This is a genomic window from Stappia sp. WLB 29 (assembly GCF_023507705.1).
In the GTDB taxonomy this organism is placed as follows: domain Bacteria; phylum Pseudomonadota; class Alphaproteobacteria; order Rhizobiales; family Stappiaceae; genus Stappia.
The window spans coordinates 57,444-172,212 of sequence record NZ_JALBGD010000002.1 but is presented as its reverse complement, the minus strand read 5'-3'; the positions used below and the strand labels follow the sequence as shown (position 1 = coordinate 172,212).

Below are 114,769 nucleotides of genomic sequence, written 5' to 3'. Positions count from 1 at the left end.
CAACCGCCGGAAAACCGATATCGCCGGCGGCCCGGACACGATCCGCGCCCGCCCGTCCCGACCGGGCGCAGCACCTCCCCGCAGCGCCCTCCAAGGACAGGCCGGACGCCGAACCCGGGGCCCGTGCGGTGCCCGCATTACGGACGAGTAGCCCGCGTGGGCCGCCGACAGGGACGAACGGAATCAGATGACCGATCTCGAAAAGCACAATCGCATGGCCAATGCGATCCGGTTCCTCGCAGCAGATGCCGTGGAAGCGGCCAAGTCCGGCCATCCCGGCCTGCCCATGGGAGCGGCCGACATCGCGACCGTGCTGTTCACCCAGGTGATGCACTACGACCCGACCCGTCCGGACTGGCCGGACCGCGACCGGTTCGTCCTGTCGGCCGGCCACGGCTCGATGCTGCTCTATGCGGTGCACTACCTGCTCGGCTCCGAGGACTTCACCCTCGACCAGCTCAAGAAGTTCCGCCAGATCGGCGCGCTGACCGCCGGCCATCCGGAATACGGCCACGGCGCCGGCATCGAGACGACCACCGGCCCGCTCGGCCAGGGTCTCGCCAATGCCGTCGGCATGGCGATCTCCGAGCGCCACCTGCGCGAGACCTTCGGCGACGCCCTCACCGACCACTACACCTATGTGCTGGCCGGCGACGGCTGCCTGATGGAGGGCATCAGCCAGGAGGCGATCTCGCTCGCCGGCCATCTGAAGCTGGACCGCCTGATCGTCATCTGGGACGACAACGGCATCTCCATCGACGGCAAGGTGTCGCTCACCGACAGCACCAACCAGTTGGAGCGCTTCGAGGCCAGCGGCTGGGCGACCGTCGCCATCGACGGCCACGACCCGGCAGCCATCGCCGCGGCTCTGGCCAAGGCACGGGAAAACGACCGCCCGACGCTGATCGCCGCGAAGACCACCATCGGCTTCGGCGCGCCGAACAAGGCCGGCTCGGAGAAGGTGCACGGTTCGCCGCTCGGCGCCGAGGAACTGGCCGCGACCCGCAAGGCGCTCGGCTGGACCCATGAGGCCTTCGAGGTCCCGAGCGACATTCTCGACGCCTGGCGCATTGCCGGCCTGCGCTCAGGCCAGGCCCGCAAGGAGTGGGAAAAGCGCCTTGCCGCCGCCGATTCCGAGCTGCGCTCCGAGTTCGAGCGCCGCCTGCGCGGCGACCTGCCCTCCGGTTTCGCCGAGGCGATGGCAAAGCTGAAGAAGCAGATCGCCCACGACAAGCCGACCATGGCGACCCGCAAGGCGTCGGAATACGTGCTCGGCACGATCACCAAGGTGGTGCCGGAGACCATCGGCGGCTCCGCCGACCTGACCGGTTCGAACAACACCAGGACGGCCGACACCGCTCCGATCACGCCGGACGACTTCACCGGCCGTTACCTGCACTGGGGCATTCGCGAGCACGGCATGGCCGCCGCGATGAACGGCATGGCGCTGCATGGCGGTACCATCCCCTATTCCGGCACCTTCCTCGTGTTCTCCGACTATGCCCGCCCGGCCATTCGCCTTGCGGCCTTGATGCGCCAGCGCGTCATCCACGTGATGACCCACGACAGCATCGGCCTCGGCGAAGATGGTCCGACCCATCAGCCGGTCGAGCACTACGCCGCGCTCCGTGCGATCCCGAACCTCGACTTCTATCGTCCGGCCGACGTCACCGAGACGCTGGAGTGCTGGCAGCTGGCCCTGGAGAGCGGCGAGACGCCGAGCGTTCTCGCTTTGACCCGCCAGAACCTGCCGCCGGTGCGCACCAGCTATGAAGCGGAAAACCTGTCCGCCCGCGGCGCCTATGTGGTCGCCGACAGCGACGAGGCACCCGAGGTCACCATCTTCGCCTCCGGCTCGGAGGTCGAGATCGCCCTCAAGGCCCGCGAGACGCTGGAAGCCGCCGGCACCGCGACCCGTGTCGTCTCCGTGCCCTGCATGGAGCGCTTCGAGCGCCAGTCGGCCGACTACCGCGCCGACATTGCCGGCTCGGCCAAGGTCAAGGTCGCCATCGAGGCCGGCATCCGCATGGGCTGGGACGCGATCATCGGATCCGACGGCATCTTCGTCGGCATGACCGGCTTCGGCGCCAGCGGCCCCTACCAGGAGCTCTACCGCCACTTCGGCATCACCGCCGAGGCGGTGGTCGCCGCGGTCAACGCCCGCCTGTAAGCGGCGGTTTCCGGTAAAATCCGGACAGGGCGGCGCAGCCGCGCCGCCCTGTCCTGTCCGTTGCGCTTGCGCAGCGATCGGCTGTAAGAGGTGTCGATCATCGGGAGATCGTCGTCGTGTCGCCCAGCTCCGGGAAGCGCCGTTCCACTCACGCCCTCTGGCGCTCCATCGCCGAGCGTCCGTGGATTCTCGCTCTCGCGGTGCTCCTGGCACTCGTGCTGCTGCCGATCGCCGTCTGGCTCGATCTCAGGAACCTCTCCGACGCCGGCCTGACGACGCAGGCGCGCACCCTCAATGCGATGGTGTCGGAGATCCGCGCCTATTACGGCTCCAACGTCGTTGGCCGCGTCCAGGGTTACACCGGCGATTCCGTCGCCGTTCACAATTACGAGGACGTGCCCGGCGCGATCCCGATCCCGGCGACCCTGTCGCTGGAACTGGGCGACGTGATCGCCGGCCGCGGCGGCGGCGATGTCGATTATCGCTTCGTCTCCGACCTCGCCTTCGCCAACCGGGCCCCGCACAGGCTCGACGCCTTCGAGACCGCCGCGCTGGCAAGCTTCCGCCAGAGCCGGACGCCGGATGCGGTCGCGACGGACCTGTCGGGGTCGCTGTTCGAACGGCAGATCCGCATGGCCGTCCCGGTGGTGATGGGCCAGGCCTGCGTCTCCTGCCACAACACCCATCCCGAGAGCCCCAAGCGCGACTGGCAGGTCGGCGATGTGCGCGGCATCCAGGCGATTACCGTCCATCAGCCGATCGCCAGGAACCTCTTCTCCTTCAAGTACCTGTTCATGTACTTCGCTGGGGCCGGCGCCTTCGGCGCCGCCTTTGCCGGTCTGCAATGGCGCCAGGCCAACGACTTCCGCCGCATGAACGCGGAGCTGGAGGAGGCGAACGGCTTCCTTGCCTCCATCTCCATGAAGATCTCGAAATACCTCTCGCCGCAGATCTACAAGTCGATCTTCTCGGGCGAGAAGGACGTGGTGATCTCGACCGAGCGCAAGAAGCTGACGATCTTCTTCTCCGACATCAAGGACTTCACCGAGACGGCCGAGCACCTGCAGCCCGAGGAGCTGACCAGCCTGCTCAACGAGTATTTCACGGAAATGTCGGCCATCGCCCAGGCCCATGGCGCGACCGTCGACAAGTTCATCGGCGACGCGATCCTCGCCTTCTTCGGCGATCCCGAGACACGCGGCGCCCGCGAGGACGCCAATGCCTGCCTCGACATGGCCATCGCGATGCAAAAGCGCATGGTGGAGCTGAAGGGCCGGTGGCGCCGGCGCGGGATCGAGAAGCCCTTCGAGGTCCGCATGGGCATCAACACCGGCTACTGCAATGTCGGCAATTTCGGCTCCGCCGACCGCATGGACTACACGATCATCGGCGCGGAGGCGAACCTCGCCGCCCGCCTGCAGGGCATCGCCCAGCCCGGCGGCATCGTCATCTCCTACGAGACCTGGGCACATGTGCAGGACCGGGTGCGGGTACGCCGGCTGGAACCAATCACGCTGAAGGGCATTCCGGGTGAGATCGTGCCTTACGCCGTCGAGGGCCTGCACGAGGTGGAAGCCGCCGCGCCGCAGACCATCAGCGAGGAGGACGAGGGCCTCGTCCTCCATCTCGACATCGCCAAACTCGACGCCGACGCCCGGCGCAAGGCCGAAGCCGTGCTCGAAAAGGCCCTCGGCGCGGTCCGGATGCAGGGAGCGGCAGGGAGTGACAAGGCCTGAGCCATGCGGACGTATCGGCCAGATATCTTGCTCGAACCCGTTGCATCCGTGACGCGGCTTGGGTAACCAGCCATCGGGTGCCGCACAACGGCGCTCCAAAGACGACAGGAGCCGGACACACGCCCTTGGATAGGCCGGCTCGACCAGATCAATCGCCCAAGGAATGCGGTTCGCCGCCACAGGAGAGACAAGCATGACCGTGAAGGTTGCCATCAACGGGTTTGGTCGCATCGGACGCAACGTGCTGCGCGCCATCGTGGAGTCGGGTCGGACCGACATCCAGGTCGTAGCGATCAACGATCTCGGCCCGGTCGAGACCAATGCCCACCTGCTGCGCTACGATTCCGTCCATGGCCGCTTCCCGGCGAAGGTGACCGTCGACGGCGACACGATCGACGTCGGCACCGGCCCGATCAAGGTCACGGCCCTGCGCGATCCGAAGGAGCTGCCCTGGGGCGCCCTGGGCGTCGACATCGCCATGGAGTGCACCGGCATCTTCACCGACCGCGACAAGGCCGCCCTGCATCTGGAGAACGGCTCCAAGCGCGTGCTGGTCTCCGCTCCGGCCAACGGCGCCGACCTGACGGTCGTCTACGGCGTGAACCACGACAAGCTCTCCAGCGAGCACAAGGTCGTCTCCAACGCCTCGTGCACCACCAACTGCCTGGCTCCCGTCGCCAAGGTCCTCAACGAGGCTTTCGGCATCGAGAAGGGCTTCATGACGACGGTGCACGCCTATACCGGCGACCAGCCGACGCTCGACACCATGCACAAGGACCTGTACCGCGCCCGCGCCGCGGCCATGTCGATGATCCCGACCTCGACCGGCGCCGCCAAGGCCGTCGGCCTGGTCCTGCCGGAACTGAACGGCAAGCTGGATGGGGTCTCGATCCGCGTCCCGACGCCGAACGTCTCGGTCGTCGACTTCAAGTTCGTGCCCAAGCGCAAGGTCACCGTCGCCGAGGTCAATGCCGCGCTGGTGGCTGCCGCCGACGGCGGTCTCAAGGGCATCCTCGCCTACACCGACGAGCCGCTGGTCTCCATCGACCTGAACCACAACGCGGCCTCGTCGACCTTCGCGCTCGACCAGACCAAGGTCATCGACGGCGACCTCGTCCGCGTCATGTCCTGGTACGACAACGAGTGGGGCTTCTCCAACCGCATGTCGGACACCGCGGTGGCCTTCGCGAAGACCATCTGAGTTGGCAGCAGCGGCCGGCGCCCTTCGCGCCGGCCGTTTCACATGAGACATCCAGGCGAGCGATCCATGACCTTCAAGACCCTTGACGATCTCGGCAACCTGTCCGGCCGTCGCGCGCTGGTGCGCGTCGACCTGAACGTGCCGATGGACGGCAACCGGGTGACCGACACGACCCGCATCGACCGGGTGCTGCCGACCATCCGCGAGCTCTCGGACAAGGGCGCGCGGGTGGTGCTGCTCGCCCATTTCGGCCGCCCCAAGGGTGCCGTGATGCCGGAGATGAGCCTGGCGCCGGTCGCCGCCGCCCTGACCGAGCGTCTCGGCCAGCCCGTCGCCTTCGCCGCCGACTGCATCGGCGAGCTTGCCGCCTCGCTCGTCGACGGGTTGAAGGACGGCGACGTGGCGCTGCTTGAGAACACCCGTTTCCACGCGGGCGAGGAGAAGAACGACGGCGCCTTTGCCGACGCGCTGGCCGCGCTCGGCGACATCTATGTCAACGACGCCTTCTCCGCCGCCCACCGCGCCCATGCCTCTACCGAAGGGCTGGCCCGCCGCCTGCCCGCCTATGCCGGCCGCACCATGCAGGCGGAACTGGAAGCCCTCGCCTCTGCCCTCACCACGCCCGTTCGCCCGGTGCTTGCCGTGGTCGGCGGCGCCAAGGTCTCCTCCAAGATCGACTTGCTCGAGAACCTCGTGAAGAAGGTCGACATGCTGGTGATCGGCGGCGGCATGGCCAACACCTTCCTCGCCGCACAAGGCAAGGCGGTCGGCAAGTCGCTGTGCGAGCACGATCTGGCCGACACCGCACGGCGCATCATGGATGCGGCCGCCGCTGCCGGCTGCGAGATCGTCCTGCCGGTCGACGCCGTCGTCGCGCGCGAGTTCAAGGCGGGAGCAGCCAGCGAGACCGTTGCGGTCGATGCCGTGCCGGCGGATGCGATGATCCTGGATGTCGGCGCGGCCTCGATCGCCAACGTCGCGGCAAAGATCGACGCGGCCGCCACCCTGGTTTGGAACGGCCCGCTCGGTGCCTTCGAGATCGAGCCTTTCGACACGGCCACGGTGGCTGCGGCGCGCCACGCCGCCGAGCGCACCCGCGCCGGCGCTCTGACGACGGTGGCCGGCGGCGGCGACACGGTCGCCGCGCTCAACCATGCCGGCGTAGCCGACGACTTCTCCTATGTCTCGACCGCCGGCGGTGCGTTTCTGGAATGGCTCGAGGGCAAGGCCCTGCCGGGCGTCGACGCGCTCGAGAATTAAGCCTTTCGGCGAAACAGCTTGCGCCGCGCCTTCAAAAGCGCGGCGCTTTTGGTAGAAAGCCGCCAACGCAATGCGGCGATGCTTGCAAGCAAGAAGAGGGTCTCATCGGATGAGTGAACGTCTCGAGGATATCGCACAGGCCATGGTGGCCGCCGGTCAGGGCATCCTTGCCGCCGACGAAAGCACCGGTACGATCAAGAAGCGCTTCGACCAGATCGGCACGGAGAACACCGAAGACAACCGTCGCGCCTATCGCGAGATGCTGTTCTCCAGCACCGAGGCGATGAACGACTACATCTCCGGCGTCATCCTGTTCGACGAGACGCTGCGCCAGAAGGCGGCCGACGGCACCCCGTTCGTCGAGATGATCCGCAAGTCCGGCGCCGTGCCGGGCATCAAGGTCGACAAGGGCGCCAAGCCGCTGGCCGGCTTCCCGGGCGAGACCGTCACCGAAGGCCTCGACGGCCTGCGCGAGCGCCTTGCCGAATATTACGAACTGGGCGCCCGCTTCGCCAAGTGGCGTGCGGTCATCGACATCAACGAGGAAGACGGTCTGCCGTCCAGCACCTGCATCCAGGCGAACGCCCATGCGCTGGCCCGCTATGCGGCCCTGTGCCAGGAAGCCGGCATCGTGCCGATCGTCGAGCCGGAAGTGCTGATGGACGGCCCTTCCGCTGCCCACGACATCGAGACCTGCTACGAGGTCACGGAGTGGACGCTGAACACGGTGTTCTCCGAGCTGTTCCAGATGGACATCCTGCTCGAGGGCATCATCCTCAAGCCGAACATGATCGTCCCGGGCAAGAACGCCCCGATCCAGGCTTCGCCCGAGGAAGTGGCCGAGCTGACCCTGCGCTGCCTGAAGGCCACCGTGCCGGCGGCCGTGCCGGGCATCGCCTTCCTGTCCGGCGGCCAGTCGGACGAGCTGGCGACCGAGCACCTGCACCTGATGAACGCGGCCGGCCCGCTTCCGTGGAAGCTGACCTTCTCCTACGGCCGCGCACTGCAGCAGGCTGCGCTCAAGGCCTGGGGCGGCAAGTCCGGGAACGTTCCGGCCGGCCAGGCCGCGTTCCTGCACCGCGCCCGCATGAACGGCCTCGCCGCCAAGGGCGAGTGGGCAAAGTCGCTCGAGACCGCCTGACCGGACACCGATCCGACCGGCAAGCTTGACGAGAGGGGCGGTTTCGCCCCTCTTTTGCCGTGATCGCCCCTCATTCCGGGACGGGTTCCGATTGCCCGGCCCACGAAGCGGAAGGATGCGCCGTGCACCCGCGCCTCTACCTGATTACGCCCGCCAGTTTCGAGCTCGACGGGTTCTGCAAGGACCTCGCCTCCGCCCTTGCCGGCGGCGATGTGGCGTGCTTGCTGATCACCGACGGCGGCTGGGGCGAGACCGGTTTCCAGAAGATCGCCGAGACAATCGTGCCGATCGCCCAGGCGGCGGGCACCGCGGTGCTTGTGCAGAACGATTCGCGTGCCGCCGGCCGCAGCCGCGCTGACGGCATCCATGTCGACACGTCCAGCGATGACCTGAAGCGCGCGCTGGAGAATTTTCAGCCCAGGGGCATCGTCGGTGCGGGCGGCATCCGCACCCGTCACGACGCCATGACGGTGGCCGAAGCCGGCGTCGACTACGTCTTGTTCGGCCTGCTGGAGCGCGAGGAAGACGTGGAGCCGCATGCCAAGACGCTGCAACTCGCATCCTGGTGGGCGGAGATGTTCGAAACGCCCTGCGTCGCCCTGTGCGGCAGCGATTTCGCCGGCGTCGAGGTCTGCGCCGCGACCGGTGCCGACTTCGTCGCCCTGCGCGGCGCGGTGTGGAATCACCCCGAGGGTCCGGAAGCAGCCGTTCGTGCCGCCAACGAGGTTCTGTCGCGCTTTGAGCTGACGGAGGCCGAGAGCGGATGACCGCAGGCGGCGGACGGTTCCGGTTCCAGACAGGCGCGCTGGCGCTGCTGCTGCTCCTTGGAGCTGCGGCACATCCTGCCCTTGCGCAAGACGGCACCGGCACCGCACCTGCCGAACCGAAGGCGGACGAACAGCCGGCGGCAACACCTGAGCCGGCTCCCGCTCCCGCCCCTGCTGCCGAGGCACCGCCCGAGGCTGCCTCTTCTCCGCAAGCGCCGGCCGCCACCGGTGCAGCTCCTGCATCCGATCTTCCCGGCGCAGGCCTCATGCCCTCGGCCGCGGAGATTTCCGAGCGCCTGTCCATCGTGCCGCAGCAGCCGGCGGGCGGCGATCAGGACATTCCCCTTCTCGTTCCGCCGACCAGCGTCGCCCCGCCTCTGCCGCTGGAGGTCGAGGGCGAGGTCCGCGACTACGCCTATGGCGCCTTCCAGCGCGGCTGGTACCTGACCGCCCTCTCGCTTGCCACCCCGCGTGCGGAAGCCGGCGATGCGGCTGCCCAGACGCTCCTCGGCGTGCTCTATGAGACCGGCCGCGGTCTGCCGCAGAATGCCGAGCGTGCGGCGAGCTGGTATCAGCTCGCCTCCTCTAGCGGGAACACGCGCGCGGCCCTGCGCTACGGTCTCATGCTGCTCAACGGCCTCGGCGTTCCGGAAGACAAGGTGAAGGCCGGCGACATGTTCGAGCTCGCGGCCAATGACGAGATCCCGGAGGCCATCTACAATCTCGCCGGCCTCTACCGCACCGGCGAGGGGCGCCCGCTCGATCCCGACCGGGCGCTGGAGCTTCTGGAAAAGGCCGCCGATCTCGGCGATGTCGATGCCCGCTTCCAGCTCGCCCAGTTCTATCTCGACGGCCCTGCCGACATCCGCAGCGAGACGCGTGCCGCCTTCTGGATGGGCCGCGCCGCCCGCCAGGGCCATGTCGGCGCCCAGGTCCGTTACGCCATCCTGCGCTTCAACGGCCGGGGCGTTGCCCCCGACGAGGCGGAGGCGGCCGACTGGTTCGAGCGGGCCGCCAGCGCCGGCAATCCGGTCGCGATGAACCGGCTTGCCCGGACCTATGCCTTCGGCCGCGGCCGGGAGGTCGATCTGGAAAAGGCGGCCGGCTGGCACATGGCCGCCCGCGCCCTCGGCATTTCGGATCTGGAAATGGACGGGCTGCTCGGCTCGATCGACGCGGAAACCCTGGCCAAGGCGATGGCCTTTGCCGAGCGCTACGCCGCCGCCGCCGACCCGACGGTGGTGGAAAACCCCGACAACACGCCCTGAGCCGGCGAAACCGCCTTTTTGCTTGATTGGCAACCGGAAGTGTGGTGGACAGGCCGCGCACCAGACAATGTGCCCGGCCGACGCGACGGCGCCTATTCCAGGAACCAGGTCCGGATCGGGCCCGGCGGCCTCGGCGGCGCCGGACACGCCTGCGGCTGGGGCCGACGGATGGCCCCCGCGGAGCGTATCGCCGCAGGACCTTTGGAGACGGAACGAGACACATGAAGATCAACGGAAACGAGATCAAGCCGGGCAACGTGCTGCAGCACCAGGAGACGCTCTGGGCTGTGGTCAAGGTCGAGCACGTGAAGCCCGGCAAGGGCGGCGCCTTCGCGCAGGTCGAGATGAAGAACCTCATCGACGGCCGCAAGCTCAACGAGCGCTTCCGCTCCGCCGACAAGGTCGAGCGCGTGCGCCTCGAGCAGAAGGACTTCCAGTATCTCTATCCGCAGGAAGACATGCTGGTGTTCATGAACACCGAGACCTACGAGCAGATCGAGCTGCAGGCCGACTTCGTCGGCGAGCGCGCCGCCTTCCTGCAGGACGGCATGATGGTCACGCTCGAGATGCACGAGGAGCGTCCGATCGGCATCACCCTGCCGCAGTACGTGACGCTCGAGATCACCGAGGCCGACGCCGTGGTGAAGGGCCAGACCCAGTCCTCGTCCTACAAGCCGGCCATGCTGGAAAACGGCGTGCGCGTCATGGTGCCGCCGTTCATCACCGCCGGCGAGAAGATCATCGTCGACACCGAGCTGGTCGAGTACGTCCGCCGCGCCGACTGATCTTGCCTTTTGGCCGGCGGCCCGACTGCGCCGTCGGCCTTTCGTCTCCCGTGAAGGCGCGCCGTCCGGCAGCCACCCGCCAGGAATTTTCCAGGAACCGCCATGTCCCGCTCCGCCATCCTGAATGTCATGGTCCAGGCCGCGCTGAAGGCCGGTCGCAGCCTCGCTCGCGATTTCGGCGAGGTCGAGAACCTGCAGGTCTCGCGCAAGGGCCCGAGCGACTTCGTGTCGGCCGCCGACATCGCCGCCGAGAAGATCGTGCGCGCGGAGTTGCAGAAGGCACGTCCGAGCTACGGCTTCCTGATGGAAGAGTCCGGCACCATCGAGGGCGAGGACCCGCAGCACCGCTGGATCGTCGACCCGCTCGACGGCACCACGAACTTCCTGCACGGCATCCCGATGTTCAACGTCTCGATCGCGCTTGAGCGCGAAGGCGTGATCGTCGCCGGCGTCATCTACAACCCGGCGATGGACGAGCTGTTCACCGCCGAGCGCGGCCGCGGCGCCTTTCTCAACGACCGCCGCCTGCGCGTTGCCGCTCGCAAGTCGATGCCGGATTGCGTCATCGCCACCGGCATTCCCTTCCTCGGCGTCGGCGACCACGCCCGCACGCTGAAGGAACTGCGCCACGTCATGGGCGAGGTTGCCGGCATCCGTCGCTGCGGCGCCGCCGCCCTCGACCTTGCTTGGACCGCCGCCGGCCGCTTCGACGGCTTCTGGGAGCACGGCCTGTCGCCCTGGGACATGGCGGCCGGCCTGCTGCTGGTCCGCGAGGCCGGCGGCTACGTCACCGACATCGACGGCGGCGAGAAGATGTTCGAGACCCGCTCGATCGTCGCCGGCAACGAGCAGGTCCAGGCCCAGCTGCGCGCGCTTTTGAAGAACGCCCGCAGCTGACGGCTGCCCCTGCGGCAGGACGCCCCGCCGACATTACGGCTTTTCAGGCCGGTGAAAATCACGCTATCAAGGGCTTGTCCTCAACAGGGAGAAGACAAGCCGTCATGGCGCGTGCCTATGATCCGTACAGCCTGTCCAGTCCCTGGGTCTATCTGATCCGGATGATCATCTTCCTGGCGGTGGTCGCGTTCATCGCGCTGATCCTCTACCGCCAGATCTCCTCCGCCTTCATGAGCAATCCCGGTCTCAACGGGCTGATCATCGGCACCGGCCTGGTCGGCATCCTGCTCGCCATCCGCCAGGTGATCCGCCTGATGCCGGAGGTGAACTGGGTGAACGGCTTCCGGCTCGGCGACCCGGGCATCGAGGTTCGCCGCCCGCCTGTGCTGCTGGCGCCGATGGCGACGCTGCTCGGCAACCGCGCCGGCGACACGATCCTGTCGCCCGCGACGACCCGCTCGATCCTCGATTCCATCGGCATGCGCCTTGATGAGGCGCGCGAGATGGCGCGCTACCTGACCGGCCTGCTCGTCTTTCTCGGCCTGCTCGGCACCTTCTGGGGCCTGCTGCAGACCGTCGGCTCGGTCAACGTGACGATCCAGAGCCTCGACGTCGGCTCGGGCGATGCCAACGTCATCTTCGAGGACCTCAAGGCGGGCCTCGAGGCCCCGCTTGCGGGCATGGGCACCGCCTTCTCGTCCTCGCTGTTCGGCCTTACCGGATCGCTCATCCTCGGCTTTCTCGACCTGCAGGCCGGCCAGGCGCAGAACCGCTTCTACAACGAGCTGGAAGACTGGCTGACCACCCTCACCGACATCGAGCCGGAGGACAGCGCCGGCGGCGGCTCCGGCCTCGTCGAGCTGCGCTTTGCCATCGACAACCTGCGCAAGGCCGTTGCCGAGGGGGGCGGTGGAGGCGGCGCGGGACGCAACGCCGCCGTTGCCATGGCCAATCTCGCGGAAGGCATCCAGGGCCTCGTCCAGCATGTGCGCAGCGAACAGCAGATGATGCGCGACTGGGCGGACGAGCAGTCCGAGCAGCAAAAGCGCATCGAGCACCTGCTGAAGACCATGTCCACCGCCTTCGAACGGATCAAGGACGAGGCCAAATGAGCCGCCTCGCCGGGAGCTAGAGCCCTTTCGGCCAGTTCGAACCCATTCTGACGGAGCGATTTTGTGGCAAGGTCAAGCGAAGGCACGCAGACCGTATCTGGATACGGACAAGGGGCTTTGCGCTGGAATTGGCGCAAGATCGCCCGTCCCGCAGGGCTTCCGATTGGCGGGCGCCCGACGCCGAACCTGTCTTGCCTGATGCAAAAGCATCGCGCGGCGACCGTTTCGACGCCGGATCGCCATCCCAATCGGGAAGCAGACTTGACTTCCAACTGGCCGAAAGGGCTGTAGACCATGGCCGGCACGCGAATGAGGCGGCGGGACGGACGGACGGACTACTGGCCCGGCTTCGTCGATGCCATGGCATCGCTGCTGCTGGTCATCATCTTCCTGCTGTCCATCTTCGTGCTCGCCCAGTTCTTCCTCGGACAGCAACTGTCGGGCCGCGACACCGTCCTCAACCGCCTCAACGCCCAGATCTCGGAGCTGACCGAGTTGCTGGCGCTGGAGCGGGCCGGAAGCCGCGACCTACAGGACACCATCGCCACCCTCACCGCCAACCTGACCGACGCCGAGGCCGAGCAGCAGCGCCTGCAGGGTCTGCTCGACGCCTCTTCCGATCGCGCCAGCCAGACCGGCGGCGCCCTTGCCGGGATGGAAAGCGCGCTGGAGGAAGAGCGCCGGCTCTCCCAGCGCGCCCTGTCCCAGGTCGAGCTGCTGAACCAGCAGATTTCCGCCCTGCGCCGCCAGATCGCCGCGCTGGACGATGCGCTCGATGCCTCGGAAGGACGCGATCGCGAAAGCCAGGCGAAGATCGCCGATCTCGGCCGCCGGCTGAACGTGGCGCTGGCGCAGCGCGTGCAGGAACTGTCGCGCTACCGCTCCGACTTCTTCGGCCGCCTGCGCGAGATCCTGTCCCAGCGCTCGGACATCCGCGTCGTCGGCGACCGCTTCGTGTTCCAGTCGGAAGTGCTGTTCTCCTCCGGCGCGGAGACGATCAATCCGGCGGGCGAGGAGGAGCTGCAGAAACTCGCCGACGCGATCAAGGAGCTCGCCATCCAGATCCCGGCGGAGATCAACTGGGTCCTGCGCGTCGACGGCCACACCGATGCTCGTCCCCTGTCGGGAACCGGGCGCTTCCGCAACAACTGGGAGCTCTCGGCGGCGCGCGCGATCTCGGTGGTGCGCTACCTGATCGACCAGGGCGTCGACCCCAAGCGCCTGGTCGCCGCCGGCTTCGGCGAATTCCAGCCGCTGGAGGAAGGCGACAGCGACGAAGCGCTTGCCCGCAACCGCCGCATCGAGCTGAAGCTGACCGAGCGCTGATCGCCTGGGCGCCGACTGGCGCCGTTTTCCGGGCCTGAAAAATGCAAAAGGCCGTTTCCGATCCGGAAACGGCCTTTTTTTATCGAAAATCGCTCAAATCGGCGCGCAACCAGGTCGAAAAACCTATCAGTGGAGCGCCGCAAACGACTTAATAGTCGTCCTCGTTCTCGTCGCGGGGCTTGCCCTTAAGAGAGTTGAGCTTGGCGAACACCGCGTCGGCGTCGATCTCCTCGTCCTTCGGCTGCGAGGGAGCGGGACGGGCGAAGGCAGCTGCCATCGCGTCCTCCGAGGTGGTCTCGTCGACCGGCAGCAGCGTCTCCTCGTAGTGCTCCTCCTCGGGACGCGGCGGCAGGTTCTTCGAGGCCTTCTCGACTTCCATGTCGAGCTCGATCTGGCTGCACAGGCCGAGCGTCACCGGATCCATCGGGGTCAGGTTGTTGGAGTTCCAATGGGTGCGCTCGCGGATCGCCAGGATCGTCGGCTTGGTCGTGCCGACCATGCGCATGATCTGCGAATCCTTCAGCTCCGGGTGGTTGCGCACCAGCCACAGGATCGCGTTCGGACGATCCTGGCGGCGCGACACCGGCGTGTAGCGCGGTCCCTTGCGCTTGCTCTCCGGCACGCGAGTCTTCGGCTCCTGCAGCTTCAGCCGGTAGCCCGTGTCGCCCTGTGCCTTCTCGATCTCCTCACGGGTGAGCTGGCCGGTCATCACCGGATCGAGGCCCTTGATGCCCTGGGCGGCCTCGCCGTCGGCAATCGCCTTCACCTCGAGGGGGTGGAGTTTGCAGAAATCGGCAATCTGGTCGAAGCTGAGAGACGTGTTGTCCACGAGCCACACGGCCGTCGCCTTGGGCATCAAGGGAGTTGTCGCCATGTGTAATGCCTCCTGTTCGCTCCGCCGGGAACCGCACTCGTGAGCGCAGGAGCCGGCAAAGCCAAAATCATCTGTCGCATGGAAGGGGAACTGCAAGGCTTATACGCGCTCCCCGCCATGAAATCAAACATGGATCACGTCGCGGCTCCCGTCAAAAGCACGATCTTTCCGATGTGTCCGGAGCTCTCCATTCGCGCATGTGCCGCAGCGGCTTCCGCGAGAGGAAAGGTCGAATCCATCACCGGCCGCACCGTACCCGCCTCGATCAGCGGCCATACCTTTTCGCGCAGGCGGGCAGCGATCGCCGCCTTGAAAGCGGCCTCGCGCGGGCGCAGCGTCGAGCCCGTATGGACCAGCCGCTTGACCATCAATCGCGAGAAATTGACGTTCTCGGCAACCCCGTTCAGCGTCGCGATCTGGCAGATCCGTCCCTCGACGGCCGCCACCTTCCAGTTCCGCTCCACATAGTCGCCGCCGACCATGTCGAGGATCACCTCGACGCCGTGGCCGCCGGTCGCTTCCAGCACCGCCTCGACGAAATCGGTCTTGTTGTAGTTGATCGCATGGTCCGCGCCGAGCTTGCGCACGGCCTCGGCCTTTTCGTCCGAGCCGACCGTGGTGAAGACTTCCGCGCCGAAGGCCTTCGCCAGCTGGATCGCCGTCGTGCCGATACCGGACGTGCCGCCATGCACCAGGAACCGCTCGCCGGCCTTCAGCCCCACCCGGTCGAACACATTGGTCCACACGGTGAAGAAGGTCTCGGGCAGCGCCGCCGCCTCGGCCATGGACAGGCCCGAAGGAACCGGCAGCACGCTTCCGGCCGGGGCCGCCACATACTCGGCATAGCCTCCGCCCGGAACCAGGGCGCAAACCTTGTCGCCCGCCGCGATGCCCGAGACATCGGGGCCGAGCGCAACGACCGTGCCCGCGACCTCGAGACCGGGAATGTCCGTGACGCCCGGCGGCGGGGGATAGTGGCCCATGCGCTGGATGACGTCGGGACGGTTGACGCCGGCGGCCTCGACACGGATCAGCACCTCGCCGGCGGCGGCGGCCGGCACCGGGCGCTGCATCGGCGCCAGCACATCGGGCCCGCCGGGTGTCTCGAAACCGATTGCCGTCATCATGCGTGGCGTGTCGCTCATCGTGCCAATCCTTCTTCGGGCCATTGTCGTGTCCCGGTTTAAGACGTCCCGCAAGGCCTGACAATTGACGCGCACGCACTTGGGTGCACATCCTGTCCCGGGTCGAGGCGCTGCGGGGACGCAAGAGGGAACGCGCAAAATGCGGGACGAGTTCGATTCGAAGCCGATCACAGTGGCTGCCGTGGTCGTGGTGGGCGAAGACCTGTCGCGACTGTCTGTGGATGAATTGACGCTGCGCATTGAACGCTTGACAGAAGAGATTTCCCGCACCGAACGGGAGCGGGATGCGCGCGGCGGCGTGCTTGCGGCTGCCGACGCCCTGTTCCGCAAGTGACCGCGCAACCGGCGACACCATAGTTAACCCACGCTATTTACTTCAAATTTGACTTTGAGCGTCCTCGCGTCAGGCAAGCAGATTCATTAAAACTTTAGTCATTTACTATTTATTAAGCTTTCTAATTCATAACTGTGGGTATCCAGTCATCTGGATTTCGAGTGGCTCCTGTCCACTCTGTTTGACGCCTCCCTGTTAATGACTTCGAGCCGCGGACACCGCGGCTCTTTTTTTGCCGGCTCCTTCGGTGTATCCCCTGTTGCGTGCTGTCCGCCTGCGCCAGACGGTCTGGCACGCCGATTGCAAGATACACTTTGACCCGACCGCAGTGCCCAGATTTGGGACAATTGCCGTGCCAAGGCCTCGCAGAAGCGCCGGCAGGTTCCGCGGTCGCCAGGTATTGAGACAAAGCTGGACAGGAGGCACTGGCGCATGACGGACTGGTTCTCATCCACGCGGCGAAGCACCATCGACTTCGCCGACCGGCTCGCCAATTCGGAGATGTTCTCCGCTCTCTTCCGGGACGGAATGGCCCTGGTCGAGGAGACCGCCGCCTATCTCGACGGCGAAGGGCGGGTGCAGTCGAAGTCGCTGCCGCGTGCAGGGTCCCTCGCCTATGCGACGGAATCGATGCGCCTGACGACGCGGCTGATGCAGATGGCCTCCTGGCTGCTGCTCCAGCGCGCCGTCAACGAGGGCGAGATGTCGGCCGAGCAGGCCGGCAGCGAGAAGAACAAGGTGCGCCTCGACACGCTCTCCTCCACGCGCGGCGGTCCCGGCTGGCAGGAACTGCCCGAGGAACTGCGCGATCTGATCGAGCGCTCGGTGCGCCTGCAGGAGCGGATCCAGCATCTCGACAGGATGATCTACGAGAGCCGCCACGCCGAGCCGGTCCCGGTCGACAATCCCGTCGCGGTCCAGCTCGATGTGCTCAGCGCCGCCTTCGGCGGACGTCGCAACACGCTCGGCTGATCGGGCGCACCCTCGCAAGGGGGGGCCTTTTCGGAACATCCCGTCCGCCCGATCCGCACCGGACAACTCGCAACGAAAAAACCCCGGAGCCTGAGGCATCCGGGGTTTTTCGTGTCTGCAACCACCCGACGGGGCGGAGCGGATTTCCGGGCAATCAGTTGCCCAGGAAACCGGCGTACTTGTTCTTGAAGCGCGAGACGCGGCCGCCGCGGTCCATCAGCTGGCGGTCGCCGCCGGTCCATGCCGGATGGGTGCGCGGATCGATGTCGAGCTGCAGCGAGTCGCCGTCCTCGCCATAGGTCGAGCGCGTGTGGAACTCGGTGCCGTCCGTCATGACCACCTTGATGGAGTGGTAGTCGGGATGAATGTCCTTCTTCATCTTCTCGTCCCCGTGCCTGCGGCTTACACCGGCCCTGGGGAGGCGCGGCGCATTCATGTTGGAGTTGTCGGCGTGTCCCCGTCCGTCCGGCAGGACAGGCGCGCCCGGTGGCGGCGTGTCGCAGCTTCTTGACGAAGTCACGGATTCTTTGGCGGGCTACGCGGGCAAGCGCGCAGCACCTGAAACCTTGAGCGCGAGCCTATACCCCATCCCCCGGCCGAAAACAAGGCCGCAAAGCCGAGTTTCCGCCCCCGCCCGCCTCGGCTGCCGCGACAAATGCGACCGCTTGCGCAGGTTGGCCTTGCCGCCTCGAACCGGTATGGTCCGCCAGGCATCCGGCAGGAACAGAGAGCAAGAACAAGCGTGTCCCGATACGGTTCCCCTTCAACGCCCGATCGCGGCGGAAAACGCGACCTCAGACCATTGGCCACCCTTCTGCCCTACCTGATGCGGTATCGGGGGCGTGCACTGCTGGCGCTGATGGCGCTGATGGGTGCGGCCGGCACGACGCTCGTCCTGCCGATCGCCATCCGCCGGATGATCGATTTCGGCTTCGGCGCCGACGACCCGTCCCTCGTCGACAACTATTTCTCGGTGCTCATTCTCGTCGCCGCCGCGCTCGCCACCTTCTCGGCCCTGCGCTACTACATGGTCACCTCGCTCGGCGAGCGGATCGTCGCGGACCTGCGGGCCGACGTCTACAGCCACATCATCCGCCTGTCCCCCGGCTATTTCGACAGCGCCCGCTCCGGCGAGATGGTCTCGCGCCTCACGGCCGACGCCACCCAGGTCAAGTCCGCCGTCGGCGCCAGCGCGTCCATCGCCATGCGCAACCTGATGATGTTCCTCGGCGCCTCGGCGATGATGGTGGTCACCAGCCCGCGCCTGTCGATGTTCGTGCTCGGCGCCATCCCGGTCATCGTCCTGCCGCTCATCGCCTTCGGCCGCAGCGTGCGCCGCCGCTCGCGCCATGCGCAGGACACGCTGGCCGACGCCTCCGCCTATGCGTCGGAGACGCTCGGTTCGGTCCGCACCCTGCAGGCCTTCACCAACGAGGCGCTTGCCAGCCTGCGCTTCGGCACCAGCGTCGAGGAGGCCTTCCGCGCCGCCCGCACGGCGATCTTCGCCCGCGCCCTGCTCACCGCCTTCGCGATGTTCGTCATCGCCGGCAGCGTCGTCACTGTTTTGTGGGTCGGCGCCAGCGACGTCTTCGTCGGCCGCATCACCGCCGGCGAACTCGGCCAGTTCCTGCTCTATTCGATCTTCGCCGCAGGCGCCCTCGGCGAACTCAGCCAGGTCTGGGGCGAGATCTCGCTGGCGGCCGGCGCCGCGGAGCGCCTGTCCGAGTTGCTGAAGATCGAGCCGGAAATCGCCGCGCCGGCGAAGCCGGTGAAGCTACCGCCGCGCCTGTCGGGCGCAGTCGGGCTGGACGGCGTCTCCTTCGCCTATGGCGCCGGCGGCGGGCTGCCCGTGCTCGCCGATGTCAGCCTCGACGTCGCGCCCGGCGAGACCGTCGCCATCGTCGGCCCCTCTGGCGCCGGCAAGTCGACGCTGTTCCATCTCCTGATGCGCTTCTACGATCCCACCAGCGGCAGCGTGCGCGTCGACGGCGTGGACTTGCGCGACTGCGATCCGCTGGATCTGCGCCGCCAGATCGCCCTGGTGCCGCAGGACACCACGGTCTTCGCCGCCAGCATCGCCGACAACATCGCCTTCGGCCGGCCCGAGGCGACCCGCGCGGAGATCGAGGCCGCTGCCCGCTCGGCCTTTGCCGACGAGTTCATCCGCGCCCTGCCCGAAGGCTACGACACAGCCGTGGGCGAGCGCGGCATCACCCTGTCGGGCGGCCAGCGCCAGCGCATCGCCATCGCCCGCGCCATCCTCAAGGACGCCCCGATCCTGCTCCTCGACGAGGCGACCAGCGCGCTCGACGCCGAAAGCGAGACCCTGGTGCAGACGGCGCTGGAAGGCTTGATGCAAGGGCGCACCACCCTGGTGATCGCCCATCGCCTTGCCACCGTGCTCAAGTCCGACCGGATCATCGTCATGGAAGGCGGGCGCATCGTCGAAAGCGGCCGTCATGCCGACCTCGTGGCGCGGGGCGGCCTTTACGCCAAGCTGGCCAAGCTGCAGTTCGAAAGCGGCGCGCAGGCCTTCGACAGCCCGCGCGAGGATCGCAGTTCCGCCGCCGAGTAGAGCGCCCCAGAGCACCCGTGAACACGAAAAGGCCGGGCGCTGCGGGCGCCCGGCCTTTCTTGTCGCATCGAACCCAAGGAGCCGGCTCAGTCCTCTTCGGCGACCGGCACCGTGTAGTTCAGCGGCAGGCGCCCGCCGTCGGCATAGAGCGTCTGGCCGGTCATGTAGCTGGAATCGTCCGAGGCGAGGAACGCGGCGACACCGGCGATCTCCGACGGCTCGCCGACGCGGCCGAGCGGGGTGCGCGAGAGCACCCGCATGCGCGCCGCCTTATCCGAATTCACCGAGGCCAGCATGTCGGTCATGATCGAGCCGGGGCCGATGCCGTTGACGCGGATGCCGTAGGGCGCCAGCGACAGCGCCGCGACCTTGGTCAGCTGGTTCATGCCGCCCTTGGAGATCGAATAGGGCACCTGGTTGGCGATGGCGAAGACCGCATTCACGGACGACATGTTGATGATGACGCCGGGCGCGCCGCCCGCTTCCACCTTGTCGACCATGTGGCGCGCGACCGCCTGGGTGCACAGGAACGCGCCCTTCAGGTTCACCGACAGCACGCGGTCGAAATCCGCCTCGTCGAGATCAAGAAAGTCGCCGCCGATGACGATGCCGGCATTGTTCACCAGCACATCGATGTCGCCGAAGGCATCGAGGGTCGCCGCCACCAGGTTGCGCACGTCGAGCTTCTCCGCGACGTTGCAATGCACGTAGCGCACCTCGCCGAGGGCCTTCAGCTCCTCCTCGGCGTCCTCGCCGCGCGCATCGTCCACATCCGCGATGACCACCTTGGCGCCGTCGGAGAGAAAACGGCGTGCAATGGCGTAGCCGATACCGCCGGCCGCGCCGGTGACGATGGCAACCTTGTTTTCCAGGGACACGGGGTTCCTCGCTGCTGTCTGTTCACGCAATTTCGGGACAGGCCGCCCTGGCCGGGCAGCCATCTCAGCGGGCGAACATAGGCCGCGCCGCTGCCTCTGTCGATGCGCGAGCAGCAAAAGCGTCTGGAGAACCGTGGCCCGGCCGGGCGCGGGTTGCTTTCCTCCGGTGCTCAGCCGGCGACCGGCAGGCCGCGTTCCTTCAGCGCCGCGGCGATCTCGTCGATGATCGCCGGATCGTCGATCGTCGCCGGCATCCGGTACTCCGCCCCGTCCGCGACCTGCCGCATGGTGGCGCGCAGAATCTTGCCCGAGCGAGTCTTCGGCAGCCTCTCGACGGTGATCGCCAGCTTGAAGGTGGCGACGGGGCCGATCTTCTCGCGCACCAGGGCGACGAGCTCCTTCTCGATCTCCGAATGCGGTCGGTTGACGCCGGCCTTCAGCACGACGAAGCCGCAGGGCGCCTGGCCCTTGAGCTGGTCGGCGACGCCGATCACCGCGCATTCGGCCACATCCTTGTGGCTCGCCAGCACCTCTTCCATGGCGCCCGTCGACAGGCGGTGGCCGGCCACGTTGATGATGTCGTCGGTGCGCGCCATGATGAAGAGATAGCCGTCCTCGTCCATCAGGCCGGCATCCGCCGTCTTGTAGCAGCCGGGGAACTCCTCCAGGTAGCTGGCGTGGAACCGCTCCGGCGCGTTCCACAGCGTCGGCAGGCAGCCCGGCGGCAGCGGCAGCTTGATCACCACATTGCCGAGCGTGCCCTTGGCGACGGGGTGGCCTGCATCGTCCACCACCTGCACGTCGTAGCCGGGCATGGGCACGGTCGGCGAACCGTGCTTGACCGGCAGCATGCCGAGCCCGACCGGATTGCCGACGATGGGCCAGCCCGTCTCGGTCTGCCACCAGTGGTCGATCACCGGCACGCCGAGCTTGTCCTCCGCCCAGGCGATAGTGTCCGGGTCGGCGCGCTCGCCGGCCAGGAACAGGGTGCGGAAGGAGCCGAGGTCGTAGTCGCCGATCAGCTTGCCGTCCGGGTCTTCCTTCTTGATCGCGCGGAAGGCCGTCGGCGCGGTGAACAGGCTCACCACGTCGTGCTCGGCGATCACCCGCCAGAACACGCCGGCATCGGGGGTGCCGATGGGCTTGCCCTCGAAAACGACCGTGGTCGCCCCGTGCAGCAGCGGCGCATAGACGATATAGGAATGCCCGACGACCCAGCCGACATCGGAGGCCGCCCAGAACACCTCGCCCGGCTCCACGCCGTAATGGTTCGCCATGGTCCATTTCAGCGCGACCATATGGCCGCCATTGTCGCGCACCACGCCCTTCGGCTGGCCCGTCGTGCCGGAGGTGTAGAGGATGTAGAGCGGATCGGTCGCCTTCACCGGGACGCAAGGCACCTTGCGCCCCTGCGCCAGCGCATCTTCGGTGAGTGCGCCGAAATCGTGGTCGCGTTCGCCGGCCAGCGCCGCCTCGGCCTGCCCCCGCTGCAGCACGAAGCAGGCCTGCGGCTTGTGCCGCGCCATGTCGATGGCGGCATCCAGCAGCGGCTTGTAGGCCACCACCCGGCCCGGCTCGATGCCGCAGGACGCGGCGATGATCGCCTTCGGCGCCGCATCGTCGATGCGGGTGGCGAGTTCTCGCGCGGCAAAGCCGCCGAAGACGACCGAATGCACCGCGCCGAGCCTGGCGCAGGCCAGCATCGCCATCACCGCCTCGGGGATCATCGGCATGTAGATGATGACGCGGTCGCCCTTGCCGATGCCGTGATCGGCCAGCACCGCGGCCATCGCGTTCACCCGCGCCAGCGTCTCCTCATAGGTGAAGACGGCCTTCGCGCCGGTGATCGGGCTGTCGTAGACGATCGCCGGCTGGCCGGGGCGTCCGCGCTCCACATGCCGGTCGAGACAGTTGTAGCAGGTGTTGCACTCGGCGCCCGCGAACCACTGGCCGTAGCCGCCCATCGACGGATCGAAGACCTTGTCCCAGGGCTTCACCCAGTCGATCTCGGCGGCAGCCTCGGCCCAGAAGGCCTCCGGATCGCGCTGCCACGCCTCGTAGACCTCGTGATAACGGCTCGCCATCTGGGTGTCTCCTCCCTGTCGCTTCCGGTCGCACCGCCACACGGGGCGTGCAGACCGGACCTTTTCCCGCCCGTCGCATGCGCAGGGACCTCCTCGCCCCCGCCCGGCCGCCGGACGTCCTCGACTGCGTATCTGCCGTCACCGAAACAGGGAAGGCAAGCCTTGCGACCCTATACATTCGGCGAATGGGAAGTTTGCTTAGGTGCCGGAGGACGTCGCCCCCGGCATGGCTTCCGCCCCGCAGAGCGCCGCGTGACCGCCTTGCAATCCGGTCGTGCATCCGCCTATCTGTGATTGAAAATTGCCGTACAAATTATTTTCACGGAAATCCCATGCCGAGACTCGGGCCTTCGCCATATCCCGATCTGCAGAGCCTGCTGCCCGGGTTCATCTGGATAGCCGCCGCGGCTGCACTCGTCTTTCTCGTTGCCAGGGCTCTTGCGCAGGCCGCCACGCTTCGACTTTCAGGCAGCAGCGAGACCGCACTCCGCTCGACGTGGACACCGGACAACGGTGCAGCCGGCTTTCGCCAAATCCTGATATCGATCCTTGGCCACATCGACCTGTGGCTCTCGACGCCGCGAGGTCGGCAGAGTTCGAGCGGGCGCGACGAAACCCTGCAAGCCGAGGGGCAGGCAGCATTCACGCCCTACACGTTCGTCCTGAAAGCCTGCCTCTTCTATCCGCTCCTGCTTTCCCTGTTGTCCGTTACCATCCTTAGACCCCATCAGTATTCCTGGGCGAGGTCGACAAGCCCCTCGGTTGAAGCGGGGATACTGCTTCTTTGCATTCTGTCTGTGTTCTTTGCTCGCTGGGCGATCGCGGAACGATCCCCGCGGCGAATGGTCGGGATGGCTATGACACCGGCGCTCGCCATCCTCATGGCCGGACTTGTTTCCATCGCCGGTGAGAAACTCGCGGCACAGGCAGGGCTGCCGACGCCCGGCCTGGCTGGAGTGGAGGCCCTGCGAACAACCGCGGCATCACTGACGGTTCTCGGCGCGACCACTGCCGCAATCGTTGTCGCAACCTGCGCTGGCTGGCTTGGGGCGATCATGGTGCTTGCGCTTGCCGCCCTCAGCCCTTTCGCGACCACCCCCCTCATCTGCGCTGGCGGCTTTATCGCCTTCATTGCCAGACTGTGGCGGAGGATGGATTCCACCGACACGCCCATGACCGGGCCGCTTACCTTGGGCCTGGGATATTCCCTTGCCATGGTCGCCGGTCTGGGACTGATCACCGTCATCACAGCGAACGACGTGAAGGGCAACCTTCAGATGGTCCTGGGGTTCGGACCCATGGCGCTCATGGTAGTTGCCGGACTTATTCACATCGGCGTCGTGCTTCCAGCCGCCTGTACATACAGAAACTGGTTTGCCGGTCTCGCACCTCGCCTGCAGACCGCGTTTCGCCAGATGGAATGGCTGCTCATGATCGGCTGCGTGCCTGCAGTCGCGTCGATGAGAGTGCCGCTGTCCCGCAACGACTCCCTGATGAGCGCCACCGTTTTCATGTGCCTGATTCCGGCGCTGCTCGCCCCGTTTGTCTGGCTGTCATTGATCGCGGCGCGCGACCAGCTCCTGAGAGGCTGCCGGCCGGACGGGCGCTTTCTACTCGCCCGCCTGGCGGCAATCATCCCGCTGACGACCGGGACCTTGACGGTCCTGCTGGTCTCCGCGGCTGCGCTGGCGGGAGCCTTGTACGATCTCCTGCCTCGCAAACCCAGTTTCGTGCCGTTCCACACCGTCGAGGAGCACATCAAGCTCATCGAGAAGTTCCCGGAAACGCCCGACTATCAGGTCCTGTATGCCCTGATGCTCTCTCCGTTTCTGCCGGTCGCCCTCTATGTCCTAGCGATCATCGTCGCCCTGTCGGTACGGGTCTTGCGGCCCGCGAGATCAGGTTTCGGATCGGAGTTCCTGTCCCACAATGCGGCCGCGCTGGCGACGGTGTGTTTCAGCCTCCTGTTGGTAGCTCTGTGGTACGTCCTCGTCGATGCAACGGACGGCTTCGTTACGATGATCCGCATCGGCCTTGCGATCGCGCACATCGTCCGGGGGCTGCTGCCGATATAGGCACGCACGTCCGGTTCGCCTCTGGACAAGCTTCCGCCGCGGGTAGATACCGAAGAGGTTTCCGGGAGCGGGCCTTCGCCTGCTTGCCGGTGCGACCCGCCCACCCTTGCAATCCTCCCCGCGAGACCCGCCCCGTGCATCCCGTCACTGACCCCTTGTTCTATGCCTTCGCCATTCCGGCGGTGATCCTGGTCGGGCTGGCCAAGGGCGGCTTCGGCGGGCCGCTGGCGCTGCTCGGCGTGCCGATGATGAGCCTGGTGATCCCGCCGGTGCAGGCGGCCGGCATCATGCTGCCGATCCTCGTGGTGATGGACCTGGCCGGGCTCATCGCCTACCGCGGCAAGTATGACGGGGAGAGCCTGCGCATCCTGCTGCCGCCGGCGATCCTGGGCATCGGCGTCGGCTATCTCACCGCCGCCCATGTCAGCGACGCCCATGTGCGCCTGCTGGTCGGCCTGGTCGCGGTGCTCTTCACCCTCGACTACCTGCGCGGCGGCGCGCGCCGGGGCGAGCCCCGGCCGCAGCGCCCGTGGGCCGGGCGCTTCTGGGGCGCGATCTCCGGCTTCACCAGCTTCGTCAGCCATACCGGCGGACCGCCCTACCAGATCTACATGCTGCCGCTGCGGCTCGATCCGATCCGCTTCGCCGGCACCACCGTGCTGTTCTTCACCACGATGAACGCAATCAAGCTGGTGCCCTATGCCGCGCTCGGCCAGTTCGACGCGACGAACCTCGCCACCTCCGCGATGCTTCTGCCCCTCGCCCCGCTGGCGACCCTTGCCGGCGTCTGGCTGGTGCGCCGGGTGCAGCCGGCCCTGTTCTACCGCATCACCTATCTCGCCGTCGGCGTCATCGGCCTCAAGCTCTTGTGGGACGGTCTCAGCACCCTTCTCGCCTGAGGCGCCCTGCCCTTTCTGCGCAGTTGATCGCAAAGGGCTTTGCGGCTTTGATGGCGGAGAAACGGCGACAACGAAAAACGCCGGCGACAGGGCACCTTCCGGAGGAACGAATGGCCGACAACGGCACTCCCTTCACGCGCGATCTCGACAAGGTCCAGGCGAATTATACACCGCTGTCGCCCTTGAGCTTCCTGGCGAGGGCCGCCGCCGTCTTCCCCGAACACATCGCCATCGTGCATGGACGCCAGCGCGTCTCCTATGCCGAGTTCTACGCCCGCAGCCGAAGGCTCGCCTCGGCGCTGGCAGCAAGGGGCATCGGCAAGAACGACACTGTCACGGTGATGCTGTCCAATACCCCGCCGATGCTGGAGGCCCATTACGGCGTGCCGATGACCGGCGCCGTGCTGCACTCGCTCAACACCCGGCTCGATGCCGCCGTCCTCGCCTTCCAGCTCGACCACGCGGAGAGCAAGGTCGTCATCACCGACCGGGAATTCGCCCCGGTGATGAAGGAGGCGCTCGCGCTGGCGAAGGTCGCCCCGCTGGTCGTCGACTACGACGACCCGGAGTTCCCGCAGACCGGCGAGTTGCTGGGCGAGATCGGCTACGAGGACTTCGTCGCGTCCGGCGATCCCGAATTCGCCTGGCAGCTTCCGGCGGACGAATGGGACGCGATCTCGCTGAACTACACCTCCGGAACGACCGGCAACCCCAAGGGCGTCGTCTACCATCATCGCGGCGCCTATCTGCTGGCCCAGGCCAACGTCCTGACCGCCTCTATGGCCCGGCATCCGGTCTATCTGTGGGCCCTGCCGATGTTCCACTGCAACGTCTGGTGCTTCCCCTGGTCGCTGTCGCTGGTCGCCGGCACCCATGTCTGTCTGCGCTGGGTCCGCGCCAGGCAGATCTGGGACGCGCTCGCGGACGAAGGCGTCACCCATCTGTGCGGTGCGCCCATCGTCATGTCGACGGTGCTCAACGCGCCGGACGAGGAAAAACGCGATCTCGACGGGCGCATCGTCGAGTTCTTCACCGCCGCAGCTCCCCCGCCCGAGGCCGTGCTCGCCGCGATGAAGGAGGCCGGCTTCAACGTCACCCATCTCTACGGCCTGACCGAGGTCTACGGCCCCGCCGTCGTCAACGACTGGAAGCGCGAGTGGGATGCCCGCTCCCCGGCCGAACAGGCGGCGCTGAAGGCCCGCCAGGGCGTGCGCTACGTGGCGCTGGAGGATCTTGCAGTGCTCGATCCGCAGACCATGCAGCCCGTGCCGGCCGACGGCGAGACCCTCGGCGAGGTGATGTTCCGCGGCAATGTCGTGATGAAGGGCTATCTCAAGAATCCGGAGGCGACGGCCGAGGCCTTTGCCGGCGGCTGGTTCCATTCCGGCGATCTCGGCGTCATGCACGAGGACGGCTACATCCAGCTCAAGGACCGGTCCAAGGACATCATCATCTCGGGCGGCGAGAACATCTCCTCCATCGAGGTGGAGGACGTGCTGTTCAAGCATCGCGACGTCATGGCCGCCGCCGTGGTCGCCCGCCCGGACGACAAGTGGGGCGAGACCCCTTGCGCCTTCGTCGAGCTGCGCCCCGGCGCGTCGGTCGGGGCCGAGGAGATCATCGAGTTCTGCCGCGAGCGGCTCGCCCGCTTCAAGGTGCCTCGCCACGTGGTCTTCACCGAGCTGCCGAAGACCTCCACCGGCAAGATCCAGAAATTCGTGCTGCGCGAGATGGCCCGCAAGGTCTGACGGCCGCCCCAGCCTGCCCCCGAAACGGCCTGCCCCAAAACGGCAAAAGCCGCGGCACTGCCGCGGCTTCTGCTGTCAGTGGCAGGGCTTTTCGGCCCTGCCCGTGTCAATGCAAGTCTTCAGTGCAGGGTGGAACCGGAGCGAATCCGCTCGATCTCGTCCTTGAGCTGAAGTTTCTGGCGCTTGAGGGTGGCGAGCTCCAGCGAGTCCGCGCTTGGATGGCGCATCGCCTCTTCCAGTTTTCGCTCAAGATCGGAGTGACGCTTCTTCAACTCGACCAGATGCGACTGAAGGGACATGGATAAACCTCCTTGCCTATTCGCGTTTGACAACACGAGTGTGACACAGCCTGCCTTGCCTGTCGAACCCTTCCGAAAGCTCGGGCGCCGATTGCGATATCGCCGTTAGCGACGGGTTTACGCGCTATTCCCCTACGTCGTTTTGACGAGGAACTCCCGGCACTCGCGCCCCTGCGACACCCTGCCCCGGCCCGCCTGCAGCCCCGCTGCCTTCACCATCGTGCTCAACGGGTCTACCGCCCGGCCCGCCATCGCGGTATCCTCGGGGCGAGGAGCGGTTTTGCCTTCGGGAGGAAGCATTTCCGGGCCAGGAAAGACGATCGGCTTTTCGGAAAGGCCCGGCGTTCCGCCTCGGCTCTTCCGCTGATCTTGCGGGCGTTTGCGCCGGAAGTCTGGAGTAAAGGCATGGATGCGGGCATGGACAGCGAATTCGACGACAAGACGGTGCGCATCGAGCTTGCGCGCCTGCGTCAGGAACACCGGGACCTCGACATGGCCATCGGCGCCATGGTGGAGACCGGGCGCGCCGACGCCTTGCAGCTTCAGCGGCTGAAGAAGAAGAAGCTGTCGCTGAAGGACCGCATCTCCACGCTCGAGGATCGCCTGCTCCCCGACATCATCGCCTGACGGCTTGCCCGGCCGGCGCCCCGCCGCCGCCACGCGTCCTGCAAGCCCCTTGCGCCCTGCCCGGCTCTGCCTATAGTGCGGGGCCTTCCGGCACGGCCGGCAACAGCAACCTCAGGCAGGGGCGCGCATGGGCGAGGCAAATCCGCAAGTGGCGATCATCATGGGCAGTCAGTCCGACTGGCCGACCATGAAACATGCCGCCGACACGCTGGAGGCGCTCGGCGTCTCGCACGAGGCGCGCATCGTCTCGGCCCACCGCACACCCCAGCGGCTCTACGATTTCGCGACCGGCGCACGCGATGCCGGCTTCAAGGTGGTGATCGCCGGTGCCGGCGGCGCCGCCCACTTGCCCGGCATGACCGCGTCCATGACACCGCTCCCCGTGTTCGGCGTGCCGATCGAATCCCGCACGCTGAAGGGCGAGGACAGCCTCCTGTCCATCGTCCAGATGCCGGCCGGCATTCCCGTCGGCACGCTCGCCATCGGCAGGGCCGGCGCGGTCAACGCCGCCCTGCTCGCGGCCGCGGTGCTGGCCCTGACCGACAGCGGCCTTGCCGAACGTCTCGATGCCTGGCGCCGGCGCCAGTCGGACGCCGTCGCCGAACATCCTTCCGACGACGCATGACCAGCAGGAACGACGGCAGATGATCAAGACCGGCGACCGGCCCCTGCGGCCCGGCGACACGATCGGCATTCTCGGCGGCGGCCAGCTCGGCCGCATGATCGCGCTCGCGGCGGCCCCCCTCGGCCTGAAGACCCACATCTTCTGCCCCGATCCGTCGAGCCCCGCCTTCGACGTCTCCCATACCCACACCATCGCCGGCTATGACGACATCTCCGCTCTGGACATGTTCGCCGCCTCCGTCGACGTGGTGACCTACGAGTTCGAGAACGTTCCCGGTCCGACCGCCAGCCACCTGGCGGCCCGCGTGCCGGTGCGCCCCGGTCCGCGCGCCCTTGCGGTCTCGCAGGACCGGCTGGAGGAAAAGAGCTTCCTGCAGGCCGCCGGCATTCCCGTCGCCGGCTTCTGGCGCGTCGACAGCGACGAGGACGCGGTCGCAGCGCTTGGCCATGCCGGCGGCAAGGGCATCCTCAAGACAAGGCGCCTCGGCTATGACGGCAAGGGCCAGATCCTGCTGCGCTCGGCCGCAGAGGCACGCGACGCCTTCACCCGGCTCGGTCGCCAGGCCGCGATCATGGAAGCCTTCGTTCCCTTCGAGCGCGAGGTCTCGGTCATCGCCGCGCGCGGCGTCGACGGCACCCTTCGCGCCTATGACGTCGCCGAGAATGTCCACCGCGACCACATCCTCAAGACCTCGACCGTCCCGGCCGCCCTTTCGCCGGAACTCGCCGCACAGGCCCGGCAGATGGCCGAGACGATCTGCGAGCGGCTCGACTATGTCGGGGTGATCGGCGTCGAGATGTTCGTGCTGCCGGAGGGAGCCGGCGGTCCGCGCCTCGTCGTCAACGAGATCGCCCCGCGCGTGCACAATTCCGGCCACTGGACCCAGGACGCCTGCCAGGTCTCGCAGTTCGAGCAGCATGTGCGCGCTGTCGCCGGCTGGCCGCTCGGCAGCGCCGAGCGCCATTCCGACGTCGTGATGGAGAACCTGATCGGCGATGAGGCGGGCCGCTGGGGAGAGATCCTCGCGGAGGCGGGCGCCTCGCTGCATCTCTACGGCAAGACGGAAAGCCGCCCGGGCCGCAAGATGGGTCACGTCAACCGCATCCGCCCGCTGAGGGCCTGAGCGGCCCTTAGAGCAGCCCGATCCTCTCGCGCAGCGCGAACCGCCACATGACGAGGACGGAGACGAAGGCAAGGCCCGCCGCCAGTCCCAGCCAGATGCCGATGCCGCCGAGGCCCAGCGGGAAGCCGAGGACATAGGCACCGGTCATTCCCACGCCCCAATAGCCGACGATGGCCATGATCATCGGCACCTTGGTGTCGGACAGGCCGCGCAGCAGGCTGCCGCCGATCACCTGCGCCCCGTCGAAGACCTGGAACAGCGCGGCGACCGCCAGGAAGCCGACGCCGATGGCGAAGACATTCGCCGCATCCGGATTGTCGAAGTCGAGGAACAGGCCGACCAGGGTGCCGGGGATCACCCAGAAGGCGATGGCACAGGCGCCCATGAAGGCCATGCCGATGCCGAAGCCCGTCCAGCCCGCGCGCCCGACACCGGGCCGGTCGCCGCGTCCGGCCGCAAGACCGATGCGGATCATCGCCGCCTGGCCGATGCCGATGGGCACCATGAAGGTGATCGAGGCGAGCTGCGTCGCGATGCCGTGGGCGGCGAGCTCGATGGTGCCGATCCAGCCCATCAGCACCGACGTGCCGGAAAACAGCGCCACCTCGACCAGGAGCGTCACGGCAATGGGCCAGCCCAGCTTGACGATCTCGGACAGCTTCGGCCAGTCCGAGCGCCAGATCCGGCCGAACACGCCGTAGCGCCGCAGCTGCCGGTCGTACAGCACATAGCCGACAAGCAGCAGCAGCGTCACCGTCGCGGTGATCACCGAGCCGATGGCCGCGCCCACCAGTTCCAGGCGCGGAAAGCCGAAATGGCCGAAGATCAGCACATAGTTGACCATGGCGTTCAGCACCGCGCCGACGATGGTCGCCCACAGGACCGCCTGCGCCCGCTCCATCACGGTGACGAAGCTGCGCAAAGCCATCGTCAGCAGCGAGGGCAGCAGCGAGATCATCATGATGCGGGCATAGCCGCCGGCCAGCGCCGCCACGTCCGGCTTCTGCCCGAGCGCGACCAGCAGCTCCTCGGTATGCCACATGACGATCCAGGCCGGCACGGAGTAGAAGGCGACGAACCAGAAGCCCATCCGCACGGCACGGCGCAACTCGCGCACCTTGCCCTGGCCGCGCGCCTGCGCCGCCAGCGGGATCACCGCCTGCAGCACGCCCATGCCGAAGAGCCACAGGACGATATAGAGGTTGAAGGCCAGCACCGCAGCGGCCAGCTCGGTCGCGCCGAGCCAGCCGATCATCAGCACGTCGGCCGTGTTGACCGCCATCTGCGCCACCTGCGCTCCGGCGATCGGAGCGCCGAGCGCCAGCGTCGGCAGGATGTCGCCGCGCCAAAGGACGGAAAACCGGCCGGCCGCGCGGGCCGGAGACGTATCGTTCATCCCATGCACTCCGGGAGTGCCCGGAGCTCACGCCGGCGCGTCGACACCGGGCGGAGCTCGGAACGACGCAGCCAGGTCCCGCACGGGCAAAGGACTTGGACACCGGGTGGCGCGCCGCCGCAAAGGGGCGAAAACCGCGCCAACAACCGGGAAACCTTCCTAGTCGCTCATTACAACCCTGTCCAGAAAAACCGGCCCGCATCTCTTGCCTCCGGCATACGGAAACCCTATGACGATGCGGGCCGGGAACGGCCTCTGCAAAGCCTCGAAACAGTGCATTTCGCGGGTGAATGCAGGTGGACAAGCGCGGTCGCCTCTGCTAACACAACGCCCTGACTGGCGACGCGAGGGCGGCGCGGCCTTGCCTTTGTGCAGGTTGCAGCCCCTTCCCGGATGGCGACCGGTTCCGGTTGCGGTTCGACTTCGCTTCCGCATCACATTGAGATTGCTCCGGCACAGGATGCAGGTCCGCATCCCGTGCAAACACGATGGGAAAAGACGCGTGCAGGTTCTGGTCCGCGACAACAATGTCGATCAGGCGCTCAAGGCGCTTAAGAAGAAAATGCAGCGCGAAGGCATCTTTCGCGAGATGAAGCTTCGCGGCCACTACGAGAAGCCGTCCGAGAAAAAGGCGCGCGAGAAGGCCGAGGCCGTTCGCCGCGCCCGCAAGCTGGCGCGCAAGCGTGCCCAGCGCGAAGGCCTGCTGCCGAGCAAGGCTCCCCGCCGCTAAACGGCCCGGCGCGAACCGTATCGCGCTTTCTTCAGCCGATCCCTTCAGGTCTTTCGCCTCCTGCTCCGGGCCGACGCGTCCGGCATGGAGGCGAAGCCGTTTAAGCCGGCGAGGCTTGTCTGGGAGCAACTGCCGCGCAGGGCGGCCGGCTTTGCCGCGGCAACCAGCAGGACGCCGGGTTTCCGCCCGAATCGGCTGACACCCTCACCCGGGTAGATCGCGGCGGGCGATCATGCCATTGTCCCTGCACGAACCCGTGGTGAGGACAGGACCAATCGAGGTGGCCGGCATTGCATAAGGCGAAGTTTCGACCCGATCCCTGGAAGGGCATCATCCTTTCCGCGGCGCTGCTCGCAGCAGGCTGCCAGGCATCCGGCCTCTCCTCCGGTTTCGAGGTCGACCGTTCCGCCGGCTCCGCCGCGAACATCGATTCGCTCAACGCGGTGATCGAGGCGAACCCGCGTGACGCGGCCGCCTACAACACCCGCGGCATCGCCTATGGCCAGGCCGGGCGCTTCAAGGAAGCGATGGCGGACTTCGACACCGCCCTGCAGCTGTCGCCGAACTCGTATCAGGCCTATGCCAATCGCGCGCTGGTCCATCGGCGCATGGGCAACATCAACGCCGCCGTCAACGACTACAGCGCCGCCCTGCGCATCAAGCCCGACTACGACCTTGCACTGGTCGGGCGCGGCAATGCCTATCGCGAGCTCGGCCGCGACGACCAGGCGCTGGCCGATTTCGACGCGGCGATCCGGCTGGATTCCAGCAATGCCCGCGCCTTCCACAATCGCGGATTGATCCTCCAGGCGCGCAGCAACCACCAGCGCGCCATCGAGGATTTCGCCACCGCCATCGGTCTCGATCCCAATGCCGCCGAGCCCTATATCGCGCGCGGCATCTCCTATCTCGCCCTCAACGATCCCAAGGCGGCCCTTTCGGACCTGTCCGATGCGGTCAACCGCGACCAGCGCTCGGCCATCGCCTGGGCCAATCGCGGCATCGCCCTGGAAACGCTCGGCCAGGCCAGCGACGCGCGCCGGTCCTACAACCGGGCACTCGGCATCGACGCGTCCAACGAGATCGCCCGCGAGGGCGTCGGCCGGCTCGACCGCGGCTCGCCCAACGTCACCCGCAGCTGACGCGGGCGGCCAGCCGGCCCGCGCCCGCCGACGGCTCCCTCAAGACTTTTCCTGAAGCAACCGTCCGCCTGCGCGAGCAGGCCCCTTGCTTTGTGCGCGCCTTGCCTGCGTCCCGGCCCCCCCAAAGACCGCCGAACGCAAGACGGCCGGCAGCGATCTCCCCGCTGCCGGCCGTCCTGTTGTCTCTACGAAGGTCCTGCCGTCCGCTCAGTTGAGCGAGACGACCGGAAGCAGCACCACCGCCGGGCCCTCGAACCGGTCCGGGCGCGGCATCTCGCCGTCACGCGCGGACGCGCCGAAGCGGTTGGCATAAACCCGGCCGCCCGGCGCCATCAGCAGTTCCAGGCGGCGCTGGTTCGGATGCTGCAGCTGGGCGAAGGTCTGGGTACGGGTGTTGGTCAGGCCCGAGATGATGTCCGGGATTGCCGTGCGGTCCGGCAGCGCTGCAAAGTGGGCCAGCGGATCGCGGATCACCGGCTCGGGCAGGCGGCCGGACACGGAGGCCTGCCGTGCGGCCGGGGCCGCGGAGGCGGCCGGGGCCCTCGTCTGTGCTGCAGCGGAGGTGCCGAGCGCGGAGGCCGAAGCGGTGGCCGGCGCATAGGCCAGCGTCGCACCGGCAATATCCGCCTGCGGCTTGCGGCCCGGCTGGACGCCGGTTGCCGCGGCGATGGCCGACACGCCGTCGGCAGGTGCCGGGCGCGGACGTGCGGCGGCGAGCGGCGCGCCGGCGGCGCCCTCGATCGGGCCCTGGCGCAGCTCCGCCGGCTTGGCAGGCGGTGCGATGGAGGCAACGGTGATCGGCGCCTGCGGAGCGGACGTCTCCGTAGCGGCGGCGACGCTGGTCGCCTCCACGGCCGGGAGACCGCCGGCCAGCCTGCGCGCCTGGGCATCCAGCGTGCCGCCGTTGCCCGCGCCGGCTGCCGCGGCCACGATCGCCGGGAAATCCTGCGGCTTGAGACGCGGCATCACCTGGACGATGGTCGCCGATTCGCTGGCCGGAGCGGGAACCGGGGCCGGCGCGTCGGCCGACTTCACGCCCGGAGGCGCCTCGGCGGGAACGGGAGCCGGAGCTGCGCTGGCGACCTGCGTGCGGGTCACCGGCGCCGGCGGAGTCGGCTGCGTCGCGACGTCTTCGCCCTCGTCCTCGTCGCCGCCGAAGATGCGGGCAAAGAGGCTCGGACCGCCGGAACTCGCGCTGCCGGCCGGCAGCCGTGTAATGCCGCGATCCTCGATATCGCCCGACTGGCGCGTCGTTCCAGGCGATGCGCTGGCCACGGCCGTCGGACGGCTGGACACGCCGCGTTTGTGGCGTGCCAGCGCCTGGGCATAGCCGGGCATCTTCTTGCCGTCGCTGGGAACGTGGATGGTATCGCCGCGCGGGAACACCTTGGCCAGCTGCGAACGGGTCATGCGCGGCCAATGGCGCACCGAGCCGGTATCCATGTGCACGAAGGGGGTGCGCGAGGTCGGGTAGAAGCCGACGCCGCCGATCTCCTTGCGCAGGCCGATGGCGCGCAGCTTGGAAATGTTCACGCCGGGGATGAAGAAGTCCATCGCTTTGCCGCGCGTGTGCTGGCTGTTTTTGGCGACGCCGCGCGAGCGGCCGCGCAGCATATTGTTGGTCGCCGGCGAGCGGTAGGAGGAGACGACGTGGATCGCTTCGTTCGTGCCGGCCTGCTGGTACACTTCCCAGACGAGATCGAAAAGCTTTGGATCCATCTTGGTGCTTTCGTTGCGTCGCCAGTCCCGCAGGAACCGGTTCAGCTCGCGAAGCCCCTCGGAGACGTAGCGGCCGTTGCGCTTGAACGTGATCGACACGCGCTCATGCGTATGGGTGTTGTACAGCTTAAGCGTCCGCGTCTCCGCAGACGCAGGAGACAGCGACGCGGACGACAGCAGCGCCAGTGCGAAAGCGGCAAGCGCCAATGCTGGCAACGCGCGATATCGCAGCCGGGAAAACCATGCCTCGAGCAATGTCAGTCTCGCTTGTTTGCCGGCGGTTCCGCCGAACACCGCCCCCCCGTCTGACTGATGTAAGGGACCGAGGTTAAGAAGCCTTTACCGTATTCCGAAATGAGCGCAAATCGTGGCAATTGCGCATCATTATCGAAAAAAATACCGGTATGCGGCCTTTTCCCTCATGTGCGGCCCGTCCGTCAAGGGCAACAGGCCCCTGCGCACCCGCTCGAACGGCGCGCAAGGGACGATCAAGGGACAATTCAGGCGCCGCCGAAACGACTCGCCTGCACGATTTTTTCAGGTCTCGTCAGTAATCGGAGCTGGCCCGATGGCGGCGCATGAACATGCGCTGGCGCTCCGCCGCAAGGTCGACGACCTTCTGCTTCTTGGCAGGCCCGGCCTGCACCACCGCAGGGCGCGTCCGCTTCACCGGAGCCGCCACCGCAAAGCGCTGCCACTCCTCCCAGCCGTCGATCTCCAGCGCCTTGGTCAGCGTGGCATTGTGGCCGTAGATGTCCGGTCGGCGCTGCAGCTTGCCGTTCTCGTCGACGAACGCGGTGAAATAGGCGAGATGCACCGGCACCGGCCGCGTCAGGTCCGCCCGCTTCTCCTGGCCGCCGACCATCGACTTCAGCCGCGCCGCGGTCCATTCGCTATCCATCTGCAGCAGGGCATCGGCGAAGTCGAACGGATCCTGCACGCGCACGCAGCCATGCGAGAAGGCGCGGGCAGAGCGGGCGAACAGGCTCTTCGACGGCGTGTCGTGCAGGTAGACCGCGTGCCGGTTGGGAAACATGAACTTGATCTGGCCCAGCGCATTGCCCCCGCCCGGGCGCTGGCGGATGCGCACCTTGTTGAGGTTGACGCCCGACCAGTCGACCGACGACGGATCGACGACGCGCCCGCCGGCCAGCACCTCGTAATTGCGCTGCGACAGATAGCCGGGATCCGACATGATCGACGGCAGCAGCTCTTCCGAGGCGATGGAATACGGCACGTTCCAATAGGGATTTACGATGACGTGGTCCATCACGTCGGAAAAGACCGGCGTCTGGTTCGACGGCTTGCCGACGACGACGCGGGTCTCGTAGACCTGCGCCCCGTCGCGGAACAGCCGCGCCTTGAACTCGGGGATGTTGACGAAGATGTGGAAGGCGCCGAGGTCGCGCGGCATCCAGCGCCAGCGCTCCATGTTGGCGACGATGTCGCTCTCGGCCATGCCGTCGTCGGAGACGGCGTTCAGCGCCAGCAGCGTGCGCGGGCCGACGACGCCGTCGGCATGCAGCCCGTTCTCGCGCTGGAAGGCGAGCACCGCCTCCTTCACCCGCGCATCGAACAGCTCTTCCGCCGAAGCCTCGCTTGCCTGATCCGCAACCGCATCGGCAGCGGCCTCGGCCTCCACGGCACGCTCGCTCGTCAGGCCGAGCCGGGCACGCAGCACGGCAACGCGCGCATCGCGCATGCCTTCCTTCAGCGTCGCCCCGTCCGGCACCATCGGCGGCGTCTCGTCCTCGTCCCTGGCGCGGATCTCGGCCAGCGCCGCGCGCAGCGCCGCAAAGCCCGGTTGCGGCGGGTTGTAGCCCTCCAGCACCGCCGCCGGATCGGCGGAGGCGGCAAGGGCGGCGAGCACCTCCTGCGGCTCGGGATGCACCGGCTCCAGCGTCACGTTCTTCGACAGGGACACCGGTTGTACGCGCCCCGCCTGCGCATGGTCGGCATAGGCAAGGGCCGCGGCCGACAGCAAGGCCTCGAAGCGCGCGGCCCGCGCCTCGTCCATGCGCCCGGCCGAATGCGCCAGATCGGCCGGCAGGGCATAGTCCGCCGGCTTCAGCCCGTCGCGATCCGCCTGCGCGAGACGCGCCACGAGCCGCCGCGCCTCCACCGTCGGCACGCCGTCGGCGATCCACAGCAGCTCGTGGCCGCGCGCGGCGTAGAACTCGTCCAGCTGCTTGCGCCGCTCCGCGCTCATGAAGGGCAGCGCGCCGTCGCTTTCGGAAAGTCCGGCCCCGCTCTCCAGCAGCACGGCCAGCGCCGGCTCGGGCAGCGGCGCGGCGAGGACGGCCGGCACCTCGGCATCTTCGCCTGCGCCGGTTATCGCGCCGGTCGTCGCCAGCGCCGGCAGCGCGCTCGTCAGCATCAGGCCGGCAAGGGTGGCGGCGATGCGGGCCGGGCGGAAACGAATACTGCGGGCCATGAAGCTCTTCCGGTTGCCCCGTCCGGGCGAACCGCGCCCGTGCGGAGGTGATTCTGTTCTGTGAACACCCAGCAAGCCGCCTGGGTCCCGTCAATGCAAGTCACGTCGCGTCACGGGCGGCGCTACTCGGCCGCCTCCGCATCCGGTGTTGCATCGAGGCCATAGTCCTTCAACTTTCGGTAGAGGGTCGACCGCCCTATCGACAACCTGCGCGCGACTTCGGTCATGCGCCCGCCATAGTGGTCGATGGCGGTGCGGATCATCTCCGCCTCCACGTCTTCCAGCTTGCGCACATGGCCGTGATCGTCGAGCGAACGCATGTAGCCGAAGGGCGTCGCCAGCCCCGCAGCGTCCTTGTCGAGGGCGACACCGGCCGTCTCCGGTGCCTGCTCGGCTGCGGTCTCGTCTCCGGTTTCCGCTGCCGGGCCTGCCTCGTGTTCGGCGAGGGGCCGCGCGGCCGGCGCGCGCGATGCGGCCGGAAGGCTGCCGACGCTCGCCTGCACCTGCGGGAAGTCGTCGGCGACCAGATGGTCGCCCTCGCACAGCACCACGGCACGGAACACCGCGTTCTCCAGCTGGCGGATGTTGCCCGGCCAGTCGTAGGCCTGCAGCATGGCGACCGCGTCCGGCGAAACGGTCGAGATGTGCGGGCGCCCCTCCTCCGCGGCGAAACGCGCCAGGAAGTGCCGCACCAGGTCGGGAATGTCCTCCGGCCGGTCGCGCAGCGGCGGCAGCCACAGCGGAAAGACATTCAGCCGGTAGTAGAGGTCCTCGCGGAACTGGCCGTCCTTGACCAGGTCGATCAGCCGCCGGTTGGTCGCCGAGATCAGCCGGAAGTCGACCTTCACCGGCCGCCTTGCACCGATCGGGTCGATCTCCCCCTCCTGCAGCGCGCGCAGCAGCTTCACCTGGATGTCGAGCGACAATTCGCCGACCTCGTCGAGGAACAGCGTGCCGCCATGCGCCTCCTGGAACTTGCCGACATGCTTGTCGACCGCCCCGGTGAAGGCGCCCTTCTCGTGGCCGAACAGGATCGATTCCACCAGATGCTCGGGGATCGCGCCGCAGTTCACGGTGATGAAGGGCTTGGCCCGCCGTTCGCTGGAGCCCTGGATCGCCCGGGCGATCAGTTCCTTGCCGACGCCCGATTCGCCCTCGATCAGCACCGGGATATGCGAGGTGGCGGCGCGCCGTCCTACGCGGATCACCCGCTCCATCGCGTCGGACCGGGTGACGATGTCGTCGAAGGAAAAGGTGCCGCTCGCCTGCTTGTGGATGCGGGTGATCTCGCCTTCCAGCGCCGACATGCGCATGAAGGTGCGGATCGCCACTTCCAGCCGCTCCGGCGAGACGGGCTTGACCACGAAATCCTGCGCCCCGGCGCGGATCGCGTTGACCGCCGCATCGATGCCGGCATGCGCCGTCTGCACGATGATCGGCACGGTCTTCTTCATCTCGCGCAAGCGCGCGATCACGCCCATGCCGTCGAGCTCGGGCATCACCAGGTCGAGGATGACGAGGTCGACATCGCCGCCCTCCGCCGAGGCCATCATCGCCACGGCTTCCGCGCCGTTCTCGACGCTGCGCGCCCGGTAGCCGAAGCGCTTGACCGCTTCCTCCAGCAGGCGCCGCTGCACGGGATCGTCGTCGGCGATGAGGATGCGTCCGCCTGTGGGGATCATGCGTTCGCCTGCCTTTGTTCGGAACTGTCTCAATTCGGGTCAGGCTATCCGTGCACCGGTAAACAAAATGTCCACATTTGCCGGCGCGCGGCCTCTTCGCCCCGCCTTTAGCCGTTGCCCTTCACCGACAATCCACAATATCCAAGGGGCAGGACGATACGGTGCGAGTTGGCGCCCGGACACGAGACCACGACACGAAAGCGGAGACCTCATGACGCACGCGACAGGCTGGACACAGGCACGGGGCGCACAGGCACGCGGGGCCCGCTCGGCGGCGGAAGGCGGCAGCGCGGCGAGCGAACTGGGCACCCTGCCGGAGTGGAACCTCGCCGACCTCTATCCCGCCCATGATTCCCCGCAGGTCGCGGCCGATCTCGCGCAGGCGGCACGCGACGCGAGCGCTTTCGAAGAGCGCTACAAGGGCAAGCTCGACGAGATGGCCCGCCGCTCCGGCGCGGAACTCGCCGGAGCCATCCGCGAGATGGAAGCCCTCGACGACCTGATGGGCCGTCTCGCCTCCTATGCCGGCCTCTTCTACTCCGGCAACACCACCGACCCGGTCCGGCAGAAGTTCTACGGCGACGTGCAGGAGAAGCTGACGACGGCCAGCACCCACCTGATCTTCTTCGCGCTGGAGCTCAACCGCATCGACGACGCCGTGCTCGACGAGGCCGCCCGCGATCCCGAGCTCGGCCATTACCGCCCCTGGCTCGACGACATCCGCAAGGCCCGCCCGCACCAGCTGGAAGACCGCATCGAACAGCTCTTCCACGAGAAGTCGGTGACCGGGGCCGGCGCCTGGAACCGGCTCTTCGACGAGACGATGGCGGGTCTGCGCTTCGATGTCGACGGCACCGAGCTGTCGCTGGAGCCGACCCTCAACCTGCTGCAGGACGCGGACGGCAGCCGGCGCGAGACCGCTGCCAAGGCGCTGAGCAAGACCTTCCGCCAGAACCTGCCGGTCTTCACGCTGATCACCAACACGCTGGCCAAGGACAAGGAGATCTCCGACCGCTGGCGCGGCTTCGCGGATATCGCCGACAGCCGGCACCTGGCCAACCGGGTAGAGCGCGAGGTGGTCGACGCCCTGGTCGAGGCCGTGCGCGAGGCCTATCCCGCCCTCTCCCACCGCTACTACGCGATGAAGGCCGGCTGGCTCGGCCGCGACGTGCTGGATTTCTGGGACCGTAACGCGCCGCTCCCCTCAGCGGACAACCGCCGCATCCCCTGGGACGAGGCGCGCGACACCGTGCTCGGCGCCTATGGCCGCTTCTCTCCGAAGATGGCGGACATCGCCCGCGACTTCTTCGACAAGGGCTGGATCGACGCGCCGGCGCGCACCGGCAAGGCGCCGGGAGCCTTCGCCCATCCGACCGTGCCCAGCGCCCACCCTTACGTGCTGCTCAACTATCAGGGCCGCACCCGCGACGTCATGACCCTGGCCCATGAGCTCGGCCACGGCGTCCACCAGGTGCTGGCCGCGCCGAACGGCGCCCTGATGGCGCCGACGCCCCTGACGCTGGCCGAGACGGCGAGCGTGTTCGGCGAGATGCTGACCTTCAAGGCGCTGCTCGGCCAGGCCGAGACGCCGGAAAAGCGCAAGATCCTGCTGGCCGGCAAGGTCGAGGACATGATCAACACCGTGGTCCGGCAGATCGCCTTCTACACGTTCGAGCGCAAGGTCCATGCGGCCCGCCGCGAGGGCGAGCTGACCTCCGCCGACCTGTGCGAACTGTGGATGTCGGTGCAGACGGAGAGCCTTGGCCCGGCAATTCGCCTCGGCGAAGGCTACGAGACCTACTGGACCTACATCCCGCACTTCATCCACTCGCCGTTCTACGTCTACGCCTATGCCTTCGGCGACTGCCTGGTGAACTCGCTCTACGCGGTCTACGAGGACGCCGAGGCCGGCTTCCAGGACAAGTATTTCGCCATGCTGTCGGCCGGCGGCACCAAGCACCATTCGGAGCTGCTCGCCCCGTTCGGCCTGGACGCCACCGATCCCGCCTTCTGGCGCAAGGGCCTGTCGGTCATCGCCGGCTTCATCGACGAACTGGAACGGCTCGACGCATGAGCGGGATCACGGGCGGGGGGCGGAACAGGCCCTCCCCCGCCGGCCCGCCCTTTTCCCACACGCCCTATGACGGCTCGGCCCGGCCCTTCAGCGTCGGCCTGCAGCCGCTCGACCTTGCCGACTGGATCGAGCCCGACGACCGGCTCGCCGAACAGCTGGACGAGAAGGAACGCCTGCTGGCCGGCGGCGGCGAAGCCCCCGTCCTGCTCGCCGAAGAAGGAACGGAAAGCGCCCAGCAGGAAGTGCTCGACCTCCTGGCTGCGCACCTGCCGCAGCGCTTTCCGGATCTTTATCGCCGCGAAGGCGAGGCGATCCGCATCCTGCCCGCCGGGCGCACGGTTTCGCTGTCCGGCGACGACGACATCCAGCTCGGCCGCGCCGCCCGGCTGGTGCAGGAAGACCTCATTCTCATGCGCGCCTCGCCGCAAGGGTATCGCCTTGCCGCGGGCGCGCTCTGCTTTCCCTCGTCCTGGTCGCTCGCCGACAAGTTCGCCCAGCCGATGACCGCGATCCACGAGACGGTGCCCGGCTTCAACGACGGGCGCATGGGACCGATGGTCGCACGCATCTTCGACAATCTTACCGCCGACCGCCCCAGCTGGCGGCTCAACTGGTCGCTCTATACCGGCCCCGGGCTGCACCGCCCCTTCCCCAAGCGGATCGCCGCGGACGGCACCGATCCGCACCGGCTGGCGCGGGACGAGGCTGGCGGCCTGCATGTGCGGGTCGAGCGCCAGACCCTGCGCCGCCTGCCGCACAGCGGCGATATCCTCTTCACCATCCGTATCCACCACGACCCGGTCGCCGCCTTCGCCCGCCACCCGAACGGGGAGCAGCTGGCGCTCGGCCTGCGCCGGCAATTGCTGGAGCTCGACACCGCCCAGACCGCCTACAAGGGGCTGGCCGCCGACCGCGACGCCATCGCGGAAAGCCTTGCCCGGCTCGCCGCCTCGCTCGCACCCGAATGAGGGCGCCTCTGCCCCGGCCGGATCGATCCACTATATCTGTCGGGACGTAGCAGCAGTTCCGGACACACCGTCCCGCAACCGGCCGAGGCACGAATGAGCACCCAACCACCCCGCGACCGCGAGCAGAACCGCCTGAGCGCCCGTGTCGGCCGTTATGCCCGCGTCGGCGCCAACATGGGCGGCCTGGCCGCGAAGATCGCCGGTGCGCGCGTCTTCGGCTACACGATCGACAACGAGAAGCAGGCGGCGGAGCTGGCCGCCGCCCTCGGCGGGCTGAAAGGCCCGTTGATGAAGGTCGCCCAGCTCATCTCCACCATTCCCGACGCGATCCCGCCCGAATATGCCGCCGAGTTGGCGCAGCTGCAGTCCGATGCCCCGCCGATGGGCTGGGCCTTCGTCAAGCGGCGCATGTCGGCGGAGCTCGGCCGCGACTGGCAGTCGCGTTTCGCCGGGTTCGACCGCGAGCCCTCGGCCGCCGCCTCGCTCGGCCAGGTGCACCGGGCCCAGGCGCAGGATGGCGAGAGCCTTGCCTGCAAGCTGCAATATCCCGACATGGCCTCCACCGTGGAGGCGGACCTGCGCCAGCTGTCGCTGCTCTTTTCCGTCCATCGCCGCATGGGCCCGGCCATCGACACCAGCGAGATCGCCCGCGAGATCGGCGACCGGGTGCGCGAGGAGCTCGATTACCGGCGCGAGGCCCGCCACATGGCGGCCTATGCGCAGATCTTCGCCGACGAACCGCGCATCCGCGTGCCGCAGGTGCGCGAGGAACTGTCGACCGGGCGCCTGCTCACCATGTCCTGGCTCGACGGCCGGCCGCTGCTGAGCTTCAGGGATCATCCGCTGGAGGACCGCAACCGGCTCGCCGAGGTCATGTTCCGCGCCTGGTGGCACCCGTTCAGCCATCACGGGCTCATCCATGGCGACCCGCATCTGGGCAACTACACGGTCTTCACCGACGGCGACGCGCCCGCCGGCATCAACCTGCTCGACTACGGCTGCATCCGCATCTTCCCGCCCGGTTTCGTGCGCGGCGTCGTCGATCTCTATCGCGGGCTGCTGCATGGCGACGACGATCTCGTCGTCTCCGCCTACGAGCGCTGGGGCTTCCGCGGCCTCACCCGCGAGCTGATCGACATTCTCAACATCTGGGCGCGCTTCATCTACGGCCCGCTGCTCAGCGACCGGGTCCGCTCCATCGCCGACGGCATCAAGCCGGCGGAGTACGGCCGCAAGGAAGCCTTCCGCGTCCACCGGGCGCTGAAGGAGAAGGGGCCGGTGACGGTGCCGCGCGAATTCGTCTTCATGGACCGGGCGGCCATCGGCCTCGGCGGCGTCTTCCTGCATCTGAAGGCCGAGATGAACTTCTTCCGCCTGTTCAACGAACAGATCGAGAATTTCGAGCAGGACACCGTCGCGGCCCGCCAGGCGGCCCTGCTGGAAGGGGTCGGTCTGACGCCGTCGGTCGCCGGCTGATCCGACCCGCCGAACCCTGCTGTGATATGGCCGCGACCGGTCTCAAGGTCGCGGCGCGACTGCCCGTCCCCCAGCGTGTCCCCCAGCTTGTCCCGCAGCGCAAACTGCGCGTTGCCCGAGGGAAGCTGTCTGCTATAAGTACGCCAAACATCCACCCTGGCTACGAGAGGGATCCATGGCAGACCACAACGCTCCGTCGATGGACTACGCAGAGCACGAGCGCACCTATAACGGCTTCATCAACTTCTCGAAGGTCGGCACCATCGCCTCCCTGAACGTGATGCTGTGCCTCCTCCTCTTCACCTTCGGCGGCAGCGCCGGCACGTTCTTCGGCTGGATCGCGCTGATCGCAACGCTCGCCGCGGCGGCCGTCGGCCTTGCCACCGGCGCCAAGGGCTGGATCCCCTCCGCCGTGGTCTTTCTGATCACCGGCCTGATCGCGATCGTGACCGCCGCCTGACCGGCTTTTCGACGGTCGCAGATTTTTCGCACACTGGCCGATTTTCGTACACTGGGAGGAGACAACCGATGAAGCTGGCTGTGCCACGCGAGAGCGAGGCAGGAGAAACGCGCGTCGCCGCAACGCCCGACACCGTGAAACGGTTCGTCTCGCTCGGCTTCGAGGTCAGTGTCGAAACCGGCGCCGGCACGTTGTCGCGCGTCGTCGATGCCGACTATCAGGCCGCCGGTGCCACCATCGCCAGGGACGCCAGGACGACGCTCGAGGGCGCCGATCTGGTCCTCAAGGTTCGCCGCCCCGGCGCGGCCGAGCTCGGCCTGATGAAGAGCGGCGCCATCGTCATCGCGACCATGGACCCTTACGGCCATGACGACGCGGTCAAGGCGATGGCCGAGGCCGGCATCTCCGCCTTCGCCATGGAGTTCATGCCGCGCATCACCCGCGCCCAGGTCATGGACGTCCTGTCCTCCCAGGCCAACCTTGCCGGCTACCAGGCCGTCATCGACGGCGCCGCGGAATACGACCGCGCCATGCCGATGATGATGACCGCCGCCGGCACGGTTCCGGCCGCGCGCGTCTTCGTCATGGGCGCCGGCGTCGCCGGTCTCCAGGCGATCGCGACCGCCCGCCGCCTCGGCGCGGTGGTCAGCGCCACCGACGTGCGCCCGGCCGCAAAGGAACAGGTCGAGTCGCTCGGCGCCAAGTTCATCGCCGTGGAGGACGACGAATTCCGCCAGGCGGAGACGGCCGGCGGCTACGCCAAGGAAATGTCGGACGAGTACAAGAAGAAGCAGGCCGAGCTGGTCGCTTCGCACATCGCCAAGCAGGACATCGTCGTCACCACCGCCCTGATCCCCGGCCGGCCCGCGCCGCGCCTGATCACCAAGGAAATGGTCGCCTCGATGAAGCCCGGCTCGGTGATCGTCGACCTCGCCGTCGAGCGCGGCGGCAATGTCGAGGGCGCGGTGCCCGGTAAGGTCGCCCAGGTGGGCGAGGTGAAGATCGTCGGCCACCTCAACGTGCCGGGCCGTCTCGCCGCCTCCGCCTCGGCGCTCTACGCCAAGAACCTGGTCGCCTTCGCCGAGACGCTGGTCGACAAGGAGGCCAAGGCCATTGCCGTGAACTGGGAGGACGAGCTGGTCAAGGCCACCGTCCTCACCCGCGACGGCAAGGTGGTGCACCCGGCCTTCGCGCCGGCAGCCGGATAAGGGGGGACGCCATGTCGGAACTCAACGCCAACGAAACGCTGGAGCGCGCCCGCGCTGCCGCAGAAGCCGCACGCGAGGCGGCCGAGACCGCCCAGGCGGCGGCCGATGCGGCCCGCGGCTATGCGGACCAGATCGCCGGCGGGGCGGGCGATTCCATCGCTCACGCCGCCTCCGCCCTCACGGGCGGGGCGATCGATCCCTTCGTCTTCCAGTTCACCATCTTCGTGCTGGCGATCTTCGTCGGCTACTACGTGGTCTGGTCGGTGACGCCGGCCCTGCACACGCCCTTGATGTCGGTCACCAACGCCATTTCGAGCGTGATCGTGGTCGGCGCGCTGCTGGCCGTGGGCGTCGACCTTGCCGCCGACGGCGCGGCTCATGCGCGGGGCTTCGGCTTCCTTGCGCTGGTCATGGCCAGCGTCAACATCTTCGGCGGCTTCCTGGTCACGCAGCGCATGCTCGCCATGTACAAGAAGAAGCAGAGATAGGGGGCCGGACACGATGCTTTCCGCCAATGTCACGGCCGTCCTCTATGTGGTTTCGGCTGTTCTCTTCATCCTGGCGCTGCGCGGGCTGTCCAGCCCCGAAACTTCGCGCCAGGGCAACATGTTCGGCATGGTCGGCATGGCCATCGCCATCGTCACCACCCTGCTGACCGCCGCACCCGGCTTCAGCGGCCTGGCGCTCATCGTTGGCGGCCTCGCCATCGGCGGCGGCATCGGCGCGGTGATCGCCAGGCGCGTGCCGATGACCGCCATGCCGCAGCTGGTCGCCGCCTTCCACTCGCTGGTCGGCATGGCCGCGGTGCTGGTGGCCGCCGGCGCGCTCTATGCGCCCCAGGCCTTCGGCATCGGCACGGTCGGCACCATCCACGGGGCCAGCCTCGTGGAGATGTCGCTCGGCGTCGCCATCGGCGCGATCACCTTCACCGGTTCGGTCATCGCCTTCGCCAAGCTCGACGGGCGCATGTCCGGCGCGCCGATCATGCTGCCCGCACGCCACCTCATCAATGGCGGCCTGGCAGCCCTGATCGTCCTCATGGTCATCGTCTTCGTCGCGACCGAAAGCCACACCGTCTTCTGGATGATCGTCGTCCTGTCGCTGATCTTCGGCGGCCTGATCATCATCCCGATCGGCGGCGCGGACATGCCGGTCGTGGTGTCCATGCTCAACTCCTATTCGGGCTGGGCGGCCGCCGGCATCGGCTTCACGCTGGGCAACATGGCGCTGATCGTCGTCGGCGCGCTGGTCGGCTCCTCCGGCGCGATCCTGTCCTACATCATGTGCAAGGGCATGAACCGCTCCTTCATCTCCGTCATTCTCGGCGGCTTCGGCGGCGAGACCGCTGCGGCCGGCGGCGGCGGGGCGGACGACCGTCCGGTCAAGCAGGGCTCGGCCGAGGACGCGGCCTTCATCATGAAGAACGCCGCCAAGGTCATCATCGTGCCGGGCTACGGCATGGCGGTTGCCCAGGCGCAGCACGCCCTGCGCGAGCTCGCCGACACGCTCAAGGAGGAGGGCGTCGAGGTCAAATACGCCATCCATCCGGTGGCGGGCCGCATGCCCGGCCACATGAACGTGCTGCTGGCCGAGGCCAACGTGCCGTATGACGAGGTCTTCGAGCTGGAGGACATCAACTCCGAGTTCGCCCAGGCCGACGTCGTCTACGTCATCGGCGCCAACGACGTCACCAACCCGGCGGCGCGCGACGATCCGACCTCGCCGATCTACGGCATGCCGATCCTCGACGTCGACAAGGCCGGCACGGTGCTCTTCGTCAAGCGCGGCATGGGCTCCGGCTATGCCGGCATCCAGAACGAGCTGTTCTTCCTGGACAAGACGATGATGCTGTTCGGCGATGCCAAGAAGATGACCGAGGGCATCGTCAAGGCGCTCTGAGCACGGCTCTTCCTCGTCGCACGCGGTTCGCGGCGCGCCTCCCAACGGGGCGCGCCGTTTGCGTTTCGCAGCACGTGGGACGTACGGATCAGGAGCGCTGCTGCAGCAGCGGCGTTTCCCGCACGGGGCGGTGCTGCGCCTCGAGCCTCTCGCAAAAGTCCGGAATGGCGCCCGCGGCCATCGGCCGCGCGAACAGGAAGCCCTGCACGATCTGGCAGCCGGTATCGCGGACGAAGCGCAGCTGCTCCGCCGTCTCGATACCCTCGATCAGGGTCTCGGCGCCCAGCGTCTCGGCCAGTTGCATGATGCCCTGGACGATACTGGCCCGGATCCGCTCGTCGCCCTCCAGCACGAAGGAGCGGTCGATCTTCAGCACGTCCGGCTTCAGTCGCATCAGATAGGCGATGTTGGAATAGCCGGAGCCGAAATCGTCGAGCGCCAGCCGGACGCCGAGCTCGGCGAGCGCAGCGAGATTGGCCTCGACCTGGGCATCGTCGATCAGCAGCACCCCTTCCGTGATCTCGATCTCGAACTGCCGGGCCGTCAGGCCGTGGCGCGCCAGCACCGCCGCCACCTGCGCCGCAAGGCCGGGGCTCTGGAAGGTGCGCGGCGACAGGTTCACCGACACCCGCAGCCGCCGTCCCGCCGCGTTCCACGCCGCCGCGGTGCGGCAGGCCTCGTCGATCACGAAGCCGTCGAGCTCCGCGATCTGGTCGCCTTCTTCCAGGATCGGGATGAACAGACCGGGCGGAACGATCGTGCCCGTCGCGGCATCGCGCCACCGCACCAGCGCCTCGGCGCCGGTAACCGTGCCGCGCCCGATATGGACCTGCGGCTGAAATTCGAGGAACAGGTCGCCGGCCGCCAGCGCCTGCGGCAGCGAGCTGCGCAGGGCCTCGGCACGGTCGCGGCGATCCGAGATTCCCGCCTCGTAGAACACCTGCCGTCCGCGTCCGCGCGCCTTCGCCTCGTAGAGCGCTGCGTCGGCGGCGAGCATCGTCGCGTCGATGGTCGCCCCGTCCTGCGGCCACACCGCAATGCCGCAACTGAAATGCAGCGGGATCGTCTCGCCCTTGAAGACCAGCGCCGGCGGGTCCGCCATACGCTCGCCGATCAATGCGGCAAGGTCGCCGCCCCCCTCCTGCGGCAATGCGACCGTTGCCACGAACTCGTCGCCGCCCCAGCGCGCGACGATGCCGCGATCGCCGAACCGCGCCACCAGCCAGTCGGCCGCCGTCTTCAACAGCGCATCGCCTGCCAGATGGCCGTGGCGGTCGTTGACGGCCTTGAACCGGTCGAGATCGAAGATCAGCAGGGCATGCCCCTGCACCGGCCCGGCAGCGGTTGTCGCCGTGGCCCATTCGGTAAAGCCGCGCCGGTTGGCGAGGCCCGTCAGGCTGTCGCGGCCGCTGGCGAGCCGCAGTTCGGCAACCATCCGCCGGTTGCGCCACCGCAGCGCCAGCGAGATGAACGACAGGACGAGCAGCATGGTGACGCTGCCGATCACCTCTACCCATGCGCCGGCGGAATTTTCCGCCCGTATCTTCAAGGCCTTGTCGATATCCGCCTCGACGCCGCGCATGTAGTCGCCGGTCCGGCGCGTCAGTTCGGAGCTGGTGCGACGCAGGTCGGCGAGCGTCGCCTCATCGATGGGTGTCTTTCCCGAGGCAAGCCGGTCGAGGCCCTCCAGCAGCGCCCAGGCGACGGGCGCCACCTTGGAATCGGGCTCGACCAGCGGCCCACGGGACAGGCCGGCCAGGACTTCGAAGCGGATGTGCAGATGGTCCGCCGCGGTCGAGATCAGCCGCCGCGCTTCCGGCGAGGCGGCATCGGTGCTCAGCGCCTGCAGCATGCCGTCCACCCGCGCGATCTCGGCCAGGGTAAAACGCATGTGGCGCACCATATGCTGTCCGGCATCCGGCTCCGGCTGGTTCAGCGTCGCGACGCCGCGCAGCGCCACCAGCGTCGCCACCAGGCAGGCGCAGGCCACCGCCCCCACGACCAGCCAGGGCTGCATCGGACGGAGCAGGGCGCGTTGCGCGAAGATCCGTCTGAGGCCATTCACCATTCGATCTCGACGATCAGCCAGACGCTTCGGTCGACATAGGTGCGCCCGTCGAGTTCCGGATAGCGGGCGATGGGATAGACGATCCGTGCCGGCCCACGCTGGCGCAGGGTCAGGCGCTCCTGGCCGACGCGGGTCGCGACGACGATGGGCCACCGCTCCCAATCCTCGCGCGGAATGTCGGCCGAGTAGCCGTCGGAGGCGCGCACGATGAGGCCCTCGGCCTCGCCGGCGCCGATCATCTCGACGAGATCGGACAGGAGAACGCCCCGAAACGTGGTCACCGGCTCGTCGGGACTGGCGTTGCCCTGGATCTCGACCGTCGGCAGGCGCTCGATCTCCTCGATCGCCAGATCTCGCGTCACGCCATCTTGCGTCAGAAGGATATACCCCGCCGCCGTCGCGCTATCCGAAGGCGACACGCCCGTCGCCTGCGCGGTCAAGGTTGCCGCGAGAAGAACAACGGTGCCGAGCAGAGCTGCGAACATCCGTGCGACAGACATGAGATCCTCCATTCGACAGTCGTCCAGGAAGAGCCCAGCCACCTTGCACGACGCCATATTCTGTCGCCGGCGAACATAGCCCGCTGCCGTGAAGGCAAGCTTAATCCCCGGCGCCTTTCGCTCCCTGCCCGTTGCGGGCAGGTCGGAATGGTAGGGGCGATTCGCAGTCAATGCATCGTTATTTGTACGGGTTGGTAATTTATGTGCAAACCGCGTTCCGCGGCCGTGCATCGGGCCTTGCGAAATTGGCGGGAACAAGAGGCATTCACGGAGAAAAAACGAAGGGGCACGGATCCCGTGCCCCTTTGCTGTCTCGCTGTCTCCGAAGCGCGCCCATCCGGCACCTTGCGGGAGACATTGTCTGGACGGACCTGCCGGTCAGGCGTCGTTCGCCGGACCGTTCATGCCGAGCGCATGCATGTAGAGGTCGAGGATCGCGTCTTCTTCCTCGCGCTCATGCGGCTGCTTCTTGCGAAGCGAGATCACCTTGCGCAGGATCTTGACGTCGAAGCCGGTGCCCTTGGCTTCCGCGTAGACATCCTTGATGTCGTCCGAGATCACCTTCTTCTCTTCCTCGAGACGCTCGATGCGCTCGACAAATGCACGCAGCTGGTCGCCGGCGACGCCGCCTGGATCGGACATGGGTACTCGTCTCCTTCATGGGTGCGGGCCGGACGGCCTGCGGATCGGGGTGATGAAGTGGGGCCGGGAGGCGGAACGCCTCCCGTGATGCCGATCTGCATGCGCGGAAAATCGGGCGGATGCAAGACCGGGGAACGAAAACGGAACGATATTCACATGGGCCGCGCCGCCTTACTCCTGCGGGCGGGCCTTTTCGAAGGCGGCCTGCTGCTCCGCGCTCGCCTCGTTCTGGTAGAGGTCCTTCCACTGCGAATACGGCATGCCGTAGACGATCTCGCGCGCCCCCTCCTTGTCGAGGGCGACGCCCTTTTCGGTCGCCGCGTCCAGATACCAGTTGGACAGGCAGTTCCGGCAGAAGCCGGCAAGGTTCATCATGTCGATGTTCTGCACGTCGGTGCGCTTGCGCAGATGCGAGACCAGCCGGCGGAATGCTGCCGCCTCCAGTTCCGTGCGCGTTGCCTCGTCGATTTCGGCCATCTGCTTCTCCATCTCTCGCAGCCCGGTCTCTCGCAGGATCCGGCCGCTCAGTCGCAGCGCGATCCGTAGTGGCGGATCGTGTCGAGGTCCGGCGCTTCCCTCAGCACCTTCGCGACCAGCGGCACCAGCCGCTGCGTCCAGGCCTCGATGCCGGCCGCATCCTTGATCAGGTCCTGGCGGACCTCCAGCAGCGCATGCGCCAGCCCTCGCGCCGTACCATGCCGGTACATGCAGTCGTTCTTCAAGGCCCCGTCATAGGGCTCGTTGTCGCCCACCACCAGATCGGGATCGGAGCGCAATGCGTCAAGCAGCGGCAGCGCGAAACGCGGATCGCTGTCCCACAGGATGCCCGCATGCCAGGGCCGCGGCACCCCGCGCCAGACAGCCGTGTAGCTGTGGATCGACAGGATCGCCGGGGGATGGCCCTCCGCGGTCGCCGCGTCGATCTCCGCCGCCACCGCCTCGTGGTAGGGCCTGTGATAGGTGACGAGCCGGTGCTGGCGCTCGGCCGCATCGTGCGTCGCATTGCCCGGCACCACCGAGCCGTCCGACAGGCGCATCACCAGCGTCGGATCGTCCTCTCCCCGGTTCGGATCGATCAGCAGCCGCGAATAGGTGGTCATCAAGGCCGGCACGCCGAAGGCCTGCGCCAGTCCCAGCGTCAGTTCGCGCACGCCGATATCGTAGGCGATGTGGCGCGAGAACTCGCTTTGCGGCAGGCCGAGCGAGCCATAAGCGGCCGGCAACTGGTTGCTGGCATGGTCGCAGAGCAGCAGCAGCCCGCGCGAACGGTCGCCCTCGACCTTCTCGAACGGCGTCTCGTCGGGGGATTTCGGGGCAGGAAACCGGCTCTCGGCCATCTCGGCTCCGTTTGGCATCGCCGCCCTCCTGCAGCTCACCGCCGGGCGGCGGGGCCGGCAAGGGGGCGCAGGGGGCTTGCAGGGTTCGGGTCCCGCTGTGCACCATATCCGGCGTCCGCTTTCAACCGCATTTTCGCCCTTGCCTGCCGATAAGAGCCATCGGCGATTTCTGGCGAGACAGGCCGGCACCGGATGCCTAATCTCCGCTCGATCCGTTTGCCCGGCAAATACCTGCCGGCGCCGTCCGATAGTGTTCCCCGAGAGCTGTCCCGAAAGACCGCAAGCCATGACCACCGCCCCCGCCCCGCTTGCCGCAGCTCCCGACCAGCGTCTTGTGGTCGCCTTCCTCGCGTTGCTCGCCGGGGCCATCGCCATGGGCGTGTCGCCGGTCTTCGTGCGCCATGCCGATGTCGGCCCCTTCGCCAGCGCCTTCTGGCGCGCCGCCCTCGCCCTGCCGCTGCTGGCCGTGTGGGCGCGGATCGAGCGGCCCGCAGGCGCCCCCGCACCGCGCTGGAACGCGGCGACGCTCGCCGCCGGCGTGCTCTTCGCCGGCGATCTGTTCTTCTGGCACCTGGCGATCATGAACACCACGGCGGCCAACGCGACGCTGCTGGCGACCCTCGCCCCGCTCTGGGTGATGCTGGCCTCCGGCGCGCTGCTCAAGGAGCCGGTGACCCGCGCCATGGCCCTCGGCCTTGCCGCCTGCCTTCTCGGCGCGGCCCTGCTGATCGGCAGCAGCTTCGCCTTCGCGCCCGAACGCCTCACCGGCGACGTCTACGGCGTCGTCACCTCGATCTTCTTCGGCAGCTATTTCATCGCCATGCGCTTTGCCCGGCGCGGCAGCACCGGCATGACCCCCGGCCTGCTGGTCTATCGCAGCTCGCTCATCACCGCCGCCGTCCTCTTCGTCGTCGCCTTGATGCTGGAGGAGACCATCCTGCCCGCCTCCCTGACCGGCATCGTCATGCTGGTCTCGCTCGGCGTCGTCGCCCACGCCCTCGGCCAGGGCCTGCTCGCCTTCGCCCTCGGCTCCCTGTCGGCCGGCTTTTCCGCGCTGGTCATCTTCCTGGAGGCGGTTGCCGCCGCTGCCGTCGGCTATCTCTTCCTCGGCGAGAGCATCGGCCCGGCCCAGGCGCTCGGCGGCGCCGTCATCCTCGCCGGCATCTACATCGCCCGCCCGCGCGCCGCGCCCGTCCCGGTCGCCCCCGTCACCGCTCCGATCCGACCCGCCACCCCGACCCGCGAGGCAGAATGACCGACCTTCCCGCCATGCGTGCCCTGCTGCAGGACCTGTTCGCCGCCGCCGTCGATGCCGCCCGCGCCGAGACCTGCCTGCCGCCGCACCTGCCCGCCCCCGCCGAGGGCGGCCGCATCGTGCTGCTCGGCGCCGGCAAGGCCGCCGGGGCCATGATGAAGGTGGCGGAAAACCATTATCGCGAGGCCTGTGGCCTCGGCCCGGACCGGCTCGTCGGCCTCGGCGTCACCCGCCACGGCTACGGTCAGGAAACGCAGTTCATCGAGATGGTCGAGGCCGGCCACCCGGTGCCCAACCAGGCCGGGATCGACGCCACGCGCCGCACGCTGGAACTGGCAGCGGCGGCCCGCCCGGGCGACCATATCGTCGTGCTCCTGTCCGGCGGCGGCTCGGCCAACTGGATCGCCCCGGTCGAGGGCCTGTCGCTCGCCGACAAGCAGGCGCTGACCCGCGCGCTGCTGCGCTCGGGCGCCACCATCGAGCAGATCAACACCGTCCGCCGCCATCTCTCCCGCATCAAGGGCGGCCGCCTTGCCGCCGCCCGGCCTGAAGGCGTTCCGATGACGACGCTCGCCGTCTCCGACGTGCCGCGCGACGAGCCCATCGCCATCGCCTCCGGCCCGACCGTCGCCGATCCGACGACGCTGGCCGACGCCCGCGCCCTCGTCGCCCGCTATGCGCCGGACGCGCCCGCAAGCGTCCATGCCGCGCTGGCCGATCCGGCCAACGAGACGCCGAAGCCCGGCGACCCGCTGTTTGCCGGCACGAGGTTCGAGATCGTCGCCCGCCCCGCCCTGTCGCTGGAGCGTGCCGCGACGATCGCCCGCGAGGCGGGCTTGGAGCCGGTGCTGCTCGGCGACAGCCTGGAAGGCGAGGCGCGCGAGGTCGCGGCCGAGCATGCCCGCATGGCCCGCGAGATCGCCGAGACCGGCCGGCGTGCCGTTCTGCTGTCGGGCGGCGAGCTTACCGTGACGATCCGCGGCGAGGGCCGCGGCGGTCCCAACCAGGAATATGCGCTTGCCCTCGCCCTCGCCCTGGAGGGCGCCCCCGGCATCGCCGCGGTTGCGGGCGACACGGACGGCACGGATGGCGGTGCAGGTTCGGCAGATGATCCGGCCGGCGCCTTGGTCGACGAGACCACGCTCGCCCGCGCCGCAAGGTCAGGTCATGATGCCGCCGCATTTCTGGAGAGAAACGACAGCACCGGTTTCTTCGCTCATCTCGGGGATCTGCTGAGACCCGGGCCAACCTATACCAACGTCAACGACTTCCGGGCCGTCCTCATTGACAAGGCGGAAGCCCGTCGGTCATAAGATGACGCGCATGGTCGTGGCACGAGTAATCGAATGATGAAAAAGGCCGAGAGGCAACGGCAAACCACGGCAGTCAGAACGATCCGGCTGGGCCTTGCATCCTGCGGCGCGATGGCGCTCGCACTGTCGGCTTTCAGTGTTCTCGGCGCGACGCCGGCCCATGCCGAGCTGCGCCTTTGCAACAAGACGGAAAGCCAGGTCGGCGTGGCCATCGGCTATCGCGAGGAAGCCGACTGGGTCACCGAAGGCTGGTGGAACCTGCCGGCAAATTCCTGTGAAACGTTGGTGGCGGGCTCGCTCGTGTCACGTTTCTATTATATCTATGCGGTGGATTACGATCAGTTCGGGGAATGGGGCGGCCGCGCCTTCATGTGCACCCGCGAGAAGGAATTCACCATCCGGGGTATCGAGGACTGCGTCGCCCGCGGCTTCGAGCGGACCGGATTCTTCGAGATCGATACGGGCGAGCAAGCCAGCTGGACGGTCCAGCTGACAGAGCCCGTGCAAGGGGGGACAGGCGGACAATGAAGCGTGACAGGCGGGTCAAGATTCTAGCGACACTCGGACCCTCCTCCTCGGATCCGCAAACGATCGAGAAGCTCTACACCGCCGGTGCCGACGTCTTCCGCATCAACATGAGTCACACCGACCATCCGCGCCTGCATGCGCTGGTGGCGATGATTCGCGAGATCGAGGCGAAGATCGGCCGGCCGATCGGCATTCTCGCCGACCTCCAGGGTCCCAAGCTCCGCGTCGGCACCTTCGAGGGCGATGCGGTGACGCTGGAGAACGGCGCGAGCTTCACCCTCGACAGCGACAAGACGCCGGGCACTGCCGCGCGCGTCCACCTTCCCCATCGCGAGATCCTCCAGGCGCTCGAGCCGGGCCACCGCCTGCTGCTCGACGACGGCAAGATCCGCCTGCGCGTCACCTCCTGCACCAAGACCAGCGCCGATACGATCGTCGAGGTCGGCGGCAAGCTGTCCAACCGCAAGGGCGTCAGCGTTCCCGACACGGAGATCCCGGTCGGCGCGCTCACCGACAAGGACCGCAAGGATCTCGATGCCGCGCTGGAAGCCAACGTCGACTGGATCGCGCTGTCCTTCATCCAGCGCCCCGACGACCTTGCCGACGTGCGCAAGGTGACGCGCGGCCGCGCCGGCATCCTCGCCAAGATCGAGAAGCCCCAGGCCATCGAGCGGCTGAGCGAGATCATCGACCTGTCCGACGCGCTGATGGTCGCCCGCGGCGATCTCGGCGTCGAGATGCCGCTGGAGCAGGTTCCCGGCCTGCAGAAGCAGATCGTCCGCGCCTGCCGCCGTGCCGGCAAGCCGGTGGTCGTCGCCACCCAGATGCTGGAATCGATGATCACCGCCCCGGTGCCGACCCGCGCCGAGGTCTCCGACGTCGCCACCGCCGTGTTCGAGGGCGCCGACGCGGTGATGCTCTCCGCCGAATCGGCCGCCGGCCAGTTCCCGGTCGAGGCCGTCGCCACCATGGACCGCATCGCCCGCCAGGTGGAGCGCGACCCGAACTATCGCGGCATCATCCACGCCCAGCGCCAGGAGCCGGAGCCGACCGGCGCCGATGCCATCGCCGCCGCCGCGCGCCAGATCGCCGAGACGCTGAACCTTGCCGCCGTGGTCTGCTACACGACCTCCGGCGCCACCGGGCTGCGCGCCGCGCGCGAGCGCCCCTCCGTGCCGGTCATCGTCATCTCGCCGGTCCTGTCGACCGCCCGCCGTCTGTCGCTGGCCTGGGGCCTGCACTGCGTGGTCTCGGACGACGCCCGCGACGAGAACGACATGGTCGACCGCGCCTGCCAGATCTCCTTCGAGGAAGAACTGGCAAAGCCCGGCCAGCGCATCATCACGACGGCCGGCGTGCCCTTCGGCACCCCCGGCTCGACCAACATGCTGCGCATCGCCTTCATCGGCAGCGACGGTCGCGGCGGCCTCTGATCATCAGCCGCTCGCAGCAGCGGCGGCTTCCGAGCCTCACTCGCTCGCAGCAGCAGCTTTCGACGACGAGACGGCTTCGGCCGTCTCGTTTGCGTTTCGGCCCCCCTCATCGCCCCATCCCGCCTCCGGGAACGCCATCGCCACCACCTTGGCGATCTCCGCCAGCACCGCATCCGTGCGCGTGTGATGCGGCATGTGGCCGGCGCCTTCCAGCGTCACCAGCCAGGCATTGGGCAGGTCCCGCGCCAGCCCGTGCGAATGGATATGCGGATAGACGACGCCGTCCGTCTCGCCGGTGATCACCGCCGCCGGCTGGGCGATCTCGCCGTATCGCAGCGAGGCCGCCTCCACCTCCCCTTTCAGGAAGGCGACGTCCCGTGCATTCGCCCGGAAGGTGTGCGGGCGAAACAGCAGCGGCAGGCCCAGCCGCTCGCCATAGGCGTCCGGCGCCTCGGCCGGGCGGAAGATGCCGTCGATGGCACTCGGGGCGACCAGCGCCGCGCCGAACGGGGCGAGCGTGTGGGAAAACACCGTGCCGGCCACCGGCAGGGCGGCGGCGTCGTAATACCAGTTGGTGCCGCCGGGCCAGGGATGGGTCGCCGGCGCCAGGAACACCAGCCCGGCAAAGAGATCGGGGCGCGCGAGCCCCAGCTGCGCCGCCACCGCCCCGCCCCAGGAATGGCCGACCGCGACCGCCCGCTCGATGGCGAGGCTGTCGGCCAGCCCGGCGATTAACGCCGCCTGGGCCGCCGGACGGTACATCGTATCGCCGCCGCGCTGCGAATACCCGTGGCCGGGCCGGTCGACGAAGATAAGCCGCGCAGCCCTCCCCTGCTCCGCCGGCCGATCCGTCAGCGGGCCGGCCAGCGCCATATGCGGGTCGCGCAGGTTGGCGCTCGCCCCGTGCACGAAGACCAGCGCCGGGTCGCCCGCCCGCCAGCCATCGGGCCGGATGTCGAGATAGTGCAGCCGCACGCCGTCGATCTCGGCGAATTCTCCGATCGGCGGATAGCGCGCCTCCGCCTCGCGCCCGCGCATCTCCGCCAGCAGGGCAAGACCGGAGAGCAGCAGCGCCAGCGCCGACAGCAGGAAAAGGGCAAGGGTGGGCATGGGCGGGCGGGTCCGGCTTTGCGAAGAACGAGCGACAAGGAGGAAGGGCGGGACCGCGAAGGCGCCTCAGATCGGCGAACCGGCGGCCGCCTTTTCCATGTCCTCTACCGCCTTACGCGCGTTTTCGCTGACCGGATGTATCTTCAGCACCTGGCGGAAGGTTTCCAGCGCCTCGTCCTCGCGCCCGATCCGCCGCAGGATGATGCCGAGGCCCGACATCGCGCCCCAGTGGCGCGGCTCCAACGCCAGCACCCGCTCGATATCGACCATCGAGCGGCCGAAATCCTCGCGCAGGTAATTCACCGTCGCGCGCCGGTTCCAGGCTTCGGGAAAATCGGGGGCGAGCCGCACCGTCACGTCGAGCAGGTCGAGCGCCAGCGCATAGTCCTTGGCCTGCATGGCAGCGGCCGCACGAACCATCAGCAGGTCGACCGTCGGGCTGCCAGAGCGCGACCAGATGCGCTGGATGCGGCCGACCAGCGGGCGGGCCGCCTCGCCGCTCGTGACCTTGGCGAGTTCCGCGAACAGCCCGTCGAGTTCGGTCTTCGGCGTCTCGGCGTCGGTCACCGCGGGAGCCGGACCGGACGGCGGCTCGACCTCGGTGGTCGGCGCATCGAAATCGTCGAGCGAGGGGGGCAGCGCCTCCGGAGGAAGCACATCAGGACTTCCCTCCTGCGCCAGCGCGGAGGCGGAAAGACACAGCAGAAAGGCCAACGCCAAAAACGATCGCATCCGGGGAGTATGTCGCCCCGGATGCGATCGTCAATGCCATCGGCAAAATTTGAAAGCTATCGGGCAGGCGCGCGGGGCCTGCCGCCGTGCCTCAGCCCTGGCGGGCCTTGAAGCGCGGAGCCTTCTTGTTGATGATGTAGACGCGTCCCTTGCGGCGAACCATGCGGTTGTCGCGGTGACGGCCCATCAGCGCCTTGAGCGAATTCTTGATCTTCATCGTCTCGTCTCCGTCAACGGTGCCACGTTGGCGGCGGCATCCTCATGTTGCGCCGTGCCTGCCGGCCCGGCTGTCTGCTTGCGGACGATCAAGACCGCCAGGGATCTTCGTCGTCCTGCCGGCTGGCTCCGCCTCCTCGCGCTGGTCCGATAAGAACCGCGCGCCGGGGGCGGTGCCCGATCCGCGTGAGGCAGATGCTGGGAAGCAGCTTACCTTGGCGGCCGTTTGCCGGGCTTTGCCAACTGCCTCGCGATCTCGGCAGTCTGGCGAAGATGGTGGGCGTGACAGGGATTGAACCTGTGACCCCTACGATGTCAACGTAGTGCTCTCCCGCTGAGCTACACGCCCGAAACTCTTCGATCCGGCAAGCTGCCGGAAGGCCGACGCCGACGGGACGGCGCGGTGGGATGCGATATAGCGGGCTTCGATTTTCGGTGCAAGCCCTTCTCGCAAACTAAATTGCCGCTGTCCCGCGCCCGCTCGCGCGCGGTGGAAAACCTGTTGAGAGGCGGACGGGAGACCGCTCAGGCGGCCAGCATGCGCTCCACTTCCAGCACCAGATCCTTCAGGTGGAAGGGCTTGGACAGCACCTTGGCATCCTTGGGGGCCTGGGAGTCCGGGTTCAGCGCCACCGCGGCGAAGCCGGTGATGAACATCACCTTCAGGTCCGGGTCGAGCTGCGTCGCGCGCCGCGCCAGCTCGATGCCGTCCATCTCCGGCATGACGATGTCGGTCAGCAGCAGGGAGAAAGGCTCCTCGCGCAGGCGCTCATAGGCGCTCTTGCCGTTGTCGAAGGACACGACGTCGTAACCGGCCTTTTGCAGCGCCTTGGCAAGGAAGCGCCGCATGTCGTTGTCGTCTTCCGCAAGTAGGATCCGTGTCATTCGTTGCTTCGTCCCGCTTCGCTCGGCGAATCCGCTGGGCGTTTCGCATTCCGGGCGCCGGCCGCTGCATCGCGCGCCCGAAGGTCCCGTTTTGGCACATCTTTCGGATCGTTATAAGGCCGAATGACGGTAAACATCCAGTGAAAGCGGCGTCCCGCCATCCGGCCGCGCCGGTTACCCACCGCCCGTGTGGACATTAACGCCGATTCGGGGGCTAATAGGAAAATTCAACGAGGCGGCCGGCGGGCGGAGAGCGTGAATATGCAGGTGGTGAGCGGGTTCGAGGACACGAAGCCTTTCGAAGTCCTGCAGCCGGCACAGCAATCCGCACCCTTCGTGTTCAACTCGCCCCATTCCGGGCGGCACTACCCGCTTGCCTTCCTGCAGGCCTCGCGGCTCGACGCCCTGGCGATCCGCCGCTCCGAGGATGCCTTCGTCGACGAGCTGTTCTCCGGCGTCGTCGAGCTCGGCGCCCCGCTGCTCTGCGCCCGCTTCCCGCGCGCCTATCTCGACGTCAACCGCGAGCCCTACGAGCTCGACCCGAAGATGTACGAGGACCGGCTGCCGCCTTACGCCAACAGCCGCTCGATCCGCGTCGCCGGCGGGCTCGGCACCATCGCCCGCGTCGTCGGCGAGGCGCAGGAGATCTATCGCACCCGCCTCACCGTGCGCGAGGCGCTCGACCGCATCGAGACGATCTACAAGCCCTACCACCAGACCCTGCGCCGCCTGCTGGCACGCACCCATGTCGCCTTCGGCCATGCGGTGCTGATCGACTGCCATTCCATGCCCTCGACGATCCGCAGCAGCGACAACGGCCCGCGCCCCGACTTCATCCTGGGCGACCGCTACGGCACCAGCTGCGCCCGCTCGGTGATCGACCAGGCAACGGACATCCTGCGCGGCATGGGCTACACGGTGGCGCGCAACAAGCCCTATGCCGGCGGCTTCATCACCGAGCATTACGGCCGTCCGGCCAAGGGGCTTCACGCCCTGCAGGTGGAGATCAACCGCAGCCTCTACATGGACGAGGCGCGCACGGACCGCAGCTCCGGCTTTGCCGAGCTGTCCCGCGACATGCGCCGCTTCTGCGAGGAGCTGGTGGCCGGCACGGATGCCGATCTCGCACCGGACGCGCTGGCGGCCGAATAGCCGTCCCCGACCGCTCGAAACGCCACGATCGCACACTTGCCTGAGCGGCCAGAAAAAAGGGCCGCTCTCTTGCGAGGCGGCCCGAGTCTAGGGAGGAAACGCCCAAGGAGGGCGGCGCGACACGGCAAGCCATATCGCACTGCAACAAGTTTCCATCGCGGCGCACAAAAGTCAATATGGCATCCGGATTTTTCTCGCCTGCAGCAGCGCGAATATCGGAAAATTACATACTTTTCAAATACCTATGCTTTAATAAATCTTCTTGAATAATTCGTCTGAGGCCCCGATTCCGGCACTCCGACCCGCTCAAAAGTGCGCCACATCCTCATTTGCCTATAATTTCATCAACTGCTCCGCGCCGGCGCTTCGCCCCGCAGAGATTGCCCGTTCGCCGTTCCCGCGCTATTGCGGGCAGGATCTTTCGCCTACACGCCGCCCCTCTCCCCGCCCTTGCTCCGGAAGGACCCGCCCATGCCCACCTCCGACGATCTCGCCGCCTTCTCGGCCGAGCTGTGCCAGGCCTCCGCCGCCGCCATCCTTCCGCATTTCCGCGCGGCCCTGTCGGTGGAGAACAAGCTGGCCGAGGGCTTCGATCCGGTGACGGTCGCCGACCGGGCCGGCGAGGAGGCCTTGCGGGCGCTGATCGAGGCGCGCTTTCCGCAGCACGGCATCCTCGGCGAGGAGCACGGCAGTGTCCGTCTCGACGCCGAGCATGTCTGGGTGCTCGATCCCATCGACGGCACCCGCGCCTTCATCTGCGGCCTGCCGACCTGGGGCACGCTGGTCGGCCTGACGCGCGGCGGCAAGCCGGTCTTCGGCGTCATGGACCAGCCCTACGTGGAGGAGCGGTTCGTCGGAGATTGCGAACAGGCCTGGCTGGTCAACCGCGAGGGCACCCGCCCCCTTTCCACCCGTCCTTGCGCGGACCTCGCACAGGCGATCATGTGCACCACCCATCCCGGCCTGTTCCGGGGCGCCGAGGCGGACGCCTACCGGCGGATCGAGGGCGCCGTGCGCACCGCCCGCTACGGCACCGATTGCTACGGCTATGCGATGGTCGCCAGCGGCCAGGTCGACCTCGTCGTCGAGACCGGCCTGCAGCCCTACGACATCGTCGCGCTGGCCCCGATCATCGAGGGCGCCGGCGGCGTGGTGACCGACTGGCGCGGCGGCTCGCCGGCGAATGGCGGCCAGATCGTCGCCTCCGGCGATCCGGCGCTGCATGAAAAGGTGCTGGAGATCCTCGCCTCCGCCGCTCAGTAGCTCCAGGCGCCGACCGGCTCGCCGTCTGCGACGAAGGCGTCGAAGGCGGCCAGGAACTGGTCGCGGTGGAAATCGTCTTCCATCAGCAGTTCGTGGCGCGAGCCGGCGATTTCCAGATAGCGGCAGGAGCGGGTCTGGCGGGCGAAGCGCTCGCTTTCCCGCGACGAGACGATGCGGTCGCCGGTCGAGGCGACCAGCAGCACCGGCACCTGCAGCGAGGGGCCGAAATCGGGCTCGAAGAACCGCGTCATCGCCCGGCAGGCCGCCGCCAGCCAGTCGATGGTCGGCGCCCCGATCTCCAGGTCCGGATGGGCGGTGAGCACCGCCTCGTTGCGGCGGAAGCGGAACTCGTCGCTGGTGAGCGGATTGCCCTCGAACGGCATGTGGAACTTGTCCGTGCCGCCGGGCACGAAGGCCGTGCCGAGGCCGATGGAGGACAGCGCCGCCGACAGCGGGCAGATCACCTTTTGCGGCAGCCCGACCTTGCCGAGGCCGATCAGCGGCGCCGACAGCACCGCCCGCTCGATGCGGGTGCGCAGCCGTTCGGCCGCCAGCAGCAGCACCGCGCCGCCGGTCGAATGGGCGAGCACGTGGTGCGGGCCGGGCATGGCGGCGAGCGTCACCTTGCTCATCACCGTGTCGAGGTCCGTGACGAAATCGGCGAAATCGTCCACATGGCCGCGCCGCGGATTGGAGAGCAGGCGCTGCGACCCGCCCTGGCCGCGCCAGTCGAAGGTGACGACGGCGAAGCCGCGGGCGCGCAGGTCGGCGACGGTCTCGAAATATTTCTCGATGAACTCGGCCCGGCCCTGCAGCAGCGTCACCGTGCCCTTGAGCGGGCTGCGGTCGGGCATCCAGCGCGCGGTGCGCAGGCGGATACCGTCGGGCGTCGTCACCTGCTGGCAGATCGCTCCGGCGGGCACCGGGTTTTCCGGATGATCGTAGAGCTCCATTGCCACCGCGTCGCGCTCCAAAACGTTCCGGCCGATCTTCCGGCATCGCAGCCGGCGTCGCCGCAAATCCTGCGATCCCCGTGCTCTGACCCATACAGGAGCGGGGCCGCCGGCTCAACTCCGGCGACCCCGTTCGGGTTCCTGCAGGCAGGCAAGCCGGCTGCGATTACAGGCGGCCGTAGCCGCCCCGGCCGTGACCGCCCCAGCCGTGACCGCCCCGGTGGCCGATCACGGTGCGGCCGACGACCCGGCCCGAATAGGCATCCACCACCAGGCGCTGCTGGACGCCGCGATAGCCGCGGGCATGGGCGACATAGACATGGCCGCGATGACGCAAGCGGCTGATGTTGCGGAAGCCCTGGCGGTGCAGCCGGTTGACGATCTGGCGCGGGCCGAGCCGGTCGAGCCGGTAGCCGCGCCGGTTGTGGCGGTGGCCGACCAGTTGCACCTCGACGCTGGCACCGCTGGAGGCGCCGGCCGGGCCGGAGCCGATGCGGATATCGAGCGCCTGGGCGCTGGGAACGGAAAGGACGACGCCAAGGGCGGCGACGGCGGCAAGAAGCGACTTCCTCATGGATCTGTCTCCTGTTGGGGCGCGTCAGCGCCGGTTGACGATCGGAAAGATGCGCTCTTGCGCGTGAACCCTCCCGGAAGGCTCCGTTCACCTGACGTTCAGGTCGAAAATCCGTTTGCCGCGCCGATCCCGGGCACCCCTTGCCGCCCTCTTGAAAGCCGATTTCGCCCTCCCCATCTCGTAAGTCGCGGGCGCCAAGAACGGGCCCGCATACGGTTCCCCTCCCGGCCATGACGGCGGGACATAGCGGAACCGGCACCATCATCTGTTGCTCAACGAGAGGACACACCGATGCGTCACTTCGATTTCAGCCCGCTCTATCGTTCCACCGTCGGCTTCGACCGCCTGCTCTCCATGCTCGACACCACCACGGGCCAGGAGACGCCGAGCTATCCGCCCTACAATATCGAGCGCACGGGCGAGAACGCCTACCGCATCACCATGGCGGTGGCCGGCTTCGGCGAGGCCGACCTGACGATCGAGGCCAAGGAGCACACGCTCTCGGTCAAGGGCGAGCGCGCCCAGGAGACCGAGGCCGGCGAGGTGCTCTACCGCGGCATCGCCTCGCGCGCCTTCGAGCGCCGCTTCCAGCTCGCCGACCATGTGGAGGTCAAGGGCGCCAGCCTGGAGAACGGCCTGCTGCATATCGACCTTGCCCGCGAGATCCCGGAGGCGATGAAGCCCCGCAAGATCGAGATCGGCAAGGCCGGCCAGAAGCAGATCGAGGGCAGCACCCACTAAAGATCAGGCACTGACACCCGGCAGGCGCGGCCCTCGCGATCCCCCCTCGGCGAGAGACATGCCTGCCCCCCGCGCCCGGCCTTTCCCAAGGTCGGGCGCTTTTCGTTCTGGCCGGCCTTTTCCAAGGCCGGGCGCCTTTCGTTCGGGATGCCCCTTCAGCGCGACAGTTCGAACTGGATCTCGATCCGGTTGTAGCCGGCCTTGCCGCCGCGCCAGTCGTGATAGACTTCCCGGCTCTGGCCCGACAGGTGGTGCCGCGTCTCGCCGACGGCGCGCAGCAAGGGCGCGTAGCCCTGCGTGAACAGGGTCCGGACCGGCCCCAGATGCACGGCGGAAGCGACCATCACCGGCTCCAGATGCAAGAGCTCCAGCGGGCCGTCATAGGCGGCAGCCCCCGCCACCGGCAGGCAGATGCGCCAGTCGAACGCGGTCTTGCCGTCGCGCGGCAGGTTCTGCGCGATGAAGGTCCACGGCCCTGCCGCCGCAAGGCCCGCACGCTCGCGCTCCGCCTCGATCGCCGTCGACAGATCGGCGGCGGCCGACGCCACCTCGGGAATGGTCAGCCGTCGGGCGATCGACAGGACATGCATGTCCTCGGTGGGATGGATCTTCATCGGCAGTCGCTCCGGTCGTCGGGATGGAATCGGCGTGAGGCTAGCCCCGTCCGGCTTTGCGCCAATCCGAAACGCGAAAACGCTTTCCAAATTCCCGGCCAGAAAGCCGCGTGCGGAGAAAATTCTTCCCCGCGGAGCCGCCCCTACCCTCCGGCGACCTCCAGGAAGCGCGCGACCTCCTCGGTCGTCGTCGCAAACGACGTCACCAGCCGCACGCCGGAAAGCCCCTCGCCCGCCTTGATCTCCGGCCATTCGTAGAACGCCGCTCCCGCCTCGCGCAGCCGCGCGATGGTGGCAAGGCTGAGAACCGGGAACACCTCGTTCGCCTCCACCGGATGGGCGAGCGCATGGCCGGAAGCCGCAAGCCCGTCGGCAAGCGCGCTCGCCATCGCGTTGGCGTGCCGGGCGCAGTCCAGCCAGTGATCGTTCTCCAGATAGCCGTCGAGCTGGGCGGCGACGAAGCGCGACTTGGAGAACAGGTGCCCGGCGCGCGAGCGGTGCGCGGCAAGATCGCGCAAGGCGTCCTGGTTGAACACCACGATCGCCTCGGCGCACCAGCAGCCGTTCTTGGTGCCGCCGAAGGAGAGGACGTCGATCCCCGCCTTCCAGGTCATGTCCGCCGGGCTGCATCCCAGATGCACCAGGGCATTGGCGAAGCGCGCGCCGTCCATGTGGCAGACGAGACCGCGTTCCTTCGCCGCCCCTGTCAGCGCCGCCAGTTCGCCGAGCCGGTAGACCGTACCGCACTCGCTCGCCTGGGTCAGGCTCATCGCCACCGGCGTGCCGAAGCGGCTGCCGGCCGGGTGCTTGGCCAGTTCGCGCGACAGCGCGCTTGCGGAGATCCGTCCGTTCCGCGTTTCCACCGGCACCATCTTCATGCCGTGCGAGAAGAACTCCGTCGCCCCCCACTCGTCGCACAGCACATGGGCGGTATCGCTGGTCAGCACCAGCCCGCCGGGCCTTGCGCAGGCCGCCATGGTCAGCGCATTGGCCGCCGTGCCGGTCGCGGTGAACCAGACCGTGAGGTCGTCTTTCTCGAAGATCTCGCGAAACCGGTCGCGAACCTTGAGGGTGAGCGGGTCCGTGCCGTAGGCCGGCGCGGCGCCCGTGTTGTGGCGGAGCATCGCATCCATGACCGGCTGCGAGGCGCCCGCCCAATTGTCGCTGGCGAAGATCATGGCGCGATCTAAGACCGCCGCGCGCGGCCTTGCAAGCCCCGCGCGGCCACCGTCCCCACATGCCCAAAGCCGTGCCGAGAGCCGTGCCGGGAACATTGCCGAGAGCCGTGCCACTCCCGGCAACCGACAGATTCTTTCCTTCCCGCAACAACAGCATTGCATTAATGACAAAAGCCCCCGGCCATGGCGCAAGAAATAGTTTTGCGCGGGCTTGCAAGCCGCTTGCTCCCCCACCGGAAATCTGGCATTGTGCGCCTCCGCCAGATAGGACAGGATTACTGTCCCTTTTGGCCGGAGGGAAGCGGCCGGGGCTGGCCGGCTTCCCGCGCCGCGCCCGCGGCACCCCGTCGGATAGGGCTGAACGCATCCGACGGCTGATCGCAGGCGGCAGCGTGTGCTACAACAGGTCGCGGGATCCGCCGGCGCATTTTCCGGCGTATGACTGCGGCATGCGGGGCAGACGCCCTTGCCGGTGCGAAGCACCGAAACGGATTGCCGGCGGAAAGTCCCGCGAGGGGACGCGCACCGCCGGAACAGGCGGACCGAAAGGGCGGGTCCGCTTCACTGGTCAGCGTCAGGGCGAACGCCCGTTCGACGGACGAGCCGGGCTCCTCGATCGCGAGAGAGCGCGACCCGAACGGAGAAGGACGGTCCCGGCGCAGGATGAAAGAGGGCAGACATGAGCAAGACCGAAGCGATGATCGAGGCGCTGGACTTCGTGACCGAAACCGCGCCGGCCAAAGCGACGACTGCCCGCAAAACGCTGAACGAGCGACGCGAGGAAGCCGCACGCTCGGGCCTTTACAATCCCGCGCGCGAGCATGATGCCTGCGGCGTCGGCTTCGTCGCCCATCTCAAGGGCGTTCCCTCCCACCGCATCGTCTCCGACGGGTTGCAGGTGCTGGAAAACCTCACCCATCGCGGCGCGGTCGGTGCCGACCCGCTGATGGGCGACGGCGCCGGCATGCTGGTGCAGATCCCGCACGACTTCTTCGTCGCCGAGGCGAAGGATCTCGGCATCGACCTGCCCGAAAAGGGCCGCTACGGCGTCGGCTTCCTCTTCCTGCCGCAGGACCCGGCGCTGCGCCGCGTCTGCGAGGAGATCGTCGAGCGCGTCATCAACGCGGAAGGCCAGGCCTGCCTCGGCTGGCGCGACGTGCCGGTCGACAATTCCTCCCTGTCCAAGGCGCCCGACATCGCGGCGACCGAGCCCTGCTCGCGCCAGGTGTTCATCGCCTGCCGCGACTGCGAGACCGAGGACGATTTCGAGCGCCGCCTCTTCGTGCTGCGCAAGGTGATCTCCAACACCATCCGCGCCGAGACCGACGCCGTCACCAAGGGCTTCTACATCGTCTCCCTGTCGAGCCGGACGCTGGTCTACAAGGGCATGTTCCTGGCCTACCAGCTCGGCGCCTATTACGCCGACCTGAAGGACCCGCGCTTTACCTCGGCGCTGGCGCTCGTTCACCAGCGCTTCTCGACCAACACCTTCCCGTCCTGGGATCTCGCCCATCCCTACCGGATGGTCGCCCATAACGGCGAGATCAACACCCTGCGCGGCAACGTCAACTGGATGGCCGCCCGCCAGGCGAGCGTGTCCTCGCCGCTGTTCGGCGACGACATCTCCAAGCTGTGGCCGATCTCCTACGAGGGCCAGTCCGACACCGCCTGCTTCGACAACGCGCTCGAGTTCCTGGTGCGCGGCGGCTACTCGCTCGCCCATGCGGCGATGATGCTGATCCCCGAGGCCTGGGCCGGCAACCCGCTCATGGACGAGAACCTGCGGGCCTTCTACGAGTACCACGCCGCCCTGATGGAGCCGTGGGACGGCCCGGCCGCCGTCGCCTTCACCGACGGCCGCCAGATCGGCGCGACGCTCGACCGCAACGGCCTGCGTCCGGCCCGCTACGTGGTGACCGACGACGATTTCGTCATCATGTCCTCCGAGGTCGGCGTGCTGCCGGTGCCGGAAGAGAAGATCATCCGCAAGTGGCGCCTGCAGCCGGGCAAGATGCTCTTGATCGATCTCGAGGAAGGCCGGATCATTTCCGACGACGAGATCAAGCGCCAGCTGTCCACCGCCAACCCCTACAAGGACTGGCTGCACCGCACCCAGATCGTGCTGGAGGAGATGCCGGCGGTGCGCGGTCGTGCGCCGGTCGCGGCCGAGACCCTGCTCGACCGCCAGCAGGCCTTCGGCTACACCCAGGAAGACATCAAGCTCCTGATGCATCCGATGGCGACCGTCGGCCAGGAAGCCATCGGCTCGATGGGCACCGACACGCCGATCTCCGCGCTCTCGGACAAGCCGAAGCTGCTCTACACCTATTTCAAGCAGAACTTCGCCCAGGTCACCAACCCGCCGATCGACCCGATCCGCGAGGAGCTGGTGATGAGCCTCGTCTCCTTCATCGGACCGCGGCCGAACCTGTTCGACCTCAAGGGCCTGGCCACCTCCAAGCGTCTGGAGGTTCGCCAGCCGATCCTCACCAATGACGACCTGGAGAAGATCCGCACCATCGGCGACACCGCCGACAACCAGTTCTCGGCCAAGACGCTGGACATCACCTACGACGCGTCCAAGGGCGCGGGCGGCATGCGCGAGGCGCTCGACAACCTTTGCGCCAATGCCGAGAAGGCGGTGATCAACGGCTACAACATCGTCATCCTGTCCGACCGCCTGGTCAGCCGCGGCCGCATCGCCATTCCGGCGCTGCTGGCAACGGCCGCCGTGCACCATCACCTGATCCGCAAGGGCCTGCGCACCTCGGTCGGCCTGGTGGTGGAGACCGGCGAGGCGCGCGAGGTGCATCACTTCTGCGTGCTGGCCGGCTACGGCGCGGAGGCGATCAACCCCTATCTCGCCTTCGAGACGCTGCTGCAGCTCCATGCCGAGCTCGACTTCCCCGAAGAGGTCGATGCCGAGGAGGTCGTCTACCGCTACATCAAGTCGATCGACAAGGGCATCCTCAAGGTCATGTCCAAGATGGGCATCTCGACCTACCAGTCCTATTGCGGCGCCCAGATCTTCGACGCGGTCGGCCTGTCGACCGACTTCGTCAACGAGTATTTCTTCGGCACCGCCACGATGATCGAGGGCATCGGCCTTGCCGAGGTCGCCGAGGAGACCACCCGCCGCCATGCCGTCGCCTTCGCCGACGTGCCGGTGCTGCGCCGCTCGCTCGATGTCGGCGGCGAATACGCCTACCGGGTGCGCGGCGAGAACCACCTGTGGACCCCGGAAGGCGTCGCCTTCCTGCAGCACGCGGTGCGCTCCAACCTGCCCGACCAGTATCGCGAGTTCGCCCGCGAGACCAACGAGCACAACGGCCGCTTCACCATCCGCGGGCTGTTCCGGGTCAAGACCGCCGAGGATACCGGCCGCGCGCCGATCTCCATCGACGAGGTCGAGCCGGCGGCCGAGATCGTCAAGCGCTTCTCCACCGGCGCCATGTCCTTCGGCTCGATCTCGCGCGAGGCCCACTCGACGCTGGCCGTCGCCATGAACCGGATCGGCGGCAAGTCGAACACCGGCGAGGGCGGCGAGGAGCCGGAGCGCTACATGCCGCTGCCGGACGGGTCGCAGAACCCGATGCGCTCGGCGATCAAGCAGGTCGCCTCGGGCCGCTTCGGCGTGACCACCGACTACCTCGTCAACTCGGACATGATCCAGATCAAGGTGGCCCAGGGCGCCAAGCCCGGCGAGGGCGGCCAGCTGCCCGGCCACAAGGTCGACGCGGTGATCGCCAAGGTCCGTCATTCGACGCAAGGGGTGGGCCTGATCTCGCCGCCGCCGCACCACGACATCTATTCGATCGAGGATCTGGCGCAGCTGATCTACGATCTGAAGAACGTCAACCCGGCGGCCGACATCTCGGTCAAGCTGGTGTCGGAAGTCGGCGTCGGCACGGTTGCCGCCGGCGTCGCCAAGGCGCGCGCCGACCACATTACCGTGTCCGGCTATGACGGCGGCACGGGCGCCTCGCCCCTGACCTCGATCAAGCATGCCGGCAGCCCCTGGGAGATCGGCCTTGCCGAGACCCAGCAGACCCTGGTGCTGAACGGGCTGCGCTCGCGCATCGCCCTGCAGGTCGACGGCGGCCTGAAGACCGGGCGCGACGTCATCGTCGGCGCGCTGCTGGGGGCCGACGAGTTCGGCTTCTCGACCGCGCCGCTGATCGCCGCCGGCTGCATCATGATGCGCAAGTGCCACCTGAACACCTGCCCGGTCGGCATCGCCACCCAGGACCCGGTGCTGCGCAAGCGCTTCAAGGGCGCGCCGGAGCATGTGGTCAACTACTTCTTCTTCGTCGCCGAGGAAGTGCGCGAGATCATGGCCGCGATGGGCATCGCCCGTTTCGACGATCTCGTCGGCCGCACCGACCTGCTCGACCAGGAGAAGATGATCGACCACTGGAAGGCGCGCGGCCTCGATTTCTCGCGCATCTTCCACATGCCCGAGGCCCCGGCCGAGGCGAAGCGCTGGACCGAGCGCCAGAAGCATCCGATCGACGACGTTCTCGACCGCCGCCTGATCGCGGCCGCCGAGCCGGCGCTCGAGCGCAAGGAGCCTGTCGTGATCACCGAGACCATCGGCAATGTCGACCGCTCCGCCGGTGCGATGCTGTCGGGCGAGGTGGCAAAGCGCTACGGCCACAAGGGCCTGAAGAGCGGCACCATCGACGTGCGGCTGACCGGCACCGCCGGCCAGGCCTTCGGCGCCTTCCTGGCGCGCGGCATCGCCATGACGCTGGAGGGCGACGCCAACGACTATGTCGGCAAGGGCCTGGCGGGCGGCAAGCTCGTCATCCGGCCGAACCCGAAGAGCGCCGCCGATCCGGACTACTCGATCATCGCCGGCAACACCGTGCTCTACGGTGCGACCGAGGGCGAATGCTACATCCGCGGCATCGCCGGCGAGCGTTTCGCGGTCCGTAACTCCGGTGCCATCGCCGTCGTCGAGGGCGTGGGCGACCACGGCTGCGAATACATGACCGGCGGTGTCGTCGTCGTGCTCGGCTGGACGGGGCGCAACTTCGCCGCTGGCATGTCGGGCGGCGTGGCCTATGTGCTGGACGAGGACGGCTCGTTCCGTTCGCGCTGCAACCTGGCCATGGTCGACATCGAGCCGGTCCCGGAGGAGGACGACCTCCTGGAGAAGCTCCACCACCATGGCGGCGACATCGAGCACAAGGGCCGCGTCGACCTGTCCGCCGACATGACGCGGCACGACGACGAGCGGCTTCGCCAGATCATCTCCAACCACATCGCCCATACCGGCTCGGCCTGGGCGCAGGAGATCCTGGAGAAGTGGGACGAGTTCCGCCCGAAATTCGTGAAGGTGATGCCGGTCGAGTACCGCCGCGCCCTCAGGGAAATGGAAGAAAAGCGGCTCGGCCTGGTGGCGGCCGAGTAAGGGAGACGAGAGATCATGGGAAAAGTTACCGGTTTCCTGGAGATCGACCGGCAGGAACAGAAGTACCAGCCGGCCTCCGACCGCATCCGCCACTTCAAGGAGTTCACCCTGCCGCTCGAGGACAAGGAAGTCGAGCGGCAGGCGGCCCGTTGCATGGACTGCGGCGTGCCCTATTGCCATGGGCCCGTCGGCTGTCCGGTCAACAACCAGATCCCGGACTGGAACGATCTGGTCTATAACGGCGACTGGGAAGAGGCGGCGCGCAACCTGCACTCGACCAACAACTTCCCCGAGTTCACCGGCCGCATCTGCCCCGCCCCGTGCGAGGAAGCCTGCACGCTGAACCTCGAGGACGTGCCGGTCGCCATCAAGACCGTCGAACAGGCGATTGCCGACAAGGCCTGGGCCGAGGGGTGGATCCGCCCCGAGCCGGCGCCGTTCCGCACGGGCAAGACCGTCGCCATCGTCGGCGCCGGTCCCGCCGGCCTTGCCGCCGCCCAGCAGCTGGCCCGCGCCGGCCACACGGTGCATGTCTACGAGCGCGAGCCGCGCGCCGGCGGCCTGATGCGCTACGGCATTCCCGACTTCAAGATGGAAAAGCACTATATCGACCGCCGCGTCGAGCAGATGGAAGGCGAAGGCGTCGTCTTCCATTACGGGGCCAATGTCGGTGTCAACCTGACGGTCGACGAGCTCAAGCAGCGCCATGATGCCGTGCTGCTGACCGTGGGGGCCGAGCGCCCGCGCGATCCCGAGCTTCCCGGAATGGATCTTCAGGGCTGCATGTATGCCATGCCCTTCCTGGTCCAGCAGAACCGCCGCGTCGGCGGCGAGGACGTCTCGGCCGAGCCGCCCTACTGGGCCGGCGGCAAGCATGTCGTCGTCATCGGCGGCGGCGATACCGCCTCGGACTGCGTCGGCACCTCGTTCCGCCAGGGCGCCCTGTCGGTGACCCAGCTCGACATCCGCCAGCGTCCGCCGGAGAAGGAGGACAAGCTGACGGTCTGGCCGTACTGGCCGACCAAGATGCGCACCTCCTCCAGCCAAGCGGAAGGCGCCGACCGCGAGTTCGCGGCCGCCACCCTTGCCGTCGTCGGCGAGGACGGCCACGTCACCGGCGTCAAGTGCGCCCGCGTCGACGAGAAGCGCCGGCCGATCCCGGGCAGCGAGTTCATCCTGCGCGCCGAACTGGTACTGGTCGCCATCGGTTTTGCCGGGCCGATGGAGGGCACCTACCTTGCCGAGCTCGGCGACAGCATCGAGCGCGACGCACGCACCAACGTCAAGGCGAACACCCAGGACTACAAGACGTCCATCGACGGCGTCTTCGCCGCCGGCGACGTCCGCCGGGGCCAGTCGCTGGTGGTCTGGGCGATCCGCGAGGGCCGCCAGGCCGCGCGGGCCATCGACCTGCATCTGACGGGCAGCTCGAACCTGCCGCGCTGACCGGAGCGATTTGCGACGCTTGAGGCCGTTTAAGACGGCCTTTCGCAAAATCTCGCAAGATTTTGCAAAATCGTCTCAAAAAAAGATGAGCAATATCAAAGGGAAAGGCGCCGCTTGCGGCGCCTTTCTCAATTTCGCGAGGCCCGAAAACCGCACTTATCCCCGTCCGGCGTGCGCCCCGCCGCATCCCGCGCGATCCCTGGCGGCACCGCGCGGCGGAACGGTTATCCCCGTGACGGTCAGGCCGCGCGGATGCTCGACAGGAAGCCGCCGACCTGCTCGCGCAGCGCCTCGGAAAGGTGGGCAAGTTCCGAGCTCGCGCCGCGGATCTCGTCCGTCGCGGCCCGGGTCGAGCCGCTGGCACGGCCGAGCGCGTCCATGCTGGAGGCCACGTTCTCGGTGCTTTGCGTGGCGAACTCGACGCTCTGGCTGATCTCGCCGGTGGCCGACATCTGCTTCTGCACCGCCTGCAGGATCGTGTCGGAGATCGAGTGGATGCGCTCCACCGTGCCGGCGATGGAGCGGATCGCCCCGACCGCCTGCTCGGACACCTGCTGCACCGCCTCGACCTGCTGCGAGATATCCTCGGTCGCCCGCGAGGTCTGCCCCGCCAAGGTCTTGACTTCATTGGCGACGACGGCGAAGCCGCGGCCCATTTCCCCGGCCCGCGCCGCCTCGATCGTGGCGTTCAGCGCCAGCAGGTTGGTCTGGTCGGCGATCTGCTTGATGAGGTCGACCACCTCGCCGATGGCCCGTCCGCTCTCCGCCAGCCGGCCGACGATGGCGTCGGTCGAGCGCGATTCCTCCACCGCCGCCCGCGCCATTTCCGCCGCCTGCTCCATCTCCCGGCCGATCGACAGGATCGACTGGGTCATCTCGTCGGCCGCCTCCGCCGCCGTCGAGACCGAGCTGGAGGCCTGGATCGAGGAGCCCGAGGCGTCCTCGACAGCGCTTGCGGCCATGTCGACCGCCCCGTCGAGATCCTTGGTCAGATGCGCCACGCGCCCGGCCGCATCGCCGAGCCGGTGGACGACGCCCACCACCGTCTGTTCGAATTCCGCCGCCACCTGGTTCAGCGTCTCGCCGCGCTGGCGCGCCATGCGCTCCTGCTGCTCCAGCGCCTCGCGTGCGTCCTGCTCCGCCTTTTGCGAAAGCCGCACGCGGAAATCCGCCACCGAACGGGCGATGGCGCCGATCTCGTCGCGTCGTTCTGCGCCCGCCACCGTGATGCCGAAATCGCCGTTCGACAGCGCAATGAGCCCTTCCTGCAGCGCCTTCAGCGGCCGCCGCACCCCCATCGCCAGGACGAAAGCCAGCGCCAGGAAGGCGATGCCGACGGGCGTGCAGACCAGCGCGATCTCGATCATGTTGTCGAGGATCAGCCCGTCGAGCTTGGCGGTGGCGGCGGGGCCCAGAAACTCCTGCGCCTGCACCGGATCGCCCAGCGCCGACAGCAGCGAACGGCGGAACACGTAGAAGGCATAGCCCGTGCCGGCCATCATGATGAGCGCCGCGGTCGCGACCATGAGCAGGAAGCGGCCTGTCACGGTAAGGGACAAGAAGGCGGAGCGGGAAGATGCCATGTTCGGGACCTGGACTGCGTTGCGACGTCGTCAGGTTTCCCGAAAAACGTGAAAAATTAGGTAATTACGTAAATACACGGAGGGCGATGGCCCGTGGCGGCGGCCGCCGGTCAGGGCGCGGCGCTGCGGAAATCGTCGACGCGGCCGCTCTGCGGCGCAATCGGCGTGCCCTGCACGATCAGCTGGTATTGCGGCGTGTCGACCACCGGCGCGTTCTTGGCGTTCTCGCCGCCGGCCAGCACCGTTTCCGGCGCGCCCTGGCGCCCGGTCAGCACGATGAAATTGGGATCGTCCTCGACACCCTCGAAGGCGAAGGCCCCGGACGAGCCGAGGATGCGGGCAATCGAGCGCTCGGCGAAGAAAGCGATCTTGCGCCGGCCGTGCCAGGTGAAGCCGATACCGTCGGCCGAGCGCAGCTGCCGCCGCGTGCCTTCCACGTCCGGACCATAGGAAGTGTAGCCGCCGTTTTCGTCGAGGAACACGTCCCACACGTCCACATAGATGGCGTTGGCGGCGTCCGCGCGCTGCTTGGCGACCGTGTTGATATGGGCGAAATCGTTGCGCCGGGCGACGCCCTTGGGCGGCGGCAGGCCGACCCAGACGACCGGCGTGCGCTGCGCCCGCGCGGCCCCGACCAGATCGCCGATCCGCTGGCCGTAAAGGGTGTTCCACTCCCGGCTGCGGAACGGCGCAGTGCCGGTCTCCGTCGTGATGTCGCGCACGTCGAGCGAGCCGATCAGCACCACGACGGCCGCAACGCGCCGCCCCTGGATGATGCCGCGGATCCGGTCGCCAAGCGTTGCCGCGCCCGCGCCTGCAAGGCCGGCATCGGCGATGGACAGGCTGTCGACGCGCACCGACGGTACTTCCGAATAGGCCGCCTCCAGTCCCTCCGCCAGTTCGCCGGCCAGCCCGTCGCCGACCACCAGGACCACCCGCGCGTCGGCCTCCTTCGGCACCTCGACGACGACCGGCCGGACCGCCTCGCGCGAGGGCTGCAGTCGCTGCCGCGGCTCGCGCTCCTGGATGCGGGTGCGGCGCCGGCTGTTCTCGACGCCGAACAGACGCAGCAGCGGCGACAGCGGATGGAAGCTTGAATCGCGCGAATCTCCCGGCTGGACGATGGGCCGACCGTTCTGCGCCATCACCGAAACCGGACCGAAATCCGCGGTTCTGCCGGGTTGTAGATCCGGCAGCAGCAGGCAGAATGCCGTGACCAGCGCCACCAATGCGGCCAGCCGGAAACGACCGCGCGCCGAAGGGCGGACGGGCCTGTCTGAACAGCTCCCGGAGATGGACGCGAAGATCGTCATGGTATCGATTTTAAGGCCCTTGCAGCAGGAAGGGAACAGATTCCGTTTGGACGGCCGGAACTGCCCGCCTGTCGCGATCCTTCAAGACGGGCCTCGCCAGCCTTGCCATAGCAGGCCTCCACCCGTTTTTCGGAGAAGAACATGATCTTCAGATACACGATCCTCTATGTCGACGACGTCCCGGCGACGATGGATTTCTACGAGCGCGCCTTCGCGCTGACCCGCGGTTTCCTGCATGACAGCGGGGATTACGGCGAACTGGCGACCGGCGAGACCCGCCTTGCCTTTTCCTCCAGGTCCCTGATGCGCCAGCTCGGCAAGACGCCGGCCGCTGCCGATGCGAAGGCGCCGGTCTTCGAGCTGGCCTTCGAGACCGACGACGTGGACTCGGCCCTGGAGCGGGCGCTGACGGCCGGCGCCACGCTGCTGCAGGACGCCCGCCGCGAGGAATGGGGACAGACCACCGCTTATGTCGGCGATCCCAACGGCTACCTGGTGGAAATCTGCTCGCCGGTCCAGTTGCCGAGCGCCGGCTGACAGGCGAGGCCCAGCAGGCCCGCGTTGCGGCGCAGCCGCTCCGGGCTCGTCCCGAACCAGCGGACGAATTCCCGCGTCATGTGCGCCTGGTCGGCAAAGCCGCATTCCGCCGCGATCTCCGCCAGCGCGGCGGCACCGGACAGCCGCCCGGCCGCCCTGCGTGCCCGCCCCAGCAGGCGCCAGTGATCGGGCGGCGGCAGGTGCCTGTCCCGGAACCGCCGTTGCAGCGAGCGCGGCGACACGCCGAGGCCGCTTGCGACCGAGGCAAGGCTTTCGCCCGGCCCGGCCAGAAGACGGATCGCGGCACTGACGTCGCCGTCTTCGCCCTGCGGATCACTGAGCGCATTGCCGAGGATCTCCGTCGTCCCCTCGCCCGGGCCCTGCACCGCCTTGCGGCCAATTTCCGCGAGAACCTGCGGCGAAACACTGGCGCCCGGCCTCAGGCGAAAGCCCTCGATCAGCGTTCCGGCCGCCAGCTCGGCGATGCGCGGGCGAAGGTCGAACTCGGTCAGGACGACCCGAGGCGCTGCACCCGCCGGGCGCAGCACCAGCACGTCGCGGCAGCCGTCCGGCAGCACCGGCGCCCGTTCGGGCGCCGTCGCCAGATGCCGCCAGGCGAAGAAGGCGGCCCCGTCCCTCACCGGCTCAGCGTCCGCTGCGGATATGTTCCAGCAGCGCCACCGAGGCATAGCCGTCCGGGATCAGGCCGGCCGCCGTCTGATAGGCCCGGATGCCGCGCCGGGTTGCCGGACCGACCTGTCCGTCCGCCGTGCCGACGGAAAAGCCGCGCCGGTTGAGCAGCGTCTGCAGTTCCTCCGCCTGCGGCTTCGACAGCGGCAGGGCATCGCGCTGCCACTGGCGGGCGAACGGTCCGCCGCCGCGGATCCGGTCGGCAAGATGGCCGACGGCCAGCGCATAGGCGGTCGCGTTGTTGTAGCGCTTGATGACGAAGAAGTTCTTCAGCATCAGGAAGGCGGGACCCGACGCCCCGGCCGGCAGCACCAGCTCGGCATTGTCGGACGGGCGCGGGAAGTTGCGTCCGCCGGGCCGGCGCACCCCGATCCGCGACCAGTCGGCGAGCGTGCGGTCGGTATCGGCCAGCGTATAGTCGAAGCCGCGCGGCAGCTCGACCTCGTAACCCCAGGTCTTGCCGCCCTGCCAGCCGTGTTTTTTCAGGTAGTTGGCGGTGGAGGCGAGCGCATCGGGAATGTTGGTCCAGATGTCGCGCCGGCCGTCGCCGTCATAGTCGGCCGCATACTGCTTCCAGCTGGAGGGCATGAACTGGGTATGGCCCATGGCGCCGGCCCAGGAGCCTTCCATCCGGTCGGGCGAGACATGGCCGGCATCGAGAATCTGCAGCGCCGTCACCAGCTCGCGCTGCCAGAACTCGCGCCGGCGCGGCGCGGCATAGGCCAGCGTCGCCAGCGCCCGCACCACATAGTGCTTGCCCATGAAGTTGCCGTAGTTGGTCTCCATGCCCCAGATCGCCACGACCGCGTGGCGCTCGACGCCGTAACGGCTCTCGATCACCGCCAGCTCGCGGGCATAGGTCTCCAGCATCTGGCGGCCGTTCTCGACGCGCGTATCGGAGACGGCGCTGTCCAGGTATTCCCAGATCGGCTTCACGAATTCCGACTGCCGGTTCATGAGCCGGATCGTGTCCTCGTCCGGGGTCATGCCCTGGAACGCCCGGCGATAAGTCGCCTGCGACACGCCGGCCGACCGCGCCGTCGACCAGAATCCCTCGACCCAGCGGGTAAAGCCGGCATCGGCCATCGCCGCGCCGGCCGGCAGGCATAGCGTCAGGGCAAGTCCGAGCGCACCGGCCAGCCGCCGCGCGGTACGGGCCGGCCCCCTTGCATGGCTCTGAAACAAAAACATCGACACTCCTGATCGTCTCCCGGTGGAACGGCCTGCTTGCGGTGTGCAGACCCGGTTCCCTCGCCCCCCGACGCCCCGGATTTCCGGACCGGACCGACAGGCCGGCCGCACCGCCCCTGTCGGCAAGTATGCCTCAGTGGCGGAATCTCAACCCCGCCTCGATCGTGTTCGAATCGTAGCTCGATCCCGCATTGCTCGAGATGAAGCGGCGGAATGTGTAACGGCCCTGCAGCGCCACGTTGGACGTCAGCGCCCAGGTCAGCGCGGTGGTTGCCCGCGCTTCCTGCTCGGTGAGCACGAGGCCGGTATAGTCGCGCCAGGTGTAGCCGACGCCGACCTCGCCGCTCAGCGCATCGCTGAAGCCGTGCGCCAGCCGCAGGTCGCCCGAATAGGCGGCCGAACCCGGCGTTCCGGCCAGCGAGGACGGCGCGAAGCTGGTATTGGCCAGTGCCGTCACCGTGGTCAGCCGGGTCGGCGACCAGACGAGCGAACCGTCCACCGTCATGCCCTCCAGCCGCGCCAGGCGGGCGTCGTCCAGCGTCTCGCTGCGCCAGCCGACGGCGATATCGCCGGAGATCTTGCCGCCATTGTCGAAGGCAAGACCCGCTCTTAGGCCATAACCGGAGGAATCGCGGTCCTCGCACAGCGCCAGGTTGGTACAGGCATCCGTATAACGGCGGGCCAGCAGGCTCGCCTCGGCAAAGGGCGTCACCGTCGCGCCGGTATTGCCGTCGACGCGCAAGGTCGCGGTGAACAGCGCATTGTCGCGGTCGCGATTGGCCGCCGCCCCGCCCGCGCCCTGGTAATAGGTCGCATCCACCTCGCCGCGCAGCTCCGCACCGACGAGGCCGAGGTCCCGGCGCAGCGCCAGTCCACCGCCGAGCGTGTGGATTTCCTGGTCGCCGCCGGCCGATTCGGCCGTGCCACGGTCCTGCATCGACAGGCCGTAACTGCCCGAGATGTCGATCTCGCTGCGCTCGCCGACTTCCAGCCGCAGCAAGGCATCGCTCGACACGTTGGGATCGGCCTCCAGGGTGCTGTCGGGATAGCCGGTATAGCTGCCGCGGAAATTGATGCCGAGGCTGTGGCGCGACCAGTCGGACTGTACCCTGAGGCTCGGCGCGATGCGATAGGTCGCGCCGCTGTCGCCGTTGGCATCGCCCGCCCGGTTGTCCGACCAGCCGAGGCCGGTAAACAGTTCCGGATAGAGCAGGAAGGAGCCGACGCGCATGCCGCGCGGCTCGTCCCGCGTCGTGTCGCCGGCATAGGCGGTGTTGGCGATGCGCCCGCCGCCGGCCAGCGCCGAGCGCCTCTGCACCGCGCGCAGCCGCTCGGAAAACGGCTGGACCGGCTCGGCGCGTCCGGTGGTCGCCAGCGCCTGCGGCTCCTCGCCCGCGCCCGGGCCGATCTCGGAAATCGTGCCGCGGGTGCCGGCGCGCCCTTGCGCGGAAACGCCGTCCTCGCGGCCCAGCGGGTCGACGCTGTCCTCCGCCTCGCCGTCGAAACCGGCATCGGTGGACGCGCCCAGCGGCGCGGAGCCGAACAGCGAACCCGAGCCGGGCGCCGAACCGGAGCCCGACCCGAAACCGGTGTCCTGCGCCTGGACGCGCGCAGCCATGGGCAGCTGCGCGGAAAGCAGCGCCACTACGGCAAGAGCGGAAAGGGCGGTCCGTGTCATTCTCGATCCAGAAGCGACATGCGGCCGGGCTGCGGCCTACTTTGGCCACGATAATGGTCTGTTAAGGTTAACGGAGCGTTGAGCACGCCGTGCCGGCGCTTCGTCCGCCGCCCTTGCGAAAGCCCCCGGCTGAGGGGTAAGACGGGCGCAATCGAACATCGACACGGCCGGATCCGCTTCATGACCGCACCCTTAGCCCTCGACGCCTCCCCCGCCAGCGCCGGCCAGGACGCCTGTGCCTCCGCCCTGCGGACGATCGAGACCGAGGCGGCGGGGCTGGCGACGCTGAAGGCGGCACTCGGCAACGGCCTGTCGGAGCCCTTCGCCCGCGCGGTCGCGACCATCGCCGCCGCCCGCGGCCGGGTGATCGTCACCGGTATCGGCAAGAGCGGCCATGTCGGCGCCAAGATCGCCGCAACGCTCGCCTCCACCGGCACGCCGGCCTCCTTCGTCCATGCGACGGAAGCGAGCCACGGCGATCTCGGCATGATCACCGACAACGACGTGGTGCTGGCGCTGTCCTGGTCCGGAGAGACGCAGGAACTGGCCGCGACCATCGCCTATACGCGCCGTTTCAAGGTGCCGCTGGTCGCCATCACCTCGCGCGCCGAAAGCGCGCTGGGAACGGCCGCCGACATCGTGCTGGCGCTGCCCAAGGTCGAGGAGGCCTGCCCGCACGGCCTGGCGCCGACCACCTCCACCATCCTGCAGATGGCGACGGGCGATGCGCTCGCCATTGCGCTTCTGGAAGCGCGTGGCTTCACCGCCCAGGATTTCAAGGTCTATCACCCCGGCGGCCGGCTCGGCGCCAGCCTGCTGCACGCCCGCGACGTGATGCATGGCGGCGAGAAACTCCCCCTCGCGACGCCGGCGACGACCATGCGCGACGCCATCGTGCTGATCACCCAGAAGGGCTTCGGCGTGCTCGGCATCGTCGACGAGGCCGGACTGCTGGTCGGCATCATCACCGACGGCGACCTTCGCCGTCATCTCAGCCACGATTTCCTCGACAAGACCGCCGGCGACGTCATGACCCGCGCGCCGAAGACGATCCCCGGCGACATGCTGCTGGCCTCGGCGATGGAGTTCCTCAACCGGACCTCGATCACCGCCGTCTTCATCGTCGAGGACGGCCGCCCGGTCGGCATCATCCACCTGCACGATCTGCTGCGGCACGGTGTCGCCTGAGGCATTCTTGATGCCAAGCAGCGCCCGTCCTCGCGATTTTTTCCGATTGCGCAGCGAATTTCCCGTTATCCCTTTAGGGATTGATTAGCCACGCCCTGCCTATGATCGCCTCCAGGTCCACGACCGGACCACAGGTTTGTTCGGAGAATGGCACGGCATGGATCTCGGTTCGATCATCGGCATCATTGCGGCATTTGCGGTCGTCCTCGTCGCCATTTTCATCGGCGGCAATGTCACGCAATTCATCGACATGCCTTCGATTTTGATCGTCATTGGCGGTGCGTCCGCGGCAACCCTGGTGCGCTTTCCCCTGGCCGGCATCGGCAGCGCATTCGTAACCGGCGGCAAGGTCGCCTTCACCCACAAGAAATCCAATCCGCGCGACCTGATCGAGGAGATCAGCAGCCTTGCCGACATCGTCCGTAAATCCGGACCGCTGGGACTTGAGAATGTCGAGGTGAGCGATCCGACTCTGGCCAAGGGCGTGCAATACATCGCCGACGGGTACGAGGGCGAGTTCATCAAGGACGCCATGGAGCGCGACCGCGACCTCTATCTCGACCGGTTGCAGGAAGGACGCAAGATCTTCAAGGCGCTCGGCGATTCCGCGCCCGCCTTCGGCATGATCGGCACCCTGGTCGGCCTGGTGCAGATGCTCGCGACCATGGACGACCCCTCGACCATCGGCCCGTCGATGGCCATCGCGCTGCTGACGACGCTCTACGGCGCGTTGATCGCCAACGTCGTCTGCCTGCCGCTGGTCGACAAGCTCGATTCGAAATTCGAGACGGAAGAGGTCAACCAGACCCTGGTGATCGACGGCATCCTGCAGATCCGCGAGAACAAGAGCCCGGCCCTGATCCGCGACATGCTGATCGCCTACCTGCCGGAAAAGGCCCGCGCCGAGTTCGCGGAAGCCGCCTGATCCACGGCACGACACCTCACGCGACGGAGACCGGTGCATCATGGCCAGAAAGAAAAACGCAAGCGGCGGCGCCCCGGAATGGCTGGTCACCTTCGCCGACCTGATGTCCCTGCTCGTGTGCTTCTTCGTGCTGATCATCTCCTTCTCGATCCAGGACAAGCAGAAGCTGCAGATCGTCGCCGGCTCGATGCGCGAGGCCTTCGGCGTCAAGGAAACCTCCCGGCGCACCGGCATCATCGAGGTCGAGGGCATCCCGGTCCGCGACTATATGAAAGACGTCAGTCAGGTTCCCGAAGAAGTGGATTCCGACTTTTCGCAGGAACGCCACGAGCAGCGCCTGAAGCAGGGCCCGGAAGCCAACACCCACGACGTGCGCGAGTCGGACATCGAGCATCCGCGCCAGTTCGCCACCGCCGCGGCCTCCCTGCGCCAAGCCTGGCAGGAAATGCCCGACATCACCGAGATCTCCTCCAACATCATCCTGGAGGAGACCGAGGAGGGCCTGAACATCAGCCTCGTCGACCAGGACGGCCGCTCGATGTTCCCGGAAGGCTCGAAATATCCGTACGAGCTGACCCGCCGGCTGCTGGCGAAGATGGCCCCGGTCATCGGCCGGATGCCGAACCGCATCCAGATCACCGGCCACACCACGTCGGGCGGCATCGCGATCAATCCAAGCTACACCAACTGGGAACTTTCGGCCGACCGCGCGAATGCCGCACGCCAGATCCTAACCGAATACGGTGTGCCCGCCGACCGGTTCTACGGCGTCGTCGGCAAGTCCGACAGCGAGCCGTTGTTCCCCAACGATCCCTATCTCGCCGCCAACCGGCGCATCGGCATCCTATTGATGCGCGAGGAACCGCCGATCCCGCTCGGCCACAATCCCTAAGGCTAGGGCCGGCCGGCGGCAGGAAGGCGCAACCGAACACGACGAAGGGCCGGGAATTCCCGGCCCTTTCGCATTGCTTGCACTTGTTGTGACAAGTCGTTGAGGCACGCTTGCCGGTCAGCCCTCGACGGGCGCGACCACCAGCGTGCTTCCGTCGACCCCGACCACGCGGATGCGCGTGCCGGCCGGACAGTCGAGCCCGCTCACCCGCCAGACGCTGTCGTCGACCCGGACCGAGCCCTGCCCGCCCGAGATCGGCGCGGCCAGCACGAATTCGCGGCCCACCATGCGCGCACCGCGTTGGTTGAGCCCGGCCTCCTCGCCCTCGGTGCCCTGCCGGCGCATATAGATACGCCCGACGACGACGGCGACGACCGACAGCAATCCGAACAGCACGATCTCGAGCTGCCACGGCATTTCGACGAGGATCGCCAGTGTGCCGACGACGATGGCCGCGAGCCCGAACCACAGAAAGAACGTTCCCGGCGCCAGAACCTCGAGGCCGAGCAAGAGCAGACCGCCGATCCACCAGATCCATGGGCCCAACTCCATGACCAGACGCTCGAGCATGATCATCCCCGCGGCTCGCTGCCGTCGCGCGAAGGCCCGCTGGTCGTGGGCACGCTGCCGCGCGTGCGCGACGATGAGCGGTCAGTGCCGAAGGCCTCCTTGGCGATCTCGGCGATGCCCGAAAGCGAGCCGAGGACGGCCGTGGTCTCGGTCGGCAGGATCAGGAGCTTCTGGTTGGGCGAACGGGCGAACTGGCCGAGCGCCTCCACATACTTGTTGGCAACGAAATAGTTGATGGCCTGCATGTCGCCGGCAGCGATCGCCTCGCTGACCATGCGGGTGGCGTTGGCCTCGGCCTCGGCGGAGCGTTCCCGCGCCTCCGCGTCGCGGAACGCGGCCTCGCGCCGGCCTTCCGCCTCCAGGATCAGCGACTGCTTCTCGCCTTCCGCCTGCAGGATCTCCGAGGCCCGCTTGCCCTCCGCCTCCAGAATCGAGGCGCGCTTTTCGCGCTCCGCCTTCATCTGCCGGCCCATCGCCTCGACGAGGTCGCGCGGCGGGTTGATGTCCTTGATCTCGATGCGGGTCATCTTGATGCCCCAAGGCGAGGCCGCCGCGTCCACCACCCGCAGCAGGCGGGCGTTGATCTCGTCGCGGTTGGACAGCAGTTCGTCCAGGTCCATCGAGCCCATGACCGAGCGGATGTTGGTCATGGTCAGGTTAAGGATCGCGTTTTCCAGGCCCGAGACCTCGTAGGCCGCGCGCGCCGCGTCCAGCACCTGGTAGAAGGTGACGCCGTCGGCGCTCACCGTGGCATTGTCGCGGGTGATCACTTCTTGCGTCGGGACGTCGAGCACCTGCTCCATCATGTTGATCTGATGGCCGATGCGGTCGACGAAGGGGACGATGATGTTGAGGCCCGGGGTCAGCGTCTTGCGATACCGGCCGAAGCGCTCGACGGTGTAGTTGTAGCCCTGCGGCACAGTCTTGACGCCTGCCAGGACCACAAGGACCAGCAGGACGAGCAGCACCAGCACGAGGATATCGAAACCGAAAAGGCCTTCGAGCATCTTGCGTCACCTTCACCAGGGCCGCACTGCCGTGCGGCGGAACGGATTGCAGGCCGGTCGCGCGCAACCGGACGGCCCGCCGTTACATGTACCCGGCGGGCCCCGATCTGCAAGCGCAAGCGTCATGCGATGGTGAAGAAGACCGCTGCGAACGGCTCAGATCCAGCCGGAAAGCTCCCGCTGCACCAGGGTCCGGATCACGTTCATGCCGTCGTCGCTGTCGTTGAGACACGGGATATGCGCGAAATTGTCGCCGCCGTTCTCGTGGAAGATCTCCCCGGCCTCGCCGGCGATTTCCTCCAGCGTTTCCAGGCAGTCCGCGACGAAACCCGGATTCATCACCGCGATGCTGCGGGTGCCGGCCTTGGCCATCGCCTCCACGGTCTTGTCCGTGTAGGGCTGCAGCCACTCCTCGGGACCGAAGCGCGACTGGAAGGTGATCTTCAGCTTGTCCTCCGACCAGCCGAGCCGCTCGCGCAGCAGCCGCGTCGTCTTGTGGCAGTGGCAGTGATAGGGATCGCCCTTGCGGAAATAGGATTGCGGGATGCCGTGATAGGAGGCGATCACCGTCTCCGGCTCGAAGTCGAGGCCGGCAAGCGTCTTCTCGATCGAACTGGCCAGCGCGTCGATATAGACCGGGTCATCGTGATAGGGCGGCACGGTCCGCAGCGCCGGCTGCCAGCGCAGCTTCAACAGCTCGCGGAACACCACGTCGTTGACGGTCGCCGTGGTCGAGGCCGAGTATTGCGGATAGAGCGGGAAGACCAGCAGGCGGTCGCAACCCTGCTCCCGCAACTTCGTCAGCCGGTCCGGGATCGACGGCTGGCCATAGCGCATCGCCCAGTCGACCACGATGCGCTCGTCGACGCCGGCCATGGCGGCGGCTAGCTTTTCCGACTGCGAACGGGTGATCGTGCGCAATGGCGATTCGTCGAGTTCCCGGTTCCAGATCTCCTCGTAGGCCTTGCCGGATTTCTTCGGCCGGGTGTTGAGAACGATGCCGAAGAGGATCGGGTACCACAGCGCCTTCGGCCACTCGATCACGCGCTTGTCCGTCAGGAACTCCTTCAGGTAGCGGCGCATGGAGCGGAAATCGGTGCCGTCGGGCGTGCCCAGATTGACGATGAGCACGCCGATCTTGCCCGCCTTGACGCCGGGATGGCCACCCGGCAGCTGCACCTTGCCCATCTGGCGACGTCTCGTTTCCCGCTCGCTGTCGTCCATCACGCTCATGCTGTCCATCTGGCTCCCGATCACATTCCGGCCCGGCTGAGCGGCACATAAGGCGCAAAAGCCGGATGGTCCATATCCTAGATGTTTCTACGCAGGCCTTGCCGGGAAGGTTCATCCGCGAGCGCGACAGGCTGACGCAGCCAAACAATCGCTTCAGCCGCATGCCGCGTTAACGGTCCTTTCAAAACAGATCGTCAAAATTGTCGATAATACCAAGGCTTGACCATGGCTCCCGGTTGCGGGAATCGCCTGCAAGCCGTCTACCGGGAAGAAATGCCGTGAAGAACGAGAAGGTCCTTCTCATCGAGGACAGCGCATTCACGCGCCGGCTGTTGCGCGGCATGCTGAAGGATCTCGGTTTCCAGGCGGTCACCGAAGCGTCCGATGGCCTGGAGGCCGAAAAGCTCCTGAAACTGCACCGTTTCGACGCCATGCTGATCGACTGGCGCATGCCGCGGCAGGACGGCGCCGAGTTCCTGGCACGACTGCGCGCGCACGACAATCCGGTCACCGCCGCAACGCCGGCGATCATCATCAGCGCGCATGTCGACCTGGCACTCCTGCAGAAGGCGGCAACGCTCGGCGCCCAGTCGGTGGTCGTGAAGCCGTTTTCGCTGCAGGTCCTGAAGTCGCATATCGACGCCGCCCTCGCTCGGCCGATCGACCACGCGGCGCCCGACGCCAGAGTCGACATGCGGCCGTTTGCCCAACCCGAGCCCGTTGCCGGCCCCGAGCCGAAGCCCGCCCCGGAAAACGGTGCCTACGAGGTCGTCTACCTCTAGAAGTGGGTTAGGCGAGAAGGTCAGGCCCGATCACTCGCCGCGATAGCGCTCGGCGACGCGGAACCAGAACTCGACGATGGTGTGCAGCACCTCGCTCATGCCGGCCAGGCTGTCGGCCTTGGTGACGACGGCATTGGCGCCTGCCGCATAGGCCCGGCGGATGGTCACCGGATCGTCGGCGGTGGTGAAGACACAGACCGGCACCGCGCTGAGCCGGGCATGCTGGCGCAACTTGGCCAGAAACTCGGTTCCCGTCATCACCGGCAGGTTGAGGTCGAGCAGAATGAGATCCGGCGCGGGAGACCCGGCCGCGACCGCCCGGTTGAGATGGTCGAGCGCCTCGGCACCGTCCGAGGCGACTTCGAGACGCACCGGCACGCTGGAGGTTCTCAGCGACTGGCGGATGATGGTCACGTCGTCCGGATCGTCCTCGACCAGCAACACGAAAGCGCTGTCGGCAGCCTTTTCCGCTTCATCCTGCATGGTATCGCTCGCACCTGAGGCCGTCCGCCGGCCATCGCCATCGGGTCCCGTGCAACCGGGATCCTCTTGCATAGGCCAGGGCGTTGCAACTGCGCAAGGGGCGAGGACGACGGCACCGCCTGGAGAGGCCGTCTCCGGGGCGCCTTCAGGCCTCGTAGTTGCGCTCGTCGGCGATCACCTTGCCGTCGTTCGGCAGGGCACCGGGCAACACGCGCTCGACCCGGCCGGAAAGCTTGGTCACCTCCCGCAAGGTGGCGGAAATCGCCTGATCGAGCCCGTCGCCATGGGCCTCGGCCTCATAGGCAAGGCGCATGACATCCTGCTCCGCCTGACGCTCGACGATCAGCCGGGCACGGGTGATTTCCGGGTGCCGGCCGAGCAGTTCCGAAATCTGCCTGGGGTCGACGAACATGCCCTTGATCTTGGTGCGCTGATCGGCCCGGCCCATCCAGCCCTTGAGCCGCATGTTGGTGCGCCCGCAGGCAGAACGCCCCGGCAGCACGGCGGATAGGTCGCCCGTACCGAAGCGAATGAGCGGATAGGCGCGGTTGAAGTTGGTGACCACGACCTCGCCGACCTCGCCCTCCGGCACCGGCACATCGGAGCCCGGACGCACGATCTCGACGATCACGCCCTCGTTGACGACCATGCCCTGGTCGGCCGCCGCCTCGTAGGCGATGACGCCGGCATCGGCGGTCGCATAGGCTTGCAGCACCTCGATGCCGCGCTCGCGATATTCCGCCCGCAGGCTGGGGAACAGCGCGCCGCCGGACACCAGGCCCCGCTGCAGCGAGGAGGCGTCGCGGCCGAGCTCGGCCGCCTTGTCGAGCAGGATCTTCAGGTAGTCGGGCGTGCCGGCATAGCCGGTGGGGCGCAGGGTAGCGATCGCCTCGACCTGCATCTCCGTATTGCCGACGCCGGCGGGAAATACCGCACAGCCGAGCGCCCGCGCGCCGTGATCGAGAATGAAGCCGCCCGGCGTCAGGTGATAGGACAGGGCGTTGTGGACGATATCGCCGGCACGGAATCCGGCAGCGAAGAAGGCGCGCGCAGCCGACCAGGGATCGACCTCGCCGCCCTGCGGTTCCCAGATCGGACCGGGCGACATGAAGATCCGCCCCATGGCAGATAGCGGCGCCGTCGCGAACCCGCCGAAGGGCGGCGTCTGCGCCTGCGCTGCCATCAGGTCCGGCTTGCGCAGCACCGGCAGGTGGGCGAGCGCTGCCCGGTCGACGAGCGAGGCCGGGTCGCATCCCTCGAGGTGGCGGGCCCAGCCGGGCGCCTTCGCCATTGCATCGGCCACATGGCCGGGAAGCCGCGCGAAGAGGTCGGCGTCCCGTTCGCCCGGTTCGCGGGTCTCCAGGGTGTCGAAATGCTCTGCGCTCATGACGCGCTCCTCGTGAACTCTGGGCAGGGCGAAAGGATGGACCTTCCGCGTCTCCGTCGCCGGGTTCCCTGCCCCGCGCCGGCCTGCTGCTGTGGCTGGACGCTGTGCCGGCTCAGGCGAGCCAGCGCTTGCGGCGCTTGTAGTGCTTCACATTCCGGAACGACTTACGCCCCTCGCCGCCGACGCCGAGGTAGAATTCCTTGACGTCCTCGTTCTCGCGCAGCGCCTTGGCGGTACCGTCCAGCACGATGCGTCCCGACTCCATGATGTAGCCGTAGGTGGCGTAGCGCAGGGCGACGTTGGTGTTCTGCTCCGCAAGCAGGAAGGACACGCCCTCCTTCTCGTTGAGCTCCTTGACGATCTCGAAGATCTCCTCGACCAGTTGCGGGGCAAGGCCCATCGACGGCTCGTCGAGCAGGATCATGTTCGGCTTGCTCATCAACGCACGGCCGATGGCGCACATCTGCTGCTCGCCGCCCGAAGTGTAGCCGGCCTGGCTGCCGCGCCGCTCGCGCAGGCGCGGGAAATAGGCATAGACCTTTTCGAGACTGGCCTTGACGGCCGCATCGCCGTCGCGCCGGGTGAAGGCGCCGGTCAGAAGGTTCTCCTCGATGGTCAGGTGGCCGAAGCAGTGGCGGCCTTCCATGACCTGGATGCAGCCGCGGCGCACCAGGTCGCTCGGCGACAGCGCCTGCACCTGCTCGCCCTTGAAGACGATGTTGCCCTTGGTCACGTCGCCGCGCTCTGCCTGCAGAAGGCTCGACACCGCTTTCAGCGTCGTGGTCTTGCCGGCGCCGTTGGCGCCCAGCAGGGCGACGATGCCGCCTTCCGGCACGGTCAGCGAAACGCCCTTCAGCACCAGGATGACGTGATTGTAGATCACCTCGATGTTGTTCACCGCGAGGATGGTCGAAGCGGACGTCTCGGTCTGCCGTGCATTGGCGTCCATGTCAGTCTTCCGGCGCTAGGCGTTGGGCGGGCCGGCCCGGGCGGATAGGGCGCGGGCCGGCGGGTCTGATACCGGTCCGCAGCCATGCCGCGGACCGAAGTTTTCTCGAAGACGGCCTGGCTCAGTTGGCCGGGCAGGCATCCTCACGCGTCGGCCACGGGGCGTTCGACGTCGCGTAGTCTTTCGAGGCCTGCATCAGGATGGGCGTGACCTCTTCGGTCATCGGCGAGAACCAGTCGGTCGCCGGGGTCCACTTCTCGCCATCCCATTCCTGGATGAACAGCGAATGGTGACCGGAGTGGTTGGCGCAGGTGATCTCGATCGGCGCGATCATCCCCTTCAGGCCGATGGCCTCCAGGCGTGCCTCGTCGATCTTCAGGTTCTCCAGGCCGACGCGCATGTCCTCGGCGTTGATCACCTTCTTGCCGGTCATCTCCTGGGCGATGCGGATCGCTTCGACCATGTAGACCGCATTGACGACGCCGCGGTTGTAGAGGTTCTCGCCCACGGTGTTTGCCGGGGTATGCGACTTGCCCGCATCCACGACCAGCTTCTTGATGTCCTGCAGCGCCGGATAGTCGGCACCCACATTGTTGAAGCTGACGGACTTGTAGCCCTTGGCGCCCGCGCCGCCGGCCCGTGCGTCCTCGTCGCCGCCGGCCCACCACACGCCGATGAACTTCGACATGTCGAAGCGGTTCTTCACCGCTTCCTTGACGGCGGTCGGGTTCATGGCGCCCCAGCCCCACATCACGACATAGTCGGGACGGTCGCGGCGGATGGACAGCCACTGCGAGGACTGGTTCTGCATCTCCTTGCCCGGGACCGGGTACTGGAGCACCTCGAAGCCGTACTTCTGGGCGAGGTTGTCGAGCAGCGGGATCGGTTCGCGGCCGTAGCCGGCATCAAGGAAGATGTAGCCGATCTTCTTGCCCTTGAGGCCTTCCATGCCCCCTTCCTGGTCGCCGATATACTTGATGATAGCCGACAGGCCGTCCCAGTACGTGTCCGGCGGATTGAACACCCACGGGAAGGTGTTGCCGTCGGCCGCCGCGGACAGGCCATAGGCCATCGACAGGACCGGGATCTTGTCCACCGACGACTTGGGGATCACCTGCAGGGTGATGCCCGTCGACCACGGATTGAACACCAGCGTGTTCTTCGCCTTGGCCTGCTCGTAGCACTCCACGCCCTTCTGCGTGTCGTAGCCGGTCTCGCACTCGTCGAAGGCGATCTTGACGCCGTTCACGCCGCCGTCGCGCTCGTTGATCATCGCCAGGTAGTCGGACATGCCGTTGGCGATGTGGATGCCCGAGCCGGCATAGGGGCCGGTCCGGTAGGTAGGCAGCTGGATGTAGACGGAGTCCTCGGCGAGAGCCGGGGCGGCGAAGGACGCCGCCAGGCCCACCAGGACCGATCCCGCCAGGAGAGTTCTCATTCGCATGTCTTTCCTCCCGTTCGTGCCCCTTGTGGGGCCTTGCCAATGGAGCCTCGCCATTTGGACCGGGTCCGGCTCGCGCCCCGATGGCATGCCTGAGGGTGGGCCCCTCCTGCGCGGATCCTCCCCGATCACGCGTAAGGGAACGGCCAAACCCTGAGCTTCTCCTTGCCGATCGCCCACAGCCGGGCCAGCCCGTGCGGTTCGACGATCAGGAAGAAGATGATGAGCGCGCCGATGACCATCTGCGCGACCTGGAAAACCGTCTCGGCGGCGACATCGACACCCAGAGCCGGCAGGCCGACGCGCAGCAGGATCGGAAGGATCCAGATGAACGCCGCGCCGAAGAACGAGCCCACCAGCGAGCCGAGGCCGCCGATGATCGCCATGAACAGCACCTGGAACGACAGGGTGATCGAGAACACCGCCGGCTCCGAGGCGCCGAGATAGAAGAACACGAACATCGCGCCGGCGACGCCGCAGACATAGGACGACACGGCGAAGGCCGAGAGCTTGGCGATGAGCGGGCGCACGCCCATCAGCTCGGCGGCGATGTCCATGTCGCGGATCATCATCCACTGCCGGCCGACGCGGCCGCGGATCAGGTTCTTGATGAGCAGGGTCATCACCACGACGATGGCCAGGACCACGTAGTAGCGGGCTGTGCCGCTGGCCGCCGGGCCGGTAATCAGCGTGCCGAAGACTTCACGCCCGGGCACCTCGATCGCGCCGGACGAATTGTAGTTGTACAGCCACGGGATGCGGATGAAGCACCACTCGAGGAAGAACTGCGCCGCGAGCGTCGTCACGGCAAGGTAAAGGCCCTTGATGCGCAACGACGGCAGGCCGAAGACCACGCCCGCGGCCGCGGCGAAGGTACCCGACAGCAGGATGTGGACGATGACGTTCACCTCCGGGAAAATCGTCACAAGCTTGTAGCAGCTGTAGGCGCCCACTCCCATGAAGGCGCCGGTGCCCAGCGACAGCTGGCCGGCATAGCCTGTCAGGATGTTGAGACCGATCGTGGCGAGCGCCAGGACCAGGAAGGGAATGGCGATGGCCGAGAGCATGAACTCGCTCGCCGCCAGCGGCAGCAGGAGGGCGATCACGAGAATGACGGCAATGCCGATACGATCCTGGCGGATCGGGAAGATCTGCTGGTCGGCGGCATAGCTCGTCTTGTACTGGCCGGCTTCACGATAGAACATGGCTGGCTCCTCAAATCCGCTCGATGATCTTTTCGCCGAACAGGCCCTGCGGACGGAACAGCAGGAAGATCAGCGCGATGACATAGGCAAGCCAGCTTTCGATGCCGCCTCCCACGAGGCTGCCCCAGTAGATCTCTCCGATCTTTTCGCCGATGCCGATGATCAGCCCGCCGATGATGGCGCCGGGGATGGAGGTGAAGCCGCCAAGGATCAGCACGGGCAGCGCCTTGAGCGCCACGATCTCAAGCGCGAAGGAAACGTCCGAGCGCGCTCCCCACATGATGCCGGTGGCCAGCGCGACGATGCCGGCAGCGAACCAGACGATCGCCCAGATCTGGTTGAGCGAGATGCCCACCGACAGGGCCGCCGTGTGGTCGTCGGCGACAGCGCGCAGGGCGCGGCCGATGCGGGTACGGTTGAAGAACACTGCAAGGCCGCCGACCATCAGCAGCGCGATGACCGCCGCTGCGATGTCGATATGCTGCAATATCACGAGCCCGCGCTCGCCCATCTCGAAGGCCGTCGATCCCGTGGGCAGTCCGAGTTCGGAGGTGATCATCTGCTTCGGCTCGCCGCCGAAGATCACCTCGCCGAGGCCGATCAGGAAATAGGTCATACCGATGGTCGCCATCAGCAGGATGATGTCCGGCTGGCCGACCAGCGGCCGCATGACGAATTTCTCGATGCACACGGCGAGGATCGCCATGATGCCGATTGCCAGGATCAGGGCCAGCCAGGCCGGCACCCCCTTCTCGTGCAGGCCGACCAGCGACAGGCCGGCGAACACGACCATGATGCCTTGCGCGAAGTTGAAGACGCCCGAGGCCTTGTAGATCAGCACGAAACCGAGCGCGATCAGGGCGTAGAGCACGCCGGCGACGAAACCTTCCCAGACCACCTGGATCAGGAAGTCCGGTGCGTCGACCATCTGCACGAAGGGGTCGATGAGGATGTTGTAGAGCATGTCCATTAGTGCGGGACCCCGAGATACGCGTCGATCACATCCTGATTCGACTGCACCTCCTCAGGAGGCCCGTCGGCGATCTTGCGGCCGTAGTCGAGCACCACGACGCGGTCGGACAGGTCCATGACCACGCCCATGTCGTGCTCGATCAGCGCAATCGTCGTGCCGAACTGCTGGTTCACGTCGAGGATGAAGCGGCTCATGTCCTCCTTCTCCTCCAGGTTCATGCCCGCCATCGGCTCGTCGAGCAGCAGGAGCTCCGGCTCCATGGCAAGGGCCCGGGCCAGCTCCACCCGCTTCTGCAGACCGTAGGGAAGCCGGCCGACCGGCGTCTTGCGGATCGCCTGGATCTCGAGGAAGTCGATGATTTCCTCGACCTTGCGGCGATGCTCGATCTCCTCGTTCAGCGCCGGCCCCCAGTGCAGGCATTGCCAGAAGAAGTTCTTGTTCATCTTCAGGCCGCGGCCGGTCATGATGTTGTCGAGCGTGGTCATGCCCTTGAACAGCGCCACGTTCTGGAACGTGCGGGCAATACCGTGGCTCGCCGCCTCGTAGGGCCTCATCTTCCGCCGGACTTGGCCGCGCCAGGTGATCGTCCCCTCCTGGGGATGGTAGAAGCCGTTGATGACGTTGAGCATCGACGTCTTGCCGGCGCCGTTCGGCCCGATGATCGCCCTCACCTCGCCCTTGAGGATGTCGAAGGAGATGTTGGTGATCGCCTTCACGCCGCCGAAGGACAACGAGACGTTGTCGACGCGCAGAAGGACTTCGCCCTTGGTCAGGCCGGAATGTCCGGCCATACCGACGGGATCGACAAAGGCGTTCATTCTGCCGCCTCCCTGAGGCCGCTGCCCGCGGCCGGATAGGTCTGCATGTCGCGGATCTCGACGGTCGCCTCGATCGCGCCCTTGCGACCGTCCTCGAAAGTGACCTCGGTGCGCACATGCTTGCTGGTGGAACCGTCGTAGAGCGCCTCGATCAGCGGGGCGTAACGGTCGGCGATGAAGGAGCGTCGGACCTTCTGCGTGCGCGTCAGCTCGCCATCGTCGGCGTCGAGCTCCTTGTGCAGCACCAGGAAGCGCTTGATCTGCGCCCCCGCCATCATCGGCTCGTTGGCAAGGTCGCGGTTCACCTCGTCGACATGGCTGCAGATCATCTCGTAGACCTGCGGATGCGCCGCCAGCTCCTGGTAGGAGGCGTAGTTGACGTTGTTGCGCTCGGCCCAGGATCCGACGGAGGTCAGGTCGATATTGACGAAGACGGCGCAGAAGTCGCGCCCGTCGCCGAAGGCCACCACCTCCTTCACGTTGGGATAGAACTTCAGCTTGTTCTCGATGTATTTCGGTGCGAACAGCGAGCCGTCGGTGAGCTTGCCGACGTCCTTGGCGCGATCGATGATCTTGAGATGGCCGTTGTCGGCGATGAAGCCCGCATCGCCCGTCAGCACCCAGCCATCCTCGGTCTTGGTGGTACGGGTCGCCTCATCGTTCTTGTAATAGCCGACGAAGACGCCCGGCGAGCGATAGAGCACCTCGCCGTTCTCGGCGATCCTGATCTCGACGTCGGGCGCCGGCATGCCGACCGTATCGCCGAAGATCTCGCCGTCCGGCTGCATCGTGATGTAAACGCTGGCTTCGGTCTGGCCGTAGAGCTGCTTCAGGTTGAGACCGAGCGAGCGGTAGAAGCGGAAGATCTCCGGGCCGATCGCCTCGCCGGCGGTGTAGCCGACGCGCAGCCGGGTGAAACCCATCTGGTTCTTCAAGGGTCCGTAGACCATGAACTCGCCGAGTTGGTAGAGCAGCCGGTCGACCAGCGACACCTTCTCGCCGTTGAGGATCGGCTCGCCGACCCGGCGCGCCAGCGCCATGAAGCTGTCGAACATCTTCTTCTTGAGCCGCCCGGCATCCTCCATGCGGACCATGATGAGGGTCAAAAGACCCTCGAAGACGCGAGGCGGCGCGAAGAAATAGGTCGGAGCGATCTCGCGTCGGTCCGACAGGACAGTCTCCATGTTCTCCGGGCAGTTGACGCAATAGCCGGCCAGATAGGCCTGGGCCAGCGAGAACACGTGGTCGCCGATCCAGGCCATCGGCAGGTAGGCGATGGTCTCCTCGGTCTCGTTCAGCTTATCGAAGGCATTGCCGTTTCGCGCCGAGATGACGAGATTGTCGAAGGACAGCATTACGCCTTTCGGCCGGCCGGTGGTGCCGGAGGTATAGAGCATAACCGCAAGGTCGGCGCCCTTGGTCGTGGCAATGCCGTCGAGCCAGGCCTTTTCGCGCGCGCCGTCGGCGGCAAGCGCGGCGCGGCCGTTCACCTGCAGCTGCTCGAAGGAATGAAGCCGGGTGTGGTCGTAGTCGCGCAGGCCCCGCGGATCGTCGTAGACGATATGCTCGAGCTTGGGCAACAGCTCCGACATGGACAGAAGCTTGTCGACCTGTTCCTGGTCCTCGACGCAGGCGAAGCGGACCTCCGCATGCTCCAGGACATAGGCCATCTCCTCGGCGACCGAGTCCGAATAGAGCGGAACGGGCACGCCGCCGAGCGACTGCGCCGCGACCATCGACCAGTAGAGCCGCGGACGGTTGGCGCCGATGATGGCGATCCTGTCTCCGGGCTTGAAGCCGGCGTCCTGAAGACCGATCGAAAAGGAGCGGATTTCCTCCAGCACCTGCGACCAGGTCCAAGTCTGCCAGATTCCGAGATCCTTCTCGCGCATGGACGGCCGGTCGGCGAAGACACGGGCATTGCGCAGAAGAATCTTCGGAAAGGTGTCCTCGTCGAGGCGCTCGACGACGGGCGACCCTGCCATGCGTTTCTTCCCCTCTGGACGCCCCGTTTTCGGGGTCGTTCGTTTCAGCGTTGCCGGGACACGAATGCCCCCCTGCGGCGGCAACCCCTTCTCTCTTGTCGGAGACTCGGCACGGGTTGACGCGGATTTTCGCTTAAAGGCAACGCTAGGGCCCCAGCGTTGCGCCAGTATGTGCCAATTGCAACGAATTGTTTCAGCGGCCGGGGAGCCGATTATCGACGAGAGACGATATCGACAGTTGCGAAGGGCCGGCTAAACTCGCCCCATGACACGCCGCGACCTGTATCGCGAGCGGCTCGACCTGTTGCAGGCGGCGCTCGACCACATCAACCAGGGGTTCTCCGTTTTCGACGCGGACCTGCGCCTCGTCGCGTGGAACCGGCAGCTGTTCTCGATGCTCGAGTTTCCCTGGCATCTCGCCCGGCGCGGCACGCATCTCTCCGCCTTCCTGGAGGTGAATGCGGCGCGCGGCGAATACGGTCCGGGCGATGTCAGAGACATCATCGCTCGCCGGGTCGAGCGGGCAAAACTGTTCGAGCCGCACACATTCGAGCGGGTGCGCCCGGACGGGCAGGTGGTCATGGTGACCGGTGCGCCGCTCCCCGAAGGCGGCTTCGTCACGACCTATACCGACATCACCCGCGAGCGGCAGCACCAGGCGTCGCTGGAACGCACCGTCGCCGAGCGGACCCACCAGTTGCGCCAGAGCGAGGACTGGCTGCGGCTGGTCACCGAGAACATCCCCGCGCTGGTCGCCTATATCAGCCCCGGCCCGATCTACCGTTTCGCCAACCGCCGCTATGCCAAGTGGTTCGACCAGACGGTGGAATCCATCGCCGGCCGTCACGTCGGTGAGGTGCTCGGCCCCGACCTCTATGCCCGGCTCGGGCCGCACATAGAGAAGGCGTTCCAGGGCCAGGCGGTCTCCTACGAATATTCGCGCACCCGCCCCAACGGCGTGGTCGCGCATATGCGCTCCACCCTCATCCCCGACCGCACGCTGGACGGGCGCGTGCTCGGCTGCTTCGTGCTGTCGCTGGATGCGACCGAACAGAAGCGCAGCGAGGCGGCCCTGGCCCAGGCCCAGCGCATGGAGGCGGTCGGCCAGTTGACCGGCGGGCTCGCCCACGACTTCAACAACCTGCTGACGATCATCATCGGCAACGTGCTGGCGCTGCGGCGAAAGGTGGACATTCCTGCAATGCCCGACCTTGCCACGCATCTCGATCCCATTCACCAGGCCGCCCAGCGAGGTGCCGACCTGACCCGGCGCCTGCTCGCCTTCGCTCGGGGCGACGCCTCCGACGTGCGCCCCATGCGGCTTGCCCCGCTCACCGCGAATGTCGAAGGGCTGCTCGCCGGCTCCCTGCCGAAGTCAGTCGAGCTCGCGCTCGATCTTGCCGCCTGCGATGCGATCGTGCGCGTCGACCCGGCGGAGTTCGAGAACGCGCTGGTCAACCTGGTGCTCAATGCCCGCGACGCCATGCCCTCCGGCGGCACCATCGCGATCTCGCTCACCTGCTCCAAACTCACCCGGGCCGAAGCCGACCGCTTCGGCGTCGCGCCGGGACCACATGCGCTGCTCGAGGTGCGCGACAACGGTGAGGGGATGAGCGAGGAAGTGCGCCGGCAGGCCTTCGACCCGTTCTTTTCGACCAAACCCTTCGGAACGGGGAGCGGCCTTGGCCTACCGACCGTTTATGGCTGCGTGCGGCGCAGCGGTGGCGGCATCCTGATCGACAGCACCCCGGGCGTCGGCACCGTCATCCGCCTCGCCTTCCCGATGATCGACGCCCAACCCGGACCGCAGGACAGCGTGGAGAGCGAACCGGCCGCCAACGGCAACGGCGAGCTGGTGCTGGTGGTCGATGACGACACCGATGTCGCCGACGTGGTCCGCGACCAGCTCTGCGCTCTCGGCTATTCGGTACTGGTGACCGGCAGCACGGACGACGCGCTGGACCTCGTCCGCGACGTCGAGGACATCCGGGCCGTCCTCAGCGACATCGTCATGCCGGGCCAGACCAACGGCATCGCACTTGTTGCCGAGCTAAGAAAACGGCGGCCGGGTCTTCCGGTCGCGCTGATGACCGGTTACCGTCAGGGCCCGACGCGGGAAGCACAGGCCCCGGACTGCCCGGTGCTGCCGAAACCCTTTTCCAGCCGCCTGCTTGCACGGACCATGAACGAGATACTTGCTTCATGAACCACCCCGACCCGATCCAGGGAAGAGACGCTGCTGCCGGCACGGATCCGCTCGTCTTCATCATCGAGGACGAGGCGGAGATCCGGGCCTTGCTCGCGGACACGCTCTCCACCTATCGGTTCCGCACGGAGGTCTTCGCGACCGCCGACACCGCCCTGGTCGCCATCGGCCAGCGCATGCCGGCAGCGATCATCCTCGACCTCGGCCTGCCCGACATGGACGGGATGGAGATGATCAACCGCGTGCGGGCGCGGGGCCCCGTGCCGATCCTCGTGCTGTCCGCCCGTGCCCATGCTTCCGACAGGATCATGGGGCTAGAGTTCGGCGCCGACGATTATGTGGTGAAGCCGTTCGATCCGCGCGAGATCGTGGCGCGGGTGCGCTCCTTGCTGCGCCGGGCCGCACCGGCGGCGACAACGGGCAGCAGCGAGAGCGGCGAGCGGGTGCCGCGAGAGTTCGCCCGGTTCGAGAACTGGCGGTTCGAACCGCAAAGCCACCGCCTCGTCGATCCGGACGGCGAAGAGACGTTCCTGTCGACCGGCGAGGCGGCGATCCTGACAGCGCTGCTGAAGGCCCCCCGCCGGGTCCTCAGCCGCGACTACCTGCTGGAACACGGCGGGCGCGACGACACGCTGGACCGGGCGATCGATGTGCGCATCTCGCGCATCCGCAAGAAGCTGACCCGCCCCGACACGCCCACCCTCATTCGCACGGTCTACGGCTCGGGCTACATGTTGACCGCACAGGTGGACTGGGTCTCCGGATAGGGACGGGTCACGCTCCTCAGTGACAGTGATAAGGCTGGGACCCAGCGTGGCAACACTGCCCGCGCGGGCTATCCTTGCGACATCCGCCGCCATGGGCGCTGGCGTTGACCGTCGCAAACGCGACAGCCGTCAGAATAAATCCCAGAAAATACATCGCCTTCATTTCGAAACCCCCCTATTTCAACAAATCGCAGTCTATATTTAACGCAGAATTTATTCAATTTTATTAGATACAACCAAGTGCAATCATAGGATTAATTAGAAAATACAGAAACGCGCTCGCAAAGCAGAAGCGTAACATCTGAAACATGCGAAAGCGGCGCGATATCAGACCGTTGGACTCACGCCAAGGAAGGCAACGTGGAAGCTGGCGCGACGAAGGCACAACCGGAAACGAACACGGCCGCCAGGAGGCGGCCGTGAGCTGAAGATTTTTCTGGCGACACGCAAAAAATCCGCTGCGGAAGCGCTGCCTATTCCGCCGCGAGCCGGGCGCTGCGTCCGTCGCGGAAGGCGGCAAGCAGATCGGGCAGCCGCGCTTCGGCCTCGTGCATCGAGGCCTCCCGCACCGGGCCGAAGCCGCGGATCGAGCGCGGGAAGGCAAGCAGCGCCTGGGCCGCCGCGACGTTGCCCGCGTCCAGCGAACCCGCCACCTCGTCGACGATCCGCTCGTACTCGTCGCGCAGCAGCCGCTCGCGCCGCCGTTCCTGCGTACGCCCGAACAGATCGAGCGCGCCGCCGCGCAGGCCCTTCATGCGGGCGAGCAGGCGGAAGGCCGGCATCATCCAGGGGCCGAACCGGCGCTTGGCCGGACGCCCGGTCCGCTTGTCGGTGCGCGACAGCAGCGGCGGCGCCAGATGGAACTCCAGCTTCTGGAAGCTCTCGAAGGTCTCCGACAGCTGCCGCTTGAAGCTGTCCCCGGTGAACAAGCGGGCGACCTCGTACTCGTCCTTGATCGCCATCAGGCGGAAGAGCTCGCGCGCCACCGTCTCGCGGATCTCCTCGCCGGGCGCGCCGAGACCACTCGCCGCCTGCGACAGGCGCGCGACACGGTCGCGGTAACGCGCTGCATAGGCCGCGTCCTGATAGTCGGTGAGGAAAGCCGCGCGGCGCTCGATCATCTCCTCGACGCTGTCCGACAGGCGCCGGTGCTCGAGCTGGTCGGGACGGGACTTCGCCGCCCGCGCCACCGCGTCCGGATCCACCGCGGCGACCCGGCCCCAGGCGAAGGCGGACAGGTTCATCTCCACCGACACCTTGTTGAGGCGGATCGCCTCCTCCAGCGCCTCGCGGGTCAGCGGCAGGGCGCCGAGCTGCCAGCCGAAGCCGAGCAGGAACATGTTGGCGGCAATGGCATCGCCGAAGAGTTCGGTGGCAAGCTCCGTTGCGTCGATGAAGCGGGCACGATCGCGCCCCGCCGCCTCGCCGATCGCCGCAACAAGGCGCCGGCCGGGCAGGCTGAAGTCCGGATTGCGGGCGAAGTCGCCCGGCAGGGTCTCGTGGGTGTTGATCACCGCAAAGCTGCGGCCCGGCGTCATCGCCGAGAGGATCTTGGCCGATCCGGCGACGACGATGTCGCAGCCGAGGACCAGATCGGCAGCTCCCGGGCCGACGCGGATCGCGGAGATTTCCTCCGGCCGCGGCGCCAGCTTTAGATGGCTGATCACCGCGCCGCCCTTCTGGGCAAGGCCGGCCATGTCGATGATGCCGCAGCCGAGCCCGTCGAGATGGGCCGCCATGCCGATCACCGCGCCGATGGTGACGACGCCGGTGCCGCCGACACCGGTGATCATCACCGAATGGGTGCCGGCAAGCGGTGCAATCTGCGGTTCGGCGATCTTCGGCGCTGCCGGCGGCATCACCGCGCGGCCCTTCAGCACGCCCCCGCGCACGCTGACGAAGGACGGGCAGAAGCCCTTCACGCAGGAGAAGTCCTTGTTGCAGGACGACTGGTCGATCGTCCGCTTGCGGCCCCACTCGGTCTCGACCGGCTGGATGGCAACGCAGTTGGACTGCACACCGCAATCGCCGCAGCCCTCGCAGACCAGTTCGTTGACCACCACCCGCTCGTCCGGATCGGGAAAGAGGCCGCGCTTGCGTCGGCGCCGCTTCTCGGCGGCGCAGGTCTGGTCGTAGATCAGGACCGTGAGCCCCGGCTCGCCGGCAAGCTCGCGCTCCACCTCGATCAGCTCGTCGCGGTGATGGATCGCGGTTCCGGACGGCCAGGCGGTCGCCGGCGGATACTTGCCCGGCTCGTCGGTGACGATGACGACCCGCCGCGCCCCTTCCGCCGCAACCTGCCGGGCGATCTCGTCGACACGCAGGCCACCGTCATGGGCCTGGCCGCCGGTCATCGCCACCGCATCGTTGTAGAGGATCTTGTAGGTGATGTTGACGCCGGCCGCCTTGGCCGCGCGGATCGCCAGGGCGCCAGAGTGGTTGTAGGTGCCGTCGCCGAGATTCTGGAAGACATGACCGGTGCGCGAGAAATGCGCCTCGCCGACCCAGTTGGCGCCCTCGCCGCCCATCTGCGTGTAGCCTTCGGTGTTCCGGTCCATCCACTGAACCATGTAGTGGCAGCCGATGCCGGCATAGGCACGGCTGCCTTCCGGAACACGGGTCGAGGAATTGTGCGGGCAACCGGCGCAGAAATACGGGCTGCGAACGGCCACGTCCCGCGTTGCGGCAAGGCGCAGGGCGCGCTCCTCCAGATCGCCGAGGCGGGCGGAGAGCGCATCGGAGGCGCGCCGCCGCGCCACGCGGCGGCCGATCTCGCGGGCGATCTGGATCGGCTCCAGTGCGCCGGGCGCACGGAACAGCACCGCACCTTCCTCGTCGGTCTTCCCGATCACCGCCGGGGCATCGGTCATGCCGTAGAGGATTTCCTTGACCTGCGGCTCGATCAGCCCGCGCTTTTCCTCCACCACGATCAGCAGCTCGAGACCTTGCGCGAAATCGCGCAACCGACCCGGCGACAGCGGCCAGGGGCAGCCGATCTTCAGGAAGGCCACCCCGAGATCGGCCGCAACCACCTCGTCGATGCCGAGCAGGTCGAGCGCTTCCAGCACGTCGAGGTAGCTCTTGCCGGTGGAGACGATGCCGACCATCGGCTTGCGGCCGCCCGACAGCACCACCTTGTCCAGCGGATTGGCCGCGATGAACGCCTTGGCTGCCGGCAGCTTGACCTCGTGCAGGCGCGCCTCCTGCACCAAGGGATGATCGGACGGACGGATATGCACGCCGTCCGGCGGAAAGGGAAAGTCGGGAAGCACCGGCAGGACCCGGTCGAGTCGCCCGTCGATGGTCGCCGTCGATTCGACGTTGTCCTTGACCAGCTTGAGGCCCGCCCAGATGCCGGCGTAGCGCGACAGGGCCCAGCCGTAGAGGCCGAAATCGAGGATCTCCTGCGCGCCGGCCGGATTGAGGATCGGCATCATCGCATCCACAAGCGCAAATTCCGACTGATGCGCCGTGGTGGAGCTCTCGCAGGTGTGATCGTCGCCCATCAGCGCCAGGACGCCGCCGTGGCGCGAGGTGCCGGCGAGATTGGCGTGGCGGAAGGCATCGCCCGACCGGTCGACACCAGGCCCCTTGCCGTACCAGATGCCGAAGACGCCGTCGTATTTGCCCTCGCCGCGCATTTCTGCCTGCTGGGTGCCCCAGAGCGCGGTGGCGGCGAGATCCTCGTTGATTGCCGGCGAGAACACAACATCCTGCGGAGCAAGCAGCCGCGCGGCTTTCTGGAACTGCTGATCGAGGGCGCCGAGCGGCGAGCCGCGATAGCCGGTGACATAACCGCCGGTGTTGAGGCCGGCGCGACGGTCCCGCTCCTTCTGCATCAGCACCAGGCGGATCAGCGCCTGGGTGCCGGAGATGAAGATGCGTTCCCTCGCAAGGTCGAACTTGTCGTCGAGCGAGACCGTATTGCGTGCCATGTGAACTCCCTCCCTGCGAGCGCTCTCACACGCGCCCGCTTCGCCAAGGTTCTTTCCCAACCCACCGTGTCGTCAAATGAAATCCACCCCTTCCGCAAGGTGAGATTACATCTGCCGCGGTCGGACGGGGCCCCAAGGCCGCAGCTGGGCAGGCATCGGCAGCCGCAGTTGCCGTTGCGTCCGGATGAACGGCCGGCGGCCCGCCTGCCCCTGAGACGATTTTGTCTGCGACCGGCGCAGCATTGCTTTTGCATCGGCCGCAAAGCTGCTAAGCAATCGCCCATCGTCATATGGGGAAGCGGGCTGAAATGGCGAACACGCCAGCGTCCCGCAGGGGGAACTACCGGAGAGGGTCCGTGATGAAACTCGAGAACGCGCGCCGCCAAACGCGCGACTGGGAGTGAGCCCGTGCGCGCGCTCGCCCTGATTGTCCGCATCATCAGCGGTATCAACGCGCTGGTCGGGAACGTGTTTTCCTGGCTGTCGCTGGCCATCGTCGCCGTCTGCTTCACCGTGGTGGTGCAGCGCTATGTTTTCGCGACCAGCTATGTCTGGATGCAGGATCTCTACGTCTGGCTGAACGGTGCCATGTTCACTGCGGTGGCCGGCTTTGCGCTGCTGCGCAACGATCACGTCCGCGTCGATATCTTCTACCGGCCCGCCAGTATCCGCCGCAAGGCGATGGTGGACCTGATCGGCGTCTTCCTGTTCCTGCTGCCCTTCACCTATGTGGTGATCAATTACGGCTGGGGCTTCGTCGCCCGCTCGTGGCGCCTACACGAGGCGTCGGCAAATGTCGGCGGTATGCCGGGTCTGTTCATCCTGAAGTCCTTCATCATCGCCTTCGCCGTACTGCTCGCCCTGCAGGGCATCGCCATGGCCGCTCGCGCCGTATTGGCGCTGGCGGACCGGGAAGACCTTCTGCCGCCGCGCCTGCGCTACGAAAGCGTTGCCGTATCCACTGGGGAGGCTGAGGCCTGATGGATCCCGTTCTTCTCGGCGAGCTCCTGTCGGGGCTCATGTTCTTCGGCATCATCGGCTTCCTGCTGCTCGGCTTCCCGGTGGCGTTCACGCTGTCAGGCGTGTCGCTGCTGTTCGGCCTCGTCGGCATGTGGTTCGGCGTCTTCGACCCGTCCAACCTCGGCAGCCTGGCCAACCGCTATATCGGCTACATGACCAACGAGGTCCTTGTCGCCGTGCCGCTGTTCATCTTCATGGGCGTCATGCTGGAGCGCTCGAAGATCGCCGAGCAGTTGCTGCTGACCATGGGCAAGCTGTTCGGAAACCTGCGCGGCGGCCTTGGCATGTCGGTGATCGTGGTGGGCGCGCTGCTGGCCGCCTCCACCGGCGTCGTCGGCGCCACGGTCGTGACGATGGGCCTGATCTCGCTGCCGGCGATGCTGCGCGCCAATTATGATCCGCGCCTTGCCACAGGCGTCATCTGCGCCTCCGGCACGCTCGGCCAGATCATCCCGCCTTCGACGGTGCTGATCTTCATGGGCGACATGCTGTCGGGCATCAATGCCCAGGTGCAGATGTCGAAGGGCAACTTCGCTCCCACCCCCGTGTCGGTCGGCGACCTGTTCGCCGGCGCGCTGCTGCCAGGCCTGCTGCTGGTCGGTCTCTATCTCGCCTGGACGATCTTCAAGGCGATCTTCGACCCGGAATCCTGCCCGGCGACGCCTGTCCCGCAGGAGGAGAAGGCTCATCTCTTCCGCGAGGTGCTAACCGCCCTGCTGCCGCCGCTGATGCTGATCCTCGCCGTTCTCGGCTCGATCCTCGGTGGCATCGCGACACCGACGGAAGCGGCTTCCGTGGGCGCGGTCGGCGCGCTGGTTCTCGCCGCCCTGCGCTGGCGTCTGTCTTTCTCGATCCTGCGGGAGACCGCGATCGCGACGGCAACCATCACCTGCATGGTGTTCATCATCCTGTTCGGCGCGGCCGTGTTCTCCATCGTCTTCCGCCTGATGGGCGGCGACAACCTGGTGCACGAGTTCTTGGCGAACCTGCCCGGCGGCACGCTCATGGCCGTTGCCGTGGTGATGTTCATCATGTTCCTGCTGGGCTTCATCCTCGACACGTTCGAGATCATCTTCATCGTGATCCCAATCACCGCGCCGATCCTGCTGGCGCTGGACGTCGATCCGGTGTGGCTCGGCATCATCGTCGGCGTGAACCTGCAGACGTCGTTCCTGACCCCGCCCTTCGGCTTCGCTCTGTTCTATCTGCGAGGCGTCGCGCCGCACTCGGTGTCGACGGCGATGATCTACAAGGGGGTGCTGCCCTTCGTCTGCCTGCAGGTGCTGGCCATCGCGATCCTGTTCGTCTTCCCGGAGATCGCGACCTGGCTGCCCAAGGCGATCTACAACTGAGGAACGACCACCGCGCTACATAACGGCGCGGCGGCCTCTTTCCCGTGCGGACGGCAGTCCGGCGAACACAAAAACCCCGGCCTTGCGGCCGGGGTTTTCTCGTTTCAGGCTTTTGCAAAGACCCGAATGCTCCGGCCGGGTCCGCCCGAAGGCAGCCCGGCCGGCCTGCTGCATCAGATCTTGAAGTAGGCCTTGCGCGCCTCGATGAAGGCGCCGTCGGTGCCTTCGGTGCGGGTACGCAGGATGTTGAGCGACTCGATGAAGCTCTCGGTCGTCTTCTTGACGAGAGCATCGTCGGAATCGCGCAGGCTGGTCAGGATCTCGATCGCAGCCGTGGCACCGGCTTCCATGATGTCGTCCGGGAACTGGCGGACATTGACGCCATGCTCTTCGACAAGGGTCTTCAGAGCGCGCGGGTCGTTGGCGTAGAAGTCCGAGGCAACCTGATCGTACTCGGCCTGGCAGACGTCGCGGACGATCGCCTGCAGGTCGGCCGGCAGGGCCTGGAACTTGGACTTGTTGACGACCAGTTCGGTAGCGAGGCCCGGCTCCACGAAGCTCGGGAAGTAGTAGTTCTTCGCCACCTGATAGAAGCCGAGGGCCAGGTCGTTGTACGGGCCGACGAACTCGGCCGCATCCAGCGTGCCCGACTGCAGAGCCTGGAAGATCTCGCCGCCGGCCATGTTGGTGACGGTGGCGCCGAGCTTCTCCCACACGCGGCCGCCGAGGCCCGGGGTGCGGAAGCGCAGGCCCTTGACGGACTCAAGGCTCGTCAACTCGTTGCGGAACCAGCCGCCCGCCTGGGTGCCGGTGTCGCCGGACAGGAAGCCCTGCACGCCGAACTGATCGTAGATCTCGTCCCAGAGCTCCTGGCCGCCCATGAAGCGCACCCAGGCCGTGAGTTCACGGGAGGTCATGCCGTAGGGCACGCCTGTGAAGAACGACAGGGCCGGGCTCTTGTTCTGCCAGTAATAGGCAGCACCGTGGCTCATCTCGGCCGAGCCGTCGATGACCGCGTCGAGCGACTGGAGCGGCGGAACCAGCTCGCCGGCCGAATAGACCTGGATGGTCAGGCGGCCGCCGGACGCGGCGGTGATGCGATCGGCCAGACGCTGCGCGCCGACACCCAGGCCCGGGAAGTTCTTCGGCCAGGTGGTGACCATGCGCCAGGTCTGGTTGCCCTGCGCGATGGCCGGAGCGGCAAGCGTGGCGGCACCGGCGCCAACGCCGGCAAGGCCGGCCTTCTTGATGAATGAACGGCGATCCATGCAGTCCCTCCCTTGGGATTTTGTCGAGATGTCGGCTCTCTCGCCCGATCTCCCGAACTCATGTCGGCAACCGGGGTTGCCAGACGTTGCCAAGTGCCCTTCTCCTAAAGGCACTTTGACAGCGATATAAACCGCATATGCCTTTGGGACACAAGGCCGGCCGGGGCAACTGCGCGAATTTTCACCATGCCCTGCAAGGACCTGGCAAGGCTCGGCCAGAAGGTCGGCAGCCCCGGGCGGGAGACGGCGCGGGCGATGGTGGACAACCGTGCGCCTTTCGCTAATCTCGCGGAGCATGACCCGCGACCCCTTGCGATCGCTCTCAGGGCTTGCGGTCGCCCTCATGCGACCAGCCCCATCCGCAGTCCCTTCTCGGAGCCTTTCAGGAGCCCACATGTCCGCCCCCGTTGTTCTCGTCAGTTGCGACGTCAAGGAACTCGACGGCTATGCCTGGCACGCCGCCCCGTCCACCTACCTGGAGGCGCTGGTGCAAGGCGCCGGTGCCATGCCGCTGCTGCTGCCCTCCATGGGCCCCGCCATCGATCTGGACGCGGTGCTCGACCGCGTCGACGGCGTGCTGTTGACCGGCTCCCGCTCCAACGTGCATCCGACGCTTTACGGCGCCGAGGCCTCCGAAAAGGACGGCCCGTTCGACAACCGCCGCGACACGACCACGCTGCCGCTGATCCGCCGCGCCATCGCCCGCGCCCTGCCGGTCTTCGCCATCTGCCGCGGATTGCAGGAGTTGAACGTCGCGCTCGGGGGCACATTGGTCGGCGAGGTGCAGGAGATGGACGGACGCCGCGACCACCGGGCCCCGGAAGCCGACAGTCAGGATACCCGCTTCGCCCTCGCCCATCACGTCGAGATCGCACCCGGCGGCAAGCTGGCCGCCGTCCTCGGCGATGCGCGCATCGATGTGAACTCCCTGCACCGCCAGGCGATCGGCCGGCTGGCGCCGGGCCTTACCATCGAGGCCACCGCCGACGACGGCACCATCGAGGCGGTCTCCATCGACGGCGCCGCCTCCTTCGCGCTCGCCACCCAGTGGCATCCGGAATACTGGGTCGGCAGCGATGCGGCTTCCTCGCGCTTGTTTGCCGCCTTCGGCGCGGCCCTGCGGGAGAACCGAGGCGCTCGGCAGGCGGCCGAATAACGACATCGACCAGCGCGAAAAACATACAAGAAAGGCCCATCACGATGACAGGCGGCAACGACCACCACGGCCACCACCATCACCACGACGATCACGATCATCATCATGACAACGATCACGGCTCACATCTGTCGCAGACCGACGCCCGGGTGCGTGCGCTGGAATCGATCCTGATCGAGAAGGGCTATGTCGACCCGGCCGCACTCGACGTGTTGATCGAGACCTACGAGACGCAGGTCGGCCCGCACAACGGCGCCCGTGTCGTGGCCAAGGCCTGGAGCGATCCGCAGTTCCACGACTGGCTGATGCGCGATGCGACGGCCGCCATCCATTCGCTCGGCTATATCGGTCGTCAAGGCGAGCACATGGTCGCGGTGAAGAACACAGAGCGCGAACACAACATGGTCGTCTGTACCCTATGCTCCTGCTACCCGTGGCCGGTGCTCGGCCTGCCGCCGGTCTGGTACAAGTCCGCCCCCTACCGCGCCAAGGCGGTGCGCGATCCGCGCGGCGTGCTGGCGGATTTCGGCGTCACCCTGCCGGAAGGCAAGGAGATCCGCGTCTGGGATTCCACCGCCGAGATCCGCTATCTGGTGCTGCCGGAGCGCCCCGAGGGCACCGACGGCTGGAGCGAGGAGGAGCTTGCGCGCCTCGTCACCCGCGACAGCATGATCGGCACCGGCCTCGCGCTGACGCCGGCCGAGCTGAAGGAGCAGGGCGCATGAACGGGGCACAGGATCTGGGGGGCATGATGGGTTTCGGCGCAGTGGTGCCGGAACCGGTGAAGCCGCTGTTCCATGCGGACTGGGAGCCGCGCGCCTTCGCGCTGACGCTGGCGATGGGCGCGACAGGCGAATGGAACATCGACATGTCCCGCCGCGCCCGGGAAAGCATGGAGCCCGGCCGCTACCTGACGTCGAGCTACTATCAGATCTGGCTGTCGGCACTGGAAAGCCTGCTCGCCGAACGCGGCCTCGTCGGGCCCGACGAGATCGCCGCCGGGCGGAGCCTGCACCAGTCCCGGCCGGTGAAGCGAGTGCTCGCCGCAGGCGAAGTCGCCGCCATGCTGGCCCGCGGCGGACCGAGCGAACGCGAGAGCGACATGCCTGCCGGCTTTGCGGTCGGTGACCGGGTCCGGGCACGCAACATGCATCCGACCGGCCACACCCGCATCCCGCGCTATTGCCGTGGGCGCACAGGCGTGATCGAGGCGGTTCACGGCGTCCACGTCTTCCCCGATACGAGTGCGGCCGGAGAGGGGGAGCAACCGACCTGGCTTTACGGCGTCGTCTTCGACGGACCCGAACTTTGGGGCGAAGGCACCGATCCTTCGCTCAAGGTGCGCATCGATCTGTGGGAGCCCTATCTTGAAGCCTTCTAACCTCGCAGGCGCGCCGACGCCGCTGCCGCCGCTCGAGAACCTGCCGCAACACGATGGAGAGCCGGTGTTCCGCGCGCCGTGGGAGGCGCGGGCCTTCGCCCTGGCCCTGGAACTCCACGGACGCGGCGTCTTCACCTGGAGCGAATGGGCCGAGACCCTGTCGCAGGCGATCCGCGATGCCCAGTCGCGAGGCGATCCCGACTGCGGCGACAGCTACTACGAACACTGGCTTGTGGCGCTGGAGACCATGATCACGCGCAAGGCGCTGACTTCGGCCGATCGGATCGACGCGAGGCAGGATGCCTGGCTGCGGGCCGCGGCAGCCACTCCGCATGGCGAGCCGATCGAACTCGGCCGGGATGGCGCCCCGGTTCCGCCGGCCTAAGTGGCCTTGCCTCTTATATTTGCAGTCTCTCTTGCAAAGCCACCTGGACTGGGTCAGGAGTGGCCACGTCGGGATCGGCAATTTTGCCGATCCGATACAACCGACCACAACCTGAGCGCTTCCCTTGGGTAGCGCGCCGGCCTAGTGTACGACCATGACCCAGGACAAGCCCCTGAGCGGCATGCTGCTCATGACCGGTTTCTGCATTCTCGCCCCGCTCGGCGATGCCTTCGCCAAGATCCTCGGCGAGACGGTGCCGCTCGGCCAGTTGCTGCTGGTGCGCTTCGCGCTGCAGGCAGCTCTGCTGATCCCGGTCGTGTGGCTCGTCCGGGGCAGCCTACGCATGCCGATACGGTTGCTGCATCTCACTGTGCTGCGCACCATCCTGCACATCCTCGGCATCGCCGCGATGTTCGCCTCGCTGCGCTTCCTGCCGCTGGCCGACGCCATCGCCATCGCCTTCGTGATGCCGTTCCTGATGTTGCTGCTCGGCCGTTTCGTGCTGGGTGAGGAAGTCGGCCCCTACCGGCTGATGGCCTGCATCGTCGGCTTCGCCGGCACTCTGCTGGTGATCCAGCCGAACTACGCCGCCGTCGGCGCCCCCGCCCTGCTACCGCTCGGCGTCGCCGTCGCCTTCGCCCTGTTCATGATGGTCACCCGCAGCATAGCCAAGGCGACCGACCCGATCAGCCTGCAGGCGGTCAGCGGCCTGATCGCCACCGCCATTCTGGGCAGCGCCTGGCTGGCCTTTTCCAGCGCCGACGTACCGGGGCTCGGGTTCGTTTCGCTGGAAGGGCGGGAAGTCTGGTTGCTGGGCGCTATCGGAGTGCTTGGCACCGTCGCACACCTGCTGATGACCTGGTCGCTGCGGCTGGCGCCTGCCGCGACGCTGGCGCCGATGCAATATCTGGAGCTGCCCTTCGCGACGCTGATCGGCTTCGTGATCTTCAGCGATCTGCCCGACACGCTTGCCTCGCTCGGCATCGTGCTGACGATCTGCTCCGGCCTCTACGTCATCCACCGCGAGCAGGTAGCAGCGCGGCGGAAGGCCGCTGCCGTTGTCGGAGCCTCTCCGGCGAACGCCGGCAGCCAGGCCTGACCGTTCGTCAGACGGTGCCGCCCCAGCCCAGTGCCGCGACCAGAAGCGACGTTCCCAGCAGGAAGACGACGAGCGCGGCAAACCCCTCGATGCCGGCGTGAAGGCGCGCGGCAGCACGGCCGCCGACGCTGCGCAGCGCAAAGTCCTTGGCAACCACGGCCAGCACCGCCAGCACCGAGACCGTCAGCCCGGTGCCGACCGCCATGGCGAAGGTCGCGGCAACACCCGCCAGCGCCAGCCCCTGCGAGATGCCGAAGACCAGCACCACCAGCGCACCCGTGCAAGGCCGCAGCCCGATGGCAAGGATGACCGACCAGGCACGCGTCAGGGAGAACTCCCCTGTCAGCATCGACGGCGGCGGCGCATGCACATGGCCGCAACTGCCGCAAACCTCGCCTGCCTCGTGGGCGTGGTCATGGTGGTGCGCATGATCATGATCGTGATGCACATGACCGTGTCCATGATCGTGGTGATGATGATCGTGATCGTGGGAGTGATCATGCGTGCAGACAGCCACCGCCTGCGCACCGAGCGCAACGGGACGGCGCGGCGTCAGCATCGGCTTCACGATCTTGCGCCAAACCAGATAGGCGCCGAGCAGGGCGACCGCCGCATAAGAGCCGATCTCGAACCAGCGGGTGGTCTCCGTGATGGCGATCGAGGTCATGCGCAGCAGCACGGATGCAATGCCGATCACTGCCACCGCCGTCACCGCCTGGGCAAAGGCGGAGGCGAAGGACAGGGCAATGCCGCGGCGCAGGGTCTCGCCGTTCGCCAGCACGTAGGAGGAAATCACCGCCTTGCCGTGGCCCGGGCCGGCAGCATGGAAGACGCCATAGAGGAACGACAGCCCCATCAGCCACCAGCCGGCGCTGCCGTCCTCCTTCATCGCCTTGATTGCGGTCGTCAGCGAAGCATAGAAGGCCTTCTGCTGCTGGGCGATCCAGCCGAAGAAGCCCGAAAAAATCCCGCCGGGCGCCACGGATGGCTCGACCAAGCCGACCCCGAAGGGCGAGGGCGCGGCGAGCGCGGGCATGGTGGCAGCAACGACAAGACAGGTGAACGCCAGAAAAACGGCAAGCCGGGACGGGACGCGCAGGCCAGGACGGATCATCGGATGCCTCATCGGCAGGCCCTCACTTGCAGCCGATCCTTGCGGAATTCGACAGGGTCTCGGTGATCTGTACCAAGTCGGGAGGCAGTTCCCGTTCGCTCTGCGGGATCGCGGCGAGCGTGGTCGCGGTCTGCGGATCCAGCGGCGGCGGCGGCGTGAAGTCGAGCGTGCAGGTCTTGGGCGCGTCCACCATCGCAAACGGCGTATCCTGCGTCATCTCGAAGGCGACGAAATAATTCGGATCGAAGACGTCGAGCTCGACGTTCGAGGCATCGATCACTCGCGCCTCGCGCAGCGGCAGCGTGAAGAACAGGGTCAGCCGGCCACCATAGAAGTCGAGCCAGTATTCGCTCGGCGGTTCGAAGGCGATGTCCGCGCCGTCCTGATGCAGAAAGGTGAAGAAATCGTATTCGGCGAGCGACTCCACATTTACCTGCGCCAGCGGCTGCAGCTCCTCGCGGGACAGTTCGCCGTCGCCGTTTTCGTCGAGCCCCTGTACGGCGAAGGCGGTAAACGCCTCATCGAAGCTCCACACATGCCGCACGGCCGACAGGCGCCCCGCCTCGTCGAAGACCACCTCCGCGCGCGACTCCACGAAGACATGCGGATGGGCATTGGCCGCACCGGCAAGGCCGGCCGTCAGGGCGGCGGCAATGAGTCCGGTCTTCCACATGCAGAAAATCACTCCCACGTTCGAATCCGTGTTGCCGATATTGGCAAACTTCACGGCAACAGCAAGGCAAGCGGTCTCAGCCGGCATGCCCGCCGGACCCTGCACCGACGGCGCTCATCGGCAGACCGGCCGCTATAAATCGGATAAATTTTCCTAATCTTGATGCGTAAAAGGATATTTTTATGGATCTTTAAACGCTCAACTGAAAAGAAAAGACGGAAATTTCGAGTTAATCGACCTATATTTTTCTTGTCCATAAATGAGAGATGCCACATGGCTCGGCGGCGCCCCACACGGGCTGCGCTCCCTTCGTGACATCTGTTGCACGTTGCCTGACCGGGCAGGAGGAGACCCGTCATGAATGCCCCAGTGATCGGCCGCAAGCTTCAATCGGTGGAGAACGGCATGTTCGATCATCCGGAATTTCGAGGCCACGAGCAGGTGGTCTTCGGCCATGACCGCGCGAGCGGCCTGTTCACCATCATCGCCGTCCATGACACCCGCCTCGGCCCAGCCCTCGGCGGCTGTCGCATGTGGGCCTATGCCAACAGCGCCGAGGCACTGACCGACGCGCTGCGCCTATCGCGCGGCATGACCTACAAGAACGCATTGGCCGGCCTCGACCTTGGCGGCGGCAAGGCCGTGATCATCGGCGATGCCCGCAGCGCCAAGACGCCCGACCTGCTTGCCGCCTTCGGCGCCCAGGTCGACCGGCTGGGCGGCACCTATATCACCGCCGAGGACGTCGGCATCAGCGCGCCCGACATGGAGATCGTCGCCACCCGCACCGATCATGTGCGCGGCACGCGCGCCACGGGTCTCGGCGATCCCTCGCCTTACACCGCGCTCGGCGTTTTCTGTGGCATCCGTGCAGCACTCCGCCATCGCTTCGGCTCGGACAGCCTGGAGGGACGCAAAGTTTGTATTCAGGGCCTCGGCCATGTCGGCATGGATCTCGCCGGGCGGTTGCACCGTGCTGGCGCGCGCCTTGTGCTGGCCGACATCCACAAGCCGACCCTGGAGGATGCCGTCGCCCGCTTCGGTGCCGAAGGAGTTGATGCCGATCGCGCCCATGCGGCGGATGTCGACGTCTTTGCGCCTTGCGCTCTCGGAGCGGGGCTCAACGACGACACGATCCCTCAGATCCGCGCCGGCATCGTCGCAGGCGCGGCCAACAACCAGTTGGCCGAGGAACGCCACGACGAAGCGTTGCGCCGGCGCGGCATCCTCTATGCGCCGGACTATGCCATCAATGCCGGCGGGGTGATCTCCGTCGCGCTGGCGACCCCGGGAGGCGACGACGCCTTGGTACGGGGCAAAGTCGAGGCCATCGACGAGACGCTCACGCGCATTTTCGAGCGGGCCGAGCGCCTGTCCCTGCCGACGCAGAAAGTGGCCGATACGCTGGCGGAGGAACGGCTGGCCGCCGCCTGAATATCAAGAGCGGGATCGGAAAGCAGGCGCGAGATCAGCAGACCTCGCCCTGCCGCCGCCGCTCGGCGAACCACTCGCCGAGGAAATCGACGAAGGCGCGCACCTTGCCCGACAGGTGACGCCGGTGCGGGTAGACGACATAGATCGCCTGTCCTTCGGGGTGGAAACCTTCCAGCATCGGCTCGAGGCGTCCTTCCGCCAGATCCCGATGCACGAAGATATAGGGAATGCGAAGGAACCCGAGACCGGCGACAGCCGCCGCACGCGCCGCCTCGGCGCTGTTCACCTCCACACGGCCCTTCACCGGCACGCTGATCCGGTTGCCGTCGACCTGGAACTGCCAGTTGTTCCGAAAGCGATAATTGTTGTCGATGATGCAAGGCAGGCTCGCCAGGTCTTGCGGATGCTGCGGCCGTCCGAAACGCGCGATCGCCTCCGGCGAGGCGCAGACCACGCCGCGAAACGGCGCCAGCTTGCGGGCGATCAGACTGGAGTCAGTCAGTTCCGCCACGCGGATCGCCGCATCGAACCCCTCCTCTACCAGATCGACGAACCGGTCCTCCAATCGCAGGTCCACGGAAATCTGTGGCTCGGCGGCTAGAAACGCCATGATCGCCGGATTCAGGAAGTCGTCGCCCATCGAACGCGGGGCGGAAATGCGCAAGGTGCCGCGTGCTTCCTGGTGGGTGTTCTGGATCGAGGCCTTGAGGTCGTCGATGCGGGTCAGGATATCGCTCGCCTCCTTGTAGAAGGCATGGCCTACCTCGGTCATCGAGATCTGGCGGGTGGTGCGGTTGAGAAGCCGGGCGCCGAGCTCGTCCTCCAGTTCGCCGACATATTTCGAGACCAGCGCCTTGGAGCGGCCCAGCTCGCGCGCCGCGGCCGAAAATCCGCCGGCATCGACCACCTTCAGGAAGCAGCGCATCCGGCTGAGCGTATCCATGCCGTCCCCCTTGTGCCCCGTCTGCCGCCGAAGCGGCTCAGGCGTCCCGCCGCCGACGTAGCCGTCGCGTCGCCCTGCCGAAAATCCCCGCTCCGAACAGCACCGTCAGGAAGCCTCCGGCCGCCGTGACCGCCCCTTCCATCGTCGCCGGCACCGCCGGCTCGAAGTCCTCGAAGGCGCGGCTTGCGATCTGCGGATCGAGATCGCGCACCATCACGGCGAGCCGGCCGAAGGGGCCGGCATCGCGGAAGGCCTCCTGCTGCCGTTGAAGGCTTGCCAGGCGATCGAGCGCACGCTGCGCGCGCTCGCCCTGGGCGGCAACCAGCCGGTCGGACGAGCCCTCCAGCCGGTCGATGGCCTCGCCCGGCGTCAGGCCATGGGTGGCGGCATCGGCACGAAACTCCTCGACCACCTGGGTGAGCGCGTCGATGGCCCCGCCGAGCCGCTGGCGGTATTGCTGGGCAAACTCCGGGAGCTGGGACGTGGTGACGCCGCCGAGCAGCGCAACAGCCAGTGCCATGGTACGAGCGATCATGGTCCGTCCCTTCCCTTCCAGCGCGCTAGAGCGAGACGAGGCCCGCCTCGCCGGCTTCGGTGCCGAAGGCCAGCTGTGTGCCTTCGTCGTTCCAGGCGAGCGCACTGACCGCCCCCTCTCCCGGACGCCTGAGCAACACCTCTTCGCCGTCCGAGAAGCGCGCCATCAGCACCAGTCCGTCCTGGTAGCCGATAGCCACGACCTCT

General features: G+C 67.3%; 99 protein-coding genes and 1 tRNA gene (1 of these 100 running past the window's edge). 53 read left to right on the top strand and 47 right to left on the bottom strand.

Annotated features, from left to right (window positions below):
* Positions 1–187 precede the first annotated feature (187 nt).
* The 11 genes from tkt (at position 188) to MNI96_RS04130 (ending at position 13,663) form a co-directional block, all read left to right on the top strand.
* A complete protein-coding gene (tkt, locus tag MNI96_RS04180) occupies positions 188–2,170 on the top strand; it encodes a transketolase (RefSeq protein ID WP_249690640.1) in 1,983 nt (660 codons plus the stop codon).
* A gap of 167 nt (positions 2,171–2,337) precedes the next feature.
* Entirely contained in the window at positions 2,338–3,906 is a 1,569-nt protein-coding gene (locus MNI96_RS04175) for an adenylate/guanylate cyclase domain-containing protein (protein ID WP_249691360.1), read from the top strand.
* A gap of 193 nt (positions 3,907–4,099) precedes the next feature.
* Positions 4,100–5,107: a type I glyceraldehyde-3-phosphate dehydrogenase gene (gap, locus tag MNI96_RS04170; protein WP_249690638.1), complete on the top strand. Its 1,008-nt coding sequence runs from the start codon at positions 4,100–4,102 to the stop codon at positions 5,105–5,107.
* A gap of 66 nt (positions 5,108–5,173) precedes the next feature.
* A complete protein-coding gene (locus tag MNI96_RS04165) occupies positions 5,174–6,367 on the top strand; it encodes a phosphoglycerate kinase (RefSeq protein WP_249690636.1) in 1,194 nt (397 codons plus the stop codon).
* Positions 6,368–6,476: 109 nt separating this feature from the next.
* On the top strand, positions 6,477–7,508 hold the full coding sequence (locus MNI96_RS04160; protein ID WP_249690634.1) for a class I fructose-bisphosphate aldolase: 1,032 nt from the start codon (positions 6,477–6,479) through the stop codon (positions 7,506–7,508).
* A gap of 122 nt (positions 7,509–7,630) precedes the next feature.
* Entirely contained in the window at positions 7,631–8,275 is a 645-nt protein-coding gene (locus tag MNI96_RS04155) for a thiamine phosphate synthase (RefSeq protein ID WP_249690632.1), read from the top strand.
* Complete coding sequence (locus tag MNI96_RS04150) at positions 8,272–9,543, top strand: tetratricopeptide repeat protein (RefSeq protein WP_249690630.1); 1,272 nt, start codon at positions 8,272–8,274, stop codon at positions 9,541–9,543. The genes MNI96_RS04155 and MNI96_RS04150 overlap by 4 nt, the downstream gene beginning before the upstream one ends.
* A gap of 221 nt (positions 9,544–9,764) precedes the next feature.
* Entirely contained in the window at positions 9,765–10,328 is a 564-nt protein-coding gene (gene efp, locus MNI96_RS04145) for an elongation factor P (protein ID WP_067218707.1), read from the top strand.
* 102 nt (positions 10,329–10,430) lie between these two features.
* On the top strand, positions 10,431–11,225 hold the full coding sequence (locus tag MNI96_RS04140; RefSeq protein WP_249690628.1) for an inositol monophosphatase family protein: 795 nt from the start codon (positions 10,431–10,433) through the stop codon (positions 11,223–11,225).
* Between the two features lie 104 nt (positions 11,226–11,329).
* Positions 11,330–12,337: a flagellar motor protein MotA gene (locus tag MNI96_RS04135; RefSeq protein WP_249690626.1), complete on the top strand. Its 1,008-nt coding sequence runs from the start codon at positions 11,330–11,332 to the stop codon at positions 12,335–12,337.
* Positions 12,338–12,631: 294 nt separating this feature from the next.
* Positions 12,632–13,663 carry a peptidoglycan -binding protein gene (locus MNI96_RS04130; protein WP_249690625.1) on the top strand — a complete coding sequence of 344 codons (1,032 nt, stop codon included), beginning with the start codon at positions 12,632–12,634 and terminating at the stop codon, positions 13,661–13,663.
* Between the two features lie 148 nt (positions 13,664–13,811).
* On the opposite strand, the gene MNI96_RS04125 is transcribed toward MNI96_RS04130, so the two are convergent.
* Both MNI96_RS04125 and MNI96_RS04120 read right to left on the bottom strand, forming a co-directional pair.
* Positions 13,812–14,537, bottom strand: a complete 726-nt coding sequence (locus MNI96_RS04125) for a DUF1013 domain-containing protein (protein WP_249690624.1) — start codon at positions 14,535–14,537, stop codon at positions 13,812–13,814.
* Between the two features lie 134 nt (positions 14,538–14,671).
* A complete protein-coding gene (locus MNI96_RS04120) occupies positions 14,672–15,682 on the bottom strand; it encodes an NAD(P)H-quinone oxidoreductase (protein ID WP_249690623.1) in 1,011 nt (336 codons plus the stop codon).
* A 139-nt stretch (positions 15,683–15,821) separates the two neighbouring features.
* On the opposite strand from MNI96_RS04120, the gene MNI96_RS04115 reads away from it, so the two are divergent.
* Together MNI96_RS04115 and rcdA are read left to right on the top strand one after the other, a co-directional pair.
* Entirely contained in the window at positions 15,822–16,016 is a 195-nt protein-coding gene (locus MNI96_RS04115) for a DUF1192 domain-containing protein (RefSeq protein WP_158193816.1), read from the top strand.
* A gap of 432 nt (positions 16,017–16,448) precedes the next feature.
* Entirely contained in the window at positions 16,449–16,988 is a 540-nt protein-coding gene (rcdA, locus tag MNI96_RS04110) for a protease adaptor protein RcdA (protein WP_158193817.1), read from the top strand.
* A gap of 154 nt (positions 16,989–17,142) precedes the next feature.
* On the opposite strand, the gene rpmE is transcribed toward rcdA, so the two are convergent.
* On the bottom strand, positions 17,143–17,367 hold the full coding sequence (rpmE, locus tag MNI96_RS04105) for a 50S ribosomal protein L31 (protein WP_067218687.1): 225 nt from the start codon (positions 17,365–17,367) through the stop codon (positions 17,143–17,145).
* 276 nt (positions 17,368–17,643) lie between these two features.
* Between rpmE and MNI96_RS04100 the strand changes: the two genes are divergently transcribed.
* Complete coding sequence (locus MNI96_RS04100; RefSeq protein WP_502960298.1) at positions 17,644–19,563, top strand: ABC transporter transmembrane domain-containing protein; 1,920 nt, start codon at positions 17,644–17,646, stop codon at positions 19,561–19,563.
* Between the two features lie 86 nt (positions 19,564–19,649).
* Here the strand turns inward: MNI96_RS04100 and MNI96_RS04095 are convergent, their stop codons facing one another.
* Both MNI96_RS04095 and MNI96_RS04090 read right to left on the bottom strand, forming a co-directional pair.
* On the bottom strand, positions 19,650–20,441 hold the full coding sequence (locus tag MNI96_RS04095) for an SDR family NAD(P)-dependent oxidoreductase (RefSeq protein WP_249690621.1): 792 nt from the start codon (positions 20,439–20,441) through the stop codon (positions 19,650–19,652).
* A gap of 170 nt (positions 20,442–20,611) precedes the next feature.
* A complete protein-coding gene (locus MNI96_RS04090; RefSeq protein WP_249690620.1) occupies positions 20,612–22,525 on the bottom strand; it encodes a propionyl-CoA synthetase in 1,914 nt (637 codons plus the stop codon).
* A gap of 332 nt (positions 22,526–22,857) precedes the next feature.
* On the opposite strand from MNI96_RS04090, the gene MNI96_RS04085 reads away from it, so the two are divergent.
* The 3 genes from MNI96_RS04085 (at position 22,858) to MNI96_RS04075 (ending at position 27,247) form a co-directional block, all read left to right on the top strand.
* Positions 22,858–24,600, top strand: a complete 1,743-nt coding sequence (locus MNI96_RS04085) for a hypothetical protein (protein WP_249690619.1) — start codon at positions 22,858–22,860, stop codon at positions 24,598–24,600.
* Positions 24,601–24,734: 134 nt separating this feature from the next.
* Entirely contained in the window at positions 24,735–25,499 is a 765-nt protein-coding gene (locus MNI96_RS04080) for a sulfite exporter TauE/SafE family protein (protein WP_249690618.1), read from the top strand.
* Between the two features lie 110 nt (positions 25,500–25,609).
* Complete coding sequence (locus MNI96_RS04075; protein WP_249690616.1) at positions 25,610–27,247, top strand: acyl-CoA synthetase; 1,638 nt, start codon at positions 25,610–25,612, stop codon at positions 27,245–27,247.
* A 119-nt stretch (positions 27,248–27,366) separates the two neighbouring features.
* Here the strand turns inward: MNI96_RS04075 and MNI96_RS04070 are convergent, their stop codons facing one another.
* Positions 27,367–27,546 (bottom strand): YdcH family protein, encoded by a 180-nt coding sequence (locus tag MNI96_RS04070; protein ID WP_249690615.1) that lies wholly within the window; start codon positions 27,544–27,546, stop codon positions 27,367–27,369.
* Between the two features lie 417 nt (positions 27,547–27,963).
* Between MNI96_RS04070 and MNI96_RS04065 the strand changes: the two genes are divergently transcribed.
* The 3 genes from MNI96_RS04065 to MNI96_RS04055 all read left to right on the top strand — a co-directional run bounded on the left by MNI96_RS04065 (position 27,964) and on the right by MNI96_RS04055 (position 29,921).
* Positions 27,964–28,173, top strand: a complete 210-nt coding sequence (locus MNI96_RS04065; RefSeq protein WP_158193826.1) for a YdcH family protein — start codon at positions 27,964–27,966, stop codon at positions 28,171–28,173.
* A 127-nt stretch (positions 28,174–28,300) separates the two neighbouring features.
* Entirely contained in the window at positions 28,301–28,798 is a 498-nt protein-coding gene (gene purE, locus MNI96_RS04060; protein ID WP_249690614.1) for a 5-(carboxyamino)imidazole ribonucleotide mutase, read from the top strand.
* 19 nt (positions 28,799–28,817) lie between these two features.
* Positions 28,818–29,921 carry a 5-(carboxyamino)imidazole ribonucleotide synthase gene (locus tag MNI96_RS04055; RefSeq protein ID WP_249690613.1) on the top strand — a complete coding sequence of 368 codons (1,104 nt, stop codon included), beginning with the start codon at positions 28,818–28,820 and terminating at the stop codon, positions 29,919–29,921.
* Positions 29,922–29,928: 7 nt separating this feature from the next.
* On the opposite strand, the gene MNI96_RS04050 is transcribed toward MNI96_RS04055, so the two are convergent.
* Positions 29,929–31,317, bottom strand: coding sequence for an MATE family efflux transporter (locus MNI96_RS04050; RefSeq protein ID WP_249690612.1), 1,389 nt, complete (start codon positions 31,315–31,317; stop codon positions 29,929–29,931).
* Positions 31,318–31,819: 502 nt separating this feature from the next.
* Between MNI96_RS04050 and rpsU the strand changes: the two genes are divergently transcribed.
* On the top strand, positions 31,820–32,047 hold the full coding sequence (gene rpsU, locus MNI96_RS04045; RefSeq protein WP_029059436.1) for a 30S ribosomal protein S21: 228 nt from the start codon (positions 31,820–31,822) through the stop codon (positions 32,045–32,047).
* Positions 32,048–32,337: 290 nt separating this feature from the next.
* Positions 32,338–33,189, top strand: coding sequence for a tetratricopeptide repeat protein (locus tag MNI96_RS04040; protein ID WP_249690611.1), 852 nt, complete (start codon positions 32,338–32,340; stop codon positions 33,187–33,189).
* A 207-nt stretch (positions 33,190–33,396) separates the two neighbouring features.
* Here the strand turns inward: MNI96_RS04040 and mepK are convergent, their stop codons facing one another.
* The 3 genes from mepK to MNI96_RS04025 all read right to left on the bottom strand — a co-directional run bounded on the left by mepK (position 33,397) and on the right by MNI96_RS04025 (position 39,024).
* Complete coding sequence (gene mepK / locus MNI96_RS04035) at positions 33,397–35,124, bottom strand: peptidoglycan L,D-endopeptidase MepK (RefSeq protein WP_249690610.1); 1,728 nt, start codon at positions 35,122–35,124, stop codon at positions 33,397–33,399.
* A gap of 331 nt (positions 35,125–35,455) precedes the next feature.
* Positions 35,456–37,342 carry a L,D-transpeptidase family protein gene (locus MNI96_RS04030; RefSeq protein ID WP_249690609.1) on the bottom strand — a complete coding sequence of 629 codons (1,887 nt, stop codon included), beginning with the start codon at positions 37,340–37,342 and terminating at the stop codon, positions 35,456–35,458.
* A gap of 122 nt (positions 37,343–37,464) precedes the next feature.
* Positions 37,465–39,024 carry a sigma-54-dependent transcriptional regulator gene (locus tag MNI96_RS04025; protein WP_249690608.1) on the bottom strand — a complete coding sequence of 520 codons (1,560 nt, stop codon included), beginning with the start codon at positions 39,022–39,024 and terminating at the stop codon, positions 37,465–37,467.
* A 211-nt stretch (positions 39,025–39,235) separates the two neighbouring features.
* On the opposite strand from MNI96_RS04025, the gene MNI96_RS04020 reads away from it, so the two are divergent.
* The 7 genes from MNI96_RS04020 to MNI96_RS03990 all read left to right on the top strand — a co-directional run bounded on the left by MNI96_RS04020 (position 39,236) and on the right by MNI96_RS03990 (position 47,109).
* Entirely contained in the window at positions 39,236–41,098 is a 1,863-nt protein-coding gene (locus MNI96_RS04020; RefSeq protein WP_249690607.1) for a M3 family oligoendopeptidase, read from the top strand.
* A complete protein-coding gene (locus MNI96_RS04015; RefSeq protein WP_249690606.1) occupies positions 41,095–42,066 on the top strand; it encodes a heme-dependent oxidative N-demethylase family protein in 972 nt (323 codons plus the stop codon). The genes MNI96_RS04020 and MNI96_RS04015 overlap by 4 nt, the downstream gene beginning before the upstream one ends.
* Before the next feature lie 93 nt (positions 42,067–42,159).
* The gene (locus tag MNI96_RS04010; RefSeq protein WP_249690605.1) at positions 42,160–43,542 is read left to right on the top strand and encodes an ABC1 kinase family protein; all 1,383 of its coding nucleotides are present in this window, start codon (positions 42,160–42,162) and stop codon (positions 43,540–43,542) included.
* 175 nt (positions 43,543–43,717) lie between these two features.
* On the top strand, positions 43,718–44,002 hold the full coding sequence (locus MNI96_RS04005) for an aa3-type cytochrome c oxidase subunit IV (RefSeq protein ID WP_249690604.1): 285 nt from the start codon (positions 43,718–43,720) through the stop codon (positions 44,000–44,002).
* Positions 44,003–44,070: 68 nt separating this feature from the next.
* Positions 44,071–45,210: a Re/Si-specific NAD(P)(+) transhydrogenase subunit alpha gene (locus MNI96_RS04000; protein ID WP_249690603.1), complete on the top strand. Its 1,140-nt coding sequence runs from the start codon at positions 44,071–44,073 to the stop codon at positions 45,208–45,210.
* 11 nt (positions 45,211–45,221) lie between these two features.
* Positions 45,222–45,698 (top strand): proton-translocating transhydrogenase family protein, encoded by a 477-nt coding sequence (locus MNI96_RS03995; RefSeq protein WP_249690602.1) that lies wholly within the window; start codon positions 45,222–45,224, stop codon positions 45,696–45,698.
* A 13-nt stretch (positions 45,699–45,711) separates the two neighbouring features.
* Positions 45,712–47,109, top strand: a complete 1,398-nt coding sequence (locus tag MNI96_RS03990) for an NAD(P)(+) transhydrogenase (Re/Si-specific) subunit beta (RefSeq protein ID WP_249690601.1) — start codon at positions 45,712–45,714, stop codon at positions 47,107–47,109.
* Positions 47,110–47,197: 88 nt separating this feature from the next.
* Here the strand turns inward: MNI96_RS03990 and MNI96_RS03985 are convergent, their stop codons facing one another.
* From MNI96_RS03985 to MNI96_RS03965, 5 genes are all read right to left on the bottom strand, one after another.
* Positions 47,198–49,177 (bottom strand): putative bifunctional diguanylate cyclase/phosphodiesterase, encoded by a 1,980-nt coding sequence (locus MNI96_RS03985; RefSeq protein ID WP_249690600.1) that lies wholly within the window; start codon positions 49,175–49,177, stop codon positions 47,198–47,200.
* Positions 49,171–49,677 carry a putative pterin-binding protein gene (locus tag MNI96_RS03980; protein WP_249690598.1) on the bottom strand — a complete coding sequence of 169 codons (507 nt, stop codon included), beginning with the start codon at positions 49,675–49,677 and terminating at the stop codon, positions 49,171–49,173. Before MNI96_RS03980 ends, MNI96_RS03985 begins: the two co-directional genes overlap by 7 nt.
* A gap of 378 nt (positions 49,678–50,055) precedes the next feature.
* Positions 50,056–50,319 (bottom strand): DUF2312 domain-containing protein, encoded by a 264-nt coding sequence (locus tag MNI96_RS03975; protein ID WP_067218634.1) that lies wholly within the window; start codon positions 50,317–50,319, stop codon positions 50,056–50,058.
* A gap of 171 nt (positions 50,320–50,490) precedes the next feature.
* Positions 50,491–50,796 (bottom strand): DUF1244 domain-containing protein, encoded by a 306-nt coding sequence (locus tag MNI96_RS03970; protein WP_249690596.1) that lies wholly within the window; start codon positions 50,794–50,796, stop codon positions 50,491–50,493.
* A gap of 47 nt (positions 50,797–50,843) precedes the next feature.
* Positions 50,844–51,674, bottom strand: coding sequence for an N-formylglutamate amidohydrolase (locus MNI96_RS03965; protein ID WP_249690594.1), 831 nt, complete (start codon positions 51,672–51,674; stop codon positions 50,844–50,846).
* 268 nt (positions 51,675–51,942) lie between these two features.
* Between MNI96_RS03965 and MNI96_RS03960 the strand changes: the two genes are divergently transcribed.
* From MNI96_RS03960 to pyk, 4 genes are all read left to right on the top strand, one after another.
* The gene (locus MNI96_RS03960; protein ID WP_249690592.1) at positions 51,943–52,911 is read left to right on the top strand and encodes a DMT family transporter; all 969 of its coding nucleotides are present in this window, start codon (positions 51,943–51,945) and stop codon (positions 52,909–52,911) included.
* Positions 52,908–54,224, top strand: a complete 1,317-nt coding sequence (locus tag MNI96_RS03955; RefSeq protein ID WP_502960297.1) for a glycerate kinase type-2 family protein — start codon at positions 52,908–52,910, stop codon at positions 54,222–54,224. The genes MNI96_RS03960 and MNI96_RS03955 overlap by 4 nt, the downstream gene beginning before the upstream one ends.
* 111 nt (positions 54,225–54,335) lie before the next feature.
* Positions 54,336–54,752: a DUF1036 domain-containing protein gene (locus tag MNI96_RS03950; protein ID WP_249691356.1), complete on the top strand. Its 417-nt coding sequence runs from the start codon at positions 54,336–54,338 to the stop codon at positions 54,750–54,752.
* Complete coding sequence (pyk, locus tag MNI96_RS03945; RefSeq protein WP_249690590.1) at positions 54,749–56,185, top strand: pyruvate kinase; 1,437 nt, start codon at positions 54,749–54,751, stop codon at positions 56,183–56,185. Before MNI96_RS03950 ends, pyk begins: the two co-directional genes overlap by 4 nt.
* A gap of 36 nt (positions 56,186–56,221) precedes the next feature.
* On the opposite strand, the gene MNI96_RS03940 is transcribed toward pyk, so the two are convergent.
* The 5 genes from MNI96_RS03940 to cpdR all read right to left on the bottom strand — a co-directional run bounded on the left by MNI96_RS03940 (position 56,222) and on the right by cpdR (position 59,128).
* Entirely contained in the window at positions 56,222–57,295 is a 1,074-nt protein-coding gene (locus MNI96_RS03940) for an alpha/beta fold hydrolase (protein WP_283776329.1), read from the bottom strand.
* Between the two features lie 66 nt (positions 57,296–57,361).
* On the bottom strand, positions 57,362–58,015 hold the full coding sequence (locus tag MNI96_RS03935) for a tetratricopeptide repeat protein (protein WP_249690589.1): 654 nt from the start codon (positions 58,013–58,015) through the stop codon (positions 57,362–57,364).
* Between the two features lie 103 nt (positions 58,016–58,118).
* Complete coding sequence (ykgO, locus tag MNI96_RS03930; RefSeq protein WP_029059454.1) at positions 58,119–58,244, bottom strand: type B 50S ribosomal protein L36; 126 nt, start codon at positions 58,242–58,244, stop codon at positions 58,119–58,121.
* Positions 58,245–58,517: 273 nt separating this feature from the next.
* A tRNA-Val gene (locus MNI96_RS03925) sits at positions 58,518–58,592 on the bottom strand.
* A gap of 176 nt (positions 58,593–58,768) precedes the next feature.
* Positions 58,769–59,128, bottom strand: coding sequence for a cell cycle two-component system response regulator CpdR (gene cpdR, locus MNI96_RS03920; protein ID WP_067218617.1), 360 nt, complete (start codon positions 59,126–59,128; stop codon positions 58,769–58,771).
* 261 nt (positions 59,129–59,389) lie between these two features.
* Between cpdR and MNI96_RS03915 the strand changes: the two genes are divergently transcribed.
* Together MNI96_RS03915 and hisN are read left to right on the top strand one after the other, a co-directional pair.
* Positions 59,390–60,280 (top strand): N-formylglutamate amidohydrolase, encoded by an 891-nt coding sequence (locus tag MNI96_RS03915; protein WP_249690587.1) that lies wholly within the window; start codon positions 59,390–59,392, stop codon positions 60,278–60,280.
* 471 nt (positions 60,281–60,751) lie between these two features.
* Complete coding sequence (gene hisN / locus MNI96_RS03910) at positions 60,752–61,543, top strand: histidinol-phosphatase (RefSeq protein WP_249690585.1); 792 nt, start codon at positions 60,752–60,754, stop codon at positions 61,541–61,543.
* Here the strand turns inward: hisN and MNI96_RS03905 are convergent.
* Positions 61,537–62,496 carry an alpha/beta hydrolase gene (locus MNI96_RS03905; RefSeq protein ID WP_249691352.1) on the bottom strand — a complete coding sequence of 320 codons (960 nt, stop codon included), beginning with the start codon at positions 62,494–62,496 and terminating at the stop codon, positions 61,537–61,539. The genes hisN and MNI96_RS03905 overlap by 7 nt on opposite strands.
* Before the next feature lie 166 nt (positions 62,497–62,662).
* On the bottom strand, positions 62,663–63,070 hold the full coding sequence (locus tag MNI96_RS03900; RefSeq protein ID WP_249690583.1) for a hypothetical protein: 408 nt from the start codon (positions 63,068–63,070) through the stop codon (positions 62,663–62,665).
* 291 nt (positions 63,071–63,361) lie between these two features.
* Between MNI96_RS03900 and MNI96_RS03895 the strand changes: the two genes are divergently transcribed.
* Positions 63,362–63,811: an Hsp20 family protein gene (locus tag MNI96_RS03895; protein WP_249690581.1), complete on the top strand. Its 450-nt coding sequence runs from the start codon at positions 63,362–63,364 to the stop codon at positions 63,809–63,811.
* A gap of 155 nt (positions 63,812–63,966) precedes the next feature.
* Here the strand turns inward: MNI96_RS03895 and MNI96_RS03890 are convergent, their stop codons facing one another.
* Both MNI96_RS03890 and MNI96_RS03885 read right to left on the bottom strand, forming a co-directional pair.
* On the bottom strand, positions 63,967–64,425 hold the full coding sequence (locus MNI96_RS03890; protein ID WP_249690579.1) for a GyrI-like domain-containing protein: 459 nt from the start codon (positions 64,423–64,425) through the stop codon (positions 63,967–63,969).
* Between the two features lie 143 nt (positions 64,426–64,568).
* A complete protein-coding gene (locus tag MNI96_RS03885) occupies positions 64,569–65,603 on the bottom strand; it encodes a threonine aldolase family protein (protein ID WP_249690577.1) in 1,035 nt (344 codons plus the stop codon).
* 697 nt (positions 65,604–66,300) lie between these two features.
* Here MNI96_RS03885 and gltB point away from each other — a divergent pair.
* Positions 66,301–71,019 (top strand): glutamate synthase large subunit, encoded by a 4,719-nt coding sequence (gene gltB / locus MNI96_RS03880; RefSeq protein ID WP_502960305.1) that lies wholly within the window; start codon positions 66,301–66,303, stop codon positions 71,017–71,019.
* 15 nt (positions 71,020–71,034) lie between these two features.
* On the top strand, positions 71,035–72,465 hold the full coding sequence (locus tag MNI96_RS03875; protein WP_249690573.1) for a glutamate synthase subunit beta: 1,431 nt from the start codon (positions 71,035–71,037) through the stop codon (positions 72,463–72,465).
* A 239-nt stretch (positions 72,466–72,704) separates the two neighbouring features.
* Here MNI96_RS03875 and MNI96_RS03870 read toward each other — a convergent pair whose 3' ends face one another.
* Both MNI96_RS03870 and MNI96_RS03865 read right to left on the bottom strand, forming a co-directional pair.
* A complete protein-coding gene (locus MNI96_RS03870; protein WP_249690571.1) occupies positions 72,705–74,048 on the bottom strand; it encodes a methyl-accepting chemotaxis protein in 1,344 nt (447 codons plus the stop codon).
* 110 nt (positions 74,049–74,158) lie between these two features.
* A complete protein-coding gene (locus MNI96_RS03865) occupies positions 74,159–75,361 on the bottom strand; it encodes an SGNH/GDSL hydrolase family protein (protein ID WP_249690569.1) in 1,203 nt (400 codons plus the stop codon).
* A gap of 141 nt (positions 75,362–75,502) precedes the next feature.
* Between MNI96_RS03865 and MNI96_RS03860 the strand changes: the two genes are divergently transcribed.
* The gene (locus MNI96_RS03860; RefSeq protein ID WP_249690567.1) at positions 75,503–75,898 is read left to right on the top strand and encodes a VOC family protein; all 396 of its coding nucleotides are present in this window, start codon (positions 75,503–75,505) and stop codon (positions 75,896–75,898) included.
* On the opposite strand, the gene MNI96_RS03855 is transcribed toward MNI96_RS03860, so the two are convergent.
* The 3 genes from MNI96_RS03855 to MNI96_RS03845 all read right to left on the bottom strand — a co-directional run bounded on the left by MNI96_RS03855 (position 75,850) and on the right by MNI96_RS03845 (position 79,457).
* Positions 75,850–76,539 (bottom strand): AraC family transcriptional regulator, encoded by a 690-nt coding sequence (locus MNI96_RS03855; protein WP_249690566.1) that lies wholly within the window; start codon positions 76,537–76,539, stop codon positions 75,850–75,852. The two genes, MNI96_RS03860 and MNI96_RS03855, sit on opposite strands and share 49 nt — an antisense overlap.
* Before the next feature lie 4 nt (positions 76,540–76,543).
* On the bottom strand, positions 76,544–77,779 hold the full coding sequence (locus MNI96_RS03850) for a lytic murein transglycosylase (protein ID WP_249690565.1): 1,236 nt from the start codon (positions 77,777–77,779) through the stop codon (positions 76,544–76,546).
* Between the two features lie 133 nt (positions 77,780–77,912).
* Positions 77,913–79,457 carry an outer membrane beta-barrel protein gene (locus tag MNI96_RS03845; protein ID WP_249690563.1) on the bottom strand — a complete coding sequence of 515 codons (1,545 nt, stop codon included), beginning with the start codon at positions 79,455–79,457 and terminating at the stop codon, positions 77,913–77,915.
* A gap of 180 nt (positions 79,458–79,637) precedes the next feature.
* On the opposite strand from MNI96_RS03845, the gene MNI96_RS03840 reads away from it, so the two are divergent.
* The 3 genes from MNI96_RS03840 (at position 79,638) to MNI96_RS03830 (ending at position 82,462) form a co-directional block, all read left to right on the top strand.
* Positions 79,638–80,645: a KpsF/GutQ family sugar-phosphate isomerase gene (locus tag MNI96_RS03840; protein WP_249690561.1), complete on the top strand. Its 1,008-nt coding sequence runs from the start codon at positions 79,638–79,640 to the stop codon at positions 80,643–80,645.
* 157 nt (positions 80,646–80,802) lie between these two features.
* Positions 80,803–81,570, top strand: a complete 768-nt coding sequence (locus tag MNI96_RS03835) for a motility protein A (protein WP_249690559.1) — start codon at positions 80,803–80,805, stop codon at positions 81,568–81,570.
* Positions 81,571–81,610: 40 nt separating this feature from the next.
* On the top strand, positions 81,611–82,462 hold the full coding sequence (locus MNI96_RS03830) for an OmpA/MotB family protein (protein ID WP_249690557.1): 852 nt from the start codon (positions 81,611–81,613) through the stop codon (positions 82,460–82,462).
* Positions 82,463–82,579: 117 nt separating this feature from the next.
* Here MNI96_RS03830 and MNI96_RS03825 read toward each other — a convergent pair whose 3' ends face one another.
* The 3 genes from MNI96_RS03825 to hemH all read right to left on the bottom strand — a co-directional run bounded on the left by MNI96_RS03825 (position 82,580) and on the right by hemH (position 85,272).
* Complete coding sequence (locus tag MNI96_RS03825; RefSeq protein WP_249690555.1) at positions 82,580–83,032, bottom strand: NfeD family protein; 453 nt, start codon at positions 83,030–83,032, stop codon at positions 82,580–82,582.
* A gap of 2 nt (positions 83,033–83,034) precedes the next feature.
* Positions 83,035–84,039: an SPFH domain-containing protein gene (locus tag MNI96_RS03820; RefSeq protein WP_249690553.1), complete on the bottom strand. Its 1,005-nt coding sequence runs from the start codon at positions 84,037–84,039 to the stop codon at positions 83,035–83,037.
* Between the two features lie 156 nt (positions 84,040–84,195).
* Positions 84,196–85,272 carry a ferrochelatase gene (hemH, locus tag MNI96_RS03815; RefSeq protein WP_249691350.1) on the bottom strand — a complete coding sequence of 359 codons (1,077 nt, stop codon included), beginning with the start codon at positions 85,270–85,272 and terminating at the stop codon, positions 84,196–84,198.
* 278 nt (positions 85,273–85,550) lie between these two features.
* On the opposite strand from hemH, the gene MNI96_RS03810 reads away from it, so the two are divergent.
* Positions 85,551–86,054 (top strand): response regulator, encoded by a 504-nt coding sequence (locus MNI96_RS03810; RefSeq protein ID WP_249690551.1) that lies wholly within the window; start codon positions 85,551–85,553, stop codon positions 86,052–86,054.
* 30 nt (positions 86,055–86,084) lie between these two features.
* Here the strand turns inward: MNI96_RS03810 and MNI96_RS03805 are convergent, their stop codons facing one another.
* From MNI96_RS03805 to MNI96_RS03770, 8 genes are all read right to left on the bottom strand, one after another.
* Positions 86,085–86,537: a response regulator gene (locus MNI96_RS03805; protein WP_249690549.1), complete on the bottom strand. Its 453-nt coding sequence runs from the start codon at positions 86,535–86,537 to the stop codon at positions 86,085–86,087.
* 145 nt (positions 86,538–86,682) lie between these two features.
* Positions 86,683–87,924, bottom strand: a complete 1,242-nt coding sequence (locus MNI96_RS03800) for a phenylacetate--CoA ligase family protein (RefSeq protein ID WP_249690547.1) — start codon at positions 87,922–87,924, stop codon at positions 86,683–86,685.
* 112 nt (positions 87,925–88,036) lie between these two features.
* Positions 88,037–88,873, bottom strand: a complete 837-nt coding sequence (locus MNI96_RS03795) for an ABC transporter ATP-binding protein (RefSeq protein WP_249690545.1) — start codon at positions 88,871–88,873, stop codon at positions 88,037–88,039.
* 121 nt (positions 88,874–88,994) lie between these two features.
* Positions 88,995–90,317, bottom strand: coding sequence for an ABC transporter substrate-binding protein (locus tag MNI96_RS03790; protein WP_249690544.1), 1,323 nt, complete (start codon positions 90,315–90,317; stop codon positions 88,995–88,997).
* Positions 90,318–90,442: 125 nt separating this feature from the next.
* A complete protein-coding gene (locus tag MNI96_RS03785) occupies positions 90,443–91,519 on the bottom strand; it encodes a branched-chain amino acid ABC transporter permease (protein ID WP_249690542.1) in 1,077 nt (358 codons plus the stop codon).
* A 10-nt stretch (positions 91,520–91,529) separates the two neighbouring features.
* Positions 91,530–92,483: a branched-chain amino acid ABC transporter permease gene (locus MNI96_RS03780; RefSeq protein ID WP_249690540.1), complete on the bottom strand. Its 954-nt coding sequence runs from the start codon at positions 92,481–92,483 to the stop codon at positions 91,530–91,532.
* Between the two features lie 5 nt (positions 92,484–92,488).
* A complete protein-coding gene (locus MNI96_RS03775) occupies positions 92,489–93,310 on the bottom strand; it encodes an ABC transporter ATP-binding protein (protein ID WP_249690538.1) in 822 nt (273 codons plus the stop codon).
* On the bottom strand, positions 93,307–95,295 hold the full coding sequence (locus MNI96_RS03770; RefSeq protein ID WP_249690536.1) for an AMP-binding protein: 1,989 nt from the start codon (positions 95,293–95,295) through the stop codon (positions 93,307–93,309). Before MNI96_RS03770 ends, MNI96_RS03775 begins: the two co-directional genes overlap by 4 nt.
* A gap of 265 nt (positions 95,296–95,560) precedes the next feature.
* On the opposite strand from MNI96_RS03770, the gene MNI96_RS03765 reads away from it, so the two are divergent.
* Together MNI96_RS03765 and MNI96_RS03760 are read left to right on the top strand one after the other, a co-directional pair.
* Positions 95,561–97,501, top strand: coding sequence for a PAS-domain containing protein (locus tag MNI96_RS03765; protein ID WP_249690533.1), 1,941 nt, complete (start codon positions 95,561–95,563; stop codon positions 97,499–97,501).
* Complete coding sequence (locus tag MNI96_RS03760) at positions 97,498–98,268, top strand: response regulator transcription factor (RefSeq protein ID WP_249690532.1); 771 nt, start codon at positions 97,498–97,500, stop codon at positions 98,266–98,268. The genes MNI96_RS03765 and MNI96_RS03760 overlap by 4 nt, the downstream gene beginning before the upstream one ends.
* 473 nt (positions 98,269–98,741) lie before the next feature.
* Here the strand turns inward: MNI96_RS03760 and MNI96_RS03755 are convergent, their stop codons facing one another.
* Entirely contained in the window at positions 98,742–102,203 is a 3,462-nt protein-coding gene (locus MNI96_RS03755) for an indolepyruvate ferredoxin oxidoreductase family protein (RefSeq protein WP_249690531.1), read from the bottom strand.
* Between the two features lie 408 nt (positions 102,204–102,611).
* On the opposite strand from MNI96_RS03755, the gene MNI96_RS03750 reads away from it, so the two are divergent.
* Positions 102,612–103,184 carry a TRAP transporter small permease subunit gene (locus MNI96_RS03750; protein WP_249690530.1) on the top strand — a complete coding sequence of 191 codons (573 nt, stop codon included), beginning with the start codon at positions 102,612–102,614 and terminating at the stop codon, positions 103,182–103,184.
* Positions 103,184–104,575: a TRAP transporter large permease gene (locus MNI96_RS03745; protein ID WP_249690529.1), complete on the top strand. Its 1,392-nt coding sequence runs from the start codon at positions 103,184–103,186 to the stop codon at positions 104,573–104,575. The genes MNI96_RS03750 and MNI96_RS03745 overlap by 1 nt, the downstream gene beginning before the upstream one ends.
* Before the next feature lie 173 nt (positions 104,576–104,748).
* On the opposite strand, the gene MNI96_RS03740 is transcribed toward MNI96_RS03745, so the two are convergent.
* Complete coding sequence (locus MNI96_RS03740) at positions 104,749–105,843, bottom strand: TRAP transporter substrate-binding protein (RefSeq protein ID WP_249690528.1); 1,095 nt, start codon at positions 105,841–105,843, stop codon at positions 104,749–104,751.
* 394 nt (positions 105,844–106,237) lie between these two features.
* Between MNI96_RS03740 and MNI96_RS03735 the strand changes: the two genes are divergently transcribed.
* The 5 genes from MNI96_RS03735 (at position 106,238) to MNI96_RS03715 (ending at position 109,864) form a co-directional block, all read left to right on the top strand.
* Positions 106,238–106,999: a gamma-glutamyl-gamma-aminobutyrate hydrolase family protein gene (locus tag MNI96_RS03735; protein WP_249690527.1), complete on the top strand. Its 762-nt coding sequence runs from the start codon at positions 106,238–106,240 to the stop codon at positions 106,997–106,999.
* Positions 107,000–107,043: 44 nt separating this feature from the next.
* A complete protein-coding gene (gene nthA, locus MNI96_RS03730; RefSeq protein WP_249690526.1) occupies positions 107,044–107,724 on the top strand; it encodes a nitrile hydratase subunit alpha in 681 nt (226 codons plus the stop codon).
* Positions 107,721–108,380 (top strand): nitrile hydratase subunit beta, encoded by a 660-nt coding sequence (gene nthB / locus MNI96_RS03725; RefSeq protein ID WP_249690525.1) that lies wholly within the window; start codon positions 107,721–107,723, stop codon positions 108,378–108,380. Before nthA ends, nthB begins: the two co-directional genes overlap by 4 nt.
* Positions 108,367–108,765 (top strand): nitrile hydratase accessory protein, encoded by a 399-nt coding sequence (locus tag MNI96_RS03720; protein WP_249690522.1) that lies wholly within the window; start codon positions 108,367–108,369, stop codon positions 108,763–108,765. The genes nthB and MNI96_RS03720 overlap by 14 nt, the downstream gene beginning before the upstream one ends.
* 154 nt (positions 108,766–108,919) lie before the next feature.
* Positions 108,920–109,864, top strand: coding sequence for a DMT family transporter (locus MNI96_RS03715; protein ID WP_249690520.1), 945 nt, complete (start codon positions 108,920–108,922; stop codon positions 109,862–109,864).
* A 7-nt stretch (positions 109,865–109,871) separates the two neighbouring features.
* Here MNI96_RS03715 and MNI96_RS03710 read toward each other — a convergent pair whose 3' ends face one another.
* Both MNI96_RS03710 and MNI96_RS03705 read right to left on the bottom strand, forming a co-directional pair.
* Positions 109,872–110,978 carry a nickel/cobalt transporter gene (locus tag MNI96_RS03710; RefSeq protein ID WP_249690518.1) on the bottom strand — a complete coding sequence of 369 codons (1,107 nt, stop codon included), beginning with the start codon at positions 110,976–110,978 and terminating at the stop codon, positions 109,872–109,874.
* A 22-nt stretch (positions 110,979–111,000) separates the two neighbouring features.
* Positions 111,001–111,651 (bottom strand): DUF1007 family protein, encoded by a 651-nt coding sequence (locus MNI96_RS03705; protein ID WP_249690516.1) that lies wholly within the window; start codon positions 111,649–111,651, stop codon positions 111,001–111,003.
* Between the two features lie 357 nt (positions 111,652–112,008).
* On the opposite strand from MNI96_RS03705, the gene MNI96_RS03700 reads away from it, so the two are divergent.
* The gene (locus tag MNI96_RS03700; RefSeq protein ID WP_249690514.1) at positions 112,009–113,085 is read left to right on the top strand and encodes a Leu/Phe/Val dehydrogenase; all 1,077 of its coding nucleotides are present in this window, start codon (positions 112,009–112,011) and stop codon (positions 113,083–113,085) included.
* A 34-nt stretch (positions 113,086–113,119) separates the two neighbouring features.
* On the opposite strand, the gene MNI96_RS03695 is transcribed toward MNI96_RS03700, so the two are convergent.
* The 3 genes in view from MNI96_RS03695 to MNI96_RS03685 are tightly spaced (at most 37 nt apart) and all read right to left on the bottom strand, a layout consistent with a single transcriptional unit that may run on beyond the window.
* Entirely contained in the window at positions 113,120–114,028 is a 909-nt protein-coding gene (locus MNI96_RS03695) for a LysR family transcriptional regulator (RefSeq protein ID WP_249690512.1), read from the bottom strand.
* A 37-nt stretch (positions 114,029–114,065) separates the two neighbouring features.
* Positions 114,066–114,563, bottom strand: coding sequence for a DUF2937 family protein (locus MNI96_RS03690; protein WP_249690510.1), 498 nt, complete (start codon positions 114,561–114,563; stop codon positions 114,066–114,068).
* A 25-nt stretch (positions 114,564–114,588) separates the two neighbouring features.
* Positions 114,589–114,769: the final stretch of a WD40 repeat domain-containing protein gene (locus MNI96_RS03685; protein WP_249690508.1), read on the bottom strand. The gene runs 794 nt beyond the window's last position; the window shows 181 of its 975 coding nt (coding positions 795–975); its start codon lies beyond the right edge, outside the window; it ends in the stop codon at positions 114,589–114,591.

Bases quoted from the DNA above. Each gene is read 5' to 3' on its own strand.
- nthB (WP_249690525.1), top strand. From the start codon at position 107,721: ATGAACGGGGCACAGGATCTGGGGGGCATGATGGGTTTCGGCGCAGTG.
- MNI96_RS03895 (WP_249690581.1), top strand. From the start codon at position 63,362: ATGCGTCACTTCGATTTCAGCCCGCTCTATCGTTCCACCGTCGGCTTC.
- MNI96_RS04050 (WP_249690612.1), bottom strand. From the start codon at position 31,317: ATGAACGATACGTCTCCGGCCCGCGCGGCCGGCCGGTTTTCCGTCCTT.
- MNI96_RS03985 (WP_249690600.1), bottom strand. From the start codon at position 49,177: ATGGTGAATGGCCTCAGACGGATCTTCGCGCAACGCGCCCTGCTCCGT.
- MNI96_RS03890 (WP_249690579.1), bottom strand. From the start codon at position 64,425: ATGAAGATCCATCCCACCGAGGACATGCATGTCCTGTCGATCGCCCGA.
- MNI96_RS04070 (WP_249690615.1), bottom strand. From the start codon at position 27,546: ATGTCCCTTCAGTCGCATCTGGTCGAGTTGAAGAAGCGTCACTCCGAT.
- hemH (WP_249691350.1), bottom strand. From the start codon at position 85,272: ATGAGCGTGATGGACGACAGCGAGCGGGAAACGAGACGTCGCCAGATG.
- MNI96_RS04085 (WP_249690619.1), top strand. From the start codon at position 22,858: ATGCCGAGACTCGGGCCTTCGCCATATCCCGATCTGCAGAGCCTGCTG.
- MNI96_RS03955 (WP_502960297.1), top strand. From the start codon at position 52,908: ATGACCGACCTTCCCGCCATGCGTGCCCTGCTGCAGGACCTGTTCGCC.
- MNI96_RS03715 (WP_249690520.1), top strand. From the start codon at position 108,920: ATGACCCAGGACAAGCCCCTGAGCGGCATGCTGCTCATGACCGGTTTC.
- MNI96_RS03805 (WP_249690549.1), bottom strand. From the start codon at position 86,537: ATGCAGGATGAAGCGGAAAAGGCTGCCGACAGCGCTTTCGTGTTGCTG.
- MNI96_RS03860 (WP_249690567.1), top strand. From the start codon at position 75,503: ATGATCTTCAGATACACGATCCTCTATGTCGACGACGTCCCGGCGACG.
- MNI96_RS03870 (WP_249690571.1), bottom strand. From the start codon at position 74,048: ATGGCATCTTCCCGCTCCGCCTTCTTGTCCCTTACCGTGACAGGCCGC.
- MNI96_RS03905 (WP_249691352.1), bottom strand. From the start codon at position 62,496: ATGGAGCTCTACGATCATCCGGAAAACCCGGTGCCCGCCGGAGCGATC.
- MNI96_RS04065 (WP_158193826.1), top strand. From the start codon at position 27,964: ATGGACAGCGAATTCGACGACAAGACGGTGCGCATCGAGCTTGCGCGC.
- MNI96_RS03770 (WP_249690536.1), bottom strand. From the start codon at position 95,295: ATGGCAGGGTCGCCCGTCGTCGAGCGCCTCGACGAGGACACCTTTCCG.
- efp (WP_067218707.1), top strand. From the start codon at position 9,765: ATGAAGATCAACGGAAACGAGATCAAGCCGGGCAACGTGCTGCAGCAC.
- MNI96_RS03755 (WP_249690531.1), bottom strand. From the start codon at position 102,203: ATGGCACGCAATACGGTCTCGCTCGACGACAAGTTCGACCTTGCGAGG.
- gltB (WP_502960305.1), top strand. From the start codon at position 66,301: ATGATCGAGGCGCTGGACTTCGTGACCGAAACCGCGCCGGCCAAAGCG.
- MNI96_RS04055 (WP_249690613.1), top strand. From the start codon at position 28,818: ATGATCAAGACCGGCGACCGGCCCCTGCGGCCCGGCGACACGATCGGC.
- MNI96_RS03850 (WP_249690565.1), bottom strand. From the start codon at position 77,779: ATGTTTTTGTTTCAGAGCCATGCAAGGGGGCCGGCCCGTACCGCGCGG.
- MNI96_RS04010 (WP_249690605.1), top strand. From the start codon at position 42,160: ATGAGCACCCAACCACCCCGCGACCGCGAGCAGAACCGCCTGAGCGCC.
- MNI96_RS03970 (WP_249690596.1), bottom strand. From the start codon at position 50,796: ATGGCCGAAATCGACGAGGCAACGCGCACGGAACTGGAGGCGGCAGCA.
- MNI96_RS03830 (WP_249690557.1), top strand. From the start codon at position 81,611: ATGGCCAGAAAGAAAAACGCAAGCGGCGGCGCCCCGGAATGGCTGGTC.
- MNI96_RS03825 (WP_249690555.1), bottom strand. From the start codon at position 83,032: ATGCTCGAGCGTCTGGTCATGGAGTTGGGCCCATGGATCTGGTGGATC.
- MNI96_RS03710 (WP_249690518.1), bottom strand. From the start codon at position 110,978: ATGATCCGTCCTGGCCTGCGCGTCCCGTCCCGGCTTGCCGTTTTTCTG.
- MNI96_RS03800 (WP_249690547.1), bottom strand. From the start codon at position 87,924: ATGAGCGCAGAGCATTTCGACACCCTGGAGACCCGCGAACCGGGCGAA.
- gap (WP_249690638.1), top strand. From the start codon at position 4,100: ATGACCGTGAAGGTTGCCATCAACGGGTTTGGTCGCATCGGACGCAAC.
- MNI96_RS03765 (WP_249690533.1), top strand. From the start codon at position 95,561: ATGACACGCCGCGACCTGTATCGCGAGCGGCTCGACCTGTTGCAGGCG.
- MNI96_RS03705 (WP_249690516.1), bottom strand. From the start codon at position 111,651: ATGTGGAAGACCGGACTCATTGCCGCCGCCCTGACGGCCGGCCTTGCC.
- MNI96_RS03960 (WP_249690592.1), top strand. From the start codon at position 51,943: ATGACCACCGCCCCCGCCCCGCTTGCCGCAGCTCCCGACCAGCGTCTT.
- MNI96_RS03885 (WP_249690577.1), bottom strand. From the start codon at position 65,603: ATGATCTTCGCCAGCGACAATTGGGCGGGCGCCTCGCAGCCGGTCATG.
- MNI96_RS03975 (WP_067218634.1), bottom strand. From the start codon at position 50,319: ATGTCCGATCCAGGCGGCGTCGCCGGCGACCAGCTGCGTGCATTTGTC.
- MNI96_RS03820 (WP_249690553.1), bottom strand. From the start codon at position 84,039: ATGCTCGAAGGCCTTTTCGGTTTCGATATCCTCGTGCTGGTGCTGCTC.
- MNI96_RS03845 (WP_249690563.1), bottom strand. From the start codon at position 79,457: ATGACACGGACCGCCCTTTCCGCTCTTGCCGTAGTGGCGCTGCTTTCC.
- pyk (WP_249690590.1), top strand. From the start codon at position 54,749: ATGAAGCGTGACAGGCGGGTCAAGATTCTAGCGACACTCGGACCCTCC.
- rcdA (WP_158193817.1), top strand. From the start codon at position 16,449: ATGACGGACTGGTTCTCATCCACGCGGCGAAGCACCATCGACTTCGCC.
- purE (WP_249690614.1), top strand. From the start codon at position 28,301: ATGGGCGAGGCAAATCCGCAAGTGGCGATCATCATGGGCAGTCAGTCC.
- MNI96_RS04005 (WP_249690604.1), top strand. From the start codon at position 43,718: ATGGCAGACCACAACGCTCCGTCGATGGACTACGCAGAGCACGAGCGC.
- MNI96_RS04165 (WP_249690636.1), top strand. From the start codon at position 5,174: ATGACCTTCAAGACCCTTGACGATCTCGGCAACCTGTCCGGCCGTCGC.
- MNI96_RS03990 (WP_249690601.1), top strand. From the start codon at position 45,712: ATGCTTTCCGCCAATGTCACGGCCGTCCTCTATGTGGTTTCGGCTGTT.
- MNI96_RS04120 (WP_249690623.1), bottom strand. From the start codon at position 15,682: ATGAGCGACACGCCACGCATGATGACGGCAATCGGTTTCGAGACACCC.
- MNI96_RS04150 (WP_249690630.1), top strand. From the start codon at position 8,272: ATGACCGCAGGCGGCGGACGGTTCCGGTTCCAGACAGGCGCGCTGGCG.
- ykgO (WP_029059454.1), bottom strand. From the start codon at position 58,244: ATGAAGATCAAGAATTCGCTCAAGGCGCTGATGGGCCGTCACCGCGAC.
- MNI96_RS04075 (WP_249690616.1), top strand. From the start codon at position 25,610: ATGGCCGACAACGGCACTCCCTTCACGCGCGATCTCGACAAGGTCCAG.
- MNI96_RS03735 (WP_249690527.1), top strand. From the start codon at position 106,238: ATGTCCGCCCCCGTTGTTCTCGTCAGTTGCGACGTCAAGGAACTCGAC.
- nthA (WP_249690526.1), top strand. From the start codon at position 107,044: ATGACAGGCGGCAACGACCACCACGGCCACCACCATCACCACGACGAT.
- MNI96_RS04135 (WP_249690626.1), top strand. From the start codon at position 11,330: ATGGCGCGTGCCTATGATCCGTACAGCCTGTCCAGTCCCTGGGTCTAT.
- MNI96_RS03865 (WP_249690569.1), bottom strand. From the start codon at position 75,361: ATGACGATCTTCGCGTCCATCTCCGGGAGCTGTTCAGACAGGCCCGTC.
- tkt (WP_249690640.1), top strand. From the start codon at position 188: ATGACCGATCTCGAAAAGCACAATCGCATGGCCAATGCGATCCGGTTC.
- MNI96_RS03940 (WP_283776329.1), bottom strand. From the start codon at position 57,295: ATGCCCACCCTTGCCCTTTTCCTGCTGTCGGCGCTGGCGCTGCTGCTC.
- rpmE (WP_067218687.1), bottom strand. From the start codon at position 17,367: ATGAAGAAGGACATTCATCCCGACTACCACTCCATCAAGGTGGTCATG.
- MNI96_RS03690 (WP_249690510.1), bottom strand. From the start codon at position 114,563: ATGATCGCTCGTACCATGGCACTGGCTGTTGCGCTGCTCGGCGGCGTC.
- MNI96_RS03915 (WP_249690587.1), top strand. From the start codon at position 59,390: ATGCAGGTGGTGAGCGGGTTCGAGGACACGAAGCCTTTCGAAGTCCTG.
- MNI96_RS03840 (WP_249690561.1), top strand. From the start codon at position 79,638: ATGACCGCACCCTTAGCCCTCGACGCCTCCCCCGCCAGCGCCGGCCAG.
- MNI96_RS03740 (WP_249690528.1), bottom strand. From the start codon at position 105,843: ATGGATCGCCGTTCATTCATCAAGAAGGCCGGCCTTGCCGGCGTTGGC.
- MNI96_RS03835 (WP_249690559.1), top strand. From the start codon at position 80,803: ATGGATCTCGGTTCGATCATCGGCATCATTGCGGCATTTGCGGTCGTC.
- MNI96_RS04160 (WP_249690634.1), top strand. From the start codon at position 6,477: ATGAGTGAACGTCTCGAGGATATCGCACAGGCCATGGTGGCCGCCGGT.
- MNI96_RS03900 (WP_249690583.1), bottom strand. From the start codon at position 63,070: ATGAGGAAGTCGCTTCTTGCCGCCGTCGCCGCCCTTGGCGTCGTCCTT.
- MNI96_RS03780 (WP_249690540.1), bottom strand. From the start codon at position 92,483: ATGCTCTACAACATCCTCATCGACCCCTTCGTGCAGATGGTCGACGCA.
- MNI96_RS04015 (WP_249690606.1), top strand. From the start codon at position 41,095: ATGAGCGGGATCACGGGCGGGGGGCGGAACAGGCCCTCCCCCGCCGGC.
- MNI96_RS04020 (WP_249690607.1), top strand. From the start codon at position 39,236: ATGACGCACGCGACAGGCTGGACACAGGCACGGGGCGCACAGGCACGC.
- MNI96_RS04090 (WP_249690620.1), bottom strand. From the start codon at position 22,525: ATGGCGAGCCGTTATCACGAGGTCTACGAGGCGTGGCAGCGCGATCCG.
- MNI96_RS04140 (WP_249690628.1), top strand. From the start codon at position 10,431: ATGTCCCGCTCCGCCATCCTGAATGTCATGGTCCAGGCCGCGCTGAAG.
- cpdR (WP_067218617.1), bottom strand. From the start codon at position 59,128: ATGACACGGATCCTACTTGCGGAAGACGACAACGACATGCGGCGCTTC.
- MNI96_RS03995 (WP_249690602.1), top strand. From the start codon at position 45,222: ATGTCGGAACTCAACGCCAACGAAACGCTGGAGCGCGCCCGCGCTGCC.
- MNI96_RS03785 (WP_249690542.1), bottom strand. From the start codon at position 91,519: ATGTTCTATCGTGAAGCCGGCCAGTACAAGACGAGCTATGCCGCCGAC.
- hisN (WP_249690585.1), top strand. From the start codon at position 60,752: ATGCCCACCTCCGACGATCTCGCCGCCTTCTCGGCCGAGCTGTGCCAG.
- MNI96_RS03795 (WP_249690545.1), bottom strand. From the start codon at position 88,873: ATGGACGCCAATGCACGGCAGACCGAGACGTCCGCTTCGACCATCCTC.
- MNI96_RS04030 (WP_249690609.1), bottom strand. From the start codon at position 37,342: ATGGCCCGCAGTATTCGTTTCCGCCCGGCCCGCATCGCCGCCACCCTT.
- MNI96_RS04100 (WP_502960298.1), top strand. From the start codon at position 17,644: ATGCGACCGCTTGCGCAGGTTGGCCTTGCCGCCTCGAACCGGTATGGT.
- MNI96_RS04125 (WP_249690624.1), bottom strand. From the start codon at position 14,537: ATGGCGACAACTCCCTTGATGCCCAAGGCGACGGCCGTGTGGCTCGTG.
- MNI96_RS03745 (WP_249690529.1), top strand. From the start codon at position 103,184: ATGGATCCCGTTCTTCTCGGCGAGCTCCTGTCGGGGCTCATGTTCTTC.
- MNI96_RS03760 (WP_249690532.1), top strand. From the start codon at position 97,498: ATGAACCACCCCGACCCGATCCAGGGAAGAGACGCTGCTGCCGGCACG.
- MNI96_RS03950 (WP_249691356.1), top strand. From the start codon at position 54,336: ATGGCGCTCGCACTGTCGGCTTTCAGTGTTCTCGGCGCGACGCCGGCC.
- MNI96_RS04025 (WP_249690608.1), bottom strand. From the start codon at position 39,024: ATGATCCCCACAGGCGGACGCATCCTCATCGCCGACGACGATCCCGTG.
- MNI96_RS03875 (WP_249690573.1), top strand. From the start codon at position 71,035: ATGGGAAAAGTTACCGGTTTCCTGGAGATCGACCGGCAGGAACAGAAG.
- MNI96_RS03700 (WP_249690514.1), top strand. From the start codon at position 112,009: ATGAATGCCCCAGTGATCGGCCGCAAGCTTCAATCGGTGGAGAACGGC.
- MNI96_RS03980 (WP_249690598.1), bottom strand. From the start codon at position 49,677: ATGTCTGTCGCACGGATGTTCGCAGCTCTGCTCGGCACCGTTGTTCTT.
- MNI96_RS03790 (WP_249690544.1), bottom strand. From the start codon at position 90,317: ATGCGAATGAGAACTCTCCTGGCGGGATCGGTCCTGGTGGGCCTGGCG.
- MNI96_RS04130 (WP_249690625.1), top strand. From the start codon at position 12,632: ATGGCCGGCACGCGAATGAGGCGGCGGGACGGACGGACGGACTACTGG.
- MNI96_RS04115 (WP_158193816.1), top strand. From the start codon at position 15,822: ATGCGGGACGAGTTCGATTCGAAGCCGATCACAGTGGCTGCCGTGGTC.
- MNI96_RS03775 (WP_249690538.1), bottom strand. From the start codon at position 93,310: ATGAACGCCTTTGTCGATCCCGTCGGTATGGCCGGACATTCCGGCCTG.
- MNI96_RS03965 (WP_249690594.1), bottom strand. From the start codon at position 51,674: ATGCCAAACGGAGCCGAGATGGCCGAGAGCCGGTTTCCTGCCCCGAAA.
- MNI96_RS03695 (WP_249690512.1), bottom strand. From the start codon at position 114,028: ATGGATACGCTCAGCCGGATGCGCTGCTTCCTGAAGGTGGTCGATGCC.
- MNI96_RS04000 (WP_249690603.1), top strand. From the start codon at position 44,071: ATGAAGCTGGCTGTGCCACGCGAGAGCGAGGCAGGAGAAACGCGCGTC.